Source organism: Citrobacter sp. CFNIH10, from assembly GCF_002934585.1.
GTDB classification, from domain to species: domain Bacteria; phylum Pseudomonadota; class Gammaproteobacteria; order Enterobacterales; family Enterobacteriaceae; genus Citrobacter_A; species Citrobacter_A amalonaticus.
Genome location: NZ_CP026216.1, coordinates 4,358,178 through 4,468,926, shown reverse-complemented (window position 1 = coordinate 4,468,926; position 110,749 = coordinate 4,358,178). Strand labels below are relative to the sequence as shown.

The window sequence follows — 110,749 nt, the reverse complement described above, 5'->3', positions numbered from 1 at the left end:
CTTTGAGGCAGCACAACAACAAGGGGTTCATCTTGTTCTTGCTGGTCCAGGAGCCGGTAAATCATGGTCTTTGACGCAGTTGTCAGAAGAACTGGTACAACAGGGTTTTATTGTAGCTCGCCATTATTGTTTTTTGGAACCAGGGGATGAACTAGTTGAACGAAGAATTACAACAAACGTTTTCTTCGCTAATTTGTTGGCTGAATTGCATGAATCCTGTCAAAAACATGCAATCCCTTTACAACAGACTTTTTCTTCAGGTATTCATGAGCTCGAACAGACCTTAGGTGAAATCTCTGCCTGTGAAAGACATACTGTGATCATTGTTGATGGGCTGGATCATATTGCGCGTGTTCGTGATGCATCATTAGGCCTCAGTGATAATGAAACAGATATTGTTGAACAATTGGCAACGCTTGAGCTACCAGAACGAGTAACGCTAATTATCGGCTCGCAACCAGGAAATCATCTTGAGCCATTACGGGAAGTATACAACTCTAATTTGAACGAATACGTTGTTGAACCTTGGTCGTTCGAAGAAGTGAGGGAACTAACTATAAAACTTGCGTTAGGTACTTCACTAGCAGAGATTAACCTACAAGAAAAAGAAAATGACGTTCTGCAAATACTGTTCCAGCGCTCGGAAGGTAATCCTCTATATACTCGCTACCTTTGTTTTGGTCTGACGGATGGTCTTTTATCTGGTGCAATTACTGAACCATTTGAATGGCTCATAGGGGTGCCCGACCTAAATGGCGATATTAAACATTACTACGGGCACCTATATTCGTCGGCAGGCAAACAAGCTCAGGCGATTGCTGATCTTATGGGGGTGATGGATTTCTCAGTAACTGAAAGTGAATTATGTGAAATTGTCGGCCCATTACTTAGAGGATATGTTTCCATTGCACTACAGATCCTACGTCCCGTCCTAACCCAGGCAACTACTCAGGGCGGCATGAGGATATTTCATGAAAGTTTTCGACGTTTCATGATTGATGAATTGATACGTCAGGGAAGACAAGTTGCTGATATTTTATATCCCGTAGCGGTATGGCTGGAAATGCGAGGATTTTTTGTTGATGCTAAAAGTTATCGCTTTTTGCTACCAATTATGAGGCGGGCTGGAAGAGATAACGAAATTCTGACATACGTTTCAGCATCATTTGTACGCGAAAGTGTCGCTCATGGTCATCCTTCCGAAGCTATTCAGAAAAATATCATGCTTGCGACGGATGTGGCTGCTCGTACTCTTAACTGGCCTGCATTGGTCCGCTATGCTGAATTATCCAGAGCACTTAATTCTTGCTTTGAGGAAGGGAACAATGATTGGCAAGAGTATTGGCGGACTTACTATTCTATTTATGGGGCTGATGCATTGGCCGAGAGGCTGTTGTTTGATGGTCGTCCAACACTAACTCAAAAAGAAGGTTTACTGGCCTGTCAGCTAGTTGATTCCAAAGGGGTTGCCGCACCTTGGCAAGAATACTTATCTATTACAACAGAAATAGAAGATAGACTCGATTATTCGGATACTAAGTCTCATGGTGACGTTCGTTGTGATAATGAAGAGGAAGCTCTCGCAACCATTTACGGTGCATTACGGTTAGGGCGGTATAGACAAGTTATTCGACATATTTATTGGAATCTCTGTCGTTCAGGATTGCTTTTTTCGCCTTGGTTCTTGCGTAATTTAGCTCAACAACTAGCTCAGTTTACGTCCCCAGCCTTAGTCGAAAGAATTTGCCATAGAGGGGATCCTACTTATACTGGACGCTACAGATTACCAGACAGAACTGTCTGTCTCTTATTTCTAGGTCTTTCAGATTTCTACCGGAATATAAAAGCAGTAGATGGCAGTCGGCATTATGCCGAAATGGCCTTATGCCAGGCTGTTACGCCAATAGAAGCTATGTGGTGTGTTGACGCTGGAGCTTCAGGTGAACGAGCGCTTGATATAGTACGTAACGAGCTTAAAGTTGAAACAACTCCAGCAAATGAGCGTTATTCACCAGAAGCCGAGTTTGTACACCAGTGGGTGGCATCAGTACGTCTGAAAGCTCGCGATGTGGACTGTGAGAGGTTTTTCCAGCTTCAACGACTTAGTCTGGAGGGAGACGGCTGGTATCGCTGCTGGCTGAGGTTTGTTCTTGCTGTTGCATTGGCTGAAGCGGCTGCGGTGAAAGATGAAGCATACGATATTCTAGCCGCTTTTGAAGAATTAACTAAGGACACAAGACCATTCGCTGGTAGCCCCAGAGCCTGCGATCTCTATTCGATACATCCTATTATCAAAGCGAGCCTCGTTCGTGCACTTAAGCTCCTCAAAACTCGTGAGGAGTGGGAAAAAGCTCTAAGTATTATTTCTATGGTTCGTAATGATACGACAACATATCTGGATCGAGATGAAAATAGTCCGCTTTCAGGAGATGTATTGTATTCATTTTTTCTCGCACACACAATAAAGCCCGAGATTGCAGATTTAATCATTAAAAGGCTAGAAGATGAGCTTGAATCTATGGAAGCAAATGGTACTTATTACAGTATACATGCGTTAGAACGAATGAAGTTGGCTCAACTTTATGCGAAAACGTCCCCCTCGGAGGCAATCCGGCACTGGCAACAGGCCATTGTATTTTTATTAGGCTATGGTTTTCGAAAAGATATTACATTGTTTGATATCATCGAATGCGTTCCTGCATTAAAACTTCATTCAAGAGAATCAGCGATATATGCATTGATTCGTCTCCGCCCACTACTAAGTGCAGTACTTTGTCATACCGACCATAGAACGACAAAACATGCCCCCAATGCATGGTTTAGTTCATTGTTACAAGTTGACGAAGTTCAGGCAATCGAATTACTTAATCGTACTCTAATGTATGAACGAGGTGTTTTTTCTTGGACAAGTATAGAGGCGCAGAAGGAGACATTACGTCAACTGGCTGACCGGGGGGATTCAATTTTATTGAATGCACTTTGGTCGACATTATTGGCTGATATTGACTATGAGAATGCCGGAGAAGCAGTAGTAAAAGAGAGGCTGTCCTCTATCCAACGCTTACTTACAGAATATCCGGCTTATGCTCAGGAACGATTCACGGTACTTTGTGCAGAAGTATTTAATGATTCTTCTAACTACCAATTAAGCGCGGTTGGGCCTTTGCGGAAATTTGCCGAAGAACATAGTCTGCATATGCCAGCTTACAAACTTCATGAAACGAATAAAAATAGAGAAACTCATCGAAGAGAATATATTGGAGATACATCCACGATTACCTCTATAGCTTTACACATTCCAGTATTTCCGCCAGCACCCAAATTTGTCGAACTGCTAACAATATTGCGAAAGCTTTCAAAATCAACTCTTTCTCGTGCTGAATATCAAGAGTCTGTTTCACTACCATTAAGTTATATAATGACGGAAATGGTACAAAGAGGAGAAGAAGAGCAGGCTCTGCGTCTACTCTATTTTTTTGTTCACGAACGTTCTTATTGGTCTCTGGAGAGTATTACGCCGGTATTATGTTTGGCGGAGTGTCTGGATAATTCTGGACATGAAAAATTGGCTGTTGTCGCCTATACGCTTGCTTTCACTTCTGCAAGAGGAGGACGGGGGTGGCTCAATTTTGGTGATGACACACAATCCGCACCTCTCCGTCGGGCTCTGGAGATGGATAAAAAGCTGGCACTGCAAACGCTGGCACAGGAGACGCTCCGACGGCTAAATATGGACGGCTATTATGGGTTATCCCGTCACCTGATTGAAAGGATAGCTGACTGGGGCGATCATGAACTGGCAGTGAATGCCTGGGAAGAGGCCTTCACCATTATTGAAAGCCGATTACCGCTCCCCGGTCATATTCATGTGTTTGAAAACCTTGAACTTCAGGCTACCCCTGAATGGTCTTTGGATGAATCACTTTGCGTGCTTTTACTCACGAATACAGGAAATGCGGTTATCTCCAGGCGAATAGCAGCTCTGTCAGGTGTTGCTCGACTGGTAAAAGAGAGAACGGAACTCTTTTATAACCCTCTAAAATATTATCTGATGCATACCAGTAGTGTTTCCTCACTACAATCCATACTACAGATTCTTAACGAAACTCTGGCAGATGTGACTGCTTTGGTTCAAAGGCTTAAAGAGCCATTAAGGGATTATGCTCAAAGTCCTTCATTAAGTTTGTCACTGTTGGCCAAGCTTCTTTTATCGCGTATCAAAGAAACAACATTTAACGCGAAATCAGCGATGTCATTGGCAATAAACACACCTTCAAATAAATCCATGGAAGTAGTTTCCTTTGCTGATGAAAGCTGTTTATTGAATATTTTCCAAGAAGTATGGCCTGAGTTACCTACGCTTGTGGCTACCAGAATGGAATCATATATTACTGGTGACGCTGAAAGCGTTTTCAAGCATTTTATGAAGGAACGATATGAACTCAAATATGACCGAGGAAATTACGTAAAACCTTCGGCGCGAACTTTACTATGGCATTCTGAATTATTTCTTGCCATTTTTGATAATGTTTTGACCGAATTTCCGGCACAACTCTGGCGTAAGGGATTGTGGGAAGCAGACATAGAACGTAGCATCCTGGGACAAATTCTGCCTTTTATGCCTCTTCATCTGGCTATGGACGCCAGTCGGATCCCCAGACCAGACTGGCCGTTATATGAAAGTAAACAATATAAACTGGCAGAATTTACGCGGGTCTCTAATGAAGACCCAACATGGGGGGGATGGATAAGATTAGGGCTGTTTGAACAATACTATTTTCGGGCAGATGGTAAAGATTATGGCCCCATGGACAGGAAAACGGTGCAATGTGCTGCGATTGTTAGGACAAATCCTGATGGGATGGTTCCTTCGAAAGTATCGCCTTTAGGCAGTGATGATGCCTTAGTTTGGTGGGAAGACATTGATTGGATGGAGGCAATGCAGGCTCGAGCAAAGCCACAATTAGTTAAGCTGGATAAAGTCAAAGACTGGTTGGATGATGTCTTTGTCCTGCTTCCTCCTGCGGCTCTGAAATATGATGCACAATTGAAATCATCTCATTACGCGGGGCCGCTTTGCTGGTACGATGAGAATGGCCGACCGGTCGTTGTATTACGAACATGGCGAGTTAAGGGAAAAGGTACTGGTGACATAGATGCCCACGTAATTATCGGCGCTGATTTAATTATGCATCCCAAACTGGAAAAGGTATTGCATACGGCATACGGCGGACCGCTTAAAGAGCTTAATTCTGTTCACTGCGAAACTATTTCGTAGAAGCGAGGAGAATACAACAATTAGGATGTTAATGGGCAGAGGAAGACATATATTTCAACTACCCAACAGCATTTTTTAATATAATTAATCGTGCTATTTGTTAGAGGGAATTCATAATTTTTTCTGACAGCGCCGCAAAAAACGCCCCTCCGACACCTTATCCACAAAGGGGCGCAATAATGTCGCAACTTTAATCGCTTCTACTTCGTTAATATGGCAGTCTCCGTCGCCAAATAGCGCCATCATGCCGCGAAACAGATAGTCATACAGTGACGAATTGCTTTCATAAACCGTACTTTCCCTCCGATACTTTTGCAATGATGTTACCACAGACTCTCTATCATCCTGCGAAGCACCGATGCTACTGCGGATATAGCCCCAGTAATTGACGGTAGTCTTGTTCAATAAAAAGAGAAAGGCATCGCAAAGTTGCTCAAATTCACTTGCCTTAAAGTACACCCGGCGAGTGTAGATATTAAAAAAATCCTGTAGTTCAGTCAGCAACGCCAGCAGACTCTGTTTGCTGTCTACCTGTTCAACCGAGATATTACTTTCCGGTTGGTAGTTGGAATAAATATCATCGGATGTACAGGAGATATGGCGGGGTGCGCGAAATGGCAGTCGTTGCCAGCCCCTGCGTTCTGGAAAGTAATTAGCACAGTACCAGCTATCTGCCGCAGGGATTAATTTCTCCATCAGCCATCGATATGTCGTCAACGCATCCCAGTAATTACGAGGCCCGATGGCGTCCTCTTCCATATTATCGATATCATAGCGACTGGGAGGTTGCCAGATTAGCGCCACGCGATGATTAGTAAGGCGATTAAAATTAGGGTCGCGGCTGGCTAATAGTGTGACGTGATGCCCTTCGTTCATTACTTCGTCTTTATGACGGGTAAAGACCATAATACGTTCACGGGCAGGATTAAATATCGACCACTCGCCTTCGGTATTCAGATAGTCATGATGTTGACAAAAGGTGCTAATGCGACCCCATAGCCAGTAAGGAATGGTAATGAGATGAATATTATCACCGAGTGGTGTACTGTTCGAGAAATCAACGGTGCGACAAATCCGGACAATTTCTTCCATGCGCTGTTTATAGCACCTCCAGAATTTATCAAAAGCATCACATAGGGAGCGGGTTTCATTTAGGGTTAGTACAAGGCGGCAGTTACCGATATCGCAATAATAATTTTCGCCATGATGTTCTTTTAAAACCCACGGTCTGACTCCCGCCTCCGGTGGACTACCGGCCCCTTCGAAGGCCGAATTTAGCAGGGCATTCTGACTCATCGTCAACAAAACATGGCTATAGCGGCCATTACGAAAATCAATGAAACAGGATAGTGGATTTCCTTTCAGATTAGGTTAAAACGCCTTAATCAGCACATGATCGTTCTGAAGTGTATAGGTATCACCAGTAATGTGTTCATATGGATGCGTGTAATTTCGCCAGGCAGAAGATTCGTTATAGTCCCACACGCCATAGTTTTTGATATTTAACAGTGCTCGCTCGCCATAAAAAAGAGACACCCAGTTCTCGTGACAAAAGCGATACAACAGATCTGGACAATACAGATTTTTCAGCCAGTCGTGGATTAATTCCGTATCAAGCACACGATGTACTATATTCAGTTCTTTAAATATAGACTCTTGTTTTTTATATTCCGCTATTAATTTTGCTGACGCTTTCTCACTGAGAAAAATGTAAAACTCATTGATATTTACCTGCCATTTTTCCCGATGTTCATTAAAGCGTCGAACAGTGGAAATATAGTGGCTGTTTGTGAATTTTTTACAACGTTTCACTTCGTATAACGAATAAACGTCCTGATTGCCGTGCTGGCGATGCGTAAAAATATCCGCCCCAAATTGTGATTGGCCGGAAATGCCAATCGTCATGGTATCAACTATCTCGCCGTCTTCGATTTTCAGCCGTTTCTTGATGAGCTCACAACAAAATAGCTCAAACGTTTTCTGTTCCATAAGCTCCAGTGGTAAATAAGCATCTGCTTTTCCTACTGGTGGCCCCAGCTTTACAATCTGTTGTTCTGTAGTATTCAACGGATCTTCTCCATTCCGTAAGTCAGAAATTATATAAATGACGAGTCAATGAGATTTCGATTGTATGAATAATGACCCATTTCCCATTAAACTCCCTTGCCGTTAGTCCCTAATCGTTGATATCCTAACAGACGAGGACTCAAAACCTCTTTCACGCGGCCAGAACCAACCCTGTCAGTGTTGGCTTTTTTATACCCTCCGTCCGAAAGGACGGAGGGAGTATGCTGCCCGATCATAGTCGGGAGGGCGACTAATACAACACCCTTCGGGGAAATAAGTCCGCGGTTTCGTGAAGCCGTTTTGAGCCTCCCGGCACCACTTTATGTGGTCATCTCAAAAAAATTTCACGGAGGCATTTATGCCAGATTTCACTCCATCTTTCATTAAGTCAACCGGAGAGTTACTTTCCGTTCCCTTCAGTGCCGCCACGGATTTCACCGTACTTGCCGATCACTGCGAAACCTTTGCCGAAACCCTTATTGAAAGCAACGATCCCACGCTAAAAATGGCGCTCTGCGGCAGACTCAACGCCTGTCTTACACTGTTGCAACCCACGTTGTTAGACCCCGTACCTCCTCATCTTATTGAAAGCCTGACCGTTGACACCCTCCCTGCAAATTCCCCCCGTTTCGAGCCTGAATGCACAGAGCTTTGTCGCTACTGTCTCTCCCTAACGCAGATGCTGGCAGGGCAAGGCTTTTACTCTGAAATAGAGAAACACCTTAGCTGCCTGCTGTATGAACTGATCAACTATTTCGCTGCGGAAATGAAAGCGCCGCGCTGGCTCCGTACATCTGAAGGCGTGAAATTTATTGACGAGGTGACGGCATGACGCAACAGGACTGGCATCCCGCCGACATTATTGCGGCGCTGAAAAAGCGGGGGACGTCGCTGGCGGCGGTTTCCCGTAACGCCGGGCTGGCGTCCTCCACGCTGACCAATGCCCTTAACCGCCGCTGGCCCAAAGGCGAAAAGTTGATAGCGGAAGCGTTAGGCATCGCGCCTGAGCAAATCTGGCCTTCACGCTATCGCTGATGTTCCTGCGGCGCAGTCCGGGTACGGAAGCTGCGCCGCATTTTGTTTATCCGATCCGTCATAATCCTTTGAACCGCGAAAACAGTTTTCTATTATCGACCTTCTTACCACGAATTAAGCTCCCGCCTGCACGAAATGCTTCATGACCTGAAAGAAGCGCCTGATATATCAGGATGGTCGCCGTTTTACCGGCAATGCCGCCTTTGAAAACTGCCGGATCTGTCCTTCGATGGATTAAGGCTTTCTTCACGCTTTATTATGCTAAGGAAATCACAATGAATCTGATGAATAATTGTGCATCGCCTGCCGTTGATGTTATATTAAAATATAATATTAGGAGGTGCTCTATGTATACCACTCGTCTGAAAAAGGTCGGCGGATCCATCATGCTGGCGGTTCCTCCCGCCGTGCTGAAAACGCTGGAGCTGTCGACGGACAGCGAAGTGGGTATGACCATTGATAATGGCTGCCTGATTATTGAACCCCAGAAACGGCCCCGCTATTCGCTTGAGGAGCTGCTGGCGCAGTGCGATCCGCACGCCGAAATGAGTGAAGAGGATCGGGAATGGATTGATGCGCCTGCGGTGGGCAAGGAGATCCTGTAAATGGACAGAGGGGAAATCTGGCTCGTTTCACTGGATCCGATTGCAGGTCACGAGCAAAGCGGAAAACGTCCGGTGCTTATCGTATCGAAGGCATCGTTTAACAAGCTGACCCGGCTACCCGTTGTTGTTCCCGTCACCAGCGGTGGAAACTTCGCCCGCGCAGCCGGTTTTACCGTCTCACTGGAGGGGGCGGGAACAAAAACAACGGGCGTGATCCGCTGCGACCAGCCCAGAACTATTGATATGGGCGCCCGAAACGGTAAGCGACTGGAGCGCATACCCGACGCTGTCGTGAATGAAGTGCTGGCCCGACTGGAAGCCATTCTGAGCTGATGCTTTTTATGTAACCTGAACGATGGCGCTGTCATATACAGCGCCATCGTTTTTTATATCGACAAATGATTGAAAAATCCTTTTACGGGTAAAAACAGTTTCTCCTTTCCGCACTGTAGCCCCTGCATTAATCTCTCTCCCGCACGAAATGCTTCACAACCTGAAAGAAGCGCCTGATTCGTCAGGAGATGGTTGATCCGTTTTACCGGCAGGGCCTCTGCAAAAATGCCGGGCCGCAGATACTGCGGCAGAGGTTAATATTGACGCACGATACCACCTTTCACTGCGCCAGTTCGCTGGCGGCTATTCTTCCCTGCCGGATATCTGCTGGCATAGTTGTACCTGCTGACACCCTCAGCACCTTTTACCTTTACGGGCTGCGGCCTGCATTGCCGTCAGGCTTTGCTGCCGCGTGACCGTAAAACTGCACCAGAAACGTAACGTTTAACCCCTGCACCAGACCCGTGCGTCACTTTTACCGCGAAATCGCGGGAAAGTGACGCACGCTGCACCACACCCTTTATGCACCAGAAATCAGTCTGTTACAGACGCCCCTCACATTCTGACGCGCCCTTTCAGGCCATTTATTCACCACAAGGAGAACATGAACCGATATCAGAGGGGGATCTGGACGATCCGGGGGATAACCCGCGAAAGCGGGCGGCTGCTCTGAGAGCACAACCGACGCTCCGCCACACCTCAACAGCCGTCGCCCCGGCGCTCAGATATCGTTCGCAGCCCCGACAAAAATCAGGGGCTATTGGCCTACGCGCCGGGGAACGCTGTATTTGTTTTTTGGGTGAATGAGTTGTAGCAATCATGAAAGGGGGAAAATGAGTATGCTGGAGCGGGAAATGCGGCACCTGGCGAAGCAGGCGGGCGGCGCACATAAAACGGTCAGCGATCGTATGGCGCAGGCGAAACGCTTTTGCGAACGTCTGGTAGGGGAACTGAACGTACAAATCCGTTACGTCAGGCACCTGAAAGCGCGGCATATTGAGGATTACATCCGCCACCGGCTGGCGCAGGGCATCGACAAACGCACCCTGCAAAATGAAATGTCAGCGATCCGGGTGATCCTGCGGCAGGCCGGACGCGAAAAACTGGCGGATGGCGACCGGATCAGCAACCGGGCGGTGGGGATCGGCGGCGCATCACGCAGCGGCGCACGTCGCGCTATCGCCGATGGTAAATACCAGACGGTGCAGGAAAATGCCCGGCTGAAAGATCCGGGGCTGGCGGCAGCGCTGGAGCTGGCGCGGCTGATGGGCCTGCGCTCGCAGGAGGCGGTGCGCTGCCCGCAGTCGTTTAAAACGTGGCGGCAGGCGCTGGCGCGTGGAGAAACCCGGCTGACGGTGGTATTTGGCACCAAAGGCGGGCGGCCCCGCGAAACCGTGATCCTGGATACTATAGCTGTCAAAAAAGCGCTGGAGAACGCTATTAATATTGCGGAACAGCGTAACGGCAGGCTGATCGATAAGGCCGATCTGAAAAGCGCGATGAACTACTGGCGCGGTCAGGCGGGGCAACTCGGTTTAACGGGCAAAAATACCCCGCACTCGCTGCGTTACGCCTGGGCGCAGGATGCGATCCGTCACTATCTGGCGCAGGGATTCTGCAAAAAAGAGGCGCTGGCCATGGTGGCGATGGATTTAGGACACGGCGACGGACGCGGGCGCTATGTGGCGCAGGTGTATGGGTTGCGTGGGGAGGACTGACGGCTGATAGTCTGTACCTTGTATATATTCGGTGATCAATCGGTTTTCGTACAAAAAATTTTGAGGGCAAAATTTTTTGTACGATCTTCTATCAATGAATGCAGTATCAGGAGATATAAACTATCACGATGTTAATATTTTGTAATTTTTCATTTACTTCCCTCACAGGCTGGCGCAGACAACAGCTTCATGGCGTACATCCTGACCATCGTTACTGCGTAACGGCTCCAGAGTCAGTTCCAGATAGCGGTCGCATTCCTTATCGCTCATGGACTGGCGCAGGATTTCATCTGCCTGCGTAATAATCTGCTCCAGTATGCTGCGTTGTGAAAGATCATGATGCAGCGACAGCCGTTTCAGGGCCAGCTTTGTCCCACACAGGATCTCCGTGTTCAGTCGTGACGTGTAGTTTTCCGGCGCTCCCGCGTGGTGCGGCGGTATCTTGCCTGACGTTCTGCATTGGTCGTTGCCATTTTATTTGCCTCCGGGCATTTGCGTTACGCAGTAACGATAATAAAACGACTGTGCCACGAAAGGGAAAAGGGCCGCAGGGCAAAAGATAATTAAGGGTAATTGCGCCAGCCCGGAAAGGGCCGAAAAGGCTTAAAGGGCTGAACGGGTGCAGTTCAGTGCTTCTTTGCTGGATACCTGGCGCAGTGCTGTTATATTATTTCCCGGTAATGGATATGGCCAGGTAACATATGTTCTGGTGCAGTTTACTGGCAGATAAATTTCTGGTGCAGACGAAAAGACTTCCGGTAATACCGAAGATAAAGTTTTCTCTTACAATCAGGCTCGATTAAAAGGTAAATGCCGAAAATTATTACAGCTGTAATAAAAACAGGTGGTTGCCTATTGATAGCGCCGGTATTGATAGGTTTTCATACAAAATTATTTGCCCTCAAATAATTTTGTACGCTTTTCGATTAATAGCAGAAAAAATGAAGATAAAACCTTTCAATACAAAAAAACAGATCCGAATCAATCAGGATCTGCTTTTTCATTACCAACAAATTATACTGTTGCTGGCTCAGGCCGTTTTATTTTGCCGCGCATAAATATAGGGCGGGATAAAACCCTCCCGGCACGTATCCAGATAATCCGACCACCACTGCATCATGGCTTTACGGGCGTCGAGGTGCTCGGCGCGGTGAATATACGCCGCCCGCACACTGTTGCGCTCCTGATGGCTCATTTGCCGCTCCACCGCATCCCGCGACCAGAGTTCAGACTCGACTAACGCGCTACAAGCCATTGCCCGAAAGCCGTGACCGCAAACATCCGCCTGCGTGTCGTATCCCATCAGACGTAGCGCTTTGTTGATGGTATTTTCACACATCGGCTTATACGGGTTGTGATCACCGGGGAATACCAGTTCCAGATGCCCGGAAATCTCCCTGATCCGTTTCAAGATGTCGATGGTCTGACGCGAAAGCGGCACAATATGCGGCGTGCGCATTTTTGCGCCACGCCCGGAATAGCGTACTTTGTCTATTTCCTCGCGGGTGGCGGGAAGCGTCCAGATTTTGTTTTTGAAATCAATCTCACCCCAGCGCGCAAAACGTAGTTCACTGGAGCGAATAAACAGGTGAAGGGTCAGTTCAACCGCCAGTCGCGTGATCTCCCGGCCTTTTGTGTAGCCGTCGATGCGCGCCAGCAGTTCCGGCAGACGTTCCGGCGGTAACGCGGGGTAGTGCTTCCTGACAGGTGCCGCAGTAACACCTTCCAGATATTGCGCCGGGTTACTTTCCGTCAGCCCCTGCTGCACGGCGTAGCGCATGATGTTGTTCAGGTGCTGCCGGGTACGGGACGCAACTTCCAGCAGCCCCTTTTCTTCAATCCCTTTCAGTAAAGCGGTGAAGTGCGGCGTTTTGAGGTCAGTGACCCGCATATTCCCAATCACCGGGAAGATGTGATTACTCATACTGGCAAGAATGCGACTGGCATGATGTTCAGACCATTTCTTATTGGCCTTATGCCAGCCGAGCGCCACGGCCTTAAAACATTTCTCCGGCGAACTGGCGGCTTTCTCTTCCATGCGCTGTTGCACCGGATTGATATTCTGCGCCAGTTGCTTACGAAATACGTCACGCTGCTGACGAGCATCGGCAAGAGAAACCAGCGGATAAGCGCCTAAACCGATGCGCGATTCTTTACCGTTGAAGCGATATTTGAGATACCAGATGCGTGAACCGCCAGGATTAACCAGCAGATAGAGACCATGCGAATCTGACACTTTGAAAGGTTTAGCCGAGGGTTTTAAGTTACGGATTCTAGAATCGTTTAAAGACATTTGGGGGTCACTCCACAATCGAACCAAACTGACCCCAGATCTGACCACCAAATTTCTCGGATGCGGAGAGAAAACCAGATACGCATCGGAAAGGTTTTTATGCTAACTTACTGAATCTAAAACGTATTTTGACGTATAAGGAAGCATAAAAACAAGAAATTGGCTCCTCTGACTGGACTCGAACCAGTGACATACGGATTAACAGTCCGCCGTTCTACCGACTGAACTACAGAGGAATCGTTGTGGAGGCTTATCTTAGCGGCGAAAAATCTTTTGTCAAACCCCATTTCAGACATGCACGGTTAATTGGCGCTTCTCTCAACAATTTGTTGCAATTGCGGAGATTTAATCGGCAAAAAACTTTGCAGCTTTTCCGTTTCTCCCTCATCATTTGAAATGAGGTTTCAACTTTCTTCTCTAAGGTCCATTTTGAACGTCTCCGCTGCCCTACGTCAGGCCGTCACCCGCACGCCCTGGTATGCCAAACGCAAGAGCTATAAGGTACTTTTCTGGCGCGAAATTACCCCACTTGCTGTCCCTATTTTTCTGGAGAATACCTGCGTTTTGCTGATGGGCGTACTCAGTACGTTTCTGGTCAGTTGGTTGGGTAAAGAAGCGATGGCGGGCGTCGGTCTCGCTGACAGCTTCAACATGGTAATTATGGCTTTTTTTGCCGCTATCGATCTGGGGACGACGGTGGTGGTGGCCTTTAGCCTCGGTAAACGTGACCGCCGACGCGCCCGTGCTGCGGCCCGGCAATCTCTGGTGATTATGACGCTGTTTGCCGTGATCCTGGCGGCGGTGATTCATTACTTTGGCGCGCAGATTATCAATGTAGTGGCAGGCGAAGCGACAGCGGAAGTGAAGGCGCTGGCGCTGACTTACCTGGAATTAACGGTTCTTAGTTATCCTGCCGCCGCGATTGCTCTGATTGGTAGCGGCGCGTTGCGCGGCGCGGGCAATACGAAAATTCCGCTGCTGATAAATGGTGGGATGAATATCCTTAATATCATTATCAGTAGCATCCTGATTTACGGAGTTTTTTCCTGGCAAGGGCTCGGCTTTGTCGGCGCAGGACTGGGCCTGACTATTTCGCGCTATATCGGCGCGGTTGCCATTATCTGGGTGCTGATGATTGGCTTTAACCCGGCGCTGCGCATTCCGCTGAAAAGTTATTTTAAACCGCTGAACTTCGCCATTATCTGGGAAGTGATGGGGATTGGTATCCCGGCCAGCATTGAATCGGTACTGTTCAACGGCGGCAAGTTATTAACGCAGATGTTTGTCGCCGGGATGGGCACCAGCGTCATTGCCGGTAATTTCATCGCATTCTCCATTGCCGCGCTAATTAACCTGCCAGGAAACGCGCTGGGGTCGGCATCCACCATTATTACCGGAAGACGTCTTGGAAACGGACAGATTGCCCAGGCAGAGATTCAATTACGCCACGTGTTCTGGCTTTCCACGATTGGCCTGACCGCCATCGCCTGGCTGAGCGCGCCGTTTGCCGGGCTGATGGCATCGTTTTACACCCGCGATCAGGAGGTAAAAGACGTGGTTGTCATCCTGATTTGGCTCAACGCGGCGTTTATGCCGATCTGGGCTGCATCCTGGGTTTTACCTTCAGGGTTTAAAGGCGCGCGCGATGCACGTTTTGCCATGTGGGTATCGATGCTGGGAATGTGGGGCTGTCGAGTGGTTGCTGGTTATACGCTGGGGATTGTACTTGGCTGGGGTGTTGTCGGGGTCTGGATGGGAATGTTCTTCGACTGGGCGGTACGTGCAGCGCTGTTTTACTGGCGTATGGTTAGCGGACGTTGGCTATGGAAATACCCGCGCCCGGTACATCAAAAGCTGACAAAATCACCCGTTGCGTCTGAATAAACAACGAAATGAGGAATATTTCGACAAACGATCGCGATGGTGCATTCAGGCTTTGACAACGGCAGTGGGCGTCGCTAATATGCGCCCCGTTCACACGATTCCTCTGTAGTTCAGTCGGTAGAACGGCGGACTGTTAATCCGTATGTCACTGGTTCGAGTCCAGTCAGAGGAGCCAAATTTAAAAAGCCCGCTTTTTAGCGGGCTTTTTGCTTTCTGCCTCTGGTTCTTCTTAACGGAATGGTGGCTCGTTGAAGGTGCGCAGTTTGCGGGAGTGCAGACGGTCGCCTTCAGCACGCAGCAGGTCAATGGCGCGAATACCAATCTGCAGGTGTTCGGAAATGGCCCCCTCGTAGAAACGGTTTGCCTGACCGGGCAGTTTGATCTCACCGTGCAGCGGTTTATCCGAAACGCACAACAAGGTGCCATAGGGCACTCGGAATCGGTAACCTTGTGCGGCGATGGTGGCGCTTTCCATATCAATTGCCACGGCGCGACTCAGGTTAAAACGTAGCGCTGAGGCGGAGTAGCGCAATTCCCAGTTGCGATCGGAAGTGGTCACCACCGTTCCGGTACGCAGACGCTGTTTGACTTCTTCACCGGGCATGCCGCTGACCATCTTCGTCGCGTCATACAGGGCGCGCTGTACCTCTGCAATGCTAGGAATCGGGATATCCGGCGGCAGTACCGCATCCAGCACCTGATCATCTCGCAGATAGGCATGAGCAAGTACATAATCGCCAATCGCCTGGCTTTCACGCAGGCCGCCGCAGTGACCAATCATCAACCAGACATCAGGGCGCAGAACCGCCAGATGGTCGCAAATTGTTTTGGCGTTAGACGGGCCTACGCCAATATTTACCAGCGTGATCCCCTGACCGTCGGCAGTGATCAGATGCCAGGCGGGCATCTGGTGTTTCTTCCAGGCCAGATCGGAAATGGCTTCTTCGGGCGCTTCCGTTTCAGCGGTGATCCAGATGCCTCCGGCGCAGGAAAGCGCAATATATGGGCTGTCCGGATCGAGAATTTGACTGCATCCCCAGCGCACAAACTCATCCACATAGCGGGTGTAGTTGGTGAACAACACGAACGGCTGAAAATGTTCCACCGGCGTGCCGGTATAGTGACGTAACCGGGCGAGTGAGAAATCGACCCGTCGTGCGTCAAAGTGCGACAGGGGAGAATACTCGACGGGATGATAGATGCCATCTGCGGTTTCATCACCAATTTGCGCCAGTTCGGTGGTTGGGAAATGGCGGGTTAGCCCAGCGCTCATTGAGCGGTCAAGTGTGAGCTCAGAACCGTCAATCACGTACGGATAGGGGATCTCATGCTGTGATGGCTCGACGGTGATCTGCGCGTCGTAGTCCTGATACAACAGCGTGAGCTGTTCTTCCAGATAGGGGCGGAACAGTCCCGGACGAGTGATGGTCGTGGTATAGCAACCTGCATGAGTAAAACGCCCATAAGCACGGGTTTTCGGGGGATTGGTGGCATTGCCATCCCAGGTAACAGAAAGCGATGGATAAACAAAAAGACCTTTACTCGGGGCGGTGAGATCGGGAAGTTCCCCCGTTTCAATGTACTTGCCAATGGCACTGCGTAGCGCCTGAACCGACTGCTCGTAGAGTGCATCAAGTTTTTCCAGCGCTTGTGCAGGCGTCAGGCTGGAGCCCTTACTCTTCATCTGTGTCTCCTTGTTCTACAGGTGTACTGCTCACCCGATAGTATGTCACCGGAATGTGAAACAAAAGTCAGAGTTTTAGAGAAGAGGCGAGAGCCGAATGGCCCTCGCAGAGAACTCAGGCGTGTTGCTTATCTTTCATCAGCAATGCGGTGGCGGCCGAAATCAGGCAGCCTGCCAGCAGGTAGATAGCCACGCTGTGCCAGTCGCCACCGGAGAAGGTAACCAGCGCCGCGGCGATGAAGGGGGTGAATCCGCCGCCCACCACGCTGGCAACCTGATAACCCACGCCAGCCCCACTGTAGCGATATCCTGCACCGAACATGCCGGTGAACATCGGTTGCTGCACACAGACCACCATGTCATGAGCAATGTTAGCAAGCATGATCGAGAAGAACACAATCCAGAAAATCGACTGTGATTCGAGAGCCATAAAGAACGGAAATGCGCTTAGCGTGCCAATCAACGCACCGGTAATATAGACGCGCCGACGGCCAAAGCGGTCTGCCAGCCAGGCAAAGCAGGGGATGGTCAGGCAGCTTAACCCACCGACCAACAGGCCGATATTCAGAAAGAGCTCACGCGGCAGGCCGAGGTTTTGCGTCGAGTAATTCAGGGCGAATGCGGTAACGATGTACATAGTCAGCAGTTCGCACAGACGGAGCGCAATAATCTTTAAAAAGGCACCCGGATGGCGTACGAGCGCTTCCATCACCGGCAGGCGCTTTTTCTCTTCAGGCGCCTGCTGTTTCTGCTGTTCAAATTCTGCTGACTCTTCCATCCCGTTTCGCACCCATAACGCACCAAGCACCAGGACGATGCTGAACAGGAACGGAATACGCCAGCCCCAGCTCAGGAACTGCTCGTCGTTCGTCAGATAACTGATCAATGACACAAGACCTGTGGAAAGCAGCAGACCGACGCCGTAGCCCACTTGTACACCACTGCTATAGAACGCTTTTTTGTTTTCTGGCGCGCTTTCTACGGAGAGTAATGCGGCACCGCCCCATTCACCGCCGACCGCAAATCCCTGAATCGCGCGCAGCAGTACTAACAGTACCGGCGCCCACCAACCAATAGCGGCGAATGAAGGAAGAATGCCAATCAATGCTGTGGCAATACCCATCATCCAGACGGTGAGCATCAGCATCCGCTTACGGCCTAAGCGATCGCCGAAGTGGCCGAAGATCACGCCGCCCAGCGGACGGAACAGGAAACCGACACCAAAGGTGGCAAATGCGGCAAGCGTACCCATTGCCGGGCTGACCTGCGGGAAAAACTCACGGTTAAAGACCAGTGCGGCGGTAATGCCATAAAGCAGAAAATCGTACCAGTCGACGACGGCACCGGCAAAGCTGCACAGCGCGGCACGTCTGGCGCGATTAAGCGATGGGGTTTCCTCTACGGAGGGGGTGGAGATGAGAGTGGAATCCATAGTAATCCTGTCTGTACTGATTTTATTATTAGTATGGGAATAAGAGTCACACACATTGCGGCCAACCTATAAGTGGTTGTTATGAGACTACCGCGACAGACAGGAAGAGAAAACGATTTTTAATCCACAAAGAGCAGAACAGGAAAATGAAGCGGATATGGCGTCCGAAAAAGCAAAAAGCCCGCTAAAAAGCGGGCTCTTCAAAATTTGGCTCCTCTGACTGGACTCGAACCAGTGACATACGGATTAACAGTCCGCCGTTCTACCGACTGAACTACAGAGGAATCGTGTGAACGAGGCGCATATTAGCGACGACGATTAGGGTTGTCAAAGGGGGAAATGCGATTGTGCGTCTGTTTGCTGACAAAACCAGCAAAGCGGTGAACTTTCGGTCTCCGGTGGGCTTTGCCCCATTCTGGTGCGTGTCTACCCCGGATGGGGCAGATCGGAAACCGCTGACGAGAATCGATATTACCGATAACAATCATAAATGCTTATTTTACGGCGATTTAACACCAATTCCTCCTCTTATCCGAAACTGGCAAGCATCTTGCAATTCTCTCCTGACAACACTGCCAGCATGGGTTCTGGCATTCCGGACAGGAGGCAAAATGAACTTCAGACGATTGAAATATTTCGTGAAAATTGTCGATATTGGTAGCCTGACACAGGCCGCTGAAGTATTGCATATCGCACAGCCCGCGCTGAGTCAGCAGGTTGCCACTCTGGAAGGCGAGCTCAATCAGCAATTGCTCATTCGCACTAAACGAGGGGTGACGCCGACTGAAGCGGGAAAAATCCTCTACACCCATGCGCGGACGATCCTTCGTCAGTGTGAACAGGCGCAGTTAGCTGTCTGTAATGTTGGGCAAACCTTAACGGGACAGGTGTCGATCGGTCTTGCACCGGGCACTGCTGCGTCGTCGGTCACCATGCCGCTGCTACAGGCGGTGCGCGCAGAACTGCCCGAGGTACTGGTGTATCTGCATGAAAACAGTGGGGCCGTACTGAACGATAAATTGTTGAGTGGTCACCTGGATATGGCGGTGCTCTACGAGCGTTCTCCGCAGGCAGGCATTACCAGCCAACCTCTGCTCAAAGAAGACCTCTTCCTTGTTGGTACCCGCGATTGCCCTGGGCAGAGCGTAGACCTTACCGCTGTTGCACAGATGAATCTTTTTCTCCCTCGTGACTACAGCGCAGTCCGGTTGCGGGTTGATGAAGCCTTCTCACTGCGTCGTTTAACGGCGAAAGTCATCGGCGAGATTGAGTCGATAGCCACGCTGACCGCCGCGATTGCCAGCGGCATGGGCGTGACGGTGCTACCGGAATCCGCCGCGCGTTCTCTGTGTGGTGCGGCAAATGGCTGGATGGCACGCATTACTTCGCCGTCGATGAATCTGTCGCTGTCGCTGAATATGTCAGCAAGAGGGAGTTTGTCACCGCAGGCACAGGCGGTGAAAGAGATCCTGATGTCGCTGGTGAGCAGTCCGGCACTGGATAACCGCGAGTTGCAGTTGGTCAGCTAAACGTTATTCCATGACGGAATAAGATGCAGGTTTTTATTATTTGTTATGCCGGACATCTGACTTTAACAATAGCGGCATGTCTGATGTATCCGGAGCAACAAGTGAATTTCCAGCAGCTAAAAATTATCCGTGAGGCAGCCCGTCAGGATTACAACCTGACGGAAGTCGCCAATATGCTCTTTACCTCACAGTCAGGGGTGAGTCGGCATATTCGCGAGTTAGAAGATGAGCTTGGGATCGAGATATTTATCCGTCGGGGCAAGCGTCTGCTTGGCATGACCGAGCCAGGTAAGGCGTTATTGGTTATCGCCGAGCGCATTTTAAATGAAGCCAGTAACGTACGCCGACTGGCGGATTTGTTCACTAATGACACCTCGGGCGTGTTAACTATCGCCACGACGCATACGCAAGCGCGATACAGTCTGCCGGGGGTGATCAAAGCCTTCCGCGAATTATTCCCGGAAGTTCGTCTGGAATTAATTCAGGGAACGCCGCAGGAAATAGAGACGTTATTACAAAATGGCGGGGCGGATATTGGTATTGCCAGTGAACGGCTGAGCAACGATCCTCTTTTGGTTGCTTTCCCCTGGTTTCGCTGGCATCACAGCCTGTTAGTGCCGAATAATCATCCGTTGACCCTGGTTTCGCCGCTCACGCTGGAGTCGATCGCCCACTGGCCGCTGATCACTTATCGGCAAGGGATCACCGGGCGTTCCCGCATTGATGAAGCTTTTGCCCGTAAAGGTCTGCTGCCGGATATAGTTCTCAGCGCGCAGGATTCCGATGTGATTAAAACCTATGTCGCGTTAGGACTGGGGATTGGTCTGGTGGCGGAACAGTCCAGCGGTGAACAGGAAGAGGGGGCGTTGACGCGTCTGGATACCCGGCATCTGTTTGACGCCAATACTGTCTGGCTAGGACTGAAGCGCGGGCAACTCCAGCGCAACTACGTCTGGCGATTTATCGAACTGTGTAATGCGGGATTGTCCGTGGAGGATATCAAGCGGCAGGTGATGGAGCCTGATGACGTGGCGATTGATTATCAGATATAAAGCAAAAAGCCCGCTAAAAAGCGGGCTTTTTAAATTTGGCTCCTCTGACTGGACTCGAACCAGTGACATACGGATTAACAGTCCGCCGTTCTACCGACTGAACTACAGAGGAATCGTGTGAACGAGGCGGATAATACTGACCTCGCTACGGCGTGTCAACAGTAAAATTAGCACGCTTTTTCAAGTGGTTAATTAATCCCCAAAATGGAGGATCAGTGAACCTGCGCAGGGTCAAATGGGTCATCGTCTTCGTTATCACGAAGGCGTTGCAGAGGGTCCTGCTGATAGAACTGGCAGAAACGTTGCCACAGCGCGGGGAACCGTGGCGCAAAGAGTTCCGGGGCGCTGAAGAAATATTCTGACAGGACCGCAAAACATTCCGCCGGATCGCTCGCCGCATAGGCATCAATGCTCGATGCCGTTTCACCCACCAGATCAATTTCATCCTGAATATTGTTCATTGCGGCGTGCAGGTCGTGCTCCCAACTGGCGACTTCCCGCAGAGGAATCAGCGGGATACCGCTGGCGCGATCGCCATTGCGCATGTCCAGCTTATGGGCAACTTCATGAATAATCAGGTTAAACCCGGAGGCGTCGAAGGAGTCCTGAATATCCAGCCAGTTCAGGATGATTGGTCCTTGCTGCCAGCTTTGTCCGGACTGAACAACGCGCTGGTTGTGGACCAGACCAATATCATCTTCCCATTCGTCATCGACGACAAAGGGCGCAGGGTAGATCAGCACTTCATGGAAGCCATCCAGCCATTCGATACCCAGTTCCAGAACCGGCAGACAGAAAAGCAGGGCGATGCGCGCGCTTTTCAGCGAGTCGAGTTCGAAACCCTGAAGGGCGACCAGCCTTTTTTGTTGCAGGAATCGCTCTGCCAGCGCAATGAGTCTGGCTTGTTCTTGCGCGGTCAGGGTCACAAGCAGGGGGATTGCAAGGGCTTCCTCCCACTGAGCAGACTCATTTTGTGCGGTGTCTTGTGCTTTCCAGGGCCACTTAATCATCGATTTGCTCGCAAACTCGTCACTTGAACAAAATTGAAGGGACAGGGTCTGTTAAAATGCCAAATTACCTGGCATGATGGCAACCATCAAAACGGAGAGATGCCGGAGCGGCTGAACGGACCGGTCTCGAAAACCGGAGTAGGGGCAACTCTACCGGGGGTTCAAATCCCCCTCTCTCCGCCACTATTCAAGCACTTACCCTTCCTGTTGTCAGTGACACACATCCCGTTGAGAAAAAATGAGAAAAACAGATGAGAAAACTCATGTCTGTTTTGATTGTGAATCATAAACATTTGCCGATCTCTATGAGAATCTTCTTTCTTTCACCGTCTCGTCTAAGACATGCTATCATCCCTCAAAATTAAGAAAATTTATAAGTAAGAGGGCTTATGTTAGAGGCTTTCCAGGAGGCTGCTTTTAATCAAGTAGCTGAAGAGATCAAACATAAATATCCTGATAACACCCTGGTACTTACGTATGCACATCCACCTGTTATTGAAGATTTCATGATTCTAAACAGGGCGGGAAAACTGAAATGGGATCCGTGGTTGAAAAATCAGCCTTTTTTTCAACCTGAACATACACATCCTATCAGGTTAGCTGTTTACTATCGCCGTACGCCTCTAGGGTATGCTTTTGGCAATTTCAGTGCAGAACGACAATCACTTGAAATTTGCTGGATAGAGAAACGTCTTGATGCACATGACGACATGGATCATCAGATGTTACCAATAGCGTTATCGTGCTTCTCTGCGTACGGCATGTTGCTCAGAAAGCAAGGACACGAGATTAACAAGATTGCGATGGTCAGTCCGACTGAAGACGTTAGAGCTTACTACTATAAGCATGCAAAGTTCAGATACATCCCAGATTATGACGGGGCTATTTGTGCTATGGTTCTTGATGAGTTAGTTGCGTAATCTGCTGTAAAGAACATTGTAAAATGCGCAAAAAAAGATTGATCCATGGTGGCAGGTGATGCAATGATGCGTTACCTTAAAGGTACACTTACAAAAACTATCTAGAAGCATTCCTTGATTACTACTTTCTTTTTTGATTTGCACTGAACTACAACGAGCGGGAAGGCATATGAAAAAAACCGAAATGACTGTAGCCGAAGCCAAAAGGCTTGTGGCTGAGATGTTTGCTAATGGCAAAAATCCTATGGAACAGTTCGGTATTACATGGGAAGAAGCCGAGACCATCGAGCGTAACAACCCAGGTCTAACCTTAAAATGCCCGGAAGAACCCTTAAAGCGTTACGCCTACTGATAATTTCATACTGATTTTAAAGCCCAGCAACGCTGGGCTTTTTGCTATTTATGTGTCTTAACATCCAGTGTTGGAGTTACTCTTATCTTCCTGTCGTAAACCAAAACTTGAGATTCAGTTTTATGCCCACTGAATTTCTGTTTATCTCGTCCCGTACCTTCGTAGTCAGAAATGCCTTTAGCCTTCAGATCATGAAATGTGCAATCCAGAGGCCTTCCGAGATAGTTCGCGGCCGCTGTTCTTGCTTTTCGCCATGCCTCGTTAAACCCTTTGTAAGAGTAACGCTCTCCATACATAGTTTTAATTACTGACCCCGTTTCCCCCCACGACCTGCAAATATCGACTGCCGCGCGCAGGCGATCAGTCCATGCTTTGATCTGCTTAACTCCCGTCTTGCCCTGCTGAATAAAAATTCCCTTATCCATTATCTGCGGCCAGTCCATTTTCAGTACATCGGATACCCTCGCTGCACACAAATAAGCTATTTCCATTGCGGCTTTAACCGGCTCACTGGCGTGTTTATAAATCGCCAGGTATTCTTCATCGGTGATGTAGCGATCACGCTGCGGTTTCGGGTACTTGTCTACACCTACACATGGATTACCAGGAACGAAGGTTGAATCGCCACGGGTTTAACAGACACCTCAGAGTCATTTAAGATGGCTTAAAGAGAGGTGCCCATGAGCGGTAAGCGTTATCCCGAAGAGTTTAAAATTGAAGCAGTCAAACAGGTTGTTGATCGCGGTTATTCTGTTGCCAGCGTTGCAACACGTCTCGATATCACCACCCACAGCCTTTACGCCTGGATAAAGAAGTACGGTCCAGATTCTTCCACTAATAAAGAAGAGTCAGATGCTCAGGCCGAGATCCGCCGTCTCCAGAAAGAGCTGAAGCGGGTTACCGACGAACGGGACATATTAAAAAAAGCCGCTGTAGATTCAATTGGTCAACGCAACAGTTATGTGAAAACATGGGGTTGCGGAGGTTTTTTGAATGAGACGAACATTTACAGCAGAGGAAAAAGCCTCTGTTTTTGAACTATGGAAGAACGGAACAGGCTTCAGTGAAATAGCGAATATCCTGGGTTCAAAACCCGGAACGATCTTCACTATGTTAAGGGATACTGGCGGCATAAAACCCCATGAGCGTAAGCGGGCTGTAGCTCACCTGACACTGTCTGAGCGCGAGGAGATACGAGCTGGTTTGTCAGCCAAAATGAGCATTCGTGCGATAGCTACTGCGCTGAATCGCAGTCCTTCGACGATCTCACGTGAAGTTCAGCGTAATCGGGGCAGACGCTATTACAAAGCTGTTGATGCTAATAACCGAGCCAACAGAATGGCGAAAAGGCCAAAACCGTGCTTACTGGATCAAAATTTACCATTGCGAAAGCTTGTTCTGGAAAAGCTGGAGATGAAATGGTCTCCAGAGCAAATATCAGGATGGTTAAGGCGAACAAAACCACGTCAAAAAACGCTGCGAATATCACCTGAGACAATTTATAAAACGCTGTACTTTCGTAGCCGTGAAGCGCTACACCACCTGAATATACAGCATCTGCGACGGTCGCATAGCCTTCGCCATGGCAGGCGTCATACCCGCAAAGGCGAAAGAGGTACGATTAACATAGTGAACGGAACACCAATTCACGAACGTTCCCGAAATATCGATAACAGACGCTCTCTGGGGCATTGGGAGGGCGATTTAGTCTCAGGTACAAAAAACTCTCATATAGCCACACTTGTAGACCGAAAATCACGTTATACGATCATCCTCAGACTCAGGGGCAAAGATTCTGTCTCAGTAAATCAGGCTCTTACCGACAAATTCCTGAGTTTACCGTCAGAACTCAGAAAATCACTGACATGGGACAGAGGAATGGAACTGGCCAGACATCTAGAATTTACTGTCAGCACCGGCGTTAAAGTTTACTTCTGCGATCCTCAGAGTCCTTGGCAGCGGGGAACAAATGAGAACACAAATGGGCTAATTCGGCAGTACTTTCCTAAAAAGACATGTCTTGCCCAATATACTCAACATGAACTAGATCTGGTTGCTGCTCAGCTAAACAACAGACCGAGAAAGACACTGAAGTTCAAAACACCGAAAGAGATAATTGAAAGGGGTGTTGCATTGACAGATTGAATCTACAGCGGCGTACTTCGCAAAGCTGTCCGACTGAGGTACGCCTTTATCCGTGACAACACCTGTTGCTGGCCTGTTCGCCTGCTCTGTCGGGTGCTGGATGTTCATCCCAGTGGTTTTTACGCCTGGCTTCAGCAGCCGCATTCACAACGCCATCAGGCAGACCTGAGGCTGACAGGGCAGATTAAACAGTTCTGGCTGGAATCGGGATGCGTCTATGGTTATCGCAAAATCCATTTGGATCTGCGGGACAGCGGGCAACAGTGCGGAGTGAACAGAGTCTGGCGACTGATGAAACGTGTCGGGATAAAGGCTCAGGTCGGATACCGGAGCCCGCGGGCACGTAAAGGCGAGGCCAGTATCGTGTCGCCCAACAGGCTCCAGCGACAGTTCAATCCGGATGCTCCGGATGAGAGTTGGGTAACGGACATAACCTACAGTGTGCCCGGAGTTCAGGGCGGGCATGGATGCTTAAATGAACCGCGAGTCTGTCTGGAATATTGAACCGGTAACTCACGATGAGAAACCCAACAATCCCACCGGGTGTGACGGTGGAGAACCTGAGCGGCAGTGACCTGCGGCATGCCCGCAGGGTGATGTAACCCGCTGACAACGGGGATTGAGGCGAGATCACTAAGCCGAGATGATCCTCAAGGTTAAGTACTGAAAGGCTGAAGAACATGAACCCGTTAATCCGCCTCTGTGGGTTGAAAACGTCACCACGGCCTACGTGATCTGACAGGCCGTGCAGGAGGAACTGGCAGTGATACGTAAGCACTGCCGGTCGAAGGTGTTTTGACATGTATGCGAAACACCGGGGCAGCAGCGTCTATCACGCTTGCGTTGCTGACTTCTGCCAACTTGCGGCAAGCAAGGATAAAGAGTGCGACGGGCAGCCTCCTCAGTATGCCTGAGTCCAGGCAGGTAAACCGGGGAAGGTCAGCGACGGATGTTAAGGGGGCATGGCTCCGATGACGCGCTGGCTGGCGGAGCTTCCGTAGTAGTCCGCGATGGGGAAAGCCCATTACATGGCGAAGGGAAGCAGTTTGAATGTGTTTGCGACGTGAATTAACTGACCTAACGAGGTGAAGACCTTTGATAATCAGCGAAATGCAACGCAAGCTTGCCACATGGGCAGCCACCGATCCGTCCCTACGGATTCAACGGCTGCTGCGTCTGATAACACAACCAGAATGGCTGGCTGAAGCGGCGCGGATCACGCTTTCATCAAAGGGGGCGCATACCCCCGGCGTTGATGGCGTGAACAAAACAATGCTACAGGCCAGACTGGCTGTTGAGCTGCAAATCCTCAGGGATGAATTACTCTCAGGCCACTACCAGCCCTTGCCCGCCAGACGGGTTTACATCCCTAAAAGCAACGGCAAACTGCGACCACTGGGTATCCCCGCGTTGCGGGATCGTATTGTTCAGCGGGCCATGCTGATGGCGATGGAGCCGATATGGGAGAGTGATTTTCATACGCTCTCATATGGCTTCCGGCCTGAGCGCAGTGTCCACCACGCGATCCGCACGGTGAAATTACAGCTCACAGACTGCGGTGAAACCCGGGGACGCTGGGTGATTGAAGGCGACCTGTCCAGTTACTTCGACACCGTACATCATCGACTGCTGATGAAGGCTGTACGCCGCAGGATCAGTGACGCACGTTTCATGACTCTGCTGTGGAAAACCATCAAGGCGGGACATATCGATGTCGGTCTCTTTCGGGCGGCCAGTGAAGGTGTGCCACAGGGCGGTGTTATATCGCCGCTATTATCGAACATCATGCTGAATGAGTTCGATCAATACCTGCATGAGCGCTACCTGAGCGGGAAAGCCAGAAAAGATCGGTGGTACTGGAATAACAGTATCCAACGGGGCCGAAGTACGGCGGTCAGAGAAAACTGGCAGTGGAAACCCGCGGTGGCGTACTGCCGCTATGCCGATGATTTTGTCCTCATCGTCAAAGGCACCAAAGCACAGGCGGAAGCCATCAGGGAGGAGTGTCGGGGTGTGCTCGAAGGCAGTCTGAAACTCAGGCTGAACATGGATAAGACTAAAATCACCCATGTTAATGACGGCTTTATCTTTCTGGGGCACAGGATCATTCGCAAACGCAGTCGTTATGGCGAGATGCGAGTGGTCTCAACGATCCCGCAGGAGAAAGCCAGAAACTTCGCCGCATCGCTGACAGCACTGTTATCAGGCAACTACAGTGAAAGCAAAGTCGATATGGCTGAACAACTCAACCGAAAACTGAAAGGCTGGGCCATGTTCTATCAGTTCGTTGATTTTAAGGCCAAAGTCTTCAGTTATATCGACCGTGTCGTGTTCTGGAAGCTGGCTCACTGGCTGGCCCGCAAATACCGTACAGGTATCGCTTCCCTGATGAGGTGGTGGTGTAAATCACCGAAACCGGGTCAGAGCAAAACGTGGGTTTTATTTGGTAAAACCAATCACGGCAAGCTCAGCGGCGAAATACTGTACCGGTTGGTGGGGCAAGGCAAGAAGCTGTTCCGCTGGCGGCTACCCGAAGGTAATCCCTATCTGAGGACGGAGACCAGAAACACGTATACATCGCGCTTTACAGAAGTGGCAATGGCGTTCGCCAGCATTTAAATGGAGAGCCGGATGCGCTGAAAGGTGCACGTCCGGTTCGGGGAGGAGAGGCAGGGAAATAGTCCGACTACGCCCTGCCTCTTACTCTACTCAGGACCCACGAAGGCTGGCTGTATCTTGCCGTGGTTGTTGATCTGTTCTCACGCAAAATTATCGGCTGGTCCATACAATCCCGGATGACAAAGGACATTGTCCTGAACGCACTGCTGATGGCTGTATGGCGGCGTAATCCCCAAAAACAGGTGCTGGTTCATTCGGATCAGGGCAGTCAGTACACAAGCCATGAGTGGCAGTCGTTCCTGAAATCACACGGCCTGGAGGGCAGCATGAGCCGTCGCGGTAACTGCCATGATAATGCGGTTGCAGAAAGCTTTTTCCAGTTGTTGAAACGTGAACGGATAAAGAAAAAAATCTACGGAACGCGGGAAGAAGCCCGCAGCGATATTTTTGATTACATCGAAATGTTTTATAACAGTAAGCGTCGGCATGGTTCTAGCGAACAGATGTCACCGACAGAATATGAAAACCAGTATTATCAACGGCTCGGAAGTGTCTAGATTATCCGTGGCGATTCAGTGATCGATGCCAAGTTGCGCTATCCGAACACCGCTTTGCTCTACATTGAATTTGACTCCAGTCAGTTTAATGGCTCTATTCCGCAGATTTCCTGCGAGCCGCGCGGGCGCATAATTCGTGTTCCGGATAATTACAACCCCGAAACCCGGACCTATGGTGGTACATGGACCGGCGCGTTTAAATGGGCGTGGACAGACAACCCGGCCTGGATTTTTTACGATCTGGTTGTAACGGATAGGTTTGGTCTTGGTAATCGCCTGACGGCGGCAAACATCGATAAATGGACGTTGTACCAGGTTGCGCAGTATTGCGATCAGCCGGTGCCGGACGGTAAGGGTGGCAGTGGTACCGAGCCCCGTTATATCTGCAACGTCTACGTGCAGAACCGGAATGAGGCATACACCGTGCTGCGGGATTTCGCGGCCATATTCCGTGGCATGACTTACTGGGGTGGCAATCAGATAGTGGCGCTGGCGGACATGCCCCGCGATATCGATTACACCTATACACGCGCCAACGTAATTGACGGGCAGTTTGTCTATTCAAGCAGCACAACCAAGACCCGCTATACAACGGCGCTGGTCTCCTGGTCCGATCCGGATAATGCTTATGCGGATGCGATGGAGCCGGTGTTTGAACAGTCGCTGGTTGCCCGGTACGGCTTCAATCAGCTCGAGCTCACTGCAATCGGCTGCACCCGGCAATCGGAGGCAAACCGTAAGGGGCGGTGGGGGATCCTGACCAACAACAAAGATCGGGTAGTTACTTTCTCTGTTGGTCTGGACGGTAACATCCCGCAGCCGGGTTATGTCATTGCGGTCGCCGACGAAATGCTGTCGGGGAAAGTCACCGGCGGTCGTATCAGTTCGGTGAACGGCAGGGTTCTCACCCTGGATCGTGTGGCTGATATAGCTCCCGGTAATCGTCTTATTGTGAACCTGCCGTCCGGCGTGTCGCAGGCCAGAACAGTCCAGGCGGTGAACGGCAGGACCATTACAGTCACGACAGCTTACGGAGAAACACCGCAGGCCGAATGTGTATGGGTTGCTGAATCAGATGAGCTCTATGCGCAGCAGTACCGCGTTGTGAGTGTGGCCGATAATAACGATGGCACATTCACGATTTCCGGGGCTTCTCATGATCCGGATAAATATGCCCGCATTGATACTGGCGCCATCATTGATCAGCGGCCTGTCAGTGTCGTTCCTCCGGGTAATCAGCATGCGCCGGAAAACATCATTATCAGTTCGTTTTCCGTTGTTCAGCAGGGTATCAGCGTCGAGACGATGCGTGCCAGCTGGGACCAGGCACCCAATGCCATCGCTTATGAGGCACAGTGGCGCCGCAATGATGGCAACTGGGTAAACGTACCGCGCAGTTCCACCACGTCTTTCGATGTTACGGGGATTTATGCCGGGCGCTACCTGGTGCGTGTGCGTGCCATTAACGCCGCGGAGATCTCCTCCGGATGGGGTTACTCGGAAGAGAAAACACTGACGGGTAAGGTCGGTAACCCGCCGAAGCCGGTTGGTTTTATGGCAACGGGCATCAACTGGGGTATTCGTCTGAACTGGGGGTTCCCGGCAAACACTGCTGATACGCTGAAAACGGAGATTCAGTACACCGCGAACAGTGATTTTTCAGATCCGTTGTTGCTTTCTGATGTGCCTTATCCTTCATCGGAATACACACAACTCGGCTTGAGAGCGGGGCAGGAGTTCTGGTACCGCGCGCAACTGGTGGATAAGACCGGAAACGAATCGGGATATACCGACTGGATCCGCGGCATGTCCAACGATAACGCCGATGACTATCTCGGCGATATTGCGGATGGCTTCCTGACTTCCGAAGATGGCGATCGCCTGACCGGAGACATTGACACCAGTCTGGAAGCTGCACTGCAAAATACTCTGGCGAATCATTCAACCGTTGAGCATCAGTGGGCACAGTTTGGAGAGGTCCGTGCAGATATCCTGATTGTTAAAAAACCATCGCTGATGTTGATAAAGCGATGGCTGAACTGTCCACACAGGTTCAGGCGCAGATCGAGGATGTGACCGCCACGCTGGAGGACAAGCTCACTGCGGTAGTTGATGCGGACGGGGCGACAGCAATTCACACGCTGAAGGCTGGTGTGCGAATCAACGGCGTGATGTACAACGCCGGGATGTCGATTGCAGTGCTGGCGCAGGATGGTCAGCCCGTGATTACCCGTGTCGGTTTTAACGCCAACCAGTTTGTGCTGATGAGCGGCAGTGGAACGACTCAGTATTCACCATTTGCCGTTGTAAACGGTCAGGTGTTTATCAGTTCAGCGTTTATCCAGGACGGAACGATCACCAATGCCAAAATTGCGAACTATATCCGCTCGAATAATTTCCTCGCCGGAACACGTGGCTGGAATATAGATAAGAGTGGCGACTGTGAATTCCATGGAAAACTGTATGCGACCAGTGGCCAGTTTGCATTTAACGGTGTGAATAATACGGTCGTTATTAACGGCAATGGAATTACTGTCAATCTGTCTGGCGGTGGACGAGTCGTTGTCGGTAAATGGTAGGTGAATTATGCCAGAAGGTATTCTGATTGATTATAACGATGGTCGCCCGGTGATGGCGATTACAGCGGGGCTTCGTGCCCCGTCGTTTTGTACGAATTTCTCGGGGCGCGGCACAGCCGGTAATCAAATGATAATAAGCACCCCACTAACACCAGGGTCACAGGTGATTGTCGTACCAACGAAGCCGGCAGAAGTCCAGGAAATCATCGATAACCAGGTATTTCTTCAGATCCCCGTATCGATGGCGTCAGTTGCACGAAATGGGAATAGCGGAGTAATCATTAGCGGCGGTCCCCAGTTCGGATACAACCTGACTCCGCGGGACTGGAGCGGTACGGTTCTTGAGATATTGCCGGCAGGAACTTACAACACCGGCCTGCTGGTGGCTGACTCTACCGATTTCACCGCTATATCAAACAACGCTAAATTAATGACATGTGCGTGGGTTGGGCAGTGGGTTGTGAACGGGTCCCGCGCCCTTCCTGTAAGCGGGATACCCTTCGCCCGCTGGGATAACGGAGGTGTATCAGTAGGATTCGACGGCACCAATATTATCGTGCGGGATACTAATTACACCGGGTCTGATGACGTAACGGGGAGCGTTACATTAGACCTGGTTATATTCAACAATACCGCTCCGGTTGGTGGGGACGGTATCACCATGACCAACTCAGCGGGGCAGGTGACATTTTCCACACTTAAGCGTCCGTTTATTTACGAACGCCTTCTTACCGTGTCCGACAGTAACCAGACAGTCGGAACCAGCTTTACGCAATTATGTTTTGTCGGGTCAAATAGCCGCAAGATTGGTGACTACGATAATGTGCGCTTTAAGGGAATGATTCGGTCCGGGAGTAATATCCGCGCCGGGCTTAGTCGGGTTGTTGGTAATTATTACAACCAGGGCTTTAACAATAATTTTAACCAAAACATCGCAATGCCAATCCTTGTCCTTCCCCCAATGTATTGAGGAAATAATATGTCAGCAGGAACATTAACCCTGACCAATAACTCAGATTTGGTCTCCGGGGCAGGCACCTCATTTTCCACGGAACTGACCGCCGGTGATTTCGTTGTCGCTACCGTTGGGGGTGTAACTTATACGCTGCCGGTTAAGTCCGTTGAAGGTGATACTGAAATCACCCTCATCAGCAAATATCCCGGCCCAACACAGCAAGGCTCCGCGTGGAATGCAGTACCACGTGCCACGCAGAACCAGATTACGGCGGCGTTGGTGGTGCAGAGCACCGAGGCATTGCGTGGGCTGAACTACGACAAACAAAACTGGCAGGCTGTATTCAGTGTGGACGGTCATATCACCGTCATGTTACCGGATGGCTCCTCCTTCACTGGCCCCTCGTGGTTAAGTATTGCAAACATTCTGAACACACTGGATGTTGAGTATCTCGATCAACTTGCTGCACAAATCAAACAGGATGCGCAGCAGGTTGAAGCCGATAAACACACGGTCGTTGACACTGCTCAGCAGGTATCAACTGATGCGCAGACTGCATCCACTGCTGCAACCGGCGCGCAAGGCTCAGCCACTGAGGCTGCCCAGAGCGAAACGAATGCTGAAGGCTATAAGGAGCTGGCTCGTAAATATGCGCTTAATCCGGAGGATGACCCGGTAACAGGTAACGAATATTCAGCGCTTCACTATTCGGAGAAAGCAAAGAAATCCGCAGCAGAAGCGGCATCTCACAATCCTGCTGAGGCACTCGTTAAATCGCTGAACCTGTCAGACCTGGCGGACCGTGCCGCCGCCTGGCTTAACGTTCGCCCGATCGGGTCAACCCCGTTAGCGGGAGACCCGGTAAACCCATATGACGCAACGACGCAACGTTGGGTGGAGAACTATGTATCTGGCGGAGGTGGAACCGGACCAACCATGAACGGGGTACAAAACTTCGGCGTGGGTATGCCGATTTTGTGGACCAGTCGCGCCTTTACTCCGGCGTGGGCGGTGGTGTCGGACGGGCAGATCCTTAACCGTGCCGACTGGCCTGAACTATGGGTGCACGCGCAAATGCACACGCCGATCGACGATGCCGATTGGTTGGCTAACCCAGGGAAGCGAGGCAACTACTCAAACGGCGATGGATCGACTACTTTCAGGGTGCCAGACTTTAACGGTGTTCAAAGCGGGTCAATTCCGGGGCTATTTGGTCGGGGCGATCAGGGTGGATTATTGCCAGCGGGCAATGTATACGAAAGCGCCGCACCTGACATTGCCGGTACATTAAACTTCCGGCAAGTTCGAGCGCCAGCGGGAGAATTAAATAATAACCTGGTTGGGAGTGGTGGCGCGTTCTCCACATCAACCGGAACAACAGGACAGTACGGACCTATTAGCCTCAACGGCACGCTAGCCACTGCGTTGCAGTTGCTATCATTTAAAGCTTCCGACAGTAACCCTGTATATGGGCGTAGCGCTAACCAGGTATGGCCTAACTCTTTTGTCGGTGTCTGGATCATCCGCGCATCCGGCGGGTTTACGGCGGCTAACACGTTGTGGAGCGTTATTAACGAGGACGCAGAAGCACCAGGCCCCGGAGTATTAACGCGCGGCGGTAATGTGATTAGCTCTTATAAAATCGCCGGTGTAGAAGTGGCGCGTGGGTCACTGAGTGTATCGCATAACACGTATTCTTCCGGTTTCAGAGATGTGAGTGCCGTAATAGAAGCATGGAGCACAGACGCTTCGGCTTCATGGTCATTTAACCACGCTGGATTTATAAAGCCTAATACCCCTAGCGGTCAATTCATCACGCAAGCCGAAATCGGCCTTTCTGGGGGGTTATTTTCCAACGGAGACCGATTTATTGCCGTAGGGCTTCGTGACCAGAATACGGCAAACGCCGATGCCGTTGGAAAAACGTGGATAATGTCGCTTAATGGTACATCAGGCTTGCAATTTATTGCCCGTAACCGCGCGCAGTCGAACGTGGGGCAATTGGTTATTAACATGCCGTACTCAAGCGGCACATTAGCGCTTCAGGGTACATCGGGTCTGGCATATAAGCGCGACATAAAAGATGCCGACCTTGCGGAAGCAGTAAACCGCATTGACGCGCTTCGCATGGTTAACTTCGTGTACAACGACGACGAGCAAGAACGCCTGCGATTCGGGATTATCGCGGAAGAGGCCGAGAAGGTGGCGCCGCAATACATCAAACACAACTCTGAAGAAATCGCCGATATCATGGATGACGACGGTAACAAGATTGGGGCGGAAACTCGCGATCGGCCATCTGTAGACAACAACCCGATCGTGATGGACTTGCTGGGGTATGTGAAACACCTGAAGGCAGAGATCGAAATGTTGAAAACTGCATTGAAGGGTTAATTAACTGAAGGGGCCAGTTGGCCCCTTTTTTGCGTTCAACATACAGCCCGTGAACTCTGAGTTTTAAAAATCAGCTAGATACTCAGTGTTAAATATTGATAGTTTCCGCCTGTATTAAACTGTGTCGAACCGGGCATGATAGTCCATTTCGGCATACTAAAACCTGTAATGTTTGCGTATCCGAAGGCTGGTAATCATTATAAAAATTTAGCTCAATTTAGGTAACTAGTGGATATCGTCTATCAGTCTGTAGTAAACAATATAGAAGGATTTTCTTGCGTAAAATGAGGGGAGAGGGATTTGCTTACGTTTTATGAGATTGCATCAATCAACCATAGATTACTGGATATCAGTGATACATGGGCCGATTTGTGGGTGTGCCTTCACTATTTACCAGTTGGTATCGGAAGGGTAAGAATGCTTCGCTATACTAACTTGGTTGGTAGTAATTTGACCTTTGAGCAAAGAGGAAGATTGAAGGAAATAAATATAATAGCTCCTTCGCCGGTTCGAAACATAATTTTACGCAGAAGGGAAATTTATCCTGATGATGTTTATGTTTTCCAGAGTCATTCTAATCGAGTTAAAGCAGAGGAAAAACCCGTGACAGTTGTTGCATTTAACCGGGCGCTTAAGCTCGCCTCTTCGGGGGTTACGACAAAGAATGTCACCAGTAAATGCGCCTGAAAAAAGTTGCCGTTGTTCGTCGTATGCAGGAACGGACGGCGGCTGGCGATCGTTCGATAGTGCGAGTATTGAATGATTGCCAGCCGGTGCGGATTCTACATATGCAATATGACAAAACAATGCTCTTATTCTGACACCAGCCACATATCAGATTCTTCAAACATTTCCTCAAGCATGCGGTTCAGCCGTTCTTTCTCAGTTTTGGTGCAGTCGCTGTTTAAGGCGTTAGCCTGCATTGGCTTTACCCTCACCTCAGCATCGGGAAAAATCCGGTGCACCCGCTTCGTCAATTCGGCCAGAATGATGTTACTTGCACCTGGAAACCCGGCAACGTTTCTCTTGTCATAAACCAGCTCAACAAACATTTTTACCTTCTCCCTTTACTGGTTGGATATACAGTATATATACTGTGTTTTTATCCAGTGTCAATAGTAGATAGAGGTAACTATGGGCTTCCCTTCTCCTGCAGCGGACTACGTTGAGCGCCACATATCGCTAGACGAGAAATTTATTGAGCATCCATCAGCTACATACTTCATGAGAGCAGGGCAGACATACTGGAGAGAAGGCATCATGAATGGTGCCTTGTTAGTGGTAGATAGCTCCCTGATACCTTGCGATGGCTCTCTGCTCATCTGTAGGTTAGATGGTGAGCTAAAGATAAAGCGCTTCCGCTTGCACCCAAGACCTCACCTGGTGAACCTGGAGAACGGTAAGCGCGAAGAGATACCAGACTCAACGGGTGACTACAATGTGACTTCGCCAGTATTTGGGGTGATCGCTTACATCATCAATGATGCACGATCGGGAGAGTTTGATAGCTGCCCTGTCATCTAATATGACGGTGGTTTCACCCCCATTTCACCCCAGTTTCACCCCGTACAAATTTCAGGCATAAAAAAACCAGCCGTAAGAGGCTGGTTCTTAAGGAGTATTTTGGTCGGCACGAGAGGATTTGAACCTCCGACCCCCGACACCCCATGTCGGAGTGCTACTGTCTTGAAGACTGCTATGTGCCAAAAACGGACGTTGCTAATATCGAACTATGATAACGTATTGGGATGACGCCAACGTAACTGGTCATAGTATGATAAGAAGCCCTCTCAAGGAGGGCTGTTATCTGATATAAGTTGCTTTGGTCTCACGCAGTGTGCTTTATCGCACGCGCAACATATTGAAGCGTCTCATCAGAATAGTTTTTGGTATTTACCTGTAAGAATGATGCACCTGCAACACTTCCTAGAAGGTTTGGTTCAAGGTAATACATGTGATTTTCAGGACTTATCACTCCGTCTTCAACAAGCTGAGACAAAAGCATTCGTCCGTCCTCGCCTCGTAACATACGAGCATGATTAATTTTATCTTGAAGCCTTGCCAGGCGACCTTTACTGTGAGATCTAAACGCCATAACGATTCTCCGAAACACTCTTAATGCATCAGCAACCCGATCGTCGGAATTAGAATTTACAAGCTTGTTTGAAAACGCAGACCATGGAAAACCCTCTGATGATGGCCAGTTCACATAAAGCTCAGCTCCAGGGCGAACCAAAGGGGGACTAATAGTTTGAGTACTTTCGAATCGATTGGCTTCAAGAATAACGCTTGTGTTTCCCTCATCTTTTTTGACTGACTTAACAATTAACTTTTCGCTGTTTATGCGAAGGCAGTCACAAGAGATACTAATAGGCGAGAAAAGTTCAAGCTGTTCGCTAGAAACGAACTCAACATCAGAAGATTCAGTATTGATGAAAACGTTGCCTACTTTAGTTCCGAGAACTATTGGGCTATATCCATCGGATGTAAACTCAATCTCTCTTGGGTCTTCATCATTAGAATTGGAGATGATAAATTCAACATGAAGCCTCATATCTTCATCATCATTAACTATCAAGGTAGCACTATCATTAATTTTAAGCTTAGATAGAGCAGAGTCGAAAAGAATCCCTATATAGGAACTATTAATTATTGAATTACCATGCCCCCCCCCAGACTCAACGAAAAAATCAAATAGGAATGGGTTAGGCGTTGAAACGCCTAATAGGCAATAGTTCTTTGCAGCATTAGAGATGATTTTATTATCACTCATCAATGCATAGGACAATATGCATGCTTCAAAAACAGAGCTAGCAACCTTTCTTCCCGTCCCGTCTAAGAATGGATGTTGAGGTAACATACTTTCAACAGCATCATTATACAAAGCAATTAAATCACCACTTAGCATACTCATGCTATCTATAGGTGGAAGGTTAAATAATCTACATGCAAGTCGATCAAGTTGCTCATCGATTGAATAAAGAGATTCTTTTGTTGAGTCAAACTTTTCAGGCAACTGTTGAGTCAGCTTGCCCTGCTCTCGCGACAAAACAGCTTTGCATATGCTCAACAACATTTCACCACTTAAAATATCTTTCATTTCCTCTAAAATTCTAGATGGATTTTTGATGGTGCCAATAACTTTTGATACTGCTTCCAAAACCGGTGCATACCCGAAGAATCTAGTGGATTCAGCGCCCGATATCTCCTTCAGTTCGTCAACTACACCACGGATTGAACTTTTATATACTTGTGAGTGTACGCTAAGAGAAGATGATAAGTGTTTGTATTCTTGCCTTTGACTTTCAGATAATCTCAGAAGGTTTTTTTCGATGAAATCAGTAGCTTCAGACTCATTAAAAAAATCAATATCGAAAACAGGACAATTTATATCGTGATTCTCACTTAAAATTAGCCAAGCTTCCTCAATAATACCTACTCGACCAAATATAATTATTGGGTTTTTATTTCTCTTGGATACATTACTGACGTCGAGCAAAAAGTCTTCAAATGAATCTTGAGTTACTCTTAGCCTAGCCTCATCTAAAGAGTCAATTATTAAACCAACCGTCCCGGAATTCCATGCGGATAAAATATCTTTGTTTGCCAATCCACCAATGACATAATTACCAGCAATACTTGAAGCCTTTGATAAATCCAGATATATACTACCAGTTTTATTGCTTAGCTCTCTCGCCAGCACTGATTTACCAACAGCCCCTGGGGCGCTTATAAGTATTATTCTCGCGCCATTAATATCCCCACTCAGGCTTTCATTCAGCGAAAGTCTCGCTGGAACGTAGTCCGTAGTTAAATCTTGAGAGAAAAACCAACCATCACCATCTTCATTATCACTTATTACATGAACGCCACTTAAAAGGGCCGATATGTCGTCGATTTTGTATTCCATATTATTTCTTACTCCTAAAATAAGTTGATCTGGATATGTTTAGTTCAATCTGAGGTCTACAGTGGCTGACCTGTACTCCAATGATCTATCATATGTTAGTCCTATAATCTAACGATAATGAAAAATGAGAGCGTCCGCTTTTCGCTCACAGCGGACATTTATCCCTCGACAAATTCAGAAGGTTCATTGATGATGATTGTCCGGTGATCTGACCCCATTCACATCGGGAGAGTTCTCTTGTCTTATCTCAATACTTTAAAAAAATGATGAGAAAATGACATAGATGATTAACGTAACACGCTGAAAAAACTGAGTACAAACAATAAACAATTTTCTCAATTTCGAAGATAAGTTTATGAGTTTTATATAGATAAGGACGGTCTCGAAAACCGGAGTAGGGGCAACTCTACCGGGGGTTCAAATCCCCCTCTCTCCGCCACTATTCAAGCACTTACCCTTCCTGTTGTCAGTGACGCACGTCCCGTTGAGTAAAACGAACAGAGATATAACGCCGAAGTTCCCTTCAGCGCCATTATGTTCGTCACATTTTCAATGACGATCACGAACAGCCAGGAAGCCTGGAATCACAGATTGCCGGTTCCACCATCTACCAGTAGTTCCGTACCTACGGTATAACCCGACTCATCAGATGCCAGATAGAGCGCGGCCTTCGCCAGTTCCGTTGGCGTACCCATGCGTCCCAGAGGCACCAGGCTGGCAATGTCACTTTGCAGCGTGCGCTGCGCTTCTTCACTAAGTCCCAGCTTATTGAGCGCGGGTGTGGAAACTGGGCCTGGGCTTAAGCCATTAACGCGTATTCCCCGGGGTAAGAGTTCTGCAGACAGTGTGCGTGCGAGCGATAATAATCCGGCCTTACTGGCGGCGTAAACGCTGCTGGTTGGCAGACCAATATGCGCGCTGACCGAGCCGCAAAGGATCACGGAAGAGGGATTACTCAGAAGTGGCAGCAGTGCCTGCAGCAAAAAGAAAGGCCCCTTTAGATTGATTTGCATCAGGCGGTCCCACTTTTCCTCATCCCACTCTTCGATCAGTCCGTGCGTGACGTCACCCGCATTGACGAAAACGGCATCCAACCCCGGCCAACGCGAAGCGAGGGTTTCTGCCAGCCCTTTTTGTGCCTGAATATCCCCGGCATCGGTGGCAATCACCCATGCGCTGTCACCCAGAATGCGTTGGGCTTGAGCGAGCGTGCCGGGATTGCGTCCTGTGACAGCGACATGCGCGCCTTCGGCAATAAACTCCTGCGCAGTTGCCAGACCAATACCACTGGTCCCGCCTGTAATGAGCGTATATTTACCTGTTAAGCGACCCATTTTACTTCTCCTGAATTGTCTCTGGAGAATGCACTATAGAAACGTTAGTATCTAAAGGAAACCAGGTACCAAATGGATACTAAAGAGGCAAGAGGTGTGCTATGGCGGAATCAGCCGACGGTGTAACGGAGAAAAATGTTCAGCATCAACCCTGTCCGATGACTCGCTTCGTCAGTCTGGTCTCCGGGAAGTGGGCAATACCGATTTTGTACCGTCTGATCGTACTGAATGCCCCGGTGCGTTTCGGCGAGTTATTGCGGGCTGCAGCCCCCATTACGCAAAAAGAACTGACAAAACAGCTGCGTTTATTTGAGTTACGCGGACTGGTGTCACGTACAGTTTATCCGGAAATTCCACCGCGCGTTGAGTATCAGATAACGCCATTGGGATTGACCATGCATGGTGCACTGGCGCCTCTGGCTGACTGGATGCGGGAAAATGGCGACAAGCTCAATACTGAGTGACATTTCAGGCACAAAAAAGCCCGCCGGAAGCGGGCCTGGAATTATTCTGGCGATTAGAACTGATACACTAAGCCCACAGCAACGATGTCATCGGTCGCGATGCCATTGTCTGCATAGAAGTGGTCATCGTTATCCAGCAGGTTGATTTTGTAATCAACGTAGGTGGACATGTTTTTGTTGAAGTAGTAAGTCATACCTACATCAACGTATTTCACCAGATCTTTGTCGGTGTAGCGTGGGTTACCATCACCATCATGATCCTGACCACCCAGTTCCTTCCCTTTAGATACCAGGTAGGCGATAGAAGGGCGCAGACCGAAATCGAACTGGTACTGTGCAACCGCTTCAAAGTTTTTGGTCTGGTTGGCAATACCGCCATTGGTTTCACCTTTACCGCCGCCGTAATAGGTCATGTTGCGAGTTTCGGCATACATCGTGGCCAGATAGATATTGTTCGCGTCATATTTCGCGCCAATGGTCCAGGCTTCAGCTGTTTCACCACCGGCGTAGTTGTTGGCACGAGAACGATCGCCATATCCGCGAGAAACCTGATCATCCGTGCGGTCAGATGAAGAATAGGCAGCACCCAGGCTTAAACCGAAGTCAAAGTCATAAGAGGTGGACATACCGAAACCGTCGCCGTTTTCCTGGGCCAGTTTACGATATGTGCTATTGCCCGAGCCTTCCTGGCCAAAACTTGCGCCTTCATTGTTGCCCTGATACTGCAGCGCGAAGTTCAGGCCATCAACCTGACCAAAAAAGCCTTTGTTACGGTAGGTGGCTACGCCGTTAGTACGACCCAGCATATAGACGTCGGTCTGGGTGTAGGAGTCACCACCAAATTCCGGCAGCATATCAGTCCACGCTTCGACGTCATAAACCACGCCGTAGTTACGACCATAGTCGAAGGTACCATTCTGACCGAAACCTAAACCCGCGAAGCCCAGACGCGTTGCGGAATCGCCTTTGTCACCTTCGGTACCGCTTGCGTTAATGTTATATTCCCACTGACCGTAACCAGTCAGTTGATCCATGATCTGGGTTTCACCCTTGAAGCCCAGACGCACATAGGACATGTCGCCATCACTGTCAGTGTTGTCTGAGAAGTAGTGCAGTCCATCCACTTTCCCATAGAGGTCCAGTTTATTGCCGTCTTTATTATAGACTTCAGCAGAATGGGCTGCGCCAGCAATCAATAATGCTGGAACGAGCATTGCCAATACTTTTCTTTTCATTATGTATTCCCTTATGATAATAATCTTCATGAATAAGTGCTGCTTTCCAGAAGAGCACGTCTGGATACTATTCCAGGAGTTCATTTTATTTTAAAAATAACATGTAACAATTGTATTTTAAATATTTCTAAATGTTTCAATGTGGGTATTTATAATTCATATTGTATGATAAATATAAAACAAATTCATTATCTTTATGGTTTAATATCAAGTATTTATGCTTTTTTGTTTTGATATTGATGACTTGGATGTTTTCCAGATGACAATCGTACCCATTTGCCGAATGTGATAATTAAAAAAAACCGGCATAAATGCCGGTTATAAAAAAATGATTAAATGATAAAAAGGCTAATAACACGTTTATAGTGCCATGATTAATATAAAACAAAAACCAGATTGATGGGTTGGCGTTTTATTTGTTTATGATATGAGTAAATAAACAGGAGTCTGGATATTTTTGAAAATAAACGGAAATAACAGAGTGTTTTGTGACATAACTAAAATTGCCCTGGATCAATACATCTGCAAAATCAATGATTCGTGGCTATATTGTGACGCACAGAACAGAAAAATGTGACTATAATCACAAAAAAGAGCAAAAAAAATCTTTCGAGTTACGTCACAAAAATGGAGTTTCCTTTGAGCAGTATGGAAGAAAAAGCAACGCGGAGTCTGGGCGGTAAACTGGCATTGTGGGTGTTTTACGCTTTCTGCGTCTATTTTGTCTGGGCCATGCTTCGTTATGCCTGGGTGATCAGCCACATCCAGTCAATTCCGGTTGCCGGATTTGAAAGTTCGCTTGGCTCAACCAGCGGAAAATGGATGGGGGCTTTGCTGGGGTTTCTGGTACTTGGGCTGGTGGGGCTGATTCTTGGCGGCATCGCCTGGTATACGCGCCCGCGTCGTCAGCCAACGTGAAGCTGCCGGAGAAACTTGCTACTGTAGCCTTTCTTAACGTACGGGAGGCACTGTGGATCTTCAGCACTGGCAATCACAATTTGAAGCATGGCTATGCCATCATCACACCCGGCAGGACGCCGCGCATGATATTTTTCACTTCCGCCGCGTCTGGGCGACATCCCGACAGTTGATGGAGGGACAGACGGTCGATGAGCTGGTCGTGCTGACCGCGTGTTATTTTCATGACATTGTCAGCCTTGCCAAAAATCATCCGGATCGTTATCGCTCGTCGGTCCTGGCGGCGGCAGAAACCTGCCGTATCCTCATCCGTGATTTTCCCGCTTTCCCCGAGTCGCAACTGGCCTCGGTTTGCCATGCGATTGAAGCCCACAGTTTTAGCGCAAATATTGCCCCCCTCACTCTGGAAGCGAAAATTGTTCAGGATGCCGACAGGCTTGAAGCGCTGGGCGCGATTGGGTTGGCGCGTGTTTTTGCCGTTTCCGGCGCGTTAGGCGTGGCGCTTTTTGATGGCGAAGACCCCTTCGCCGAGCGGCGAGCGCTCAACGATAAACAGTTTGCCCTTGATCACTTCCAGACCAAATTACTGGCGTTGCCCGACACCATGCAAACCGAGCGTGGCCGGGAACTGGCCCGGCATAATGCCGGCTTCCTGGTGAACTACATGGCAAAACTGAGCGCGGAGCTAAAAGGGGAGTACGAATCTGTCGATCCGGCGGTGATCCGCACGTTTAGTCCCAGCCACTCGTGAGGCCAATTTTATGTTAACCTGACGCCACTCTTTTTTGGTCGGTTAACGATATGCAGCAAAATCTTTCAGTAACAGGTTCGCTGGTTCCCGCAACAGACAGCAATGCAGACGTTGCGCAGGCGTTATTGGCGAAATTGTTGGAAATTTATGATGTTAAAACGCTGGTGGCTCATCTGAATGGAATCGGCGAGAACCACTGGAGTCCGGCCATTTTAAAGCGCGTGGTGGCGAATGCCTCCGCCTGGCACCGATTAAGCGAACGAGAGTCGGGGTTTTTGCGTACCCTGTTGCCCACGCCGCCAGCGCACCATCCGCACTATGCCTTCCGCTTTATCGATCTCTTTGCCGGTATTGGCGGTATTCGTCGCGGATTTGAGGCGATAGGCGGGCAGTGTGTGTTTACCAGCGAGTGGAACAAACATGCGGTGCGTACCTATAAAGCTAACTATTACTGCGACCCGGCCAGCCACCACTTTAATGAAGACATTCGCGACATCACGCTCAGCCATCGCGAAGGTGTCAGCGACAGTCAGGCGGCGGATCATATTCGTCAGCATGTGCCGCAACATGATGTCCTGCTGGCAGGCTTTCCGTGCCAGCCGTTTTCCCTTGCCGGGGTGTCGAAGAAAAATGCGCTGGGACGCGCCCACGGTTTTGCCTGCGATACTCAGGGAACACTGTTCTTTGACGTTGTGCGAATCATCGATGCCCGCCGTCCACCGATTTTTGTTCTGGAAAACGTGAAAAACCTGAAGAGCCACGATCAGGGCAAAACGTTCCGCATTATTATGCAGACGCTGGACGCTCTGGGTTACGACGTTGCCGATGCAGAGGATAATGGCCCGGACGATCCGAAAATCATCGACGGCAAACATTTTTTGCCGCAGCACCGGGAACGCATCGTGCTGGTCGGGTTTCGTCGCGATCTGAACCTGAAGCGCGATTTTACCCTGCGTAACATCAGCACGCGTTACCCGCCGCGGCGGACGACGCTGGCGGAATTACTGGAACCAGTGGTTGAAGCCAAATATGTGTTGACGCCTGTACTGTGGAAATATCTCTACCGCTACGCGAAAAAACATCAGGCGAAAGGTAACGGTTTTGGCTACGGCATGGTCGATCCCGCGAATCCGAATAGCGTGACGCGAACGCTTTCCGCGCGCTATTACAAAGATGGTGCTGAAATTCTGATCGACCGCGGTTGGGATTTCGCCACCGGGGAAGTGAATTTCGACGATCCGCAAAATCAACAGCATCGTCCACGTCGCTTGACGCCGAGAGAGTGCGCACGACTAATGGGCTTCGAGTCGCCGCAGGGATACCAGTTCCGTATCCCTGTTTCTGACACCCAGGCCTATCGCCAGTTTGGAAACTCGGTGGTCGTGCCCGCGTTCGCCGCCGTGGCGAAATTGCTGGAAGAGAACATTAATGCGGCGGTCGCGTTACGGCAGCAAGAGAGCGCTCATGGCGGACGTTCACGATAAGGCAACGCGCAGTAAAAACATGCGGGCCATTGCAACCCGCGATACGGCTATCGAAAAACGACTGGCGGGGCTGCTGACGGAGCAGGGGCTCGACTATCGCGTTCAGGATGCTTCACTACCCGGTCGTCCTGATTTTGTGGTGGATGAGTATCGCTGCGTCATTTTTACCCACGGCTGTTTCTGGCACCATCATCACTGTTATCTGTTCAAAGTGCCCGCGACGCGCACCGATTTCTGGCTGGATAAGATTGGTAAAAACGTGGCGCGCGATCGCCGCGATATCCAGAATTTACAGGAACTGGGCTGGCGGGTGCTGATCGTCTGGGAATGTGCGCTACGCGGACGGGAAAAGCTTAGCGACGCTGCGCTGTCAGAACGTCTTGAAGAGTGGATCTGCGGCGGCGGCGCGCCCGCGCAGATCGACACTCAGGGGATGCATTTACTGTAACGTTTTTTTGTTTTCCACCGCGTCAGGCATCGGTTTGGCCGGGAAAAGGTATTTCCCCAATGTGACCAGAACGACCGCAAAGACAATGACCCCCAGCGCCAGCCATTCAATCGGCGCCAGACGTTCACCTCCCAGTCCCGTCCCCAGTAACACCGCAACGACCGGATTCACATAGGCATAACTGGTTGCCAGCGCGGGGCTGACGTTACGGATCAAATACATATAGGCATTGATGGCAATGATGGAACCAAACAACGCCAGGTAGCCGACCGCCAGCAAGCCTGACAGCGACGGCAGCGCGGTCAGTTTTTCACCGCTGAGCAGTGAGGCACACATCAGTACGATCCCGGCGGCGAGCATCTCTATTGCGCCGGCCATCATCCCCACCGGTAGCGTAATACGCGAACCGTAGACGGAGCCAAACGCCCAACTGATCGAACCGATCAGAATTAATATCGCCCCCCACGGATTGCCGCTCAGATTACCACTGCTGTTGAGCATCACGATCCCCGCCAGCCCAATCGCAATCCCCAGCCATTCGAGCCTGCGGGTTTTAATGCCAAAGAAATGGCTAAAGCACAGAGTGAATAGCGGCACCGTCGCCACCACGACCGCCGCGATCCCGGAAGGGACGTTTTGATGCTCCGCCACGGTAACCAGACCGTTGCCGACGGCCAGCAGTAAAATACCAATCAGCGCCGCGTTAAGCAGAGGACGAAGCGGCGGCAGTTTATGGCCGCGCAGTAGTAAAAAGGCGGTTAACAGTCCTCCGGCGGCGAGAAAGCGCACGCCAGCCATCATCAGCGGCGGCCAACTTTCCACACCGATACGGATGACGAAATAGGTGGAACCCCAGATGATATACAGCGCGAACAGCGCGCTGAAAAGCGGTAACAACTGCCTGAAACGCATAATCCCTCACGTGAAAAACGCTAACAAGCGACATAGTAAACGCGAAAACTATCAGGCTGGCGAGCGATATAATTCATGCATCTTGTTAAAAAAATGTTGACGAATAACACCAGTTTCGGCCTCGCGTGTTTTACTCCATACTTAACGCTTCAAGAATAAAAAAATGAGGGAATAATTTTGGCAGGAAGTAGCTTACTGACCTTACTCGATGATATCGCCACGCTGTTGGATGACATCTCGATGATGGGCAAACTGGCCGCGAAGAAAACCGCTGGTGTACTGGGGGATGACCTGTCGCTTAACGCGCAGCAGGTGACGGGGGTAAGAGCAAACCGCGAGTTGCCGGTGGTCTGGAGCGTTGCGAAAGGCTCGCTGGTTAACAAAGTGATCCTGGTGCCGCTGGCGCTGCTCATCAGCGCCTTTATTCCCTGGGCGATTACGCCGTTGTTGATGATTGGCGGTGCCTTCCTCTGTTTTGAGGGCGTGGAGAAAGTCCTGCACACCTTCGAATCGCGAAAACACAAAGAAGATCCGGCTGAGCGACAGCGGCGGCTGGAAGCGCTGGCGGCGCAGGATCCGCTGGCGTTTGAGAAAGATAAAATCAAAGGCGCAGTGCGAACCGACTTTATTCTTTCAGCAGAGATCGTGGCGATTACGCTCGGGATTGTGGCCGAGGCGCCGTTGCTCAACCAGGTGCTGGTTTTGTCAGGCATCGCGCTGGTGGTGACCATTGGCGTTTATGGCCTGGTTGGTCTCATCGTTAAGCTGGATGATATGGGGTACTGGCTGGCAGAAAAAACCAGCGTGCTGGCGCAGACATTAGGGAAAGGGCTGCTGGTTGTCGCGCCGTGGTTGATGAAATCACTGTCGGTGGTGGGTACGCTGGCCATGTTCCTGGTGGGCGGGGGAATTGTGGTACACGGTATTGCGCCGTTGCATCATGCCATTGAACAGTTTGCCCAGCAGCAAAATGCTGTGGTGGCGTTGATTTTACCGACGCTGCTGAATCTGGTATTGGGGTTTATCATCGGTGCCATCGTTGTGCTGCTGGTGAAAGCCGTTGCCAGAATGCGCGGGGTTGCGCACTAAAAGTCTTCCTCAGAATGAGGCAAAACCGGACATCCTCGTCTAAGGTGAAAACGTTCACTGGATACAGGAGGTAACATGGTTTTTTTGGTCAGTGAGGAAGTGACTGTGAAAGAGGGCGGTCCGCGTATGATTGTCACCGGCTATTCCAGCGGTATGGTGGAGTGTCGGTGGTATGATGGGTTTGGCGTCAAGCGAGAGGCATTCCATGAGTATGAACTCGTCGCTGGCGCTACCTGTAGACGGTGTGATGAAGCCTGATGACAAAACGCCCGGCGGATGTCGGGCGTTTTCTTAAAAAATGCGTGACGGCAACAATACGTAACGTACTGCGTTATGCCAGGATTAGGAAAGCAACAGCGAGTAGGGAGTGGGCAGAGTGCCGCACGAAGCAACGATGGAAAACGGGGGCTGGCTGAAAACGTTGGCGCGGCGACTCGGCCCTGGCCACGTCGTGAATCTCTGCTTTCTGATTGTCATGTTTTTTTCGACTCTTCTGACCTGGCGGGAAGTGGTCGTCCTGGAAGACGCCTATATCTCCAGCCAGCGTAATCATCTGGAAAATGTCGCCAACTCGCTCGACAAGCAGTTGCAATTCAATGTGGATAAGCTGCTGTTTCTGCGTGACGGGATGCATGAGGCGCTGATCACCCCGCTGGGGTTTTCGGTCTTAAGAGATGCGGTTACCCATTTTGAGCAGTTGCGTCATTCACGCGTCTGGCAGCTTGAGCTGGATAAGCGACGGACGCTGCCGCTGAATGGCGTTTCTGATGCGTTTGTAAGTCAAACTCAGTTGCTCTCGCGTGACGATCAATCGCTGAATAACGAGCTGACCGCCGCGCTGGAAGTGGGCTATTTGTTGCGTTTAGCGATCATCCGTACATCGATGTCGCAACAGGCGATGTATGTTTCGCGCGCGGGCTTTTACGTCTCCACGTTACCGACATCGCTGTCCAGCGATATTACTACCCGATATTACGACTACGTGATCCAACCCTGGTTTACCGAGCAGTCGCAGCGAAAAAACCGCATGCGCGGCGTACGCTGGTTCACCACGCCGTCACCCGATCTCTCTTACGAGCAGCAGCGCGTGACCGTTAGCGTACCGCTGGATTATCACTTTTACTGGCTTGGCGTGCTGGCGATGACCATCCCCGTGTCGGCAGTTGAACGGTTTATGGATGAAGCCATCGATAAGGACGTGGAGGGGGTGTATCAACTCTATGACAGCAAACTGAAGCTGCTGGCCGGTTCCTCGGCGGAATTGAGAAATGCGAACACCTTTGATGAGCGCGAACTGGCGATGCTCGCGCACGATATCGAGCAGGATACCGTAGGCGGTTTGCGCATGGGGAGCCGCTACATCAGTTGGCAACGTCTGGATCATTTCGATGGCGTACTGGTGCGGGTACATACTTTAAGCGAAGGGGTACACGGCGATTTCGGCAGCATCAGTATTGCACTGGCGTTACTGTGGGCGCTGTTCACCGCGATGCTGATCATCTCCTGGGTGGTCATCCGTCAAATGGTCAGCAATATGTTTGTGCTGCAAAGTTCACTCCAGTGGCAGGCCTGGCACGATACGCTGACCCGCTTGTATAACCGCGGCGCGCTCTTTGAAAAAGCTAAGCACTTGACTCAGCGTTGCCGAACGCAAAAACAACCGCTGTCGGTTATTCAGATCGATCTGGACCACTTCAAAAGTATTAATGATCGCTTTGGTCATCAGGCCGGGGATCGGGTGTTAACGCATGCCGCAGGCTTAATCAGCGGGACGTTGCGTACTTATGATGTTGCAGGGCGAGTCGGCGGGGAGGAGTTCTGTGTGGTCCTGCCGGAAACGTCTCTGGCGCAGGCGGAGCAGATAGCTGAGCGCATCCGCCTGCGGCTGAATGAGAAAGAGATTCTGGTGGCGAAAAGTGCCACGTTGTGGATTAGCGCCTCACTCGGGGTGAGCAGTACCCAGGAGACCGGAGACTATGATTTTGAGCAGCTCCAGTCACTGGCGGACCGTAGACTCTACCTGGCAAAACAGGCAGGCCGTAACCGGGTCTGTGTCTCGGATAAAGGCTAAGGCGTGGCGAAAAAATGGGTCATGCCTTCGTCCCAGCCTTCCGGTCCCTCTCGCTGCGTGCGGTAAACCTGCACGGTGCTGTCGGGGCGTAAAATTACCCCTTCGCGACTTAAGCCTTTCACGATGACGGCGTAATCCATCGCCTCCAGCAGTGGCGCGTCATTCGGGCCATCACCCAGTCCGACGGTGACCGGACGTCGCTTCCACTGGCGCTGATAGAGATCAATCAGCCCGTTTGCAGCCTGATCTTTTCCAGCGCTGGCATCCAGGACATGCCAGAATCGCGCGCCCTGAACAAACTGTAATCCCAGGTCGTTTAGCTGTCGGGTGAAGTCGGCCATTCGATCATCGCTGTCGCGCCAGATCAGCGTGACTGAAGCTTCATGCAGGCGCGTTAAGCTGGCCTGGGCATGTGTCAGGCCAGTCCACTCGGCGATGGTGGATTCATCGACATCATCAAACGTCGTAAATTTAAACGAGGATCGGGTACGAAGTTTGTTAATCACGGCGCTAATTTCAGCATGTGAAGCACCGGCTATCTGTCGCGGGAAGTCAGGATGCGTCTGCCAACGGCTGTCCAGTTCAACCACGGCGCCATTCTCAGCAATCAGCGGCAATCCCTGTAAGCCGAGTAACTTCTGGATGTGCAGCATTTCCGCCGCCGTTTTGCTGCTGCACAGGATCAGCGGAATATTTTTCTCACTCAGTAGGGCGAGCCAGGCGGCGGCAGGCTGCCAGTCATAAGTGTGACTGTCCAGCAGCGTGCCATCCAGATCGGTAAAAATCAGCAATGGAGCGTCGAGTGAAAGCATTTTTATTCCTGTCACGTGGGTTGCCGTATTCTGGATAAATCCTAAAAACAGGGTGTTTGGCCTGAAGGGGAAATGGGATCGATCCCGTCATCAGGCGCGCTGGCAGCCGGTCCGTTCCAACCATTAGAAGGATTAATCATTTGTCTGAAAAATATTTGCTTGTCATACAAAAAAATTGCGGATAAGGTTTAGCGTACATCAGATTTCCTGGTGTAACGAATTTTCAAGTGCTTCTTGCATAAGCAAGTTTCATCCCGACCCGTCAGGGTCGGGATTTTTTTCGCTGCAGCTCATCGATTAATTTCCGTCACGCTAAAATCATGGATGTCGAGCTCAAATGCCTCGGCCAATTCATGCCATGTATGATACTCACGGCCATCCACACTGACTCTGTCCGGGTCGTTTCCGCTACGATGGATCTCACTCTCGCTGATTTCATTAATCGCCGCCAGCAACGCGTCAACATCGACGCTGACTTCACGTTTTGCGGTATCGCTGTACTCTTTCGCGGTCTTCATTTCAACCTCGTCATTCACCGTGCCACAGACTAAGTATAGACCGTTGAGAAAACCCGCAATCGAACCGCTCAGACGCTGTCAGTCAGCGGTTTTTGTTCTACACTGGCACAAAGCCACAGGAGGATAATGATGAAGGTGAATGATCGGGTCACAGTCAAAACGGACGGCGGTTCTCGTCGTCCTGGCGTGGTACTGGCAGTGGAAGAGTTTAGTGAAGGCACAATGTACCTGGTTTCGCTGGAAGACTACCCGCTCGGCATCTGGTTCTTTAATGAGTCAGGGCATCAGGATGGTATCTTTGTGGAGAAGGCAGAGTAGGATTGCGACAGCCGATGTAAACCCGGCTGGTGGGACATCCACCAGTCGGGACGTCTCATCGCATGTTAACAAAGATACCGTTGGTCACGTTATCGGTTAGTCTGACGACATGATAGATAACCTGTTTGTTATGCGTCTTTATCTTTCGTTTTATATTCCCCTTATGGGATGACACCGTTTTTGCCTTGATATTCATTTGATCCGAAATTTGAATTGTTCCCTGGCCTTCCATCCACATGCGCAGCATGCTGGACTCAGTACGACTTAATGATAACGTCGGTAAATTTATTACACTGGCGGAATCCGTCTCTTTTTTCAGAATATCGCCAAGGAGATCGTCCAGGGATTCTGGCTTTATTGACTTTGAACTGATCAATAAGTTTTTTCTGACTAACAGATATTCATCAAAATGAACATTGGCAATTGCCATAAAAACAATAAATAACGTATTGGGATGCTGATTAATGATTTGCTTTATATGCTGACTGTTGGCTGGGTCATGGATAAAACAGTCTTCATTAATAAACACCACAGAAGGTTGGTGTGTATCACAAGCGATGTCGAGTTCGTCAACGGTCTCGATGTCGTTGATTTCCCTTTTTTTCACCCCTCTGCTTACCAGATACCCGGTCAAACCTAGCCGGGTGTAACTGCATAGATCCATAATAATCGTTGACATGGCTTACCCTCACTCAATGCGTAACGATAATTCCCCTTACCCGAATATCTCACACAACTTAACGGAACCGAATGCTTCACCTAATGAGACGCGTTTGCGGTTTTCAGGCGGACTTACTATCCCGTAAAGTTACGTATAATTTGCCTGGAATTGTCTTAAAGTAAAGTAAATGTTGCGTTATGTGAGTGAGATAAAAACAAATAAAGCGCGTGAGAGTTATCCTGGTAGATGTTTTTACTGAATGAATTTAGGATAATCCTTAGAATAACAAGATAAACATTATGGACTATTATTAACGGGCAATTCACTAACAATATCAGCTAATAAATTGAAAATTTCGCTAAATAGGTGTTCACAAAACGGCGCAATCAACGGCATTAATGCCGCGATTAACGCGATGCCCACGGTCAGGGTAAGCGGAAAACCAATCACAAATACGGATAATTGCGGTGCCATACGATTTAGTAATCCCAGTGCCAGGTTCAGCGTTAGCAGCATGGTGATGACCGGCAGCGCCAGCATCAACCCGTTGAGGAAGATCAGGCTGCCCGCTCTGGCCAGCGCCAGAAACGCGTTGCTGTTCACCGGATTACCGCCAATGGGCAGGGTGTGGAACGTGTCGACCAACAGCGAAATCAGCCACAGATGACCGTCAAAGGTCAGGAACAGCAGCATCGCCAGCATATCGATGATTCTGGCAAGCACCGGCATATTCAGATGGCTTGCCGGATCGACAAAGGTGGCAAAGGAAAGCCCCATCTGCAGACCGATAATCTCACCCGCTGTACGCACCGCCGCAAAGGCAAACTGCATGGTAAAGCCGAGCGCGATGCCGATCAGAATTTGCTGCATCGCCAGCCATAACGCATTAAACGAAAAAATCGGCACGTCGTTAGGCGGCAACGAAGGGGCAATGACGAGGGTAATGATGATCCCCAGCCCCAGCTTTACCCGTTTGGGGACGGCACGTTCACTGAGGATCGGAGCGGTAGTAATCAGCGCCAGTACGCGCAGCAGCGGCCAGAAATAGAGGCTCAGCCACTGCAGCCATTGATCGCTGGTTACCTGCAACATCCGTCGTCTTACCCGATGATGTATGGCAGGTTGGTGAACAGCGTGCGCACGTAATCCAGCAGCAAATTCAGCATCCACGGACCGGCCACGATAATCGCCGTAAACACCGCCACGATTTTCGGGATAAACGACAGTGTCATTTCGTTAATCTGTGTGGCGGCCTGTAAAATACTGATGATAAGCCCCGTCACCAGCGCGACCAGCAGCAGGGGGGCGGCAAGCGCGAGGGCAACTTTCATGGCCTCGGTGCCAATCATCATGACCGATTCGGGTGTCATTTTTCGCCTCTAACTGTAGAAACTTTGTGCAAGCGAACCCACCAGCAGTTGCCAGCCATCAACCAGCACGAACAACATCAGTTTGAACGGGAGGGCAATGGTTGCCGGGGGAACCATCATCATCCCCAGCGCCATCAGCACGCTGGCGATCACCAGGTCGATAATCAGGAAAGGAATGAAAATCGTAAAGCCGATCTGGAACGCGGTTTTCAGCTCGCTGGTCACATAGGCGGGAAGCAAAATGCGCATCGGTACCGCTTCTGGCCCCTGAAGCGGACCGCTGTTTGCCAGACGGGCGAACAGGGCCAGATCGGCTTCGCGGGTCTGGCGCAGCATAAATTCACGTAGCGGCTGTGCGCCTTTGTCCAGCGCTTCCTGCATCGAGATTTTCTCTTCGCTGAACGGTTGATAGGCCTCAACATAAATCTTGTCGATGACCGGCGACATGATGAAAAAGGTCAGGAACAGCGCCAGTCCCAGCAGCACCTGGTTTGGCGGTGCGGACGGTGTACCGAGCGCATTACGCAACAGACCGAAGACGATGATGATGCGGGTGAAGCTGGTCATCATCAGCAAAATAGCCGGAATAAAGGTCAGCGAGGTGATGAAGACCAGCGTCTGTACGGGGAGCGACCAGCTTTGTCCGCCGCCGGGCAGCGGTTGGCTCACCAGTCCAGGAAGTTGCGCCAGCGCGGCGGGGCTGATTAGCCATAGACCGGTCAGCGTAAGGGATAACAAACGGCGCATCAGGATCTCCCGGAACGCTTAAGCAAACTCTTCATCATGGCCTGAAAATCGGCAGGAGCAGACGGCGTCTCTTCTGGCACGACAGAGGCTGGGGGGAGGGTATGCAGCACATTGATGGTTGACGCCGTGACGCCAAGCACCAGCCGTGCATCCTCAACATCCACAATCACCACCCGCTCGCGCGGACCCAATGAGGTACTGGCGGAGACTTTCAGGCCGCGCGTACTGCCGCCTTTCGGCGCAAAACCCAGGCGCTTGATTACCCAGGCGGCTACCAGGATCAACAGGATGATCCCCAACAGCGCGCCGCTTACCTGCATCAAAGGCGAGCCCGGTACGGCAGAAGGCTGTTGAACGGTGGCCTGGGTTTTCATGATTAACGACTCAGACGACGCATACGCTCGGACGGGGTGATGATGTCGGTAATGCGTACACCGTATTTATCGGCCACGACCACCACTTCACCCTGGGCGATCAGATAGCCGTTGATCAGGATATCCAGCGGTTCACCCGCCAGGCCGTCCAGCGCCACCACGGAACCCTGCGTCAGACGCAGCAGCTCCTTAATGGTCATCCGCGTGCGGCCCAATTCAACGGTCAGTTTGACCGGAATATCCATGATTAGATCGATATCCTGTAGCGTGCCGCTGACATCGCCACCGCCAAGCTGCTGGAAAACGGCGTCGGCCGCACTTTTGCTGGTCGTGGTTTTTTGCTCGTTTAACGCGTCAGCCCACAGATCGTCCAATGCGCCAGTGTTCTCATCAGACGGATTATTCATGTCACTCATTTGGGCTGTTCCTCATTCAGCGAATTCAAAATCGGGTTAATCAAATGTTCCACGCGTAACGCATACTGGCCGTTAACCGTGCCGTATTGGCTGGTCAGTACAGGTACACCGTCCACATGAGCAATAATGCGGTCTGGTTTTTCTATTGGCAGCACATCGCCGGGTTGCAGTTTTAATATCTGAGAAAGGCGCAGCGGAATATCGGCAAAGTTCGCCACCAGCTCCAGCTCGGAGTGTTGAACCTGACGCACCAGATTGTCGCGCCAGTTCTGATCTTCATTGCGGGAGTTTTCCAGCGGCGGGTTCACCAGCAGTTCGCGCAGCGGTTCAATCATGCTGAACGGCAAACAGATGTTGAACTCACCGGTCAGGTTGCCAATCTCGACATGGAAAGGGGTATTGACCACGATATCGTTCGGTGACGTGGTGATGTTGGTAAACTTCACCTGCATTTCAGAACGCACGTATTCCACTTCCAGCGGATTGATCGCCTTCCAGGCGTCGCTATAACCTTCCAGCGCCAGTTTCAGCATGCGGTTGATGACGCGCTGTTCGGTGTGGGTAAACTCGCGGCCTTCCACTTTCGTCGGGAAGCGGCCATCACCGCCAAACAGGTTGTCGACGGCGATAAACACCAGGCTCGGCGAGAACACTACCAGACCCGTACCGCGCAGCGGCTTCAGGTGGATCAGGTTCAGGTTGGTCGGTACCGGCAGGTTACGAGCAAACTCGTGATACGGCTGAATGCGGATCGCGCCGACGGTGATATCCGGACTACGACGCAACAGGTTAAACAACCCCATCCGGAACTGACGGGCAAAACGTTCGTTGATGATCTCCAGCGCCTGCAGACGCTCGCGCACTACGCGACGCTGGGTATTGGGATCGTACGGGCGAATTTCGCTGTCGCCCGCGATACCCGGAGTCGGCTCGTCTTTCGTGTCGCTGTCGCCATTCAACAGCGCATCGATTTCAGCCTGAGAAAGAATACTGTCGCCCATGTCTTTACCGCAGAATGAAAGCTGTATACAGCACGTCGGTGACGTCCTGTTTGGGTTGTCCGGCAACGAGCGGAGGGGAAAGCGTCTCTTTAATCGCCGCGATCAATTTTTGCTTACCTTCTTCGGTAGACAGTGCGTTGGCGTCCTGACGAGAGAACAGCAACAGCAGACGGCTACGGACTTCTGGCAAATATTCGTTCAGGCGCGTGCGCGTAGCTTCATCCTTCAGACGCAGCGTCACGCCGATATACAGAACGCGATCCGCATCGCCCAGATTGACGGTAAACGTATCCAGGGCGAAGAACACCGGCGCAGGCGGCGGCGGTGGCTCATTGGCCGCCGGAGTGGGATGCTGCTGCATACGCCAGTAGCTATAGCCTGCGGTGGCGCAGGCGGCAAGGGTAATGATTACCAGCAGCGGGATCCAAATTGAGCGTTTGCTCTTTTTGCTAATCGCGGAATCAGTCATCTGATACGGGCTTCCTGTTTCGGTACAGCTTATCGGCTGATTATCCCGTGTCCTGACCACGGCAAAGCGTGGAAAAGACGCGGATAATCATGCTACCTCTGGCGTTAGGCGAAGATATCGACGGCGCCATTACCGCGTGCGGCGGACTGGAGCGAAGCGGGAACCGCCAGCTCGCTCTCGTCATCAACCATGAGCCGATCCTGTCCCTGCGTGCGAGCCGTCTGCTGCTGTTGGGATGAGGCGTGCTGCTGGTCGGCGAAACTCTCGCTGCTAATGCTGCTTTGTCCCAGTTGAATGCCACTTTCCGCCAGTTGCGTGCGCAGCGTCGGCAGGGCGGCTTCCAGCGCCGCGCGAACGTGACTATGGGCTGAGACCATCTGCAATTGTGCCTGGTTATCATCAAGTTTAAGCGAGATATGTACCTGACCCAGATCTTCCGGATGCAGACGCAGTTCCGCGCTCTGCTGACCCTGACGGGTAAACAGCGTGATGTGTTGACTCAGGGATTGCTGCCACTCATGGCTACCCAACGGTGCGCTCAGAACCGGTGCGGCGCTGGTGGGCAGCGGTTGTGAGGCGGAATGCGGGGTTGTGGTCATCGCGATGCCTGGCGTCACGGGTGAAGGCGTACTGTCGATCTCCGCGTTGAAGGCAGCGGCAGCCACCACAGGCGTAGTGACCGGCTGACCTTTAGCGCTTTCCGCAGCGATCATCGGCGTGGCATTGTCCATTTTGCTTTTTTTCGCATCGTCATGGGTCAACGGACTGGTCGCGGCCTGCGCGAGCGAACGGGGATCGGTGCTCAACGTGGTGCTCAGCACACGCCCTTTTTCACCGGTAGTTACCGGCGGTGTCGTCATTCCCGGTTGACCCGGCAGCATGGCGAAAAGGGCGCTGAGGTTGGCGAGATCGTCATCGCTGAGAGCCGTGGCACCTTCATCTTTCTGCGCGGACTGGCGCAGGGCCGCGAGCGCACTGCTCTTTTGTGTGGGCGTCAGGGCGGACAGCAGGGCCTGCGCATCGCTCAGTCCTTTTTGCAACTCTTCAGACTGTCCTTCTTTGGCCGCTAACAGGTCGGCCAGTTTCACGGTCTGCGAAGCGTCACCGTCCTGTGCCAGCAGGCCTTTTTGCAGTTTGCCGCTGGCGGCCTGTATATCGGCTAACGTCAGCGGCGCGTCTTTACTCTGTGCGTCGCCTGCGCCTAATGCGCCTGCCAGCAGGGTCAGAAAATCCTGGGCGGAATCCGTCGCCTTACCGGACGACAAGCCGGTAATAAGGTCAGTGTCCGTGGTGACCCGTTGGGGTAAAGTGATCATTCTGGTTTCCTCATTGCTGCACGCTGCGCAAATTCATCCATTTTTTTCTGATCCAGGCGGTTTTCAGCCAGTAAGGCCGCCGCGTTCTGTCTGTCTTGTAAGGTTTGCCAGGCCTGAAGCCGTTGTTTTTTTTCACGCCAGCTGTTCAGCGCCATATCTACTTTTTGCGTCCACTGCGTTAACTGCTGGCGGTGTTGTTCCACCGCTTTTTCCAGGGTCTGAATAAATTGCTGGTAGTTAATCCAGCGATTACTGGCAATCCCCTGGCTCATATCGTTGTTGAGGTTGCTGCGATATTCATTCTGGTAGTCAAGCAGCATCGTGAGCTGTTCTTCCGCCTGCTGAAAACCGCGGCGCATTTCACCTAACAGCAGCGCCGCGTCATCCACCTCTTTTTCGGCGAGATCTTTGAGTGTTGCCAGTGCACCATGTTCAGCCATGACCATTACCCTCTTGCTTCATCACACCGTCGGGAAAATCAGATCGAGCGCCGACAGAGAATCCTCCCAGTCAGCGCGTTCGAAAATACCTTGCTGCAAAAACGCCTCCAGTTGTGGCCACAGCGCGATGGCTTTATCGAGCATCGGATCGCTGCCTTTGGCATAGGCGCCGACGCTGACGAGATCGCGGTTGCGCTGGAAGCTCGACAGCAACTGCTTGAAGTGACGCACTTTGGCGTAGTGTTGTTCCGTTATCAGCGCCGTCATCGCACGGCTGATCGACGCTTCAATGTCGATAGCGGGGTAGTGTCCGGCCTCCGCCAGACGTCGCGACAGCACAATGTGACCATCAAGGATGGCTCGCGCCGAGTCGGCAATCGGGTCCTGCTGATCGTCGCCTTCGGTCAGTACCGTATAAAAGGCGGTGATGGAACCGCCGCCGTGGATCCCGTTACCTGCGCGTTCAACCAGCGCCGGAAGTTTGGCGAAGACCGACGGCGGATAGCCTTTGGTGGCCGGTGGTTCACCGATCGCCAGCGCGATTTCACGCTGGGCCATGGCATAACGGGTCAGGGAATCCATGATCAGCAGCACGTGCTGACCGCGATCGCGGAAATCTTCGGCGATACGGGTGGCATAAGCGGCACCCTGCATGCGCAGTAAGGGCGACACGTCCGCCGGCGCGGCGATCACGACCGAACGCGCGCGTCCGTCGGCACCGAGAATGTTTTCGATGAAATCCTTCACTTCGCGGCCACGTTCGCCAATCAGTCCAACGACGATGACGTCGGCGCGGGTATAGCGCGCCATCATGCCAAGCAGCACGCTTTTCCCGACGCCGGAACCGGCGAACAGCCCCATACGCTGGCCGCGACCGACGGTTAACAGGGCGTTGATCGGGCGCACGCCGGTATCCAGCACATGCTCAATCGGCGTACGCTGCAACGGGTTAAACGGCTGGGTAATCAGCGCTCCGGTTTCCGTGGTGTCGGGGGAGGGAAGGCCGTCAAGCGGTTTGCCGCTGCCGTCGAGCACGCGACCTAACAGCGCCGGACCCAGCGGCAACTGTTTACCGCTTTGCAACCCTTCACCGGCGATGTTTTTGGCGTAGACACGCGCGCCGGGCAGAATGCCTTCGACCTCTTCGAGCGGCATCAGAAACAGGCGCTGACCGTTAAAGCCCACCACTTCACTTTCCACTTCGCGGGTTTCCGTTCCGTCCTGGCGTTCAATCACGCAGGTCGCGCCGAGCGGCAACTGCAACCCGGTGGCCTCCAGAACCAGGCCGGTGGCGCGGGTCAGTCGTCCGTAACGACGAACGGCCGGAAGCTGCGCCATTTTGGCTTCGAAATTATCCAGCGTCGTCAACCAGCGAGTCAGGCGTGAGGTCATCAGATCACTCCCGGCGCGGCCAGACGACACAGTTCTTGCCAGCGGGTCGCCACGCTGGCGTCGAGATCGCCTTCATCCGCAGAAACTTTGCAGCCGCCATGGTGCAGGGTCGGATCGCCACGCAAACGCCAGCCGTGCAGGCTGAGGGTGGCACCGAGCATCTCTTCAACGCGCTGTAAATCATCCGGATGGACGCGCAGCTGCGGTTTGCCGCTGAACAGGGGCTCCTGTTGTAAGAGCTGTTGGATCTGCTTGATTAAGGCGGAATTATCCACCGCGGGCGTCTGACCAATGACCTGACGCGCGGCTTCCAGCGCCATCTGCATCAGACGCGAAGCGATCACGCTGTCCAGCGCGTCCAGTGTGTGCTGGAATTCGCTGACCAGTTGTTGCATCCGCGCATGAAGCGGGGCCTGCTGGGTGCGCGCCTGCACCTGGCCCTGTTCAAGCCCTTGTGCCAACCCTTCCTGATAGCCTTGTTCATGACCGGACTTCCGTCCTTCCGCCAGTCCCGCGTTGTAACCTTGCTCGTGGGCCTGAATTTTCAGCTGGGCTAACTGTTGCTCAAGCTGTTGTTCCGCACTGATCTCGGGTTCGTCCTCTTCAGACGCGGGGTCATCGTCGTGCTCCATGGGCACAAATTCAGCCAGCGGCGACGCGAGATCGTCCGGGGTCCAGATTTTCCACGGCAGCTCGTTAGACATAAGTATCCTCGCCGCTGCCAATCATCATCTCGCCGGTCTCGGCCAGACGACGCACAATCAACAGAATGGCCTTCTGCTCGTTTTCCACTTGCGACAAACGCACCGGGCCACGGTTGGCGAGGTCGTCGCGCAGGATATCTGCCGCACGTTGCGACATATTGCGCAGGAACTTCTCGCGCAGCGGCTGTTCCGCGCCTTTCAGGGCGATCAGCAGCGACTCGGAATCCACTTCCTGCAGCAAACGCTGGATGCTGCGGTCGTCCACATCGACCAGGTTTTCGAACAGGAACATCTCGTCGATAATTTTTTGTGCCAGCTCGCCGTCGAATTCGCGCACAGCGGTAATAACCGCTTCTTCTTGCTGCGTTTTCATCAGGTTGATAATTTCTGCCGCCGTTCTCACGCCGCCCATTTTGCTGCGCTTGAGGTTCTGACCGTCGAGCAGGCCGTTGAGCACTTCGGTCAGTTCCGCCAGCGCGGCAGGCTGTACGCCGCCGAAGGTGGCGATACGCAGCATGACATCGTGACGCAGACGTTCGTCGAACAGCGCCAGGATATCCGCCGCCTGACCGCGTTTGAGGTGCACGAGGATGGTGGCGATAATCTGCGGGTGTTCGTCGCGGATAAGGTCGGCGGCGCTTTGCGGCTCCATAAAGTTGAGCGTTTCAATGCCGCTGGCGGTATCACGGGTTTCAAGAATATCTTCCAGCAGGCTGGAGGCTCGCTCTTCGCCCAGCGCCTTCACCAGTACCGAACGCAGATATTCGTTGGCATTGATGTTCAGGGCGGCGAACTGCTCGGCTTCCTGCTCAAACTCCGCCAGCACGTCGGTCAGCTGTTTGTTGGAGATCTGGCGGACGTTCGCCATGGCGGCGCTCAGGGTCTGCACTTCGCGCTGGGAGAGGTGTTTGAACACTTCCGCCGCGCGATCTTCGCCAATGGTCATCAACAGGATGACGCTTTTATCGGTACCGGAAAGAGCATTACTCATGATCGTTATTCATCCACTGGCGAATGACCAGCGCCACGACGCGCGGATCGTTATCTGACATTTCGCGAATGCGCTGGCTCATCACTTCGGCGCCCAGGCGCTGATTTGCCCGACGCTGCTGAGTCTGCTCATCTTTACTGAGGCGAACCTCAACGGCTTCTTCGGTCTCCTGACGGAGTTGCTCGCGTTCCTGCGCGGCTTTCGCCTCTTCAGCGCGACGGGTCAACTGCGGACGAATCGCTTTGCGCCACAGGATCCATGCCACCAACAGCACCAGCAACCAACGTCCGGCCGAGATCAACTGTTCGATAAACAACGGCTGTTTCCAGAACGGCAGTTCGCCAGCGTTGTCATCGGTAGCGCTGAACGGTGAGTTGACCACGTTCAGGGTATCGCCGCGCTTGTCCGAGAAGCCCATTGCTTCACGGGTCAAATCTTCAATCTGCTTCATTTGATCGGCAGTGAGCGGCAGCGGTTTGCCATCCGGCAACGTTTTGTAGTTCACGACCACGGCGACGGAGAGTCGCTGTATATCGCCGACGTTCATTTTTGTGTGGCGAATGGTGCGGTCAACTTCATAGTTGCTGGTTTCGTTGCGTTGGGTATTACGTGGACCAGCACTGGCGCTGGTGGCCGTCTGCTGCTGCGCGTTCTGTCCATTTTGTGCATTCTGCGCATTTTGCTGATTCGCTGGCGGCGTGGTGATCGGCGCCGTATTGGCTGGGGCAGGCTGGTTGGACAGCGCACCCGGTACGCCACCGGGCAGACCGGAGCCAATTTGCTCGCTTTCATTCAGTTGACGCGAACGCAGCACGGCCTGAGAGGCATCGCCGTTTGGCCGATACTGTTCTTCTGTCTGCTCTTTATTGGCGAAATCCAGCTGCGCGGTGACCTGCGCGTGGACATTCCCGTTACCGACAATCGGTGACAGGATCGATTCGATACGACGCTGGACACGGCCTTCCACGTCGCTGGCGTATTTCAGCTGTGCGTCGTTCAGATCGCGACTGCTGGTATTTGACTGCGTGAGCAGATGACCAGCCTGATCGACCAGCGTTACATTGCCCGGCGGCAGACCGGCTACCGCGCTGGAAACCAGATGGACGACCGCAGTGATTTGACCTTCATCCAGCGCACGCCCCGGTTCCAGATTGACGGTCACCGAGGCTGAAGGGGATTTCTGTTCACGCACGAACAGAGACGGCTTGGGCATTGCCAGATGTACGCGGGCGCGCTTAACCGGGCCAAGGGTTTCGATGGTGCGTGCCAGTTCGCCTTCCAGCGCACGCTGGTAGTTAACCTGCTCGCTAAACTGGCTGATGCCGAACTTTTCCTGATCCAACAGCTCAAAGCCCACCGCCCCCCCTTTCGGCAGTCCTTGTTGGGCAAGACGCAGGCGCAGTTCATGGACTTTGTCGGCTGGAACTTCAATCGCGCCACTGCCTTCCGAGAAGCGGTACGGGATGTTCATCTGGGTCAACTGGGTGACGATCGCGCCGCCATCCTGATCGGATAAATTGCTGAATAACGTACGATAATCAGGCGCTTTAGCCCACAACACCATCGCCACAATAATGGCGACGGCCGCAGAGCCTGCCACAATCAGAGGAATTTTGGGATTCGCACGCAGGCGATTAAGCCACTCGAGAGGTTTAGATTGGGTTGCAGCCGATGCAGTCGCGTTCATCTCGCACCTCGTGACTGCTCGTGGACGGCTTTATTTGCAAAGTGGAACAAGACTCACTCCCGGGTCAGCAAAATCGAAAAATTGACGGTCTCATTATTTGCGGTTTCGTTTTTTTCTATGCGGCAAAAACCGGGGTTTTTTATCGTTATTTAGCGCCTTTATCTTATTGACAAACTGGTAATCTCTGCTGCGTAGAAAACCATCCAGAGGATTATCATGTCAGCGATTCAGGGGATTGAAGGGGTTATCAGCCAGCTCCAGGCGACGGCGATGAGCGCCAGGGCGCAGGAGACACTGCCGCAACCGACCGTGAGTTTTGCCGGTCAATTACACGCGGCGCTGGACCGCATCAGCGATACGCAAACTGCTGCCCGCGTACAGGCGGAAAAATTCACGCTGGGTGAGCAGGGGATTGCGCTCAACGATGTGATGACCGATATGCAAAAAGCCTCAGTTTCCATGCAGATGGGAATTCAGGTGCGCAACAAACTGGTGTCGGCCTATCAGGAAGTGATGTCCATGCAGGTTTAGGTCATCTAACCTAATGATAATTATAATTAATAACCATTCGATCCAATCGCGTGTGGCATGGATGGGGCAAACTCACTCAATTTCTGGTTGAGGATGAGTACCTGGTCCTGGTTATTTTCAGCCATCCAGGATCCATACACCCGGTAAACCATTTGCGCATCGGTGTGGCCCATTTGCTTCGCGATGAAGTTTGGGTTGGCACCGGCAGCCAACGACCAGCATGCATACGTGTGTCTGGACTGGTATGCTCTGCGATAGCGAATCCCGGCGCGCCGCATTGCCGCCTCCCACGACTGGTTGATCGACCCCACTGCATAATGATGCCCGGCCCGGCCATTACGCGATACGATCTGCGGGTTGAACACGAAAGTGCATGGATGCACATCAGTACGACCATACTCGCGCAGTTTCACTTCAACCTGATATTGCTTGCCCAGCCTGGTCATTTCAGCTTGGTTTTTCAATACATTGATGGCTGGCTGAATTAGATTAATGATACGGTCCGTTCCGGCCTCTGTTTTGGGAAGGGTAAACTCCTTCGTCAAAGTATGGTTCCGGCGGATGATCATCGTTCCTGCTTTCAGGTCGATATCTTCCCATGCCAGCGACACAAGCTCACCATGTCGCACTCCGGTATAAACTGCCAGCGACCACATGTTTTTCAGCTGCTGGTGGGTGCATGCATTAATCATCCGGATGAACTCTTCTCGCGTTAACGGGTCAGGTTCAGTACGTGACCGTTTAAGCATGGAAATACCGTTAAACGGATTCGCCTTCACATAACCACTGTCCTCTGCGAAGTTAAACATGCCTGACATCGTTCTCATGTAATTGTTGACAGTTCTGACAGACCGGCCTTTTACTGGTGTCTTCTGTCCTGTCTTCAATACGTGATAACCGGTTAACAACTCCTTCCTGATAAACAGCAGGTCTTCCTGTGTCACCGCAGATACCAACTTATCACCGCCAATTCTCGGCACCATGTTGCGTGCTATCGATGAATAGCGCGACATCGCATTGGTGCTGATCTCCATGCGCTTCAATTCAAGCCATTTGTTCGCCAGTTCGAGTACTGTGATCTCCTTGCTCTCCACCCCAAACCTTTTCAGGTTCGGCGAGTCAGGGAACTGGGCGGCATAGTTGAAGTTTCCTGTCTTTATCGCGAAGCACACCGACGCTCGCAGCTCGCCAGCTACTTTTCTGTTTTTTGGTGTATCCGGCACGCCGAGGCTTTCACGCACCCGGCTGCCTTTATAGATGAACCATATGCGGAGCGTACCGCCATGATTCTCCACGCCTGTTGGGTATGCTGACTTAGCCATTATTCCCTCCTGACGTCCAAGAGCCCGCTAAGCATAAACGGATCTTCATTGGCGCGCACCCGGCTGTTTCTTTGACATGCTCTCAACCCACTGGTCGACAGCCTTACGGTTGTACATGCATTCGCTGTTTTTCTTCGGCACGCCGTCCGGTGAGACGTGAAGATATTCCCGTCCTACCATCCAGCATTTTTTTCGGGCCCGCTCGATAGTGCCCGGGCGAAGGCCGGTAATCTCGACGAGCTTTTCTTCGGTTACCCAGTCGTTGGGCACGATTAAGGTCATTTCGCTCATGGGTGTCTCCAGGCAAAAAGAATCCCGGCGCGGGGCCGGGCAAAATGGATCACGAGGTGGTGCTATCGCACCCAATAGCCAGCTCATAACTGGCTATCAGTTGCGTCATGGTTTGATGTGGAGGCGCGGCTCCCCGTCTTTCGGTTCCGGCCACTGGCGCGCCATATTCACCTTCAGCTTTTCTTCCAGCGCCGCGGTGATTTGCTCATCGGTGATACCGGCGCGCCGCTGTGCGTCCCATAGCAGGAACTGAATATCAGCCCATTCGCTGAGGTCGCCGGGATCGGCGGCAGCTTCCAGCGCTTCTTTCGAAAGGTGTTTCAGTGGTCCAATGGGGCCGACATTGCCGAAGGTCTTTTCTGACCATTCAGCGTGGCGCCGCCGGAGCAGATTTCTGGTGAACTGTGATTTCTTCGATTCGTAAGGTTTCACGCTCTCTCCTCATGCCGCGCGCTGGGCACGCAGCTTCTTCAGGTGTTCTGCTGTTTCGATTTCTTCGGCGATCTGCTCAGCCTGTGCTTTGGTCAGCGGTTCAAATTCGTGTTGAAAGCGGCCCATGCTGGCGATGCAGGTTCGGCCGTTGCGGATATAGTGGATGACCTCGTGCGTAGCGCGGAGGATTTTGCACGGCGCGCCGTGTGGATCGGCGTACCAGGTATTAGGCTGGATTATCCTGAACATTGGGCACCACCTTAAATTCGATTACCCAGACCCAGGGGTTGGAGTCGAAACTACCAGCGCCATTGGTCTTATCCCACCACGCTTTAAAGCCGTGCATTTCTGGACACAGACCCACCGGAACGCCAGCGATCGCATAATGCTCGGCATGGTTGAAGGCTCGTCCAGCTACGGTTTCGCAGTGTTCAAGCATGTCTCCAAGGTCATTCAGTAAGTCCGATTCATTGGCCGTCTGAAGTTTCTCGACCCGGATGCCGGTTATCTCCAGGGTAATTCGACTGGCGGCGCGAGGCATTACTGCGCCAGATTGTGGGCGCGTCCAGTCTCCCCACTCCGGATCACCATCGGCCCAATACCAGAAATCCGGTACTTCATGAGGCACTGCGGGATCGAAGAAGTTAAATGAGTCGAGCCGTGAAAATGACTCTCTGACGTAAATAACATCGCCAACTGCACCGAATGGACATGGATGCCAGTAATCGCACACGTGCTCCGCATCTTCGCTCCATGGCCACATGCTTCCGTCGTCGCGCTCTGCAATTTCAGTAGCCCGAGTCTGACGCCATTTGATAGGGCGCCGAACCTGCGTCATGCTGCCATCAAGCAAGGCGCGCACCTGATACTCATTAAAAATCATTCCGCGCTCTTTCACTGGATCCCCCTCTGCTTATTCCTCAATTCGATAACACTCTGGCACTCCGCGCACGTCTGGCAGCCGGGAACGGCAGCGCGCCGCGGCGCCGGGATGTCCTCTCCGCACTCCGCGCAATGCTCTGCTGATACGGCGTTGCGGTTTACTCGGTGAGCGGAAAGGGCAGCGTTACGCTGAAGCTCTTCAATCTCTGCTGCGGTATCGATGATGTCCATGGCTATTCCTCAGGAATATCTAAAGGTGAAAACTCAACAATTTCCCACTCCCATCCTGGCGCAAGCTCGCAGCGACCATATTCGCCGTACTGGCCTTTAAACAAGCTGGTTTCGATGGTGTAGGTTCCATCCTTTGGAAGACGTTCATCGCGGTTTTCAATAATTTCCTTTTCAATGGCTTGCAGGTCTTCAATGGTGCAGGACCCGCGGACTCCGCAAATAAATGGGTCGGTGAAATCATCCATTACTAATAAATCGATAATGACCTTGTTCATGGTCAATACTCCCGGAACTGTCGGTTAATTCGGTTGAAGGTAAACGCCAGCAATAAAAAAGGCCGCGATAGCGACCTGGTGATTAGTGCCCTCATGCTGCACCGCCTTCATTCTTCTCGGCTTCGACTGCCATCTGCTCAAGCCGTCGAGATAGCTCGGCGGCCAGCGCCTGGAATTCTTCTTCGGTCGCCACCGGGATCGGCACAAAGCGAATCCCGATGTGCGCCAGTTGGTTGGCAATTTCGAGGCTTTTCCTCAAATCAACGGGTGAGGCTCGGTTCATGCGGCGCGATCCTCTTCCTGGAAGATAATTTCAATTTCAAGCTTCTCGGCCAACGCATTCTCCGCTCTGGCACCAGCGGAGTGCTCCCAGCCTTCAAGCATGTAGATAGCATCAGCACAGCGAAGCATCGCCAGGCAGATGTCCATGTACTCGCCCTGGGTTAATCCATCTGGTAGACGGGCGGGATTCAGAACAATATGGCCTTTCGACCAGAGATGAAAATGCGCATGGTTAAAAGCGGCGCGGTTAAAATTAGGTAGGCCGCTCATGGGTCCGGCAATATAAACTTTCACGATTCCACTCCGAAGCGGCGATTAATCCTGCCTGTGTATACGACGAACTCCAGGAGGCTAACTCCCAGAGCTTCAATTTTCTTGTGATGCTTGTTGATGATGGGAGGCACCGTTTCGTTCCAGTTTGGCTTTGGCTTCTTGCGCATGGCCTGCTGGATTTCCTCGGTGCAGCGACGGCAGGCGGCGCGGATGGCGTTGTCTGTTTCAGATGTCATGACTTGCCCCCATGATTTGCAAATTCTCCATGGACTTGCTCGCGGAGTGCCCTGATTGCCACCTCGGCATCTGCAATTTCCTTGAAGTGTCCGGCAGTGAAATACTTGCCGTTAATAATCACCCTGGCGCGCCACCGCTTACGATGCTTATCCCAATTAACCCCTTTCACACCGCTCGTGTTATTACTGCGCAGTGGCATATTTAATTGATTAAGTTGGTGGGTGACTTCACGTAGGTTGCCGATGGAGTTGTTGAGCTTGTTATTGTCGATATGGTCAATCTCTTTGGGCCAAACCCCATAACAGAAGAACCAAGCCAGCCGATGGGCGAGATAGCACTTCTTGCCGCAAGCTATTCGCCAGTAACCCTTGTTGTGCATCCTGCCGATCGGGTTTCCACTTTTCCTTCCAAAGAACTGGCCGGTAAATTTGTTGTACGCAAGCCCGGGAAACTCGTCGTTATAAATAAGCTGATCAATACCTTCGGTCATGCAGCCTCCCGCCTAGCTAGTAGCTTTGTACCAAACTCCATCAACACATCTCGCTCAACCGTAGTGAACTCACAATGCGTGCGGGGGTATGGCCGCCAAATAATCAGGATGGATCCTTTGCTATTTCCCGATACTGGCTTACCGGTAACCGGGTTGATAAATGCCAGCCGCCCGGCGGTGATGAAGCGAACCTCGCTGGCGGTCTGGATAGCATCTTTGAACCAGCCAACCGATGTGTCTGCCGGTACCAGCATGACTGTCCCGATCTGATTGGCGCTCTCGGTGGCGGCCTTCTTTACGAACGGCATGATGTCGCTGTATGGAGGGTTCAGCCAGACGTATCCAGGAATGCTCAGGTAATCAGCCCATGGCGTTTCCAGCGTGTTCTGCTCGGCAGTGATGAACTTCCTGCATAGCGCGTTATGCGGCGCCGCGGCGGCATCCAACTGGAAGCAGAACTCAGCATCGAGGGAAGTGAATAGTGCTGGTGGAGTGCGCCATAGGTCACGCTGATCCGCTGGGGTGTTGCTGCCGGTGTAATCGGTCATACATCCTCCCGCTCCGGATCGTTAACATCCCAGCCATTGCGCTCAATATTGGTTTGCAGCCGCTTATCTCCGACCTCTTCGATACTCCGGCCGGTAATCTCTGCTACTTCTGCGTTGGTGTGGCGCCACAGGTATGAAATTTCTTCTGCTGTCCATTCAGGCATGACTTTTCCTCCTGACGTTCTGGTCAGAGATTGTAATTTGCTGCGTACGGAGTAGATGGAGCGCCCGGTTGCCGAGGCGACTTCTTCAGGAGTGAAACGGCTGAGAAGGAATAATTCGGCTTTGGTCCAGCGTCTGCCGGTCATCCTGCTGATAAGTGGTGCGCCGATACGTGATGCCTGGCGAGTTATTGCCGATTCGGAGCGCTCAAGCTTTTCTGCTATTTCTGAGAGGGGCATCTTTGTCCCAACCTCATGCAGGAAAAGATTTTCGAAGGGTTGCCAAAGTTCGCCCATCGCTACCTCCATTGCTCACCGAACGTGAATCCGATCTCCTCCAGCGCCTCATCCATCTTCTCGATGAACTCCGGAACCATTTCGTTGAAATCGGTCATGTACTGCGGATCCCGCTCAACGACGACATGGTGAATACCTTCTCGCTTCATGCGCGGGTCGTAGTTGGCAAAGAACCAGGCGTCTTTCCCGGTTACCCACATGCTGTATTGCACTTGGGCCATGTACTCTGACTTAATGGCTTCGAAGCCACCGAGACGGAATTTCATGAAGTCGCGGGAGGTGAACGGACATTTCAGCTCGAGGCCGAAATTGTTACTGCAAAGTCCGTCAGGGGAACACGCGGTGCGCATGCTCTCGTCACGGAACAGGATCGGAGACTCCGTAACTTTCACGTCAGTGGTGAACTCGAATAGGGTACGAGCATCTTCTTCGTACTGCTTTCCCCAGGCCAGTGCCTTTGCGTTAACCTCTGGCGCGACACCGGTGCATACCTCGGCGAGCAGGGTGTGGAAATAGGACATCTTCATGCCCGTCCATTTAGTGCCGGATCGCGGCTTGGAAATGACGTTATGAACTTCGGAGGCGGTGATGACCCCGAGGCGCAGCCGGTGCCATGCCTCGTCGCCTTGCTGGATAGTGGTTACGTCAATACCGGTCCGGGCCAGGATAATTTCTGGTGTCATGCTGCCGCCTTAGCCCTTTTCTGAAGGAAGCCAAACCCTTTCTGCGCCTCTTCCTCAGTGAGGTCTGAAGCCACAAGAATTGGTCGCTTGAAGATGTCGCTGCAGAGTGGGAGGAAGTCTTGCTCCCAATCTTTATCCAGGGTCGTTAAGAGATCGGTGATCGCCTGAAGCGTTTCTTCGCTTGCTGCTGGTGGAAGTGCTTCCGTTGTGCTGCGCGGCGTGACGTCACGGATATCAACGTCCAGTGATTTGCCTTCCATTTCTTCGGCGGTAGGCTGCTGTCCAATCTCAGGCCATGCCTTACGCAAAGCCTGGGCTTCCGCGCATTTCGCCAGCTGTCCGTATGGGCGCTTTTTCCACATCGCGTTCGGCGCCGTGGTGTCGCGTCCGCCGGTGGCGTAGTTCTCAATCCAGTATTCTTTGGCGCTGAACTCGACGATCTCTCCACTGGGCATGCGCTTGTAGACGGTGTATTTGCACCACTGAGGGAAGGTCACCTCGACACCAGTAAGCGTTTGAGTTACGTCGGGCCCGAACTCTGGTTCGCGGGCACCGGCATAATCGCCAGAACGGTCTGCCTGAATGCGGTAAAGCCCGATGCCAGGCATGACGACGTCTCGCCAGTCGCCTTTACCTGTTTTCGAGTCTTTGACGTACATCGGAACGAGGTGGACAGGTTTGAGCAACGGATCCAGCTGGCGGGCTCTGCAGTAGTCAAGCGCCATCATTACCGATTCGTCTTTGGCGCCAGGGTAGATGCTGTTCTTCAGCGCGCTCCAGGTGGAGACGTCGACGCCTATCTCCTGAAGCGACGTCGCTGTGATTGTTAATTCGTTTGCCATCGTTAATCCCCTCAAAAATTAAAACGGGCAGCCGGTACGGTGTTCCCAGTCGTATTCCGCCTGGGCGTAAGCAACTGCCGAAATGAAATCGTTGTAGGCCTCGCCAGCTTTATCGCTGCGAAGTCCTTCGTACGGGCTGGAGTCAATCGGGACCGTGAAGTGGAAGATGCCGGACGGCTCTTTTGGCATCATGTCGATAATTTGCTGCGCCCGGTCGTCGATCCACTTCTCTTTCTCGTCGTCGAGTTGCTGCTCGACCCAGCGCCGGTCTTCGATGCGGTCGTAAGTGAGGTATGCGTTCATGGTTTCCTCAGTAATGAATTTTCGCGCAGGGGATCAGGTCATCTTTCAGAGCGGTAAGCACTTCGATAGCCTGTTCGCGGGTTAAACTGGTATTACTGGTGAGCGCGTTAACGATGTTGGTTCCGACCGTCTTACGGTGCTTCACATCAGCTTCACGCTTTGCCTGTTCGTCTGCGATGCGCTTCTGCTCAGCCAGGCGAGCTTCTTCTGCCTGTTTTGCCTTCAGCCGCTCAGCTTCAACTGCTGCAGCTTTTTCACGCTCTGCCCGCGCTTCAGCTTCCTGCTTCTCACGTGCCGCACGCTGTTCAGCTTCGATGCGCTGACGTTCAGCCAGCTCTGCACGTGCTTTCTCTTCAGCTTCACGTCGTGCTGCGGCTTCAATCTCTGCTTTGTGCTTCGCTTCGGCATCGCGGATGGCCTGTTCTGCCGCTTCCTGCTTCAGTCGCTCTTCGTGTTCACGCTGAGCCTGTTCCGCCTGGCGGCGCTGCTCTTCGCGGTCACGGTCAAACTTTTCATTCATCAGCAGAGCCATTTCGTGGTCTGCTTCGATCTGCGCGGTACGCTGGCGGTCGAAATCTTCGTTCATCTCCAGCGCTTCAGCGTGCAGCGCGTTCATGGCTTCTTCAGCCTTAATGCGTTCCTGCTCGGCTTCCCATTCGGTTAGAGGGCGGCGGGTGGCATCACGTAGCTCGTCGCAAGCATCAACGAATCGCTTAATTTCTGCCTCTGCCGGACGCACAGCCTCTTTCAGGCGCTTAAGGTACTCACGGCCCGGCTTTTCGATTGCCGTCTTGCTGCGAGACACCTGCGCCGCCAGAGAGGCGACACGGTCGCGGCCTTTCTTCGTGGACAGGTCCGGCACTTCATTTACTGCCTGGCGGATTTGCTCGAGATAAGCATCAAGGCCGCCAGCTACGTACAGCACCGGAGCCTGATCCGTCTTGATTTCGATGACAGTTAAGTCCGTTACTTCGCTCATGGTTTCTCCTGAAATTTGGATGTGCAGATCCCGCCCGCAGAAAGCCAGGCCGATCGGTTGAATAGGGTGGTTAGTGACTAAGTCCGTGACCGCGACCGTCGAGATAAACCTCAACAAGCAGCTCTTTGGTGTAGGTGCGCTCACAACCGCGGTGAAGGTAGAGTTTGCCGCGGGCATTTGCTGACGCGGTCCACATTCCGTCTTTGTGTTTTACCAGCATTCCTGGCTGAACGGCGCCGCGGTTAACTTCAAACACTCCGTAATGGTGCATCATGTTTCACCTCAACCTGTTCCAGGAGACCAGCGATATGCATCTGCCAGCGGTTAAGCGTCAGCTTTTCTCGCGGCGCCGATACCGACGTCAGCTGCCACTCGTTATCGTTGAGCTTTTTGGCGGTGTACTGCTTTCCGTTGTGGGTGACTGTCTGGTTATTCATCTTCAGCCTCGATAAATTCACCATCTTCATCCAGTTGATACCAGGTATCAGGCTTAATTCCATTCTCACCAACCTTGCTGGATCGGATATGAATTAACACGCCATCTTCATTGCGATAGCAGAGCACAATTGCACCGTTTTCAGATGCTCGCGCTTTACCTTCAATGCCTAATGATGCAGCTACGGATTGTGATCCTGACACCTCTGCCGCCGACCGGTAGCCAGTGTTGGTTGCCGCTGACTGGTAGCCAGTGTTGGTTGCCGCCGACCAGTCGCCAGTGTTGGTTGCCGCTGACTGGTAGCCAGTGTTGGTTGCCGCTGACCGGTTGCCAGTGTTGGTTGCCGCTGACTGGTAGCCAGTGTTGGTTGCCGCTGACCGGTTGCCAGTGTTGGTTGCCGCTGACTGGTAGCCAGTGTTGGTTGCCGCTGACTGGTAGCCAGTGTTGGTTGCCGCCGACCAGTCGCCAGTGTTGGTTGCCGCCGACCGGTAGCCAGTGTTGGTTGCCGCTGACTGGTAGCCAGTGTTGGTTGCCGCCGACCAGTCGCCAGTGTTGGTTGCCGCCGACCGGTAGCCAGTGTTGGTTGCCGCCGACCGGTCGCCAGTCATGATCTGTTGCTCAAGAGACTTATCAATCTTGCTCCAAATCCAGTCGATGCCGCGCTGAATGAACTGAGGGAGAGTTAGTTCTGCTTTAATGGTGATGCTGGCGCTGGCGATTTTGGTATCACCATCTTCTTCACGGTCAGTTACACCAAAAGAGATTGTTTCGGCGTAGCGGCTGTCTGCTGGCGGATAATAACCGAAAACATCGAAAGGGCATTCACAGGCATGAAAACCAGAACCGCAAGCCTCAACCTTTCCTTCGTGGTGGTAAGTTTTGCCGATCGCAAACTGGTAATCCCGGCACTGCAAATCTTTGTTAAAACCTTTGTAGGTAACGATAGTTTTCTGCGTCATGTGATTTCCTTTGTGATGCGCCTAAGGCCGCGCCGCCGAACGTTAATAATGGGGTTGCGCAATATCTGGCGGTGGATGGCCGCCGTCTCATAACTGAGTCGCCTACTTGAAGCGACTGAGGTATGAGCAATAAAAAACCCGCCGGAGCGGGTTATTCGCCTTCTTCACCGAGTAGCTGGCTTAGCTGCTCTGGCGTTGGCTTTTTCCAGTTAAGGATTTGCCCGGTCTCGATATCGATATCAAGCTCCAGATAATCACCGTAATGCGTGCCAGGGAAGCAGTCAGGAACATATTCATCCTCGATGCTTCGCACCGTGTTGCCATCCGAATCAATAACTTCGGCGGTGAATCTGTCGCACACCTTGATGCAGGTCTTAATGCGCTTTACATCGACATCAACCTTCACGCCCATCTCTGTTTTCATACCCTTACCCTCTGTCGTTACCCGCTGATGCGGGAGAAATGCTTTGGTGGTGAGCACAGCCGGGCGACTAACTCCGGTCGCGTACTCATTGCCAAGCGCCTTCGCCGAGAAGGTTTGCTTCTGCACTCACCCCAAAACATTCCAGTTACGCACCATTGCCGCTCTCCCTGAGCCCGCCGGGCGTCCGACGCATGGTTTACTGTCGCGCCGTTCGACTTACCGAATCTCCACTCCGCCGCTGGCTAACTTCGCTCAGCTGTCGATGTTTCGTTTTGATGGGGTAAATTTAGCGTGATGCTAAATTATGCGCAATAGCAAAATGCTAAATTATTGGCGGGTTTTATTTAGCGTATTGATTAATAAGCGATTAAATTTTACAGCGTAGGAATTCGGGACGTAAAAAAGCCCGCGCGATGGCGGGCTTGAGGGGTTTTGCGTGTGGTTATGGGATGTTTAGTATTTTGGCATCAACCACAACGCCAATAATTTTGCAGTTTCCATTAACTTCTAGCATTGGATATGCGGGGTTAAGTGGCTTAAGGAAGCGTCTGCCGGCATCGATTACAAGCTTCTTAAAGGTCGCTTCGTTATCGCCTTCTAGCTTCGCGACAACCAGCTTTCCGTTGCGCGGCTCGACTTCAGGATCAACAAGTATCGCTGCTCCCTCTGGTATGCTCAGTCCGGCCGGGGAGGTCATAGAATCCCCTTTAACGTCCAGCCAGAATGAATCTTCTGAACAGTCAACGGTCGTGTCATACCAGCGATCTATCGCTCTTCGGTGATAAGGTTCTACAGCTTCCATCCATTGCCCCGCGCTTACCCAGCTGATTACAGGATAACTTCCTTTTATCTCGTTAAGTCCTCGAAATGCAACGTTCGAAGGTTCTTCACTGGCGTGTAAAACATCCATCCAGCCAAAAGGCAGATCAAGCGCAGTTTCAATTTTGCGAGCCATCTTATCGCCGATATTGCGATGAGGGTTTGGTCCCAGTAGCTGGCTAAGCGCAGCCGGACTTGTCTCGATGAGCTCGGCGAACTGCGCCTTAGTCATTCCAGACTCATGCTGGCGCTTCTCATATAGCGCTTCCAGGTTGGCTTTTCTGATTTCTTTATTTTCCATCCCTGCATTGTTACTGCTTTTAGCAAAATGATAAATGTGCAAATTGCTAAATGATGCTTGCGTAGTATTTAGCATAACGCTAAACTCCAAATCAAACGACTCACCCGGAGACACCAATGAGCACAGAACTACACCGCTGGCGCAAGGCCGCCACTACCGACGAATGGGCGCAGCTCGCAAAGTTGGCTAACACGACGCCTGGTTACCTGGACCAGATCGCTTACGGAAATCGTCGGGCATCTCCAGAAATGGCATCTGCTATCGAGAAAGGCACGAAGAATTTTCACCGCCAGGCCCCGGTCCTCAAAGAAAGCCTGGTATTCGCATCGCCGCGTGATACTGCGGCCTAACCACGAAAGGGAAAGCAATGCATTCACTTGCGTATCAACACAATACCGGAATACACCCGGGAGCGATGATAAACCGCGCTCAAGCAAAAGCGGCGCCAGACCACGAAAAGATCCGCGATGCGGTCCGGGCGTGGTCGTCGGCGCTGGACAATCAGGACGTCGTTTCGGCTCTGATCATCAGCGAATACCGGGAGCAGGGCGGGACCGCAATCAGCTTCCCGGAGGACATCAGCCGGGCGCGGCAGAAGCTGTTTCGCTTCCTGGATAACCGGTTTGATTCGGAGCAGTACCGCGAGAACGTTCGCCAACTGACACCGGCAATCCTGGCCGTGCTGCCGCTGGAATTTCGCAACCGTCTGGCACCACAGAACGACACGATGTCGCTGATCGCATCCGCGATGAAAGAGTGTGCTGAAGCTAAACAGGCCGTGCTGCTGGACGCTCCAGAGCATCAGAAGCTGAAAGAGGTAAGCGAGGGTATAGCGTCGCTGTTCCGCCTCATGCCGGAGCAGGTAGGCCCGCTGATGACGATGGTGACGTCGATGATGGGGGTTATGTGAGAACTACAGAAATGGCGAAAGCCGCGGTGCTCGAACACCAACGGCTTTCAGGTGCAATTACGGCAGTAATTACGAGGTCATTATGACAAAGAGTAATCCAAAACACCAGGCACGGGAGTCATAGCTATGTCGAACGTCGCCTATGCAAACTTTGCGGCGCATTCTGCCGTCAGGAGCAACCGGATGGAGAACCAGAAAACCGGATTCATCCCGTTGTACCGGAGTGTTCTGAAGCAAACCTGGTCGAAGGACGTCTTCCTGCGCACGCTGTGGGAAAACCTGCTGCTGTCTGCCGCCCGCCAGCCTTACACAGCAAACTTCAAGGGGCGCCAATGGCCGCTGCAAACCGGACAACTGGTCACCACCTCAGCCGATCTCGGGCTGAATTTATGCGACAGGGAAGGGAAGCCATGCAGTCGCCACGCAGTCGACAGAATGCTCGATGTTTTCGAGCGTGAAGGGATGATTTCTCGCTCCGGAGAGAAGCGCAAGGGCTCTGTGATAACCATCACAAATTACGCTGAGTATGCTCAAAAAATGGACAATTTACCCGAGCGTTTCACCGCGCATATCTCCGCGCTTAATGCCGAGCATGGCGAAGCCAGTAATTGCGCGGATTCGGAAGGTGATGCCGCGCATAACGGCGAGCATTTATCCGAGCGTTTCACCGAGAATCATGAACAACAATGTAATAACAACAATAAAAACATTAAAAGATCTTCGTCCGAGAATTCTGGCGAATCCTCTGACGCACGTCTGAGGAAATTTTTATCAGCTCATCCTGACGCTGAGGTCTACACGCCATCCGGTGCGAAGTGGGGATCGGCTGAAGACCTAAAAACCGCCCAGTGGATTTCCACCAGGGTGAAGCTGATTAACCCAACCTGCAAAGCCCCGGACATGACCTCCTGGTCTAACACCGTTCGCCTGATGCGCCAGATAGACAACCGGTCGCACCAGGACATCTGCGCGCTGTACGACTGGGCCAGCAAGCACCACTTCTGGCAGACCAACATCCTGAGCCCGGAAAGCCTGCGTAAGCAGTGGGACAAGCTGACGATGCAGCGCAGCGCTGGTGGTGAGCAGCGAGGCGGAAAGCCGGATCTGGACTTCAACAACACTGACTGGGCCTATGGGGTGATGCGATGAAATCTCTTGCAGAGCAGATGCACGATTTCGACCGCGAGCAGATGAGCCGCGTCGCCAACAACCTGCCTGAGCAGTACCAGGAGCGCGCACCGGTCGAGCAGGTGGCCCAGGTATTCAATGGCCTGTTCAACCAACTTCGCGCCGCGTTCCCGGCCAGCATGGCGAACTTCCGCACTCAGGATGACCTGAATGAATTCCGCCGTCAGTGGCTTCTGGCGTTTCAGGAGAACGGGATCCACTCAATGGCTCAGGTCGATGCCGGTATGCGCGTCGCCCGTCGTCAGGAGCGGCCATTCTTGCCGTCGCCGGGACAGTTCGTCGCCTGGTGTAAACAGAGCGGTGGGGTGCTAGGAATCAACGTTGACCAGGTGATTGCCGAATACTGGGACTGGCGAAACCGTTCTTTCGAGTTCACCTCCAGCGAGCAATTCCCCTGGTCTCAGCCGGTCATGTATCACATCTGCGTCGAACTGCGCCACCGCAGCACAGAGCGCCAGTTGACGCATGGTGAGCTGGCGCGCGAGGCTGGCGATCTGCTGGACATGTGGGAGAAGCGTGTCACTGAGGGTAAGCCGGTTCCGCCGGTACGCCGGGCAATCGCCGCGCCGGCAGCAGACCGAGGGCCGACTCCAGCAGAACTGTTGATGGCTAAGTACAAACGCAACAAAGCGAACGGGATGGTGTGAGATGGACAGCATAAAACAACGCATCGTCAGCTACGTGAAAGCCAATCAGCCTGTCAGCGTAGCAGACATGATCCGCGATTTGAGTATCGGTCGTTCCCGTTACTACGAGGAAGCCAAAGCTCTGAGAAGACTTGGCATGTTGCGGAGCGTATCCGGCATCGGTGTATTCGCCAGTGAAGAAGACCATCAGACCTGGCTAGAACACGGTGGCAGGGAAGCGATTTCCCGTCGCGCAGTCGAGGCTAATGCAGTTGGTCAGCAGGTCAAAGGTATCGCGAAAGCACCGGCTGACAAAGACGATCCGAAGATGTTCATGCCCTACAACCCGGATAAAAACGGAGTAGTGGCTGAGTTCATGAAAAGCGAAGCGCATCAGCGCCTGATGATGGTTTACGGGAGGGTAGGGGTATGAGCGTGACACGTTATGATGTAAATGGGCCATCATCGGTATTTGAAGATGTAAACGGTAGCCTTGTTGATTTCAAAGACTACGCCGCACTTGAAGCCAAACGCGCAGCGCTGGCTGCGGAATTGAAGCAAAGCAAGATTGACGCCGACTGCTACAAGAAGGGCATGGAAGCGTCAAATGCGCGATTGGTGCAACTGGCTGCGGAGAATGCGCATATGCAGCAGGTAATCGGCGATGTGCAAACGCTCTACTACGAATCAGACGGTATTGTTGGCTATCACCTGAACGGTGACATTGCTAAGTGGGATGACGTGATGCCTGATTTATGGGCAGAAACCCCGGCGACCGACGCTTTCCTGGCTGAATTGCGGGCCGCCGCAGTAGATGAAGTTTGCCTGAAAATTAGCAATGCAATTGTTAATTGCTATCAGGACGAACAGGTCGACCTTGATGCAGCGGCAACTATTTGCGGTGACTTCGCCGCCCAGATTCGCAAAGGAGTGCAGTCATGAGCGAAATATCAAGCTACCCGGCAGTGCAGCAGATTAACTTCTACATCAACGATGCGTCTCCTGAATTGTTATTTGAGCGCAGGGTTTATTTAGAAAATTACCTACTCCCATGCTGGAAAGGAAGGCTGGCAGAAATGCAGTCATGGAGCGAATGCACAGACGCTGATTTAAAACTTCTCGCTGCATACCAAAGAGGCGTTGATTATCTGACGGATGCGTTAAAACAGGAGTCCGCCCAATGAGCAACATCGACAAGCAGGCGCTGCGTGAAGCGGCAGATGCAGCAAACGAAACCTCATGGGGCCGTTGGGAATCATATCACCCACACAAAGGCGCGCGCGGCTACGAGGTCAAGGTCGGGGTAAAAGCAATCGCCCAGCACTGCCTCAAGGTTGATTCAGTATTCATCGCCCTGGCCAATCCCGCCACCGTGCTGGCGCTACTGGATGAGCTGGAAGCCGCAGAGAAGCGCATAGCAGAACTGGAGGGTCGTGAAATCAATTTGCCGCCGTACACGTATTTCGATTTTAAACAGGGTTCACCGTTCAGTCCTGGTGTGTATTGTCGTCTGGACGCGGTTAACGCGGAATTATCAAAACTCGGAATCAAATTCCGCGCCGCTGGCATCGGTAAGGGGGAGTGATGGGAAAGGTAACAACAAAACGTGTCGTTTCCGAATTAAATCCAAACGACGTTATTTGCGTCTTTGGAGACTGGTTCAGGGTTCGCTATTTGAATTACCTGGGTGGGAATACAACAGTCCAGCTTCAGCGCGAAACTGACAAATTATCCCCATTTCATGACTCTACGTGCATGAGCTTTACTGTGAATTCAGACCTTACTGTATGGATAGAAGTTGAGGTGAAACCATGACCACTATTACCAAAGAAAGAGTTGCAGAAATCATTCACGCCGCTGGGCTTGAGCCATGCGATTACGAAGAAGTATTTGGCTCGATTAAAACCGGTGAAATTGTTGCTATGGCGCGTATCGCGCTGGCATCGCTCGAAGCGGAGCCTGCTCTTTACGCAGCAGAGGAAACGCTTGCTTACGCTAATATGGGTGAGCTTCACCTTACCTGCTTATCAGAGCCAATGGGTGATGCGGTTATTCCGCTCTACACCGCCCCGCCAGCGCCGGTAGTGCCGCCTGATGAGGCAACCCCTGAGAAAATTGAAATCCTTGCCAGCACTTATGCGCCACGTGGCGTTACCTACCAGTGGGATGATGATGAGTGCAATGCAGCGGCTGACTCATGGAACGCCTGCCGCGCCGCCATGATTAAGGGGAGCCAACTTGTAAGTAAGCGCGAAAAGGTTCGCCGTGATCACGCTGAATGGTCTGATGCCACATTCGGTAATGTCGGTCCTGTGGGGCCACTAAAACACCTCAGCAAAGAAGCGCTGGAAGCCGCTGCTGACCCATCCGATCCGCTTGAGTGGGCTGATATGCAGTTTCTGCTATGGGATGCGCAGAGGCGCATGGGGCTCTCTGACGAGTTCATCACCAGAGCGATGATTGAAAAACTGGAGATAAACAAGGCGCGCCAGTGGCCCGAACCGAAAGACGGAGAACCGAGACTGCACATCAAAGAACAGTCAGAATCGGTGCTTCCGGAAATTGAATGCGATATCTGTGGACATGTATCTACTGACCCAGAGGGGCGGCACCACTGCTGCGAGGATAACAGCAATGATTGATAAATATCGTTTAGATGATTTACGGCTTGAATCCGGCGAAAAAGGTGAGCTCGCCCGCTGGGTAATCCAGTTACAAAAAGACCTAGATAACGAGCGTAGAAAGATCGTCACCACTCCATCGCAGATGCCGATGAAAGACCATCAAATCCGCGAGTTGGTTACCGAGTTGCGCGATATTGCCATCGATTATCATGGCACGCAGCAGCTACGCGATCGCATAGCCAGGACCGTTCGCGCCTTCATGCTCGCAGCAGCACCGCAGCAGGGGGTGAAGTGATGTCAAAAAGCAACGCTCTGATGTATTCGATGATAGCCGGCTTTGGCCTTGCTGCTGGTGTGCGAGTTTATATTGCATGGGAGTCGCTCATTAAGATGGCATGGGGGATTATCAATGGCTAAATGTCGCGGTGTTTTAGGCTTTCTTTTCGGTCATTCATATCGTCCTGCAATCACCAGAGGTGCCCCTGCCGCAAATCTTGGAGCAATGGAAGGTAGCGGTACGGTAATCATCAGGTTGATAGATAAAACAAGGCCAGAGACATTTCATGGCATCTACTGCAAGCGCTGCGGGAAGGTGATCAATGGCTAAATCCCCAGCAGATCGCAAAGCCGCGCATATAAGTGATGTTATACAAAGATAAACGTATAAGGCCATGCTACTGTATGGCCTTCGCTTTTTTGTGTGGAGGTTTTTATGACATGTAAGGTATGTGAAAAACAGCCCAGAGGGCGCCGTCAACCCCCTCTAGAATGCATGGAGTATATCCCTGAAGAGCAAGGCGAGTACATGAGTCTGAATGGCCGTGCAACCCAGGAAAGCTACTATGTTTGTAGAGAGTGCGGACATAAATGGATGCACGAAACTGGAAATTGCGGCATGGGATGGCAACCTTAAGGTTAATTTATGTCAAGGTTCAACATAGCAGCAAAGAGCCAGGAAGATCGTGACAAGGTTAATGTTGACCTTGCCGCTTCTGGTGTCGCGTACAAAGAACGCCTGAATATGCCCGTAATCGCTGAGCAGGTGGCTCGTGAGCAGCCTGAACACCTGAGAGAGTATTTCATGGAGCGTGTCCGGTACTACCGGGAGCAAAGCTTACAACTTCCTAAATCAAATGATCCGAGATACGTTGAGATGGCAGACCAAAACGCCAAAAAATAGGAGGCGATATGGGAAGAGGAATTTGCCCAAACTGTGGTTCTGGCAAAGTAAGCAGAGAAACAGGACCTAACGGAAGCACAGGCGACTGGCAGTGTGACGATTGCGGCTATACAAACATGCCTGAAGCATTTAAACAGCCTGAGAAAGAAGGCGAGTTTTCCGACAAGAGTAGCTAAGTTCCCACCTTTGATTTTCCATAATCAATAAGCCATAATCTAACCATCGTCGGCCTGAACACCCGGCGATGGGGTTGCGCTAAACGGGGACGTTTATGCGCACACAAAATCTGAAGTCACTTCTCCAGTCACAGATGCAGAAATGCACCTGCGATTTTCTGCATTCAGCGTTACCTCCCGGAGGTGGCGTATGAAACAGCAATTCCACCTCATCAATGACGCCATCAAGCAAAACGCTATCAACTTCATCCGAGAGCTGCCGGTGGACGCCAAGCGCCCGTTAGTTCTCGACATCAAGGAGATGACGCGCACTCTGGATCAGAACCGCAAGATGTGGCCGTTACTAAAAGACCTCTCTGACCAGGTAACCTGGTTCGGCAATAAGTACGACTCTGACGACTGGAAAGACCTGATCACCGCGATGGTCGCCAAGGCCAAAAAACAAGAACAGAGAATGGCGCCTGGTCTTGACGGCGGCGTTGTGATGTTCGGTCAGCGTACAAGTAAGATGACCGTTCGGCAGATGGTTGAAGTCATCGAGGCTATCTACTGGTTCGGTACGCAGCAGGGCGTTAAGTTCAGCGAGAAATCCCGCCTCGAAATCGAATGGGCGAAACAGTGGGGTGAGCAGCATGGCTAACCTCATCAACCGCGTTATGAATGGCGGCATCTACAAAGTACCGACGCACAGCAAGTGTAAGCCGGAACCGAGCCCGTCAGAAATACCCACTCTCAAAGATTACACATCCCACCTGGTGGATCAGAAATGGCTGCGTCTCGCGGCACGGAGAAAACACGCATGAGCATCTATCAACGCATTAACGGCGCTGACTGGCGCAATATCTTTGTCGTCGGTGATCTGCATGGGTGCTACACGCTGCTGATGAACGAGCTCGACAAGATTTCGTTCGACCCTGCGCGTGATTTACTGATCTCGGTGGGTGACCTTGTTGACCGCGGCGCGGAAAACGTAGAGTGCCTGGAGTTGATTACTATGTCGTGGTTCCGGGCTGTACGCGGAAACCATGAGCAGATGATGATTGATGGCCTTTCAGAGTACGGAAACGTCAATCACTGGCTGGTAAATGGTGGCGGTTGGTTCTTCAATCTCGACTATGACAAAGAGGTGCTGGCTAAGGCTCTGGTTCACAAAGCGGCTGATCTGCCACTCGTCATCGAGTTGGTTACCGCTGAACGTAAAATCGTTATCTGCCACGCTGACTACCCGCATAACGAATATGCGTTCGACAAGCCAGTCTCGAAAGAAATGGTCATCTGGAATCGTGAGAGGGTTAGCGATGCTCAGGACGGCATTGTCTCAGCGATAGCAGGTGCTGATCTGTTTATCTTCGGACACACCCCAGCGCGCCAGCCCCTGAAGTATGCAAATCAGATGTACATCGATACAGGAGCCGTGTTCTGCGGAAACCTCACGCTGGTACAGGTGCAAGGTGGTGACCATGCGTAAACCATCCCGCCGAACCTGCAAGGTATGCAAAGAAAAGTTCACTACCACCTTCTCCAACGTCTGGTGGTGTTGCCCTGAGCATGGCTACGAATATAGCCAGTTGCTTCTTGCCAAAAAGAAACTGGATGCGGAGCGCAAGCGTAAGCAGGAGGCTCAACAGGAACGCCGAGAGCTGAAGATCCGCAAGAAGGCGCTGCAACCACTCAGTAAATTCCACGAACGCGCCCAGAAGGCGTTTAACGCGTTTATACGCCATCGTGACGCAGGACAACCTTGCATCAGTTGCGGTCGCAATACCGGAGCAAAGATGAACGCCGGGCACTTCCGTACAGTCGGCGCATCGCCAGAAACCAGATACGACGAGTCAAATTGCCACCTCCAGTGTGAGGCGTGTAACTCATACCTGTCAGGAAATATCGGTGAATACCGTCCTCGGCTGATCGCCAAGATTGGGCAGGCAGCCTATGACCGACTGATGGGTCCGCACGAAGCAAAGAAATGGACACGTGAAGAACTCGATGCACTGGCAGCGCATTACCGCGCAAAGCTCAAAACACTGAAACAGCAGGAGGCAGCATGACCCGCACCGATATCGAAAATTACCAGAAAGCATCGGTACTACGTGCCGATCCTGAATGCTCATGGATGAAGTTGGCTTCTGTACCGCGGCGCTCATATCTTGGGAAATATCGCCGCCTCACTCCTGCTCAAAGTCGGTGGGTTCGTTCGTTATTAGGACTTTGGGGAAGAGAGTTTGGTGGTAGTGACACCTCATATCTGTCTGGAGGTGGCGGCATGTGGTCGATGATACTCACTGGATGGACAGGTGAGCAGCAGGAGAGGATTACTACCGTACTCGCCGGTCTTCGCAAGATGGGGTATTCAGGAGATCAGCTTATCATGCAGGCAAAAGCTATCATCTGGCCTAAAAAGTCTCTATCCGATCTGATGGGAAATGCTGCTGATGAAGAAGAGGCTGAATTTATGGAGAGAGTGATTCTCAAATCATTCCCAAAAAATAGCATCGTCTACGAGATAGGGAAGGACTATTACACATGGCGCAAGACCATTAACGATATGGCCCGTTGGATGCAGTATCACCACGCGCCTTTCTTGACTGAAAAGCAGTGCATCGATCGCGTTCGGTGGTGTATCGATCTGTTCAATTCTGCTGTCTTCTTCACGTTAATTGCAGAACTTGGCATCGAAAATAAAGAAACTTGCAAAAAAGACTTGAAAACAAGTTTTGAAGATGCATAATTACTGTATGCTCGGACGTCAAAGGCGAAAGAGCGAGGTGGTGAGGAAATAAGTAAACATCGCACACCGGGTCGATAGACGCCTTGAGATGAAACCACCAAAAATTAATAGCCTCGCAGAAGTGCGGGGCTTTTTGCATTCAGGGTCAGAAGCACAGCGGTTGTGCGTTCGGCTGTTAACCGAATGGTCGAAGGTTCGAATCCTTCCTGTCCCGCCAATTCTGCATCTGTCGTAGTTTGGGAATTACGTCTGGCTTCCAACCAGAAGATGCGGGTTCGATCCCCGCCAGATGCTCCAAATAAGGGCCGGAAGCTCATTTGGTATGAGCGGTCCCCTCATAAGGGAAGGGTAGACAGGTTCGAATCCTTCACGGCCCACCAAAAACCCAGCCAGGGTATCTTCAGCCGCAGAGCTGACATTGCCACACACTCACATTCCCGCCTTGAGCGGGTTTTTTATTTCAGGCTCACGGGAATCAATCACTACGTGCTTTGTTGAAAATCCAGCCCGTGAAGCCTGACCCCTTTCAAACACACACAGCACCCGCTAACAACGCGAGGTGAGAGCATGCAACGCATGGATAAAATCAGAGAATGGCTCAGTTATTGGGTTGGAGGCTTAACAACCATGGGTGGCGTTCTTTCCCTGAACGACTGGGCAATCATCATCGGTATCGCCTGCACTATCGGAACCTTTGTCGTGAACTGGTACTACAAGCGCAAAGAGCGCGAGGATAGATTAAATGGCAATGTCTCCAGCGCTCAGAAATAGCATTATCGCAGCACTAGGAACCGGGGCTGTTAGTATTGCCACGGTAATGGTATCTGGCAAGACTGGGCTGGAAGGCCGAGAACATTACCCTTACAAAGATGTAGTGGGAATTGTCACCGTATGCGATGGTCACACCGGAAGCGATATCATCTGGGGTAAATATTACTCAGACAAAGAATGTGATGCGTTGACACGAAAAGATTTAACACGCATCGCCGCTCAGGTTGATCCGCATATCAAAGTGCAGACCACTGAAACGCAGCGAGCAGCAATCTACAGCTTCGCTTACAACGTAGGCGCTACCGCAACCATCAACTCCACTCTGCTGAAGAGAATCAACGCTAAAGATTATGCAGGAGCATGCTCTGAGCTTAAGCGCTGGGTATATGCTGGTGGCAAGAAGTGGAAAGGCCTGATGAATCGGCGAGATGTTGAATATGAGGTCTGTACCTGGAGTCAAAAATGAGCAGGGTAACTGCAATCATTATCGCTGTGGTTGTCTGCATCATCGTGTCGCTGGTCTGGGCGGTGAATCACTACCGCGGCAATTCCATCACCTACAAAGACCAGCGCGATAAGGCCACTGAACTGCTCAGCCTGGCTAACGCCACCATCAAAGATATGCAGACCCGGCAGCGGGATGTCGCTGCGCTGGATGCCAAATACACGAAGGAATTGTCCGATGCGAAAAAAACCATTAACGATTTGCGTCGGGATGTTGATTCTGGCGCTAAACGGCTGCGCATCGCCGCAACCTGCCCTGGAGTGTCAAAAGCCACCTCCGCCCCCGGCGTGGATGATGCAGGAGCCCCCGAACTTACTCCAGACGCTCGACGGAATTATTTCGATCACCGGGACAGAATCGCAACCGCTGACAAGATGATTCGCGGCATGCAGGACTACATCAAAGAACAGTGCCTGAAATGATTTGTGTAACCCCGCAAGGATGGTGATCACATCTTGCTGACGGGTAAGCCGTAAGTGGCTAAGCACTTCTGAGAAGCAGGGCAACAGCTGCGAAACGTGGAGAACGAAATGGCTACCGTTTACAGAATCACAATCACCAAAAAATCCAAAGAGTCCTTCACCGGGCTCATGACCAGAAGCCAGCCAGAAATCGTCAATGGTTTTGTCGCGCTGGCAATGGATGACGGCAAATGGCGCTACTTCAGCCAGGACAGCATTGAGGACTTCCTGTTTGAGCCAGTAGAGCAGCCAGAAGAACAAACAACGGAGTAACGAATGAGCAAACCGGACTGGGAGGCCATCGAGACGGCGTACCGGGCCGGAGTGATGTCCCTCCGAGAAATAGCGTCACAGCATGGTATCAGCGAAGGCGCTATCCGTAAGCGTGCCAAGCGTGACGACTGGTCGCGTGACCTCAATGCGAAGATTCAGCAAAAGGCTGACGATCTGGTACGCAAACAGGAGGTACGCAAACAGGTACGCAACGAAAGCACTTTGACCGAACGCGTACTGATAGAGGCGACTGCCGAGGTGATTGCCACGGTACGCATGGAGCACAGGGGGGACATCCGACGGGCTCGCGAACTGACAAACATGCTATTCGATGAGTTGGCCGGGGAGTGTGGCGATGTGGCCGCGCTTGAGATGCTCGGCGATCTGATGCGCCGTGAGGATGACAAAGGGCAGGATAAACTCAACGATCTGTACCACAAAATAATCAGCCTGCCTTCCCGTGTTAAATCCATGAAAGACCTGAGCGACAGCCTGAAGACACTGATCGGCCTCGAACGTGAGGCGTACAGCATCGAGAACAAGGCTGAAACAAAAGAGGTCACTCACAACGTCATGCTGGTGCCAACCAGTGACAGCGTGGATGACTGGGAATCGGCAGCGCAAAAACAACAGGGCGGGGTTCTCGGTGGATGAATTACAAAGCTGTATGGAAGCCACTGCCTGGATCTCAGTCCCTGGCGCTGAGCTGCCCGTGTAACGAAATCCTGTTCGAGGGTACTCGCGGACCAGGCAAGACCGCTGCGCAGTTAGCCAGGTTCAGGCGTAATGTCGGAGTGGGCTATGGCTCGTTCTGGCGCGGCGTCATCTTCGACACCGAATATAAGAACCTTGCCGACATCATTACTCAGTCGAAGCGTATGTTTCGCCTGTTCAACGACGGTGCACGCTATCTGTCATCTGCGAGCGAATTGCGATGGGTATGGCCTACTGGCGAGGAGCTGCTCTTCCGCTTCGGCAAAGAGGCGGACGACTACTGGGATTTCCACGGGCAAGAATTCCCGTTCATTGGCTTTAACGAGCTGACGAAACAGCAGTCTCCAGAGTTCTACGAAATGATGTTCTCCTGCCGCCGCTCGTCGTTCAGGCCGGAAAACTACCCGCTGGAGAATGGCAAGTTACTAAGGCCAATCCCGCTGGAGACGTTCAGCACGACCAACCCATTCGGCATCGGTCACACCTGGGTAAAAAAACGATTTATCGAACCGGCACCGCGCGGAACTGTACAACGTCACAAACAATTAGTGTTCAACCCTCAAACTGAGCGGGAAGAAGAGATCACGTTAACCCGCGTCGCGATACATGGTTCTTTCAAAGAGAACCCGTACCTCGACCCGCAGTACATCGCGACGCTGATGGCTATCAAAGACCCGAACCGGCGCAAAGCGTGGGTAGAAGGTTCCTGGGACGTTACAAGTGGAGGGCGCTTTGACCACCTGTGGAATGAGGCGCTGCACGTCATTAAACCGTTCCGCATACCGGATAGCTGGACCGTTGACCGCTCTCATGACTGGGGGGAGTCGAAACCGTTCTCTAATCTCTGGTGGGCTCGCACGGATGGTACTGTCGCGACGCTGCCGGATGGGCGTCAATTCTGCCCGCCCGCCGGGTCTCTGATTTTGATTGGCGAGTGGTACGGTTGCCCGCCTGACGAACTGAATAAAGGGCTGAACATGTCATCTACCAACGTCGCAAAAGGCGTTGCGTGGATTGATAAGAGGCTAACAGGCCAGGAAGTTGACGAACCTGACGAGATAAAACTCAATGGCGTCACTCAGGGGCAACTCAACATTATGCCGGGTCTCTGCAAAAAGGTTGTTCCCGGCCCGGCCGACAGCGCGATCTACAACACTGGCGATGATGAACTTTCAATCGCTCAGAAAATGGAAGTGCAGGGCGTTAAATGGGTTGAGGCCAACAAAAAGCCCGGCTCTCGCGTTAATGGCGCCGCATTGTTTGCCGACATGCTGGAGGCGGTTGTCGAAGGTAAAAAACTGGAATCCGGGATACCAGAAAAACCCGCGTTTTATGTTTTTGATTACTGCCGTGGCTGGATAAGCCGTATTCCTGTACTCGTCCGCGACAGCAAAAATCCTGATGACGTTGACACGCAGCAGGAAGATCACGACTGGGACGGAACTCGTTATGAAGTTCTGCATTCACCGCCGAAGAAAGTCGGCAAAGTCACCAAACTTCGGATGTAAACCATGCCAGATATTTCGACACCTAACCTCGACTATAACGACATGGTTGAGGCGTGGGATATTAACGATGCACTGATGGGCGGCACGCTGGAAATGCGCCGGCAGGGCGAAGCCTACCTACCTCGCTGGCCGCGCGAGGATAAAGAAGACTATAAGAAACGCCTGTCTGTTGCGACGCTGCTCCCGGCCTATGAAGAAAGCATTAAGCAAAATACCGGGCGTGTATTTGCTGAGCCAACAGTGTTAAGCGAAAAAACGCCGGAAAAAATCAAAGATTATGCCGAAAACATCGATATGGAAGGCAGCCGCCTTGATGTCTGGGCGCAGCAATTCTTCAGCCTGGCGTTTCAGTATGGTCTCGCACATGCACTGGTGGATTACCCGCGCACCAACGCCGAAGAAATCCGCACAAAAGCTGACGAGCAGGCTGCTGGTGGTCGACCGTATGTAACGATGCTTAATCCTCGGCAGGTGATCGGCTGGAAATCAAAGGTTGTCAGCGGAAAAGTTGTGCTCACAGAGTTGCGCGTAAAAGAAGTCATTGTCGTGGATGGTGACGACTTCGGGCAAACCAAAGTTGAGCAGATCCGCCACATCATGCCGCGTAAAGTGGAAATCTGGCGCCGTAACAAAGGTGATGGTGGTGAATCCACCTGGACTATTTATGAAGAGTGGGTAACCAGTCGCGACGATATTACCCTTGTAACGCTCTACACCAAGAAAACTGGGTTTATGCGAGGTTCTCCGCCACTGCTGAATCTGGCATTGCTGAATATCAAGCACTGGCAAAGCCAGAGTGAGCAGGACAACATTCTTCATGTTGTGCGTGTGCCGCTTCTGTCTGTTTTTGGCCTGGAAGACGATCAGGAACTGGTCATTGGCTCATCCAGCGCTACTAAATTCAGCGACCGCGCTAAGCAGGGTATGGAATACACCGAGCACACCGGCGCCGCCATTGAATCCGGCAAAACATCGCTGGATGATCTGGAAAACCAGATGCGCCAGGCGGGAGCGAAACTGCTGCGCGCAGAAAATACATCAACAAAATCTGACGATCAGACGCATGAAGAGCATATGCAGGAAAACTCGCCGCTGTACACCATGGCGAGTTCGCTGGAGGATGCACTTGATAACATTCTGCAAATCATGGCTGAGTGGATTGGTGAAAGTGATGGCGGCAATGTTGATGTGCGCACAGAGCTGGATGTTACGGCTCAGACGTTCGATTCATCTGCTGCTATGGCCGTTCAGTCTCTGCGACAGGGGGGCGACATTCGCCAGGTTGATGCCGTGCGCGTGCTCCAGGCGCTTAAATTCATCGACCCTGACGCGAAGCCCGATGATGTGATCGACGAGCTGAAAAACCAGCAGGTAACGCTGATGGGCGGCAACAATGGCGACGGTTAACGAGCAACTGCGTGACGAATCTATAGCGCACGCCATCTGGATTAGCCGTTACAGTACCGGCGTTGCCAACAGGATGGTGAAACTACTCAACGAAAGTGATGCTGAACTGACGGTGCGCCTGCTGGTGGCGATGGATGGCATAGATCCGAATAGCTTTACGGTCACGCGTCTTGAAGCGCTACTGGCGAGCGTGCGGGAGATTAACCGCACGGCGATAAACGGCATGTTTTCCAGCCTGTCGACCGAACTGAATGACCTGGCGCAACATGAGGCGGGGTATCAGTTGAGTCTCTTTGACGCGTTGTTGCCGGAGTTCGTGACAGACGTTCATCCGCTGGTGGGTATCTCTCCTGATGTGGTTTACGCTGCAGCAATGGCGCGGCCATTTCAGGGGCGATTGCTCAGTGAGTGGGCGTCAAACCTCGAAGCGGATCGCCTCAACCGCATCAGTAACGCGGTACGACAGGGCTTTTTGCTGGGAGATACAAACGAGCAGATAGCGCGCAAGGTTCGCGGTCACGCTAATCGCGGCTATCAGGATGGCGCGTTACAGATGAGCCGCGCCAATGCCGCCAGTATTGCGAAAACAGCAGTTGGGCATCTTGCGGCGACGGCGCGTAACAGTTTCGCTGACGCCAATAACGACCTGATGAAGGGTAAGCAGTGGCTTTCCACCCTGGACAACCGAACGACGCAGATGTGCAGGATTCGCGACCGCCTTAAGTATGCGCTGGATAACAAGCCGATTGGTCACAAAATCCCGTATTTGCAGGGGCCTGGAAAAATTCATTTCTGCTGCCGTTCCACTGAAACATTCATCCTCAAATCGGCGAAAGAGTTGGGTATCAATGTTCGCGATATCCCGCCAGCGGAACGCGCCAGCATGGATGGAGTTGTGCCGGGCGATACCAACTATCAGGAATGGTTCTCGCGTCAGTCGTTCGATCGCCAGAAGCAAATCGTTGGCGAGAAGCGCGCCCGGTTGATTCGTGATGGTGGCATGTCTCCTGATGAGTTCTACACCGATAAAGGCGAATGGCTGACGCTGGCGCAGTTGCGTGAACGCGATGCGCAGGCGTTCAGGGATGCAGGGCTTTAATCTTCAATAAATCACAACAGGCTGCCTCCGGGCGGCCTTTTTTATGGCCGCAATCCGGATGGTGAGCGGTGCAACGGTCGGATGACCAAATCAAAGGTAACAACATGAAACTGAAGACAGTAGAAGTAAACGGTAAGCACTACGCAGAAGTCGATGCTAATGGCCTGCCGGTTTACGTGCATGACGACGGGAAAGAAATTGGCTTCGATGCCGCTCAGGCTGTCAGCAAAATCTCGGCACTGAATGGCGAGGCTAAATCCCATCGCGAAGCCAAAGAAGCCGTTGAAACGAAACTTGCGGCTTTTTCCGGTATTGAAGACCCCAAAAAGGCGCTTGAAGCAATCGAGATGATGACCAAAATCGACCAGAAAAAACTGATCGATGCTGGCGCTGTTGACCAGGTGAAAGCCGAAATCACCAAATCATTCCAGGTGCAACTGGATGAGGCCAACAATAAAAATAAAACGCTGGAAGGCCAACTGTACGACTCGATGATCGGTGGTAGTTTTACTGGCTCCAAATTTATCACCGATAAAATCGCCATCCCTGCCGATCTGCTTCAGGCCCGCTTCGGGCAGTCGTTTAAAGTCGAAGAGGGTAAAGTTGTCGCCTATGACGGCACCGGCAACAAAATTTATTCCCGCTCTAAACCGGGCGAACTGGCCTCATTCGATGAAGCGCTGGAGTTCCTGGTAGAACAGTACCCGCAAAAAGACCACATTCTTAAGGCCAGTGGCAATAACGGCGGTGGTTCACGACCGACTCAACACGATGCCGGGCAGAAAACAATGAAACGCTCAGCATTCGATTCTCTGGATCAGACCGGGAAACAGACAGCCCTCAAAGACGGTATCACCATCGTCGACTAACCGCATTTGCCTGCTTCCGGATGGTGGCGGGCGCCAGAGCTGGATAGCTCAACCAACCCAAATCTATCTCTAAGGAAAAATGAATCATGTCGAATACACTGACCGGGTTGATCCCGACTATCTATACCGCTCTGGATATCGTTTCTCGTGAGCAGGTGGGGTTTATTCCTGCCGTCGCGCGTAACACCAAAGCAGACGCAGCAGCGAAAGACCAGACCGTTACTGCGCCGGTTGCTCCGGTCGCGGTCACCGAGGACATCGTGCCGGGTCCGTCTGCGCCGAATACCGGCGATCAGAATATCGGCACCGTCGATGTCAAAATCACCAAATCCAAAATGGCTCCGGTCAAATGGAACGGTGAAGAGCAACTGGCTCTCGGTCCCGCTGGTACTTACAACACCATTCTTGCTGACCAGTTCACCCAGGCATTCCGCGCACTGTCAAATGAGGTCGATGCTGATCTCGGCGCACTTTACTACGGCACTTCTCGCGCCGTTGGTACTGCTGGCACAACGCCGTTTGGCGTGAAGGAAGATCTGACCGACGCAGCTAATGCACGCAAGGTTCTGGAGGACAATGGTTCGCCAACCACCAGCCTGCAAATGGTTCTCGGTTCTTCTGCAATCGCGAATCTTCGCGGGAAGCAGACGGTACTGTTCAAAGTGAATGAATCCGGCACTGAGCAACTGCTTCGCGAAGGTACGCTGGGCCGACTGGAAGGCTTCAACATTCACAACTCTGCGGGCGTTAAGCGTGCGCCAGCTGCTACCGCGACAGGATATCTGGTCAATGGCGCGAAACAGGAAGGCGATATCATCATTGCCATTGATACCGGTACGGGTTCTATCGTAGCTGGTCAGGTCGTTACTTTCGACGGCGACGATAACCAGTACGTTGTTGCGGCAGCTACTTCCACCACCATCACTCTGGCTGCGCCGGGCCTGCGTCAGGATCTGGCGGACAACACCGAAATCACGGTTGTTGGTAGCTTCACTGCAAATATGGCGTTTGACCGTAACGCATTTCTGCTGGCTTCTCGTACCCCGGCGATGCCGGAAGGTGGTGACACCGCTGATGACGTGATGAATGTCACCGACCCAGTTTCCGGTATCACCTTCCAGATCGCGCTGTATCGTCAGTACCGTCAGGTGCGTTATGAAGTTGGCTTGGCGTGGGGCGTGGCTTCCATCAAACCAGCCCACGCAGTAATGCTTCTGGGCTAACACCATCACACACAAGGGGCTTCGGCCCCTTTTTCTTTGGAGGGATTATGGCTGGATTGACGAAAGAACAGCGCGCTCAGCGAGCAGCGGAAAAACTTGCTGCTGAACTGGCGGCGAAAAACAATTCTGAGCAGCAGGAGCAGCAGGAGCAGCAGGAGCAGCAGGAGCAGCAGGAGCAGCAGGAGCAGCAGGAGCAGCAGGAGCAGCAGGAGCAGCAGGAGCAGCAGGAGCAGCAGGGCATTCTGGTTGCTATGTTCACTGACTTCCCGGCATTCCCCGGCGCGCCCACCACTGCAGACGTGCATCCTGACGAAGTGGAAAACTGGAAGGCGGCAAGCTGGCGCATAGAGGAGTGATTCATGATCACCTACATCACGGTAGCGGACGTTGATCAAATCCTCGGGGCCGACTGGACCGATGCCAGTAAAAAAGAGAAGTCTGTGAAAATGGCGAATGCCTGGCTGAACGGATTGAATCTTCGAGTTTGCCCGGATGACATTCCCGATGATGTCAAAGAGGCTGGCGCGTATGTTTCGTCGGTTGCGGCAGCCGGAAAACTTTACCAGCAAAAAACTGATTCAGGCGTAGTGACCAGCAAATCGGTTGAGGCTAAAGGCGTCAGTGTGTCGAAATCATTCGCAGAATTATCCACCAACAGCACTGCATTGCTCGATCCTGATTTGCAGTTCGCTCTGGCGTTGCTAAAGCCATATGGCGTCAATCAGTCACAAATCAGGCTGGTGAGGGGGTGATGTGGGACTTCGTGACGAACTTCAGGCAGAAATCGCCGCTGCGTTCGACGATGACCTTGCCGACGCTGTTAATGCGTTCACCGGTTCCTATGTGATTCAAACAGGATGGGATCCCGTTACGGAAACCGGAGGGAAAACCACTGTTACGTATACCGGACGTGGCGTGCTGGCTGATTACAGTGTTGAGCGCATCGATGGCTTGAACATCCTCAAAGGTGATATTGAGCTGGTGGCGCTGGTGAACGAGGTGACTGATAAGCCGAAAGTTGACCATATCATCGAAGCGCCTGACCTGGTTACTGGTGAGCAACAGCGATACAAGGCGATCTCTGTGGAAACAGATCCTGCTGGCGCAGCTTATTCCATTCAGTTGCGGAGGGTGTGATGCAATATTTTTTGCTTTACCTGTGCTTTGGCGTTCTTTTTGGCCTTATTGAGTTCATTTCCGTATTGTTTATCAGGGATGGCAGATCTGTCTTGCTAAAGGCGCTTTATGGCTTATTTACGGTGATTTTCTGGCCGCTAATCATCTTTGTACTGTTCGTGCCTGAGCGGGTTCTTTGCAAATGGCGGAGGGTTCTCGATGGCTAAGGCCTGGAGTCTTGACCCTGCATTATTCGCTGACAAGGTGGAAGAGGATGTCGGAAAACTGCAACGCGTTATAGCCATTCAGTTGCTAAATGAGATCGTTATTCGGTCACCGGTTGGTAACCCTGAAATATGGGCTATCAATAGTATGCAGGTTCAGCAGCGCGACCGGGTTAATGATATCAATGAAGCCCTTCGGAGCAGTGACCGGTTCGGGACCACTGACAAAAACGGTAACCGTCGGATTAAACGAGGCAATAAAGTCAGTCTCGCCGGTGCTGAGTATAGCAGTAATGCTGGTAAATTTGGCCCCCAGCGCGTACGCAAGCTAAGGCGCGGACAGGGGGAGATTTATCAACCACCAGGCTATCGCGCAGGGACTTTCCGTGCATCTCACTTCGTGAGTGTTGGTTCGCCAAGTGATTACGTTCCACGTGAGCCAGATCCGAATGGTGCAAACACTATCAATAACGGGACGTCGACAATTCTTGCGGCGCCAAGTTATTCGGTCATCTACATCCAGTCAAACCTCCCTTATTCCGTACCGCTTGAAAACGGGCACTCAAAGCAGGCACCGACAGGCGTTTATGCGGTTTCATTTAATGGTGTAACACAGGCCTACAAATGACACTCACAGAAATTCGTAACGCTGTCATCGCTCGTATGACGGCACAGACGGCTATTGCCTCTGATGCTGTGGATTATCCCAACGGCCCCGTATTTGACCCAAGCGGTCGTGATATCTGGGCTCGCTTTACCAATATTTCCGGACTGGCCGGCGCGAATGAAATCGGTGCAGGACCCGTCGTTCAACGCACCGGGGTATTGATTATTCAGATCTTCGTCCCTGTTGGTTCTGGCTCTCTGCTTATCACTCAAACAGCAGACAAACTCCGTGAACTTTTTGAATTTCAGGATGATGGAAAACTCAGTTATTTCGCCGTATCCGCTGTTCCCGCTGGCGAAACGGATGGCTGGTCTCAGTTCAATCTACAAATCCCTTACCGCGCTCTGTAGCGCTTAACTTCGATGGAGGTGACCGCATGTCGAGCGGCGCTAAGGTACTCTCGGCCTTTATCCGGGAGACGACTCCAGGAATTACGCCTGCGGGCGTCTGGAATCTTTTCAAGCGTACAAGCTGGGGCGTTGGTCCATCCCAGAATACCAATGACAACGACGAAATCGGCGGCACCCGAATGGCGCAGGGCGCTACGCTGGGAACGGTCGATGTTGGCGGCGATGTCGGGGCAAAATTCCGCTATGGCCAGCATGATGACTTCCTGGCTTCGTGTTTTGGCGCGGAGTGGGCGGGTAATGTGCTGACGATGGGGAATGACCGTATCTCTTTCTCACTCGCAACATACGCGTCGGACGTTGGTATTGCCTCCATTGTTCGAGGCGCCCAGGTAAGCGTGTTCCAGTTGGAAGTTCCTAACGACGGTGACGTTACCGCGACAGTCACATTCGCCGGGCTGGGGTGGGACTCAAAAGCAGATGATACGAGTTACATCACCGGTACTCCTGCCGATAATGCTGGCGAACTGCGTTACTCGTTCAAAGAGGTCACTGCGATAAACCTGAACGGCGTCGATGGTGGTGATGGTTTCTGTATCGATACCTTCAACATCCAGTTCGACAATAACGTCCAGACGCAGCGCTGTATTGGCACCGGTTCACCGTTTGCCGGGGCGAACATCCCTACCACCTTTACGCCGTCAGGTTCGATCACACTCTCCTGGTCTAAAGCTGCGTGGGAGGTCTGGAGTAAAACACTTACCGGCGCAACCGTGCCATTCAGTTTCACGCTGGCGAACGACGAAGGTCAGTACACTTTCACTTTCCCGAAAGTGCAAGTAGCCGGTGACTGGCCGGATGGCGGCAACACCGACATTATCCAGGTTCAACTGGATATCACTGCGGCAGACGAGTCGCCGACGATTACCCGCGCTGTTACCATTCCGGCAACAGGCATCACGGTAACCCCGGAAACAGCTTCTGTTAATGTGGGAGATACAACCAGCCTCACTGCAACGCTGGCCCCTGTGGGTGCCACGGATACTGTTACGTGGGAGTCATCCGACCCTGAAGTGGCAACAGTTAGTGCGTCAGGCGTCGTTACTGGTGTGGCGGCAGGGACGGCAACTATTACCGCTAAGGCGCGCACCTTTGCCGATACGGCAACCATTACCGTAACTGAACCATAAAATTACCCTTGCCCGTTCCGCTCTGTATGGCGGCGCGGGCATTTTTAATGCAGGAGCTTTTAATGATCATCTTGACTCCACGAATTGATGTTGGCGGCGATCGCTGGTTTACGCCGCTGAAAGATCTCAAACCCATTGAAGGCCTGAAGTTGCTCGTCAGCAGCATTGATAACGACCAGTATCGCTCGCGTAATGCACTTATACGCCGCCACATTGAAAAAATGGATGCCAGTTACCAGGTGGGAACCAGCGAATTTAGCCTGTCAGCGGTCGGGGAAATTGACTCTGCCGATGACCTCCTGATCGACAACTGCGCGCGTTACCTGCTGAAAGACTGGAAGGGCGTCGGTGAGCTTGTTGAAGGCGAAGAGGTTCCGATTGAGTACACACCTGAACGCGGCGCTGCACTTCTTAAACAGGAACCAGAGATGTACTGGCAAATTCTGGCGGAGGCAGCCAGCATCGCCCAGGGCAAAGAGCAGCAAAAGCAGGAAACCGTAAAAAAGCCATCGAAGCGCAAAAGTGGCTGAGTGAGTTCGGCGGGGAGCACGGTGAAAAGGCAAGGTGGCGAAGGGAGAAATTAAAACTCCCGCCAATTCCAGAGCCTGAAATTGACGGAGTAACGGTGGAAATCCTCAACGCTTACTCCGTTATTTCCCGCTCACGGCTGTATGCTGGAATGGCTGGTGTCCCGCTGCCTATCTCACTTCACGACATCGAATGTTATCTTTCTTCACGCAAGATCTCCCTTGAACGTGATGAATTCGATACTGCGATTTTTGCGCTGGATGATTTGTGGTTAGATACATGGACAAAGAGGCAGGAGATGTTGACTAAAAATAAATAGCCCATGGCCTCGCTCTATCCCTGTGCTAGTCTGTGTGCAAATGTTAATGATGGGGGTAGGGATGTGAAGACTTTAGGGTATTTGATAGTCGCTTTTTTTGTCATTGTTGTATTGGTGGTCGTTGTGACAAATGTGTCAAATCCGTCATCTGGTGATGCTATATCTTTTGTAGAAAAAGGAGTGCGCAACACGATGAAAGACCCTGATTCAGCAACCTTTGATAGTGTGAGGTTTTATCCAGATTCAAGCCTGCAAGGGGAAGAGATTAGCGGCGCGGTATGTGGATATGTAAATGGGAAAAACAGTTTTAACGCATACACTGGAAGGGTACGATTCTTTTCAAGAATAACAGTATCGAATAATGGAAGAACTGCCGACTACTCACGCCCAACGATTGAAGATCCGAGTAATCCTATCTCTGTTGGAGGAATGGATAATGCTTGGAGCGAATCTTGCAAGTAGCAAATTAGCCCACTCCGGTGGGCTTTTTATTACCTGATGCCGCAAGGCAGGAGATAGTTATGACTTTAGAGAAACGTGTTGAAGAACTGGAAATGTCGCTTTTGCATACGCGGCAGGCAATCAATGAGATTAACTGCGCGATTGATGAACTCAGTCTTTCTGTTCGTCAGCAGTTGGTTGTCGATGATATGGCGGCCCAGAAACAGACCGCAGTTCAATTAGAAGACAGCGGGTGCAAGGTCCATCTTCCAGCCGGAGGAGTTATTGTTATAAACCGCTTTTGAGCATTGTTCCAAGTAATGCAAGCGCTTCAACAGGTGAATATTCTTCACCAACATTTTTGTTAGCTTCCCTGTTTTGCTTAAAGCCATTGTCGAATGTTTGGAGAAATACCTCTCCAAAGCCAGGGGTTGATTTCTCAATTGCCTGGACCAGGCTAGCCAACCCAACCTGTAATGCGTGTACCTGAAGCTCAATAGATGGCAAGGATGTCGTATTAAGATGCTTTTCAAATTCGTATTTCATTTATTTCTTTTCCTTATCAAGAGGTAATCAGCCATCCCTCTTTTCCTGAGTGCGCCAGTGTCCCACCACTGACGGGCTGAGCATCAACCATAGCCAGGTATTTAAATAAGTAACACCCTGATATTCAGACAGTAGCCGCCACAGTGCGGCTTTTTTATGCCCGGAGATCTCAATGTCAGAACAGACATCCCGCCTTGCCATCATTATCGATAGCACCGGCGCAGAAAAAAATGCTGAAAGCCTGACCAGCGCCCTACATGGATTGACTGAATGGGGGCAGAAAGCAGCGGCTAGCGCCGGGAAGGTAACAAAAGCCACCGAGGAAGAATCGGCAGCATTATCGGAACTGCTTGACCGCATTGACCCGGTTAACGCTGCGCTGAATAAGCTGGATAAACAACAGCAGCAACTCGTGAAATTCAAGTCGAAAGGCATGCTGGACGATGAAACCTTTGATGTCTATTCGAAAAAAATCGAAGAGGCCCGCAATCGTCTCACCGGGTTTTCAGAGCAACTGAAAAATACTGGCATGTCGGCAAAGCAAACCGCTTTTGCTATGCGAATGATCCCTGCTCAGATGACCGATATCGTCGTGGGCCTGTCTACCGGGCAAAGTCCGTTCATGGTGCTGATGCAGCAGGGCGGGCAGTTAAAAGATATGTTCGGCGGCATCGGTCCGGCGATTAAAGGCGTTGGCTCTTATGTGATGGGCCTGATCAATCCTTTTACGCTGGCTGCTGCCGCGGTCGGCGTGCTGGGCGTGGCGTACTACAAAGGCACGCAGGAACAGGATGCTTTTAATAAATCACTTATCCTGACGGGTAATCAGGTAAGAAAAACATCTGGTCAACTGGCAGACATAGCTGCGCGCGCTGGTGTGGCGGCAAATTCAACCACGGGAGCCGCAGCGTCGGTACTGAATCAACTGGTAGAGTCAGGAAAGGTTGCCGGTGATTCGCTGGAGCGGGTGACTACTGCCGTTGTTAAAACAAGCGAAGCCACTGGTATCGCGACCGATCAGTTAGTTGGCGATTTCAACAAAATTGCAGCTGACCCGCTGGATGCAATCACCAAACTTAATGACCAGTATCACTTCCTGACGCTGTCAACTTACAACCAGATTAAAGCCCTTCAGGATGAAGGGAATCAGCAGGAAGCGGCGCGCGTCGCTACAGACGCATATGCGAACACAATGCAGCAGCGATCAGCAGATATTCAGCAGAATCTTGGTCTGCTGGAAAAAGCATGGAATGGTTTGGCTGGAGCAGCAAAAAGCGCCTGGGATGCCATGCTTGATGTTGGGCGAGAATCTGGCGGTAATGAACGCATTGCACAAATTCGTAAGGAACTTGACTGGATCGATAATGCAGTTGGTGGGAAAACCGTCTTTGGTGCTCGCCGCAAGGAGCTTGAGCAGGAGTTAAACATTCTGCAACTCACGATAACAGCGCAAGCTGATGTCAATGGTGCTGTGTCGGAAGCAAATAAGGCAGAGCAGCAACGCATTAAAACTCAGCAAGATGCGGATCGCGTCAACCAGCAGTTCCTGTCAAATGCCGACAAACGCAATAAGGCTTTAGAGCAGCAGAAAAAGTTCCTGGACGCCGGGGCTATCAGCGCGGATCAGTACGCGAAAAATATCTCGCGCATCAATGAAATGTATAAAGACCCAAAAACGGCAGGAGCGCCAAAAGGTAAAGCCGTTACTGAAGATGCAGGGCAACGTATGATTGATCAGCTCAACCAGCAAAACGCCCTGCTGGTTACTCAGGCTGAAGCAACAAACAAACTGTCTTCCTCTGAACAGGAACTCATCAAATGGCGTCAACAGCTTTCCACTCTGGAAACACGATCACCATCCCAATTAACTACCGCACAAAAATCGCTACTGCTTCGTAAAGACGAAATTACTTCATTGATGGAGCGCAATGCCCAACAGGAGAAAAATAACCGCCTGATGAAGGAGGCGACGGAACTTGCATCGTATCGCAGTACGCTTGAGATGGGGCTGGATAATTTGCGAGCCAGCTATGCTGTTCAGGATTCTGGTTTCGGTCTGGGTGAGAAGCAGCAGAAACAGATGCAGGAACTGCTTCAACTGGAACAAAAATATAATGCTCAGCGACAGCAACTTGATCGTGATTATGCAGATAAATCGAAAGGTATGAGCGAGGAAACGTATAACGCTAAATCACAAATGCTGACTGATGCGTTAGGCCGTGAGAGGGCAATAATGCAGCAACACTATGAAAACCTCGACGCGATGAACAATGACTGGCTGGGCGGCGTTGAGCAGGGGTTTAGAAACTGGATGGATACAGCATCGACGTATTCTACCCAGATGTCTGGCGTTGTTCAGGGAGCGATGAGTGGCCTTGTCGATACGATGGCCGACGGGTTGAGCGGTAGTAAAGCGGACTGGAACGAGTGGTCTATGAGCGTTCTGAAGTCCCTTCAAAAAGTGTTACTGAACGCGATGATCGTAAACGGCATCAAATCAATGCAAGGCGCAGGTATTTGGGGCTCGTTATTTGGTTCAGCAAACAGCGGTGGCTCGACTCCTTCCGGAGCCTATGGCAGTGCATCAAGTGGGCTGGATTTCTTCAAACAAAATGCTAAAGGTGGGGTTTATGACTCTCCATCACTTAGCGCATATTCTGGCGGTGTATTTGATTCACCGAAACTTTTTGCCTTCGCAAAAGGCGCTGGTGTATTTGGTGAAGCAGGGCCGGAAGCAATTATGCCACTTGCCCGAACGCCTGACGGGAATCTGGGGGTCAGGATGATGGGAGCGCAGGGAGGGGGCTTCTCTGGCGACATAATCGTCCAGCAAACGATTCATGTTTCAGGAAATGGCGACGCTGCATTGAATCGCGCAATGGAAGATGCTGCCAGAAAAGGGGCTGACGACGGTGCCAGACGGGCCAGACAGGAAATGCTTCAGGATTTTCAGAGCCGTGGGCAGGGGCGGAGATTACTAGGAGTTTAACAGATGGCTGATGTATTAGAGTGGCCAGGGCCTCGCCCTTCATCCCTCAACTGGTATCTCGAGTCGAATACCAAAACATTCAGATCTCCATTCAATGGCTCATCCCAGGTAGCGCGCTTTCCGGGAGCCCGGTGGAAATGTACTGTCGGATATGACGTTCTGGATGACGCTCAGGCCAGAAAAATTGAGGCAGTACTGGCGTCACTGGACGGTGAATATGGACGTGTGAAAATTCGCGACTGGGGGCGTGATGGTGGCTCGACTGCCGCCGCAGTGTTAGTGACGGATGCGAATCAAACAGGAAGTAACCTTTCAACTAAAGGCTGGCCGGCTAATACAATGGTGATGCAAGCCGGTTACTACCTGACTGTAAATTCGGAACTGAAAAAAGTGACTGAGGATGTATTCAGCAATTCCAGCGGTGTTGCTGTGATCCCTATATCCCCAATGCTGCGGTCATCTCCAGCGGCAAATAGTACGGTAGAGGTGCGAGAACCATGGGGGATATTCAAGCTTTCAGATAACTTGCAGGGCGCATTTGACCGTAAACCGGGTGGGATAACGTCAATGACCATTGAATTTGAGGAGGCGTTTTAATGTTGTATTCCCCATTTTCTGACGCAATGGTTGACTGGCTTTCCCGCGACCGGGTGACAGTGGTGATCGCTGCCAGTATTCAGTTTGAATCCGGCACTGTGTATGTGCATTCCGGTACCGGGACGATCGTACTGGGTGGCTACGTCTATTACGGCATGGGACGTATGGGCTCGATTGATGATGCTACTGAGACGAACACGACCAGCCCGACGCAGGTGAAGATGACGCTTTCCGGGCTTGACCTGTCACTGTTCGCCAAAACACTGAATGAACGTTGTGTTGGTCGCAATGCTGAAATCTACCTGGTTGCGATGAACGATAACGGCGTGGTGCAGGTTGCCGATCTTCTGTTTAAAGGGAAAGTATCGGGTACCGGGGCCACAGCCGGGGAAACCAACGCCCTGCAATACACTATCAGTAATATTTTTGAAGACTGGCAACGACCTTTCCCGGATCGCTATACCGACGAATCACAGCAAGCCTCTTATTCTGGCGACCGCATATTCCGCTATGTGGCGCAGATGGCTGAACGTTCCATTTTCTGGGGCAACAAAAAGGATGCGCCTGGGTTTACTTATAAGTGAGGAAGCATGAAGCACCATGACTGGCAAAACAGATTAAATGCAGTGATGAAGGCCGCCATTGAGCGGCCTTTTTCATGGGGCAAACATGACTGTTGCCTGTTTGCGGCTGACTGCGCACAGGCCATGTGTGGCGCTGATTATGCGGCAGACTGGCGTGGAACTTATGACAGTGAAACCGGCGCAAAGAAAGCGATTCTTACAGGTGGCGGGACGCTGGAAAAAGTGATCGGCAAATACCTTGACGAGATTCCGGTGAAACTGGCGCAGCGTGGTGACATCGCCATCGTCGAGAACGGCGGGGCGAAGTGCGCTGGCGTGGTGTATTCCGGTTCGGTCTGGGTGCCTGGTGAAAATGGTCTGGTGAGTTTACGGGTAAAACCGCTGAGCGTCTGGAGGGTTCGTTAATGCCTGCTGCTATTCCTATCATTGCGACCGTTGCAGCAGGTGCTGCTGCTTCATATCAGTATTACGGGATCGCAATGGCTATCACTGTTGCCGCCCAGGTTGCAACTCAGGCACTCACCAAAAAACCATCAATCGATTCATACCGTGACACATCAGAACGTAAACAGGTTCTTCGTGCAGCGGCCAGCGCCAAAACGGTTGTGTATGGACGTACCACTGCCGCCGGTACGTTGTTCTTTTCAGAAGAACAGCCAGGCCAGCAGGATGATGGTGAAATGTTGCACCTGGCCGTTGCTCTCGCAGGGCATTCATTATCCAGCATCGGAACGGTATGGCTCGGCGACGAACCCATCAGCAGTTATCCCGAGCATGCCTCATTCCAGTTGCATACGAACCGGCAGACCGCTGATCCGTTCATGCTGTCGAACTGCCCGTCATGGAAAAATGACATGATCGGCAAGGGGATCACATGGCTTCGTGTCTCCCTGAAATTCAGCGCAGAGAAATTCCCGTCCGGTATTCCCAATATCAAGGTAGAGAAGTTTGGGCGCGTCGTATACGACCCGAGAACAGGCCTGACCGGATACAGTAACAATGCTGCGCTGGTCATCCTGGACTATTACCGCAACTACCTGAAGGTTCCTGATTCAGACATCAACTGGGATCAGTTTCAGGAAGCCGCCAACATCTGCGATGAGGATGTGATCACCGGCGGCAATACCGTCGAAAGACGCTACACGATCAACGGTGAGTTTGACCTCAGCGAAAACAAGGTGAGCATTCTGGAGGGGATGCTTGCGGCCTGTGCAGGAGACGTGACCTATATTGCCGGTAAGCATGGTTTGCTGGTTGGTGCGTACTATGGCCCGGCAACGGAAGTGATCACTGAAAGCCAGCTGGCCGGTGATATCGAAATCATGCCGGAAGTTTCCCAGTCTGAGCGTGTAAACACTATCAAAGGAACATTCGTCGATCCACAACAGGGATTTACTGAAGCTGATTTCCCATCCGTATCGGTAAGCGAGTGGGTGGCGGAGGACGGCGTCGAAATCTCGCAGGATATGAAACTGCGATTTGTGACGAGTGAGTTTCAGGCCCAGCGCCTGGCTGATGTGAAGTTAAAGCGTACCCGTATTGCCAGAACGATGAACGTTACGCTGAATCTCAGCGGCTACCGATATCGCCCCGGAATGTATGTGAAAGTCAATTTCCCGTCTATCGGTATCGTGAACGTTGAGATGCGGGTGACGGACTGGAAATTTGGTGTGCAGAACGGCGTGCAACTGACACTGAAACAGGAAACGGCTGATGTATGGGGTGATGCTGTTGGCAAGCCTATAGAGCGCCCTCCATTCACTCAGTTACCGTCCGGTGGTGTTGCCCAGCCGCAGAACATGAAGTACACCGTAGAAGAAATCGGCCAGGTGGTCCAGGGGATACTGTCCTGGGAAAATATCGGGCAGGTTGTCTATAACAAAGTCGTTATTCGTCGTAATGGCCAGATGGTGCTTTCTGCTCAGGTGCCGGGGGCTTTCACTCGTCTGACTGGGTTGCCAAGGAATACTTACACTGCGCATGTTTCAGCGGTGAATCAGATGGGGGCTGAATCGCCGGAAGCTTATCTTGAGTTCAGTGTTGAAGCGCCGCCGCCGCCCTCGCATGTTGATATTGAGCAGGGTTTCTTTGCGGTGACGATGATCCCCCGTCTTGCCGCTATCACCAACGTTTCCACCCAGTTCGACTTCTGGACATCAGGTGAGACGCAACTGTCGGGCACCTCAACTGAAATCGTTGAGGGCAACGCCAGCAGAGAGGGGATGGGCACCACGTGGACCAGCAATCAGTTGCAGGTCGGGCATACCTATTACTGGTATATCAGGACCATTAACGCATTCGGTGCTTCTGCATTTATCGAAGTCCCTGCTCTGTGCTCAATGGATACAGGAAGCCTGATCGACCTCATTGATGATTCTGTTCAGAATTCCGAAGCGTTCCAGAACGTTAAAGGCGGGGTTGATACAAACCTTGAAGGCATAATGGAAAATGCCCTCGCCAATCACGGCACGGTCCAGCGTCAGTTTGAGCAGTATGGTGAAGTGAAAGCCGAAGTCATGACGGTGACCACCACGGTTGCAAATCTTGATGGCGCATTCGCTGAACTCGCTGATTATGTTCAGGCGCAGATCGGGCCTGATGGTGAACTGATGGCGGCTGTAAATCAGAAATTAACAGCTGAAGTGAAAAGCGATGGCACTGCGAAAGCATCGTACACACTGGACCTTGGGATTGTCAGAAACGGTGTGAAATATAACACCGGGTTTGGCATGTCCATTGAGCCATCGGGCAGCACCTATAAATCCACCGTGGTTTTTGCTGCTGATCAGTTCGGCATTTATTCTGGTAGCGATCCGGGAAATTATACCGCCGCTTTCTTTGTCTATAACGGACAGGTATTTATCCGCGATGCGCTTATTCAGGATGCCAGTATCACCAATGCCAAAATTGCGAACTATATCCGCTCGAATAATTTCCTCGCCGGAACACGTGGCTGGAATATAGATAAGAGTGGCGACTGTGAATTCCATGGAAAACTGTATGCGACCAGTGGCCAGTTTGCATTTAACGGTGTGAATAATACGGTCGTTATTAACGGCAATGGAATTACTGTCAATCTGTCTGGCGGTGGACGAGTCGTTGTCGGTAAATGGTAGGTGAATTATGCCAGAAGGTATTCTGATTGATTATAACGATGGTCGCCCGGTGATGGCGATTACTGCGGGGCTTCGTGCCCCGTCATATTGTGGCGCAACATCCGGGCAATATGGAGATGGGGGAGGTTCCAGTTACAGTGTCCCTGTTACCATGACTGCTGGTTCAGAGCTTGTCACCATTGCACGAAGGCCAGTTGTAATTCAGGATTTTACAAATCCTCCAAATATTTATTTTATGTCTTCCGTAACAAGGAATGGAAATTCATCGGTAAATATTAACTTTGGTAAAAAAGGGTTCAGGAATGGCGAGAAGGTCGATTTTGACGCAACATTTCTCGAAATACTCCCTGCCGCTACATATAACGAAGGGATTCTGGTCGCCAGTTCAACGGATTTTACCGCTATTTCGAATCGCTCACTATTGATGACCTGTGCTTATACAGGCCGAATTACTGTAAACGGGAGTACGGTGCTACCCGTCTCAGGTATTCCATTTGGCAAATGGGATAATCCAAATGTTTCTGTTGCATTTGACGGGACCAATATCATTGTACGGAGTATCTCTTATAGCGGAACGGATGATGTCACCGCATCCGTCACAATTGACCTTGCAATATTTAATCAGACTGCGCCGGTCGGTGGTGATGGCATCACTATGACAAATCCAGCAGGTCAGGTGACGTTTTCAACACAAAAGCGACCAATGGTCTATGACCGGACCATTCAGATAACTGACTCCTTCCAGAGTATTGGTGGTGGGTACTGCCATCTTACCAATACCGGGACACAAACCAGAATGGTTAACGGGGTCGCCAATGTGCGTACTAAAGGGATCGTCATGTCTGGTGGAAGCATACGTTCAGCATATAACCGTGTTTTCGGTAACTACAACGTTAGCGGCTGGGATGCCACATTTAACCAGAATATCAGCATGCCGCTTCTTATCATTCCTAACATGTATTGAGGAAACCCCATGTCCGCAGGAACGTTAACCCTGACCAATAAATCAGAGACTGTAACGGGTAATGGAACAGCATTTATCACCGAACTGGCTTCAGGCGCTTTTATAGTCGCGACGGTCGGCGGGATTTCTTACACGCTACCTGTGAAAAGTGTCAACAATTCAACATCAGTTACGCTTGTCAACAAATACACTGGCCCGACACAGTCCGGGGTGGCATGGAATGCAGTATCACGTGACACGCAGAACCAGGTTACAGCGGCGCTGGTGGTACAAAGCACCGAGGCGTTGCGTGGACTGAACTACGACAAGCAAAACTGGCAGCAGTTTTTTACGGCAGAAGGTGATGTAACCATTACTCTTCCGGATAATAGCCAGATAACCGGACCCTCTGCAAAAAAATTGATCAGCAGTGTTATCACGATTGATGAAGTGCGATCTTTAATTGATGCTATATGTCCGGTGGGTATGATGATTAACTGGCCTTCTGTAGTTCTACCTGATAACACATCTCTTGGCGTTAAATACCTGCGTCTTAATGGGGCATCATTCAGTAAAACGCTTTATCCGAAGCTCGGGGCGATTTACACCTCCGGTGTTTTACCCGATGTGCGGGGCGATGTAGTACGTGGGTATGATGATGGCAGGGGTATTGATCAGGGACGAGCGATCCTTTCAGAGCAGGCTGATGCAATCCAGAATATAACAGCAACGCTGAATGTACGCGGAATGCCTGGACTGTCAACCGGCTTACTTTTTTCAGCATCCGGAGCTTTCAGTTTGTCATCGGGTACAGGGGCTTCGGTTCTTGGTGCGACGGGAGCCACATCATCAACAGCAATGGATGTGCTTTCATTCTCCGCAGAAAACGTTGCGAGAACAGCGACAGAAACCCGCATGCGTAACATGGCATGGAATATGATTGTGAGGGCAACGTAATGATTCAGTTCGATAATGCAGGGCTGGCTACAGCAGATGGACAACTAAAAGTATATGTCACCGACGATCGCGGCTTTCTGGTTGGTGAGGCGGTGGCGCAGATCAGCGAGGGAACGTCACTACCTGCGCACTCATATACAGATTTGCCGCCAACGGCCGGTGACAATGAAGTGGTTATGCGCAGTTCTGACGGTCACCATTGGCTTGTTCTGCCAGACTACCGGGGACAAACTGCGTATGCGAAAGACGGCAGCGGAACAATGGAAATCAAAGAAGCAGGTGAAGTTCCGGATGCATATACCCTGGTAAAACCGCAAACAGAATTTGATTTATGGGATGGGGTTATGTGGGTAACTGATGAAGTGGCAGCACATACAGCCGCTGTAGCGAAAGCTGAAGCCTGCCGTCAGCAGCTGATAGACAACGCCATGCAATCTATTGGCACTATTCAGTTGAAGATACAGATGGGAAGAGCGTTAAGCGATAAGGAAAAATGGAAGTTGAATGCGGTTCTGGACTACACAGACGAGGTATTAGCTATTGAAACAGACTCGCCTGACAACATCCAATGGCCAGAACTTCATTTATGATGAAATAGCCGCAACCACACCGTATGCAAGAGTGGGTTGCGGCTGACTGACGAACGTCCGATAGTGCGAGTATTGAATGATTGTCAGTCGCCGCGGATTCTACATATGCAATATGACAAATCAATGCGTTTAGTCTGAAACAAGCCACATATCGGATTCTTCAAACATTTCCTCCAGCATGCGGTTCAGCTTCTCCCGATCGCTTTTGCTGGCATCGCTGTTTAAGCCGTTCGCCTGCATCGGCTTAACCTTCACTTCTGCATCGGGAAAGATTCGGTGTACACGTTTTGTTAGCTCATTAAGAATTATGGTTTTTGCACCGGGTAAACCTGCAACGTTTCTCTTGTCATAAACCAGCTCAACAAACATTTTTATCTTCTCCCTTTACTGGTTGGATATACAGTATTTATACTGTGTTTTTATCCGGTATTCAAGAGAGGTTAATTGATGCCACGACGCAGCGATATTGAAATGGTCTGGCATGTTTCGATACAGCAAGAACCTAATGGCCGGAAGACCGTCACCACACAGCGGTTTGTCCAGGAACTGAGCAAGGTTAACTGGAACTGGACGATGAAGCAGGCTAACGAATGGATTGAGTGGTATGTGACAACATTCCGCGATGTATCAACGCAGGAAGGGGAGAACCGTACCTTTCAGCTGTTCAATCCGAAGGGAGGGCTATGACATGGGATTTCCATCACCGGCAGCTGATTATCTTTCAAGGCGCTTAACAGTCGACATGTTTTGCGGGATATCGATGAACAGTCGAGTTCTGGAAACGTCAGAGGGATACGCGGTTATCGACGTGTCGCTGAATGCGCGACAGGGAGATACACTCGCCGTTCTTGCAGATGGTGAAATGCAGTTTGTAAAACTGGCTGGCAAGGCACTGATATCTGAAGATGGTGAGGCGATAGAAGGGAACGCGCTGGAAGAGGTGGTAGTGATTGGTCGAGTAACGTACTTCATCAACCGGGCGCTGGGTGATGATAGATGCCCGGTGATCTAACTTTTAAAACTCGCTCAGGTAGGCTCAGTGTCAAGCATTAGGGAGGGTGGGCCACCTTTTGAAAGCGAAGAAGTAAAGCGTGATGTAGTGGATAACAGGAATCGAAAGGAAGATCGCCATTGGCCAACCAAACCCGGCTTTCCTTGCCATCCGGTAGCACGGGAAGAATGTTACTACCCACATGATGATGAAAATTGATTTTGACTCGTTCATGCCTGCTCCTTGATGACCCTCTCGGGTGGATTTGCATTTTGTGCTATCTCAGATGTTCATATCTATTCAAATTACCTGAGGGGTAATTTCTGCATAATCAACCCTATCTTTCAGCACCTGCAGGCGTTTTAATCACGCCAGTAGGTGCTCTTTAACATCTCAATAGTTGCGTCACACTCAGGTGGGCTTTTTGTTCTCATTAAGAGGGCTATCTTTTGAAGCCAAGTACAAGAGCACTCTCAAATCTTTGCTTTCTGATTCCAGTCGTTGCGCCATAATGGCCGCTGCATCTACAAGAAGATTCTTGGCCCGCTTTCTTTCATTCGCTGACAGCTTTTCAACCTCGTTAGGATCTACCAGACTAAGCAAAAACTCAATTCCTTCCTGCGCTAATGCTGGCTGAGATACTGCATTGGAGATGATGTCGATTATTTCTGAGTTCATCGACCTGCCATTACGCTTTGCTCTTTCCGCCACAACATCGCGCATGCCATCAGGGAAGCGCACAACAAATTTTTCGTAATCTTTAACCTGTTTTTCAGCCATAACATCACCTCAAAAAAAGAGATGATGGCATATTGCTATTTATATTCAATGATGGCATTCTGCTTTCAAGGCATAATGCCATCATAAAGAAAGGAGTGAGAAGTGGAAAAAAATGAAGCAAAAACGACCCTGCGTTACCCGCAGAAATTGAAGGAAGAATTTAAGCGTATTGCTGAAGAGGAAGGGTTATCTGAGAACGCAGCTTTGGTGCAGGCTTTGGTGTGGGCTTTGAAGTTCAGAGGGAAGATGCATGTCCAGTAAAAACAGCGAAGCCCAGAAGTGCGCTAACACTAACCGGGCCTCTATCGAAAATAACCGCGTAGGAAATATCGACATGAACAGTGTACAGAATTACGAGTTAACTTTCCAGCAGACATCTTTCCACCCAGTTAAACATGCGGGTGAAACATGGCTCACTTCATCTGAGTTAGCAGCGGCTCTCGGTTACAAGAAGTCAGATGCAGTTACGCAAATATTCAGTCGTTATCACGATGAATTTACAGAACATATGTCAACGACCCTCAAAATGAGTGTCGTTAGAAAGACTGGCGTGGTCGATATCCCTGTCCGTGTTTTCTCACTTCGCGGCGCTCACTTAATTGCGATGTTTTCAACCACGAATAAGGCCAAAGAATTCCGCCGTTGGGTGCTTGATGTATTGGACCGCGAAATTCAGCACTCACCGATCGCCAAGCAGTTTACCGACGATGAATTATGCACCCTGGCATATCTATGGCGTTCTGCTGCAGTGATGTATGAGGCATGCCGTGAAGTACATCCGTTACTGGTAGTCGCAGATCATCGTTTGTCTCCGCGCTTCTGCTCAATTGGCACTAATTACAGTCGTGGGATAAATAAATCTCGCGAAATTCTCAAGCGGGAAACTAATCACATCAAGGAACAACCATGGGGGGACAGTAACTGGAAAAACGTTTTCTCATACGGGAAAGGAATTTTGCAGTGATGCAAATAGAAAAGCCGATAGTTACGAGCTACCGGCTTCCATTGAAACTTGTCAGAAGGATCCAACTAATGACGTCATTAAATTTAGCAGTTCAAGAGCGAAATGTCGATCCCCAACCGTTGCCGGTGATTGAATGGAAGAGACTGCGAGTTGTTACAACAGAAACACTGGCCGCAGGTTATGGCTCTGACGAGGCTAACATTCGGAAAAACCTGTCACGCAACGCTAGTCGCTTCATTGAAGGCATTCACATCTTCACCATTAAAGGCCAGGAGTTGAAGGATTTGCGAGTGACTAACAGTCACGCACAAATTTCGAGCAAAGCCC

General features: G+C 51.4%; 126 protein-coding genes, 9 tRNA genes and 10 pseudogenes (2 of these 145 only partly in view). 86 read left to right on the top strand and 59 right to left on the bottom strand.

What is annotated here, in order from left to right; all coding sequences use genetic code 11:
- A protein-coding gene (locus C2U53_RS25860) for an ATP-binding protein (RefSeq protein ID WP_104446679.1) crosses the window boundary here: on the top strand, positions 1–5,278 show its 3' portion. It extends 887 nt beyond the left edge of the window; 5,278 of the gene's 6,165 nt are visible here — the last part of the coding sequence; its start codon lies beyond the left edge, outside the window; the stop codon is at positions 5,276–5,278.
- A gap of 111 nt (positions 5,279–5,389) precedes the next feature.
- Here the strand turns inward: C2U53_RS25860 and C2U53_RS30535 are convergent, their stop codons facing one another.
- On the bottom strand, positions 5,390–6,574 hold the full coding sequence (locus tag C2U53_RS30535) for a hypothetical protein (protein ID WP_246876142.1): 1,185 nt from the start codon (positions 6,572–6,574) through the stop codon (positions 5,390–5,392).
- A 75-nt stretch (positions 6,575–6,649) separates the two neighbouring features.
- Positions 6,650–7,345, bottom strand: a complete 696-nt coding sequence (locus C2U53_RS30530; RefSeq protein WP_229233661.1) for a hypothetical protein — start codon at positions 7,343–7,345, stop codon at positions 6,650–6,652.
- Positions 7,346–7,703: 358 nt separating this feature from the next.
- Here C2U53_RS30530 and C2U53_RS25850 point away from each other — a divergent pair, with 358 nt between their 5' ends.
- The 5 genes from C2U53_RS25850 to C2U53_RS25820 all read left to right on the top strand — a co-directional run bounded on the left by C2U53_RS25850 (position 7,704) and on the right by C2U53_RS25820 (position 11,036).
- A complete protein-coding gene (locus C2U53_RS25850) occupies positions 7,704–8,177 on the top strand; it encodes a hypothetical protein (RefSeq protein ID WP_104446678.1) in 474 nt (157 codons plus the stop codon).
- Positions 8,174–8,380 (top strand): helix-turn-helix transcriptional regulator, encoded by a 207-nt coding sequence (locus C2U53_RS25845; protein WP_023243732.1) that lies wholly within the window; start codon positions 8,174–8,176, stop codon positions 8,378–8,380. Before C2U53_RS25850 ends, C2U53_RS25845 begins: the two co-directional genes overlap by 4 nt.
- Positions 8,381–8,727: 347 nt before the next feature.
- Positions 8,728–8,985, top strand: a complete 258-nt coding sequence (locus C2U53_RS25835) for an AbrB/MazE/SpoVT family DNA-binding domain-containing protein (RefSeq protein WP_000288812.1) — start codon at positions 8,728–8,730, stop codon at positions 8,983–8,985.
- A complete protein-coding gene (locus tag C2U53_RS25830) occupies positions 8,986–9,318 on the top strand; it encodes a type II toxin-antitoxin system PemK/MazF family toxin (RefSeq protein ID WP_039591092.1) in 333 nt (110 codons plus the stop codon).
- Positions 9,319–10,151: 833 nt separating this feature from the next.
- Positions 10,152–11,036 (top strand): integrase domain-containing protein, encoded by an 885-nt coding sequence (locus tag C2U53_RS25820; RefSeq protein ID WP_104446677.1) that lies wholly within the window; start codon positions 10,152–10,154, stop codon positions 11,034–11,036.
- Between the two features lie 1,030 nt (positions 11,037–12,066).
- Here C2U53_RS25820 and C2U53_RS25815 read toward each other — a convergent pair.
- Positions 12,067–13,329, bottom strand: coding sequence for an integrase arm-type DNA-binding domain-containing protein (locus C2U53_RS25815; RefSeq protein WP_043000263.1), 1,263 nt, complete (start codon positions 13,327–13,329; stop codon positions 12,067–12,069).
- Positions 13,330–13,489: 160 nt separating this feature from the next.
- Positions 13,490–13,565, bottom strand: a tRNA-Asn gene (locus C2U53_RS25810).
- Between the two features lie 6 nt (positions 13,566–13,571).
- On the opposite strand from C2U53_RS25810, the gene C2U53_RS30810 reads away from it, so the two are divergent.
- From C2U53_RS30810 to C2U53_RS25800, 3 genes are all read left to right on the top strand, one after another.
- Positions 13,572–13,724, top strand: a complete 153-nt coding sequence (locus tag C2U53_RS30810) for a DUF5951 family protein (RefSeq protein WP_220132970.1) — start codon at positions 13,572–13,574, stop codon at positions 13,722–13,724.
- 1 nt (position 13,725) lies between these two features.
- Positions 13,726–15,213 carry an EmmdR/YeeO family multidrug/toxin efflux MATE transporter gene (locus C2U53_RS25805; protein ID WP_043000264.1) on the top strand — a complete coding sequence of 496 codons (1,488 nt, stop codon included), beginning with the start codon at positions 13,726–13,728 and terminating at the stop codon, positions 15,211–15,213.
- A 99-nt stretch (positions 15,214–15,312) separates the two neighbouring features.
- A tRNA-Asn gene (locus C2U53_RS25800) sits at positions 15,313–15,388 on the top strand.
- 54 nt (positions 15,389–15,442) lie between these two features.
- Here the strand turns inward: C2U53_RS25800 and C2U53_RS25795 are convergent.
- The 3 genes from C2U53_RS25795 to C2U53_RS25785 form a co-directional block, all read right to left on the bottom strand.
- Positions 15,443–16,897 (bottom strand): AMP nucleosidase, encoded by a 1,455-nt coding sequence (locus C2U53_RS25795; protein WP_104446676.1) that lies wholly within the window; start codon positions 16,895–16,897, stop codon positions 15,443–15,445.
- A 115-nt stretch (positions 16,898–17,012) separates the two neighbouring features.
- A complete protein-coding gene (gene shiA, locus C2U53_RS25790; protein WP_104446675.1) occupies positions 17,013–18,329 on the bottom strand; it encodes a shikimate transporter in 1,317 nt (438 codons plus the stop codon).
- Positions 18,330–18,537: 208 nt separating this feature from the next.
- Positions 18,538–18,613, bottom strand: a tRNA-Asn gene (locus C2U53_RS25785).
- A 327-nt stretch (positions 18,614–18,940) separates the two neighbouring features.
- Here C2U53_RS25785 and nac point away from each other — a divergent pair.
- Positions 18,941–19,858 carry a nitrogen assimilation transcriptional regulator NAC gene (gene nac, locus C2U53_RS25780; protein WP_044266804.1) on the top strand — a complete coding sequence of 306 codons (918 nt, stop codon included), beginning with the start codon at positions 18,941–18,943 and terminating at the stop codon, positions 19,856–19,858.
- Positions 19,859–19,959: 101 nt separating this feature from the next.
- Positions 19,960–20,910 (top strand): HTH-type transcriptional regulator Cbl, encoded by a 951-nt coding sequence (gene cbl / locus C2U53_RS25775; RefSeq protein ID WP_043001894.1) that lies wholly within the window; start codon positions 19,960–19,962, stop codon positions 20,908–20,910.
- 36 nt (positions 20,911–20,946) lie between these two features.
- Here the strand turns inward: cbl and C2U53_RS25770 are convergent.
- Positions 20,947–21,022 (bottom strand) — tRNA-Asn (locus C2U53_RS25770).
- A gap of 100 nt (positions 21,023–21,122) precedes the next feature.
- On the bottom strand, positions 21,123–21,920 hold the full coding sequence (gene mtfA, locus C2U53_RS25765) for a DgsA anti-repressor MtfA (protein ID WP_043000268.1): 798 nt from the start codon (positions 21,918–21,920) through the stop codon (positions 21,123–21,125).
- Between the two features lie 93 nt (positions 21,921–22,013).
- Here mtfA and C2U53_RS25760 point away from each other — a divergent pair.
- The 3 genes from C2U53_RS25760 (at position 22,014) to C2U53_RS25750 (ending at position 23,192) form a co-directional block, all read left to right on the top strand.
- Positions 22,014–22,103 (top strand) — tRNA-Ser (locus C2U53_RS25760).
- Positions 22,104–22,309: 206 nt separating this feature from the next.
- On the top strand, positions 22,310–22,840 hold the full coding sequence (locus tag C2U53_RS25755) for a hypothetical protein (RefSeq protein ID WP_104446674.1): 531 nt from the start codon (positions 22,310–22,312) through the stop codon (positions 22,838–22,840).
- A 169-nt stretch (positions 22,841–23,009) separates the two neighbouring features.
- A complete protein-coding gene (locus tag C2U53_RS25750; protein WP_104446673.1) occupies positions 23,010–23,192 on the top strand; it encodes a hypothetical protein in 183 nt (60 codons plus the stop codon).
- A 44-nt stretch (positions 23,193–23,236) separates the two neighbouring features.
- Here the strand turns inward: C2U53_RS25750 and C2U53_RS25745 are convergent.
- A pseudogene (locus C2U53_RS25745) lies at positions 23,237–23,806 on the bottom strand (tyrosine-type recombinase/integrase); the annotation flags it as partial.
- A 66-nt stretch (positions 23,807–23,872) separates the two neighbouring features.
- On the opposite strand from C2U53_RS25745, the pseudogene C2U53_RS25740 reads away from it, so the two are divergent.
- The 9 genes and pseudogenes from C2U53_RS25740 to C2U53_RS30805 all read left to right on the top strand — a co-directional run.
- A pseudogene (locus C2U53_RS25740) lies at positions 23,873–24,121 on the top strand (transposase); the annotation flags it as partial.
- 64 nt (positions 24,122–24,185) lie between these two features.
- Positions 24,186–25,337 carry an IS30-like element IS30 family transposase gene (locus C2U53_RS25735; protein ID WP_001254932.1) on the top strand — a complete coding sequence of 384 codons (1,152 nt, stop codon included), beginning with the start codon at positions 24,186–24,188 and terminating at the stop codon, positions 25,335–25,337.
- 9 nt (positions 25,338–25,346) lie between these two features.
- A pseudogene (locus C2U53_RS25730) lies at positions 25,347–25,775 on the top strand (IS3 family transposase); the annotation flags it as partial.
- Positions 25,776–26,447: 672 nt separating this feature from the next.
- Positions 26,448–27,956: a group II intron reverse transcriptase/maturase gene (ltrA, locus tag C2U53_RS25720; RefSeq protein WP_001189111.1), complete on the top strand. Its 1,509-nt coding sequence runs from the start codon at positions 26,448–26,450 to the stop codon at positions 27,954–27,956.
- Positions 27,957–28,036: 80 nt separating this feature from the next.
- A pseudogene (locus C2U53_RS25715) lies at positions 28,037–28,513 on the top strand (IS3 family transposase); the annotation flags it as partial.
- An 18-nt stretch (positions 28,514–28,531) separates the two neighbouring features.
- Positions 28,532–31,092, top strand: a pseudogene (locus C2U53_RS25710) (host specificity protein J); the annotation flags it as partial.
- 7 nt (positions 31,093–31,099) lie between these two features.
- Entirely contained in the window at positions 31,100–32,062 is a 963-nt protein-coding gene (locus tag C2U53_RS25705; protein ID WP_104446671.1) for a DUF6453 family protein, read from the top strand.
- Between the two features lie 9 nt (positions 32,063–32,071).
- A pseudogene (locus C2U53_RS30525) lies at positions 32,072–32,479 on the top strand (hypothetical protein); the annotation flags it as partial.
- A gap of 504 nt (positions 32,480–32,983) precedes the next feature.
- Entirely contained in the window at positions 32,984–34,441 is a 1,458-nt protein-coding gene (locus C2U53_RS30805; protein WP_104446923.1) for a tail fiber domain-containing protein, read from the top strand.
- Positions 34,442–35,253: 812 nt separating this feature from the next.
- Here the strand turns inward: C2U53_RS30805 and C2U53_RS25685 are convergent.
- A complete protein-coding gene (locus C2U53_RS25685; protein ID WP_044258164.1) occupies positions 35,254–35,493 on the bottom strand; it encodes a DinI family protein in 240 nt (79 codons plus the stop codon).
- An 82-nt stretch (positions 35,494–35,575) separates the two neighbouring features.
- Here C2U53_RS25685 and C2U53_RS30515 point away from each other — a divergent pair, with 82 nt between their 5' ends.
- Complete coding sequence (locus C2U53_RS30515; RefSeq protein ID WP_044258165.1) at positions 35,576–35,965, top strand: S24 family peptidase; 390 nt, start codon at positions 35,576–35,578, stop codon at positions 35,963–35,965.
- Between the two features lie 100 nt (positions 35,966–36,065).
- Here C2U53_RS30515 and C2U53_RS25675 read toward each other — a convergent pair.
- The 3 genes from C2U53_RS25675 to C2U53_RS25665 all read right to left on the bottom strand — a co-directional run bounded on the left by C2U53_RS25675 (position 36,066) and on the right by C2U53_RS25665 (position 39,685).
- A tRNA-Pro gene (locus C2U53_RS25675) sits at positions 36,066–36,147 on the bottom strand.
- Between the two features lie 122 nt (positions 36,148–36,269).
- Entirely contained in the window at positions 36,270–38,351 is a 2,082-nt protein-coding gene (locus C2U53_RS25670) for a hypothetical protein (protein WP_104446670.1), read from the bottom strand.
- Between the two features lie 584 nt (positions 38,352–38,935).
- Complete coding sequence (locus C2U53_RS25665) at positions 38,936–39,685, bottom strand: SDR family oxidoreductase (protein WP_104446669.1); 750 nt, start codon at positions 39,683–39,685, stop codon at positions 38,936–38,938.
- A gap of 101 nt (positions 39,686–39,786) precedes the next feature.
- On the opposite strand from C2U53_RS25665, the gene C2U53_RS25660 reads away from it, so the two are divergent.
- On the top strand, positions 39,787–40,149 hold the full coding sequence (locus C2U53_RS25660) for a helix-turn-helix domain-containing protein (RefSeq protein ID WP_043000270.1): 363 nt from the start codon (positions 39,787–39,789) through the stop codon (positions 40,147–40,149).
- Positions 40,150–40,202: 53 nt separating this feature from the next.
- Here the strand turns inward: C2U53_RS25660 and ompC are convergent, their stop codons facing one another.
- Positions 40,203–41,384 (bottom strand): porin OmpC, encoded by a 1,182-nt coding sequence (gene ompC, locus C2U53_RS25655; protein WP_043000271.1) that lies wholly within the window; start codon positions 41,382–41,384, stop codon positions 40,203–40,205.
- Between the two features lie 648 nt (positions 41,385–42,032).
- Between ompC and drpB the strand changes: the two genes are divergently transcribed.
- The 4 genes from drpB to C2U53_RS25635 are packed head-to-tail and all read left to right on the top strand — an operon-like array spanning position 42,033 to position 44,985.
- Positions 42,033–42,302: a cell division protein DrpB gene (drpB, locus tag C2U53_RS25650; protein WP_043000272.1), complete on the top strand. Its 270-nt coding sequence runs from the start codon at positions 42,033–42,035 to the stop codon at positions 42,300–42,302.
- 52 nt (positions 42,303–42,354) lie between these two features.
- Entirely contained in the window at positions 42,355–43,053 is a 699-nt protein-coding gene (locus C2U53_RS25645) for a phosphohydrolase (protein ID WP_104446668.1), read from the top strand.
- A gap of 50 nt (positions 43,054–43,103) precedes the next feature.
- Positions 43,104–44,537 carry a DNA cytosine methyltransferase gene (locus C2U53_RS25640; RefSeq protein WP_044266920.1) on the top strand — a complete coding sequence of 478 codons (1,434 nt, stop codon included), beginning with the start codon at positions 43,104–43,106 and terminating at the stop codon, positions 44,535–44,537.
- Positions 44,518–44,985 carry a very short patch repair endonuclease gene (locus C2U53_RS25635; RefSeq protein WP_043000275.1) on the top strand — a complete coding sequence of 156 codons (468 nt, stop codon included), beginning with the start codon at positions 44,518–44,520 and terminating at the stop codon, positions 44,983–44,985. The genes C2U53_RS25640 and C2U53_RS25635 overlap by 20 nt, the downstream gene beginning before the upstream one ends.
- Here C2U53_RS25635 and yedA read toward each other — a convergent pair.
- On the bottom strand, positions 44,977–45,897 hold the full coding sequence (gene yedA, locus C2U53_RS25630; protein ID WP_043000276.1) for a drug/metabolite exporter YedA: 921 nt from the start codon (positions 45,895–45,897) through the stop codon (positions 44,977–44,979). The genes C2U53_RS25635 and yedA overlap by 9 nt on opposite strands.
- Before the next feature lie 171 nt (positions 45,898–46,068).
- Here yedA and C2U53_RS25625 point away from each other — a divergent pair, with 171 nt between their 5' ends.
- The 3 genes from C2U53_RS25625 to dgcQ all read left to right on the top strand — a co-directional run bounded on the left by C2U53_RS25625 (position 46,069) and on the right by dgcQ (position 49,057).
- Positions 46,069–46,986: a DUF808 domain-containing protein gene (locus tag C2U53_RS25625; protein WP_090049404.1), complete on the top strand. Its 918-nt coding sequence runs from the start codon at positions 46,069–46,071 to the stop codon at positions 46,984–46,986.
- Positions 46,987–47,061: 75 nt separating this feature from the next.
- Positions 47,062–47,244 (top strand): YodC family protein, encoded by a 183-nt coding sequence (locus C2U53_RS25620; protein ID WP_043000278.1) that lies wholly within the window; start codon positions 47,062–47,064, stop codon positions 47,242–47,244.
- A 118-nt stretch (positions 47,245–47,362) separates the two neighbouring features.
- Complete coding sequence (gene dgcQ / locus C2U53_RS25615; protein ID WP_043000279.1) at positions 47,363–49,057, top strand: cellulose biosynthesis regulator diguanylate cyclase DgcQ; 1,695 nt, start codon at positions 47,363–47,365, stop codon at positions 49,055–49,057.
- Here dgcQ and C2U53_RS25610 read toward each other — a convergent pair.
- Positions 49,054–49,869: a mannosyl-3-phosphoglycerate phosphatase-related protein gene (locus C2U53_RS25610; protein WP_104446667.1), complete on the bottom strand. Its 816-nt coding sequence runs from the start codon at positions 49,867–49,869 to the stop codon at positions 49,054–49,056. The genes dgcQ and C2U53_RS25610 overlap by 4 nt on opposite strands.
- Before the next feature lie 290 nt (positions 49,870–50,159).
- Positions 50,160–50,387: a YodD family peroxide/acid resistance protein gene (yodD, locus tag C2U53_RS25605; protein ID WP_042318260.1), complete on the bottom strand. Its 228-nt coding sequence runs from the start codon at positions 50,385–50,387 to the stop codon at positions 50,160–50,162.
- Positions 50,388–50,516: 129 nt separating this feature from the next.
- On the opposite strand from yodD, the gene dsrB reads away from it, so the two are divergent.
- Entirely contained in the window at positions 50,517–50,705 is a 189-nt protein-coding gene (gene dsrB, locus C2U53_RS25600; RefSeq protein WP_042318262.1) for a protein DsrB, read from the top strand.
- A gap of 55 nt (positions 50,706–50,760) precedes the next feature.
- Here the strand turns inward: dsrB and rcsA are convergent, their stop codons facing one another.
- The 14 genes from rcsA to fliF all read right to left on the bottom strand — a co-directional run bounded on the left by rcsA (position 50,761) and on the right by fliF (position 62,273).
- On the bottom strand, positions 50,761–51,384 hold the full coding sequence (gene rcsA, locus C2U53_RS25595) for a transcriptional regulator RcsA (RefSeq protein WP_043000281.1): 624 nt from the start codon (positions 51,382–51,384) through the stop codon (positions 50,761–50,763).
- A 279-nt stretch (positions 51,385–51,663) separates the two neighbouring features.
- Positions 51,664–52,458 carry a flagellar biosynthetic protein FliR gene (gene fliR, locus C2U53_RS25590; protein WP_043000282.1) on the bottom strand — a complete coding sequence of 265 codons (795 nt, stop codon included), beginning with the start codon at positions 52,456–52,458 and terminating at the stop codon, positions 51,664–51,666.
- Between the two features lie 8 nt (positions 52,459–52,466).
- The gene (gene fliQ / locus C2U53_RS25585) at positions 52,467–52,736 is read right to left on the bottom strand and encodes a flagellar biosynthesis protein FliQ (protein ID WP_044257593.1); all 270 of its coding nucleotides are present in this window, start codon (positions 52,734–52,736) and stop codon (positions 52,467–52,469) included.
- Positions 52,737–52,745: 9 nt separating this feature from the next.
- Positions 52,746–53,483 (bottom strand): flagellar type III secretion system pore protein FliP, encoded by a 738-nt coding sequence (gene fliP / locus C2U53_RS25580; protein ID WP_043000284.1) that lies wholly within the window; start codon positions 53,481–53,483, stop codon positions 52,746–52,748.
- The gene (gene fliO, locus C2U53_RS25575; protein WP_082195325.1) at positions 53,483–53,860 is read right to left on the bottom strand and encodes a flagellar biosynthetic protein FliO; all 378 of its coding nucleotides are present in this window, start codon (positions 53,858–53,860) and stop codon (positions 53,483–53,485) included. Before fliO ends, fliP begins: the two co-directional genes overlap by 1 nt.
- Positions 53,860–54,273: a flagellar motor switch protein FliN gene (gene fliN, locus C2U53_RS25570; protein WP_042318274.1), complete on the bottom strand. Its 414-nt coding sequence runs from the start codon at positions 54,271–54,273 to the stop codon at positions 53,860–53,862. Before fliN ends, fliO begins: the two co-directional genes overlap by 1 nt.
- Positions 54,270–55,274 carry a flagellar motor switch protein FliM gene (gene fliM / locus C2U53_RS25565; protein ID WP_104446666.1) on the bottom strand — a complete coding sequence of 335 codons (1,005 nt, stop codon included), beginning with the start codon at positions 55,272–55,274 and terminating at the stop codon, positions 54,270–54,272. Before fliM ends, fliN begins: the two co-directional genes overlap by 4 nt.
- A gap of 4 nt (positions 55,275–55,278) precedes the next feature.
- Positions 55,279–55,743 carry a flagellar basal body-associated protein FliL gene (gene fliL, locus C2U53_RS25560; RefSeq protein WP_043000286.1) on the bottom strand — a complete coding sequence of 155 codons (465 nt, stop codon included), beginning with the start codon at positions 55,741–55,743 and terminating at the stop codon, positions 55,279–55,281.
- Positions 55,744–55,847: 104 nt separating this feature from the next.
- Complete coding sequence (fliK, locus tag C2U53_RS25555) at positions 55,848–57,059, bottom strand: flagellar hook length control protein FliK (RefSeq protein WP_104446665.1); 1,212 nt, start codon at positions 57,057–57,059, stop codon at positions 55,848–55,850.
- Entirely contained in the window at positions 57,056–57,499 is a 444-nt protein-coding gene (fliJ, locus tag C2U53_RS25550) for a flagellar export protein FliJ (RefSeq protein ID WP_043001895.1), read from the bottom strand. The genes fliK and fliJ overlap by 4 nt, the downstream gene beginning before the upstream one ends.
- A 21-nt stretch (positions 57,500–57,520) precedes the next feature.
- Positions 57,521–58,891: a flagellar protein export ATPase FliI gene (fliI, locus tag C2U53_RS25545; protein ID WP_043000288.1), complete on the bottom strand. Its 1,371-nt coding sequence runs from the start codon at positions 58,889–58,891 to the stop codon at positions 57,521–57,523.
- Positions 58,891–59,595: a flagellar assembly protein FliH gene (fliH, locus tag C2U53_RS25540; protein ID WP_104446664.1), complete on the bottom strand. Its 705-nt coding sequence runs from the start codon at positions 59,593–59,595 to the stop codon at positions 58,891–58,893. The genes fliI and fliH overlap by 1 nt, the downstream gene beginning before the upstream one ends.
- Entirely contained in the window at positions 59,588–60,586 is a 999-nt protein-coding gene (fliG, locus tag C2U53_RS25535) for a flagellar motor switch protein FliG (RefSeq protein WP_042318283.1), read from the bottom strand. The genes fliH and fliG overlap by 8 nt, the downstream gene beginning before the upstream one ends.
- Positions 60,579–62,273 (bottom strand): flagellar basal-body MS-ring/collar protein FliF, encoded by a 1,695-nt coding sequence (gene fliF, locus C2U53_RS25530; protein ID WP_043000290.1) that lies wholly within the window; start codon positions 62,271–62,273, stop codon positions 60,579–60,581. Before fliF ends, fliG begins: the two co-directional genes overlap by 8 nt.
- 216 nt (positions 62,274–62,489) lie before the next feature.
- On the opposite strand from fliF, the gene fliE reads away from it, so the two are divergent.
- Positions 62,490–62,804: a flagellar hook-basal body complex protein FliE gene (fliE, locus tag C2U53_RS25525; RefSeq protein WP_104446663.1), complete on the top strand. Its 315-nt coding sequence runs from the start codon at positions 62,490–62,492 to the stop codon at positions 62,802–62,804.
- A gap of 26 nt (positions 62,805–62,830) precedes the next feature.
- Here the strand turns inward: fliE and C2U53_RS25520 are convergent, their stop codons facing one another.
- The 22 genes and pseudogenes from C2U53_RS25520 to C2U53_RS25415 form a co-directional block, all read right to left on the bottom strand.
- Positions 62,831–64,126, bottom strand: coding sequence for a site-specific integrase (locus C2U53_RS25520; protein WP_104446662.1), 1,296 nt, complete (start codon positions 64,124–64,126; stop codon positions 62,831–62,833).
- A gap of 45 nt (positions 64,127–64,171) precedes the next feature.
- Complete coding sequence (locus C2U53_RS25515; RefSeq protein WP_014070846.1) at positions 64,172–64,417, bottom strand: excisionase family protein; 246 nt, start codon at positions 64,415–64,417, stop codon at positions 64,172–64,174.
- A 111-nt stretch (positions 64,418–64,528) separates the two neighbouring features.
- A pseudogene (locus tag C2U53_RS25510) lies at positions 64,529–64,801 on the bottom strand (DUF550 domain-containing protein); the annotation flags it as partial.
- 57 nt (positions 64,802–64,858) lie between these two features.
- Positions 64,859–65,098 carry a DUF4222 domain-containing protein gene (locus C2U53_RS25505; protein ID WP_046401526.1) on the bottom strand — a complete coding sequence of 80 codons (240 nt, stop codon included), beginning with the start codon at positions 65,096–65,098 and terminating at the stop codon, positions 64,859–64,861.
- Positions 65,076–65,747, bottom strand: coding sequence for a hypothetical protein (locus tag C2U53_RS25500; protein WP_046401527.1), 672 nt, complete (start codon positions 65,745–65,747; stop codon positions 65,076–65,078). The genes C2U53_RS25505 and C2U53_RS25500 overlap by 23 nt, the downstream gene beginning before the upstream one ends.
- Positions 65,744–65,962 carry a TraR/DksA family transcriptional regulator gene (locus tag C2U53_RS25495; RefSeq protein ID WP_046401528.1) on the bottom strand — a complete coding sequence of 73 codons (219 nt, stop codon included), beginning with the start codon at positions 65,960–65,962 and terminating at the stop codon, positions 65,744–65,746. Before C2U53_RS25495 ends, C2U53_RS25500 begins: the two co-directional genes overlap by 4 nt.
- Positions 65,963–65,964: 2 nt before the next feature.
- Positions 65,965–66,237 carry a hypothetical protein gene (locus tag C2U53_RS25490; protein ID WP_046401529.1) on the bottom strand — a complete coding sequence of 91 codons (273 nt, stop codon included), beginning with the start codon at positions 66,235–66,237 and terminating at the stop codon, positions 65,965–65,967.
- Between the two features lie 91 nt (positions 66,238–66,328).
- Positions 66,329–66,520 carry a DUF1382 family protein gene (locus C2U53_RS25485; protein ID WP_048248459.1) on the bottom strand — a complete coding sequence of 64 codons (192 nt, stop codon included), beginning with the start codon at positions 66,518–66,520 and terminating at the stop codon, positions 66,329–66,331.
- Complete coding sequence (locus tag C2U53_RS25480; protein ID WP_104446661.1) at positions 66,517–66,813, bottom strand: DUF4406 domain-containing protein; 297 nt, start codon at positions 66,811–66,813, stop codon at positions 66,517–66,519. The genes C2U53_RS25485 and C2U53_RS25480 overlap by 4 nt, the downstream gene beginning before the upstream one ends.
- Positions 66,810–67,028 carry a hypothetical protein gene (locus C2U53_RS25475; protein ID WP_104446660.1) on the bottom strand — a complete coding sequence of 73 codons (219 nt, stop codon included), beginning with the start codon at positions 67,026–67,028 and terminating at the stop codon, positions 66,810–66,812. Before C2U53_RS25475 ends, C2U53_RS25480 begins: the two co-directional genes overlap by 4 nt.
- On the bottom strand, positions 67,025–67,519 hold the full coding sequence (locus C2U53_RS25470; RefSeq protein ID WP_049108575.1) for an HNH endonuclease: 495 nt from the start codon (positions 67,517–67,519) through the stop codon (positions 67,025–67,027). Before C2U53_RS25470 ends, C2U53_RS25475 begins: the two co-directional genes overlap by 4 nt.
- Positions 67,516–68,067 carry a phage N-6-adenine-methyltransferase gene (locus tag C2U53_RS25465; RefSeq protein WP_104446659.1) on the bottom strand — a complete coding sequence of 184 codons (552 nt, stop codon included), beginning with the start codon at positions 68,065–68,067 and terminating at the stop codon, positions 67,516–67,518. The genes C2U53_RS25470 and C2U53_RS25465 overlap by 4 nt, the downstream gene beginning before the upstream one ends.
- Complete coding sequence (locus tag C2U53_RS30510; protein ID WP_246876171.1) at positions 68,064–68,525, bottom strand: hypothetical protein; 462 nt, start codon at positions 68,523–68,525, stop codon at positions 68,064–68,066. Before C2U53_RS30510 ends, C2U53_RS25465 begins: the two co-directional genes overlap by 4 nt.
- A gap of 2 nt (positions 68,526–68,527) precedes the next feature.
- Positions 68,528–69,208, bottom strand: a complete 681-nt coding sequence (locus C2U53_RS25455; RefSeq protein WP_104446658.1) for a lambda exonuclease family protein — start codon at positions 69,206–69,208, stop codon at positions 68,528–68,530.
- Positions 69,205–70,050 carry a phage recombination protein Bet gene (bet, locus tag C2U53_RS25450; RefSeq protein WP_104446657.1) on the bottom strand — a complete coding sequence of 282 codons (846 nt, stop codon included), beginning with the start codon at positions 70,048–70,050 and terminating at the stop codon, positions 69,205–69,207. Before bet ends, C2U53_RS25455 begins: the two co-directional genes overlap by 4 nt.
- Before the next feature lie 18 nt (positions 70,051–70,068).
- Complete coding sequence (gene gamL / locus C2U53_RS25445) at positions 70,069–70,353, bottom strand: host nuclease inhibitor GamL (protein ID WP_104446656.1); 285 nt, start codon at positions 70,351–70,353, stop codon at positions 70,069–70,071.
- Between the two features lie 7 nt (positions 70,354–70,360).
- Positions 70,361–71,332, bottom strand: coding sequence for a hypothetical protein (locus C2U53_RS25440; RefSeq protein WP_104446655.1), 972 nt, complete (start codon positions 71,330–71,332; stop codon positions 70,361–70,363).
- 70 nt (positions 71,333–71,402) lie between these two features.
- On the bottom strand, positions 71,403–71,606 hold the full coding sequence (locus tag C2U53_RS25435; protein ID WP_064441788.1) for a hypothetical protein: 204 nt from the start codon (positions 71,604–71,606) through the stop codon (positions 71,403–71,405).
- The gene (locus tag C2U53_RS25430) at positions 71,581–71,769 is read right to left on the bottom strand and encodes a hypothetical protein (protein WP_104446654.1); all 189 of its coding nucleotides are present in this window, start codon (positions 71,767–71,769) and stop codon (positions 71,581–71,583) included. The genes C2U53_RS25435 and C2U53_RS25430 overlap by 26 nt, the downstream gene beginning before the upstream one ends.
- The gene (locus C2U53_RS25425; RefSeq protein ID WP_104446653.1) at positions 71,762–72,727 is read right to left on the bottom strand and encodes a hypothetical protein; all 966 of its coding nucleotides are present in this window, start codon (positions 72,725–72,727) and stop codon (positions 71,762–71,764) included. Before C2U53_RS25425 ends, C2U53_RS25430 begins: the two co-directional genes overlap by 8 nt.
- A 151-nt stretch (positions 72,728–72,878) precedes the next feature.
- A complete protein-coding gene (locus C2U53_RS25420) occupies positions 72,879–73,277 on the bottom strand; it encodes a hypothetical protein (protein WP_210437017.1) in 399 nt (132 codons plus the stop codon).
- 316 nt (positions 73,278–73,593) lie between these two features.
- The gene (locus C2U53_RS25415; protein WP_104446921.1) at positions 73,594–74,346 is read right to left on the bottom strand and encodes a LexA family transcriptional regulator; all 753 of its coding nucleotides are present in this window, start codon (positions 74,344–74,346) and stop codon (positions 73,594–73,596) included.
- Between the two features lie 41 nt (positions 74,347–74,387).
- Between C2U53_RS25415 and C2U53_RS25410 the strand changes: the two genes are divergently transcribed.
- From C2U53_RS25410 to C2U53_RS25210, 40 genes and pseudogenes are all read left to right on the top strand, one after another.
- Positions 74,388–74,621: a hypothetical protein gene (locus C2U53_RS25410; protein ID WP_000102594.1), complete on the top strand. Its 234-nt coding sequence runs from the start codon at positions 74,388–74,390 to the stop codon at positions 74,619–74,621.
- A 17-nt stretch (positions 74,622–74,638) separates the two neighbouring features.
- Positions 74,639–75,181 carry a toxin YdaT domain-containing protein gene (locus C2U53_RS25405; protein WP_104446652.1) on the top strand — a complete coding sequence of 181 codons (543 nt, stop codon included), beginning with the start codon at positions 74,639–74,641 and terminating at the stop codon, positions 75,179–75,181.
- A 183-nt stretch (positions 75,182–75,364) separates the two neighbouring features.
- Positions 75,365–76,330, top strand: a complete 966-nt coding sequence (locus tag C2U53_RS25400) for a replication protein (RefSeq protein ID WP_104446651.1) — start codon at positions 75,365–75,367, stop codon at positions 76,328–76,330.
- Positions 76,327–77,016 carry a replication protein P gene (locus tag C2U53_RS25395; protein WP_104446650.1) on the top strand — a complete coding sequence of 230 codons (690 nt, stop codon included), beginning with the start codon at positions 76,327–76,329 and terminating at the stop codon, positions 77,014–77,016. Before C2U53_RS25400 ends, C2U53_RS25395 begins: the two co-directional genes overlap by 4 nt.
- A gap of 1 nt (position 77,017) precedes the next feature.
- Positions 77,018–77,428 (top strand): hypothetical protein, encoded by a 411-nt coding sequence (locus C2U53_RS25390; protein ID WP_104446649.1) that lies wholly within the window; start codon positions 77,018–77,020, stop codon positions 77,426–77,428.
- A complete protein-coding gene (locus tag C2U53_RS30135) occupies positions 77,425–77,937 on the top strand; it encodes a hypothetical protein (protein ID WP_210437016.1) in 513 nt (170 codons plus the stop codon). The genes C2U53_RS25390 and C2U53_RS30135 overlap by 4 nt, the downstream gene beginning before the upstream one ends.
- Positions 77,934–78,179 (top strand): hypothetical protein, encoded by a 246-nt coding sequence (locus tag C2U53_RS25380; protein WP_044253013.1) that lies wholly within the window; start codon positions 77,934–77,936, stop codon positions 78,177–78,179. The genes C2U53_RS30135 and C2U53_RS25380 overlap by 4 nt, the downstream gene beginning before the upstream one ends.
- Positions 78,176–78,580, top strand: a complete 405-nt coding sequence (locus C2U53_RS25375; protein WP_104446648.1) for an ead/Ea22-like family protein — start codon at positions 78,176–78,178, stop codon at positions 78,578–78,580. The genes C2U53_RS25380 and C2U53_RS25375 overlap by 4 nt, the downstream gene beginning before the upstream one ends.
- Positions 78,581–79,109: 529 nt before the next feature.
- Positions 79,110–79,637, top strand: coding sequence for a DUF550 domain-containing protein (locus C2U53_RS30800; RefSeq protein ID WP_371320514.1), 528 nt, complete (start codon positions 79,110–79,112; stop codon positions 79,635–79,637).
- Entirely contained in the window at positions 79,630–79,914 is a 285-nt protein-coding gene (locus C2U53_RS25360; protein ID WP_061070428.1) for a hypothetical protein, read from the top strand. Before C2U53_RS30800 ends, C2U53_RS25360 begins: the two co-directional genes overlap by 8 nt.
- A 627-nt stretch (positions 79,915–80,541) precedes the next feature.
- On the top strand, positions 80,542–80,799 hold the full coding sequence (locus tag C2U53_RS25350) for a DNA polymerase III subunit theta (RefSeq protein ID WP_104446646.1): 258 nt from the start codon (positions 80,542–80,544) through the stop codon (positions 80,797–80,799).
- A 366-nt stretch (positions 80,800–81,165) separates the two neighbouring features.
- Complete coding sequence (locus tag C2U53_RS25345) at positions 81,166–81,615, top strand: recombination protein NinB (RefSeq protein ID WP_104446645.1); 450 nt, start codon at positions 81,166–81,168, stop codon at positions 81,613–81,615.
- Complete coding sequence (locus tag C2U53_RS25340) at positions 81,608–81,778, top strand: NinE family protein (RefSeq protein ID WP_104446644.1); 171 nt, start codon at positions 81,608–81,610, stop codon at positions 81,776–81,778. The genes C2U53_RS25345 and C2U53_RS25340 overlap by 8 nt, the downstream gene beginning before the upstream one ends.
- A complete protein-coding gene (locus tag C2U53_RS25335) occupies positions 81,775–82,443 on the top strand; it encodes a metallophosphoesterase (RefSeq protein WP_104446643.1) in 669 nt (222 codons plus the stop codon). The genes C2U53_RS25340 and C2U53_RS25335 overlap by 4 nt, the downstream gene beginning before the upstream one ends.
- Positions 82,436–83,023, top strand: a complete 588-nt coding sequence (locus C2U53_RS25330) for a recombination protein NinG (RefSeq protein WP_061070425.1) — start codon at positions 82,436–82,438, stop codon at positions 83,021–83,023. The genes C2U53_RS25335 and C2U53_RS25330 overlap by 8 nt, the downstream gene beginning before the upstream one ends.
- Positions 83,020–83,703: a DUF1133 family protein gene (locus C2U53_RS25325; RefSeq protein WP_061070424.1), complete on the top strand. Its 684-nt coding sequence runs from the start codon at positions 83,020–83,022 to the stop codon at positions 83,701–83,703. Before C2U53_RS25330 ends, C2U53_RS25325 begins: the two co-directional genes overlap by 4 nt.
- A gap of 142 nt (positions 83,704–83,845) precedes the next feature.
- Positions 83,846–83,920 (top strand) — tRNA-Asn (locus C2U53_RS25320).
- 5 nt (positions 83,921–83,925) lie between these two features.
- Positions 83,926–84,000, top strand: a tRNA-Gly gene (locus C2U53_RS25315).
- A gap of 5 nt (positions 84,001–84,005) precedes the next feature.
- A tRNA-Met gene (locus C2U53_RS25310) sits at positions 84,006–84,083 on the top strand.
- Positions 84,084–84,270: 187 nt separating this feature from the next.
- Positions 84,271–84,474 (top strand): phage holin family protein, encoded by a 204-nt coding sequence (locus C2U53_RS25305; RefSeq protein ID WP_061070423.1) that lies wholly within the window; start codon positions 84,271–84,273, stop codon positions 84,472–84,474.
- Positions 84,446–84,940, top strand: a complete 495-nt coding sequence (locus tag C2U53_RS25300) for a lysozyme (RefSeq protein WP_081097249.1) — start codon at positions 84,446–84,448, stop codon at positions 84,938–84,940. The genes C2U53_RS25305 and C2U53_RS25300 overlap by 29 nt, the downstream gene beginning before the upstream one ends.
- Entirely contained in the window at positions 84,937–85,401 is a 465-nt protein-coding gene (locus C2U53_RS25295; protein ID WP_104446642.1) for a lysis protein, read from the top strand. Before C2U53_RS25300 ends, C2U53_RS25295 begins: the two co-directional genes overlap by 4 nt.
- A gap of 108 nt (positions 85,402–85,509) precedes the next feature.
- Positions 85,510–85,713, top strand: coding sequence for a hypothetical protein (locus C2U53_RS25290; protein ID WP_062728766.1), 204 nt, complete (start codon positions 85,510–85,512; stop codon positions 85,711–85,713).
- Positions 85,714–85,716: 3 nt separating this feature from the next.
- Positions 85,717–86,367, top strand: a complete 651-nt coding sequence (locus tag C2U53_RS25285) for a hypothetical protein (protein WP_104446641.1) — start codon at positions 85,717–85,719, stop codon at positions 86,365–86,367.
- The gene (locus C2U53_RS25280) at positions 86,364–87,935 is read left to right on the top strand and encodes a terminase (RefSeq protein WP_104446640.1); all 1,572 of its coding nucleotides are present in this window, start codon (positions 86,364–86,366) and stop codon (positions 87,933–87,935) included. Before C2U53_RS25285 ends, C2U53_RS25280 begins: the two co-directional genes overlap by 4 nt.
- Positions 87,936–87,938: 3 nt before the next feature.
- Positions 87,939–89,342: a DUF4055 domain-containing protein gene (locus tag C2U53_RS25275; RefSeq protein WP_042999759.1), complete on the top strand. Its 1,404-nt coding sequence runs from the start codon at positions 87,939–87,941 to the stop codon at positions 89,340–89,342.
- A complete protein-coding gene (locus tag C2U53_RS25270; protein WP_104446639.1) occupies positions 89,329–90,441 on the top strand; it encodes a phage minor head protein in 1,113 nt (370 codons plus the stop codon). Before C2U53_RS25275 ends, C2U53_RS25270 begins: the two co-directional genes overlap by 14 nt.
- A gap of 104 nt (positions 90,442–90,545) precedes the next feature.
- Positions 90,546–91,310 carry a DUF6651 domain-containing protein gene (locus C2U53_RS25265; RefSeq protein ID WP_104446638.1) on the top strand — a complete coding sequence of 255 codons (765 nt, stop codon included), beginning with the start codon at positions 90,546–90,548 and terminating at the stop codon, positions 91,308–91,310.
- A gap of 83 nt (positions 91,311–91,393) precedes the next feature.
- Positions 91,394–92,533 carry a P22 phage major capsid protein family protein gene (locus tag C2U53_RS25260; protein ID WP_197028125.1) on the top strand — a complete coding sequence of 380 codons (1,140 nt, stop codon included), beginning with the start codon at positions 91,394–91,396 and terminating at the stop codon, positions 92,531–92,533.
- Between the two features lie 47 nt (positions 92,534–92,580).
- Positions 92,581–92,889: a hypothetical protein gene (locus tag C2U53_RS30500; RefSeq protein ID WP_104446637.1), complete on the top strand. Its 309-nt coding sequence runs from the start codon at positions 92,581–92,583 to the stop codon at positions 92,887–92,889.
- Positions 92,890–92,892: 3 nt separating this feature from the next.
- Positions 92,893–93,285, top strand: a complete 393-nt coding sequence (locus C2U53_RS25250) for a hypothetical protein (protein WP_042999764.1) — start codon at positions 92,893–92,895, stop codon at positions 93,283–93,285.
- 1 nt (position 93,286) lies between these two features.
- Positions 93,287–93,670, top strand: coding sequence for a hypothetical protein (locus C2U53_RS25245; protein WP_061077244.1), 384 nt, complete (start codon positions 93,287–93,289; stop codon positions 93,668–93,670).
- 198 nt (positions 93,671–93,868) lie between these two features.
- Positions 93,869–94,501, top strand: coding sequence for a hypothetical protein (locus C2U53_RS25235; protein ID WP_104446635.1), 633 nt, complete (start codon positions 93,869–93,871; stop codon positions 94,499–94,501).
- Positions 94,498–94,890, top strand: coding sequence for a phage tail terminator-like protein (locus C2U53_RS25230; RefSeq protein ID WP_104446634.1), 393 nt, complete (start codon positions 94,498–94,500; stop codon positions 94,888–94,890). The genes C2U53_RS25235 and C2U53_RS25230 overlap by 4 nt, the downstream gene beginning before the upstream one ends.
- Positions 94,891–94,916: 26 nt before the next feature.
- Positions 94,917–95,846 (top strand): annotated as a pseudogene (locus C2U53_RS25225) (phage tail tube protein); the annotation flags it as partial.
- Positions 95,829–96,077: an Ig domain-containing protein gene (locus C2U53_RS30795; protein WP_371415069.1), complete on the top strand. Its 249-nt coding sequence runs from the start codon at positions 95,829–95,831 to the stop codon at positions 96,075–96,077. The pseudogene C2U53_RS25225 and the gene C2U53_RS30795, both read left to right, overlap by 18 nt.
- Before the next feature lie 62 nt (positions 96,078–96,139).
- Positions 96,140–96,607 carry a hypothetical protein gene (locus C2U53_RS25220; RefSeq protein WP_104446632.1) on the top strand — a complete coding sequence of 156 codons (468 nt, stop codon included), beginning with the start codon at positions 96,140–96,142 and terminating at the stop codon, positions 96,605–96,607.
- Positions 96,608–96,702: 95 nt separating this feature from the next.
- Positions 96,703–96,924 (top strand): hypothetical protein, encoded by a 222-nt coding sequence (locus tag C2U53_RS25215; protein WP_104446631.1) that lies wholly within the window; start codon positions 96,703–96,705, stop codon positions 96,922–96,924.
- Between the two features lie 63 nt (positions 96,925–96,987).
- The gene (locus C2U53_RS30045) at positions 96,988–97,386 is read left to right on the top strand and encodes a hypothetical protein (protein WP_172740600.1); all 399 of its coding nucleotides are present in this window, start codon (positions 96,988–96,990) and stop codon (positions 97,384–97,386) included.
- A 59-nt stretch (positions 97,387–97,445) separates the two neighbouring features.
- Positions 97,446–97,670: a hypothetical protein gene (locus tag C2U53_RS25210; protein ID WP_104446630.1), complete on the top strand. Its 225-nt coding sequence runs from the start codon at positions 97,446–97,448 to the stop codon at positions 97,668–97,670.
- On the opposite strand, the gene C2U53_RS25205 is transcribed toward C2U53_RS25210, so the two are convergent.
- Complete coding sequence (locus C2U53_RS25205) at positions 97,654–97,911, bottom strand: hypothetical protein (protein WP_104446629.1); 258 nt, start codon at positions 97,909–97,911, stop codon at positions 97,654–97,656. The genes C2U53_RS25210 and C2U53_RS25205 overlap by 17 nt on opposite strands.
- A gap of 172 nt (positions 97,912–98,083) precedes the next feature.
- Between C2U53_RS25205 and C2U53_RS25200 the strand changes: the two genes are divergently transcribed.
- The 8 genes and pseudogenes from C2U53_RS25200 to C2U53_RS25165 all read left to right on the top strand — a co-directional run bounded on the left by C2U53_RS25200 (position 98,084) and on the right by C2U53_RS25165 (position 107,687).
- Entirely contained in the window at positions 98,084–100,900 is a 2,817-nt protein-coding gene (locus C2U53_RS25200; protein WP_104446628.1) for a phage tail tape measure protein, read from the top strand.
- A gap of 3 nt (positions 100,901–100,903) precedes the next feature.
- The gene (locus C2U53_RS25195) at positions 100,904–101,497 is read left to right on the top strand and encodes a hypothetical protein (protein ID WP_044268228.1); all 594 of its coding nucleotides are present in this window, start codon (positions 100,904–100,906) and stop codon (positions 101,495–101,497) included.
- The gene (locus C2U53_RS25190; protein ID WP_104446314.1) at positions 101,497–102,081 is read left to right on the top strand and encodes a hypothetical protein; all 585 of its coding nucleotides are present in this window, start codon (positions 101,497–101,499) and stop codon (positions 102,079–102,081) included. The genes C2U53_RS25195 and C2U53_RS25190 overlap by 1 nt, the downstream gene beginning before the upstream one ends.
- A 6-nt stretch (positions 102,082–102,087) precedes the next feature.
- Positions 102,088–102,486, top strand: a complete 399-nt coding sequence (locus C2U53_RS25185) for a hypothetical protein (protein ID WP_104446588.1) — start codon at positions 102,088–102,090, stop codon at positions 102,484–102,486.
- On the top strand, positions 102,486–105,197 hold the full coding sequence (locus C2U53_RS25180) for a DUF1983 domain-containing protein (RefSeq protein WP_104446587.1): 2,712 nt from the start codon (positions 102,486–102,488) through the stop codon (positions 105,195–105,197). Before C2U53_RS25185 ends, C2U53_RS25180 begins: the two co-directional genes overlap by 1 nt.
- Before the next feature lie 7 nt (positions 105,198–105,204).
- The gene (locus C2U53_RS25175) at positions 105,205–106,161 is read left to right on the top strand and encodes a DUF6453 family protein (protein WP_104446586.1); all 957 of its coding nucleotides are present in this window, start codon (positions 105,205–105,207) and stop codon (positions 106,159–106,161) included.
- A 9-nt stretch (positions 106,162–106,170) separates the two neighbouring features.
- Positions 106,171–106,551 (top strand): annotated as a pseudogene (locus C2U53_RS30495) (hypothetical protein); the annotation flags it as partial.
- A gap of 545 nt (positions 106,552–107,096) precedes the next feature.
- Positions 107,097–107,687, top strand: coding sequence for a tail fiber assembly protein (locus tag C2U53_RS25165; protein ID WP_172740598.1), 591 nt, complete (start codon positions 107,097–107,099; stop codon positions 107,685–107,687).
- Positions 107,688–107,816: 129 nt separating this feature from the next.
- On the opposite strand, the gene C2U53_RS25160 is transcribed toward C2U53_RS25165, so the two are convergent.
- Positions 107,817–108,056 (bottom strand): DinI family protein, encoded by a 240-nt coding sequence (locus C2U53_RS25160; protein ID WP_104446626.1) that lies wholly within the window; start codon positions 108,054–108,056, stop codon positions 107,817–107,819.
- A gap of 93 nt (positions 108,057–108,149) precedes the next feature.
- Positions 108,150–108,230: pseudogene (locus tag C2U53_RS25155) on the bottom strand (DinI family protein); the annotation flags it as partial.
- Between the two features lie 145 nt (positions 108,231–108,375).
- Here C2U53_RS25155 and C2U53_RS25150 point away from each other — a divergent pair.
- Positions 108,376–108,699: a hypothetical protein gene (locus tag C2U53_RS25150; protein WP_104446920.1), complete on the top strand. Its 324-nt coding sequence runs from the start codon at positions 108,376–108,378 to the stop codon at positions 108,697–108,699.
- Between the two features lie 30 nt (positions 108,700–108,729).
- Here the strand turns inward: C2U53_RS25150 and C2U53_RS25145 are convergent, their stop codons facing one another.
- A complete protein-coding gene (locus tag C2U53_RS25145) occupies positions 108,730–108,912 on the bottom strand; it encodes a hypothetical protein (RefSeq protein ID WP_044326823.1) in 183 nt (60 codons plus the stop codon).
- A 177-nt stretch (positions 108,913–109,089) separates the two neighbouring features.
- The gene (locus tag C2U53_RS30625) at positions 109,090–109,458 is read right to left on the bottom strand and encodes an Arc family DNA-binding protein (protein WP_305764047.1); all 369 of its coding nucleotides are present in this window, start codon (positions 109,456–109,458) and stop codon (positions 109,090–109,092) included.
- A 102-nt stretch (positions 109,459–109,560) separates the two neighbouring features.
- On the opposite strand from C2U53_RS30625, the gene C2U53_RS30035 reads away from it, so the two are divergent.
- The 3 genes from C2U53_RS30035 to C2U53_RS25130 all read left to right on the top strand — a co-directional run.
- Complete coding sequence (locus C2U53_RS30035) at positions 109,561–109,719, top strand: hypothetical protein (protein WP_172740597.1); 159 nt, start codon at positions 109,561–109,563, stop codon at positions 109,717–109,719.
- A complete protein-coding gene (locus tag C2U53_RS25135) occupies positions 109,709–110,422 on the top strand; it encodes a P22AR C-terminal domain-containing protein (RefSeq protein WP_090049276.1) in 714 nt (237 codons plus the stop codon). The genes C2U53_RS30035 and C2U53_RS25135 overlap by 11 nt, the downstream gene beginning before the upstream one ends.
- A gap of 68 nt (positions 110,423–110,490) precedes the next feature.
- A protein-coding gene (locus C2U53_RS25130) for an ORF6N domain-containing protein (RefSeq protein ID WP_044326827.1) crosses the window boundary here: on the top strand, positions 110,491–110,749 show its 5' end (the start). Its footprint extends 515 nt past the window's final position; only the first 259 of its 774 coding nucleotides appear in the window; the start codon lies at positions 110,491–110,493; its stop codon lies off the right edge, out of view.

What these genes read in the sequence shown, in the direction of transcription:
- C2U53_RS30535 (WP_246876142.1), bottom strand. Translation starts at nt 6,574, where the DNA reads ATGAGTCAGAATGCCCTGCTAAATTCGGCCTTCGAAGGGGCCGGTAGT.
- C2U53_RS25850 (WP_104446678.1), top strand. Translation starts at nt 7,704, where the DNA reads ATGCCAGATTTCACTCCATCTTTCATTAAGTCAACCGGAGAGTTACTT.
- C2U53_RS25845 (WP_023243732.1), top strand. Translation starts at nt 8,174, where the DNA reads ATGACGCAACAGGACTGGCATCCCGCCGACATTATTGCGGCGCTGAAA.
- C2U53_RS25835 (WP_000288812.1), top strand. Translation starts at nt 8,728, where the DNA reads ATGTATACCACTCGTCTGAAAAAGGTCGGCGGATCCATCATGCTGGCG.
- C2U53_RS25830 (WP_039591092.1), top strand. Translation starts at nt 8,986, where the DNA reads ATGGACAGAGGGGAAATCTGGCTCGTTTCACTGGATCCGATTGCAGGT.
- C2U53_RS25820 (WP_104446677.1), top strand. Translation starts at nt 10,152, where the DNA reads ATGAGTATGCTGGAGCGGGAAATGCGGCACCTGGCGAAGCAGGCGGGC.
- C2U53_RS25815 (WP_043000263.1), bottom strand. Translation starts at nt 13,329, where the DNA reads ATGTCTTTAAACGATTCTAGAATCCGTAACTTAAAACCCTCGGCTAAA.
- C2U53_RS25805 (WP_043000264.1), top strand. Translation starts at nt 13,726, where the DNA reads ATGAGGTTTCAACTTTCTTCTCTAAGGTCCATTTTGAACGTCTCCGCT.
- C2U53_RS25795 (WP_104446676.1), bottom strand. Translation starts at nt 16,897, where the DNA reads ATGAAGAGTAAGGGCTCCAGCCTGACGCCTGCACAAGCGCTGGAAAAA.
- shiA (WP_104446675.1), bottom strand. Translation starts at nt 18,329, where the DNA reads ATGGATTCCACTCTCATCTCCACCCCCTCCGTAGAGGAAACCCCATCG.
- nac (WP_044266804.1), top strand. Translation starts at nt 18,941, where the DNA reads ATGAACTTCAGACGATTGAAATATTTCGTGAAAATTGTCGATATTGGT.
- mtfA (WP_043000268.1), bottom strand. Translation starts at nt 21,920, where the DNA reads ATGATTAAGTGGCCCTGGAAAGCACAAGACACCGCACAAAATGAGTCT.
- C2U53_RS25755 (WP_104446674.1), top strand. Translation starts at nt 22,310, where the DNA reads ATGTTAGAGGCTTTCCAGGAGGCTGCTTTTAATCAAGTAGCTGAAGAG.
- C2U53_RS25750 (WP_104446673.1), top strand. Translation starts at nt 23,010, where the DNA reads ATGAAAAAAACCGAAATGACTGTAGCCGAAGCCAAAAGGCTTGTGGCT.
- C2U53_RS25735 (WP_001254932.1), top strand. Translation starts at nt 24,186, where the DNA reads ATGAGACGAACATTTACAGCAGAGGAAAAAGCCTCTGTTTTTGAACTA.
- ltrA (WP_001189111.1), top strand. Translation starts at nt 26,448, where the DNA reads ATGCAACGCAAGCTTGCCACATGGGCAGCCACCGATCCGTCCCTACGG.
- C2U53_RS25705 (WP_104446671.1), top strand. Translation starts at nt 31,100, where the DNA reads ATGCCAGAAGGTATTCTGATTGATTATAACGATGGTCGCCCGGTGATG.
- C2U53_RS30805 (WP_104446923.1), top strand. Translation starts at nt 32,984, where the DNA reads ATGAACGGGGTACAAAACTTCGGCGTGGGTATGCCGATTTTGTGGACC.
- C2U53_RS25685 (WP_044258164.1), bottom strand. Translation starts at nt 35,493, where the DNA reads ATGTTTGTTGAGCTGGTTTATGACAAGAGAAACGTTGCCGGGTTTCCA.
- C2U53_RS30515 (WP_044258165.1), top strand. Translation starts at nt 35,576, where the DNA reads ATGGGCTTCCCTTCTCCTGCAGCGGACTACGTTGAGCGCCACATATCG.
- C2U53_RS25670 (WP_104446670.1), bottom strand. Translation starts at nt 38,351, where the DNA reads ATGGAATACAAAATCGACGACATATCGGCCCTTTTAAGTGGCGTTCAT.
- C2U53_RS25665 (WP_104446669.1), bottom strand. Translation starts at nt 39,685, where the DNA reads ATGGGTCGCTTAACAGGTAAATATACGCTCATTACAGGCGGGACCAGT.
- C2U53_RS25660 (WP_043000270.1), top strand. Translation starts at nt 39,787, where the DNA reads ATGGCGGAATCAGCCGACGGTGTAACGGAGAAAAATGTTCAGCATCAA.
- ompC (WP_043000271.1), bottom strand. Translation starts at nt 41,384, where the DNA reads ATGAAAAGAAAAGTATTGGCAATGCTCGTTCCAGCATTATTGATTGCT.
- drpB (WP_043000272.1), top strand. Translation starts at nt 42,033, where the DNA reads ATGGAAGAAAAAGCAACGCGGAGTCTGGGCGGTAAACTGGCATTGTGG.
- C2U53_RS25640 (WP_044266920.1), top strand. Translation starts at nt 43,104, where the DNA reads ATGCAGCAAAATCTTTCAGTAACAGGTTCGCTGGTTCCCGCAACAGAC.
- C2U53_RS25635 (WP_043000275.1), top strand. Translation starts at nt 44,518, where the DNA reads ATGGCGGACGTTCACGATAAGGCAACGCGCAGTAAAAACATGCGGGCC.
- yedA (WP_043000276.1), bottom strand. Translation starts at nt 45,897, where the DNA reads ATGCGTTTCAGGCAGTTGTTACCGCTTTTCAGCGCGCTGTTCGCGCTG.
- C2U53_RS25620 (WP_043000278.1), top strand. Translation starts at nt 47,062, where the DNA reads ATGGTTTTTTTGGTCAGTGAGGAAGTGACTGTGAAAGAGGGCGGTCCG.
- C2U53_RS25610 (WP_104446667.1), bottom strand. Translation starts at nt 49,869, where the DNA reads ATGCTTTCACTCGACGCTCCATTGCTGATTTTTACCGATCTGGATGGC.
- yodD (WP_042318260.1), bottom strand. Translation starts at nt 50,387, where the DNA reads ATGAAGACCGCGAAAGAGTACAGCGATACCGCAAAACGTGAAGTCAGC.
- dsrB (WP_042318262.1), top strand. Translation starts at nt 50,517, where the DNA reads ATGAAGGTGAATGATCGGGTCACAGTCAAAACGGACGGCGGTTCTCGT.
- rcsA (WP_043000281.1), bottom strand. Translation starts at nt 51,384, where the DNA reads ATGTCAACGATTATTATGGATCTATGCAGTTACACCCGGCTAGGTTTG.
- fliR (WP_043000282.1), bottom strand. Translation starts at nt 52,458, where the DNA reads ATGTTGCAGGTAACCAGCGATCAATGGCTGCAGTGGCTGAGCCTCTAT.
- fliQ (WP_044257593.1), bottom strand. Translation starts at nt 52,736, where the DNA reads ATGACACCCGAATCGGTCATGATGATTGGCACCGAGGCCATGAAAGTT.
- fliP (WP_043000284.1), bottom strand. Translation starts at nt 53,483, where the DNA reads ATGCGCCGTTTGTTATCCCTTACGCTGACCGGTCTATGGCTAATCAGC.
- fliN (WP_042318274.1), bottom strand. Translation starts at nt 54,273, where the DNA reads ATGAGTGACATGAATAATCCGTCTGATGAGAACACTGGCGCATTGGAC.
- fliM (WP_104446666.1), bottom strand. Translation starts at nt 55,274, where the DNA reads ATGGGCGACAGTATTCTTTCTCAGGCTGAAATCGATGCGCTGTTGAAT.
- fliL (WP_043000286.1), bottom strand. Translation starts at nt 55,743, where the DNA reads ATGACTGATTCCGCGATTAGCAAAAAGAGCAAACGCTCAATTTGGATC.
- fliK (WP_104446665.1), bottom strand. Translation starts at nt 57,059, where the DNA reads ATGATCACTTTACCCCAACGGGTCACCACGGACACTGACCTTATTACC.
- fliJ (WP_043001895.1), bottom strand. Translation starts at nt 57,499, where the DNA reads ATGGCTGAACATGGTGCACTGGCAACACTCAAAGATCTCGCCGAAAAA.
- fliI (WP_043000288.1), bottom strand. Translation starts at nt 58,891, where the DNA reads ATGACCTCACGCCTGACTCGCTGGTTGACGACGCTGGATAATTTCGAA.
- fliH (WP_104446664.1), bottom strand. Translation starts at nt 59,595, where the DNA reads ATGTCTAACGAGCTGCCGTGGAAAATCTGGACCCCGGACGATCTCGCG.
- fliG (WP_042318283.1), bottom strand. Translation starts at nt 60,586, where the DNA reads ATGAGTAATGCTCTTTCCGGTACCGATAAAAGCGTCATCCTGTTGATG.
- fliF (WP_043000290.1), bottom strand. Translation starts at nt 62,273, where the DNA reads ATGAACGCGACTGCATCGGCTGCAACCCAATCTAAACCTCTCGAGTGG.
- fliE (WP_104446663.1), top strand. Translation starts at nt 62,490, where the DNA reads ATGTCAGCGATTCAGGGGATTGAAGGGGTTATCAGCCAGCTCCAGGCG.
- C2U53_RS25520 (WP_104446662.1), bottom strand. Translation starts at nt 64,126, where the DNA reads ATGGCTAAGTCAGCATACCCAACAGGCGTGGAGAATCATGGCGGTACG.
- C2U53_RS25515 (WP_014070846.1), bottom strand. Translation starts at nt 64,417, where the DNA reads ATGAGCGAAATGACCTTAATCGTGCCCAACGACTGGGTAACCGAAGAA.
- C2U53_RS25505 (WP_046401526.1), bottom strand. Translation starts at nt 65,098, where the DNA reads ATGTTCAGGATAATCCAGCCTAATACCTGGTACGCCGATCCACACGGC.
- C2U53_RS25495 (WP_046401528.1), bottom strand. Translation starts at nt 65,962, where the DNA reads ATGGACATCATCGATACCGCAGCAGAGATTGAAGAGCTTCAGCGTAAC.
- C2U53_RS25490 (WP_046401529.1), bottom strand. Translation starts at nt 66,237, where the DNA reads ATGAACAAGGTCATTATCGATTTATTAGTAATGGATGATTTCACCGAC.
- C2U53_RS25485 (WP_048248459.1), bottom strand. Translation starts at nt 66,520, where the DNA reads ATGAACCGAGCCTCACCCGTTGATTTGAGGAAAAGCCTCGAAATTGCC.
- C2U53_RS25475 (WP_104446660.1), bottom strand. Translation starts at nt 67,028, where the DNA reads ATGACATCTGAAACAGACAACGCCATCCGCGCCGCCTGCCGTCGCTGC.
- C2U53_RS25470 (WP_049108575.1), bottom strand. Translation starts at nt 67,519, where the DNA reads ATGACCGAAGGTATTGATCAGCTTATTTATAACGACGAGTTTCCCGGG.
- C2U53_RS25465 (WP_104446659.1), bottom strand. Translation starts at nt 68,067, where the DNA reads ATGACCGATTACACCGGCAGCAACACCCCAGCGGATCAGCGTGACCTA.
- C2U53_RS30510 (WP_246876171.1), bottom strand. Translation starts at nt 68,525, where the DNA reads ATGGGCGAACTTTGGCAACCCTTCGAAAATCTTTTCCTGCATGAGGTT.
- C2U53_RS25455 (WP_104446658.1), bottom strand. Translation starts at nt 69,208, where the DNA reads ATGACACCAGAAATTATCCTGGCCCGGACCGGTATTGACGTAACCACT.
- bet (WP_104446657.1), bottom strand. Translation starts at nt 70,050, where the DNA reads ATGGCAAACGAATTAACAATCACAGCGACGTCGCTTCAGGAGATAGGC.
- gamL (WP_104446656.1), bottom strand. Translation starts at nt 70,353, where the DNA reads ATGAACGCATACCTCACTTACGACCGCATCGAAGACCGGCGCTGGGTC.
- C2U53_RS25440 (WP_104446655.1), bottom strand. Translation starts at nt 71,332, where the DNA reads ATGAGCGAAGTAACGGACTTAACTGTCATCGAAATCAAGACGGATCAG.
- C2U53_RS25435 (WP_064441788.1), bottom strand. Translation starts at nt 71,606, where the DNA reads ATGATGCACCATTACGGAGTGTTTGAAGTTAACCGCGGCGCCGTTCAG.
- C2U53_RS25430 (WP_104446654.1), bottom strand. Translation starts at nt 71,769, where the DNA reads ATGAATAACCAGACAGTCACCCACAACGGAAAGCAGTACACCGCCAAA.
- C2U53_RS25425 (WP_104446653.1), bottom strand. Translation starts at nt 72,727, where the DNA reads ATGACGCAGAAAACTATCGTTACCTACAAAGGTTTTAACAAAGATTTG.
- C2U53_RS25415 (WP_104446921.1), bottom strand. Translation starts at nt 74,346, where the DNA reads ATGCTAAATACTACGCAAGCATCATTTAGCAATTTGCACATTTATCAT.
- C2U53_RS25410 (WP_000102594.1), top strand. Translation starts at nt 74,388, where the DNA reads ATGAGCACAGAACTACACCGCTGGCGCAAGGCCGCCACTACCGACGAA.
- C2U53_RS25405 (WP_104446652.1), top strand. Translation starts at nt 74,639, where the DNA reads ATGCATTCACTTGCGTATCAACACAATACCGGAATACACCCGGGAGCG.
- C2U53_RS25400 (WP_104446651.1), top strand. Translation starts at nt 75,365, where the DNA reads ATGGAGAACCAGAAAACCGGATTCATCCCGTTGTACCGGAGTGTTCTG.
- C2U53_RS25395 (WP_104446650.1), top strand. Translation starts at nt 76,327, where the DNA reads ATGAAATCTCTTGCAGAGCAGATGCACGATTTCGACCGCGAGCAGATG.
- C2U53_RS25390 (WP_104446649.1), top strand. Translation starts at nt 77,018, where the DNA reads ATGGACAGCATAAAACAACGCATCGTCAGCTACGTGAAAGCCAATCAG.
- C2U53_RS30135 (WP_210437016.1), top strand. Translation starts at nt 77,425, where the DNA reads ATGAGCGTGACACGTTATGATGTAAATGGGCCATCATCGGTATTTGAA.
- C2U53_RS25380 (WP_044253013.1), top strand. Translation starts at nt 77,934, where the DNA reads ATGAGCGAAATATCAAGCTACCCGGCAGTGCAGCAGATTAACTTCTAC.
- C2U53_RS25375 (WP_104446648.1), top strand. Translation starts at nt 78,176, where the DNA reads ATGAGCAACATCGACAAGCAGGCGCTGCGTGAAGCGGCAGATGCAGCA.
- C2U53_RS25360 (WP_061070428.1), top strand. Translation starts at nt 79,630, where the DNA reads ATGATTGATAAATATCGTTTAGATGATTTACGGCTTGAATCCGGCGAA.
- C2U53_RS25350 (WP_104446646.1), top strand. Translation starts at nt 80,542, where the DNA reads ATGTCAAGGTTCAACATAGCAGCAAAGAGCCAGGAAGATCGTGACAAG.
- C2U53_RS25345 (WP_104446645.1), top strand. Translation starts at nt 81,166, where the DNA reads ATGAAACAGCAATTCCACCTCATCAATGACGCCATCAAGCAAAACGCT.
- C2U53_RS25340 (WP_104446644.1), top strand. Translation starts at nt 81,608, where the DNA reads ATGGCTAACCTCATCAACCGCGTTATGAATGGCGGCATCTACAAAGTA.
- C2U53_RS25335 (WP_104446643.1), top strand. Translation starts at nt 81,775, where the DNA reads ATGAGCATCTATCAACGCATTAACGGCGCTGACTGGCGCAATATCTTT.
- C2U53_RS25330 (WP_061070425.1), top strand. Translation starts at nt 82,436, where the DNA reads ATGCGTAAACCATCCCGCCGAACCTGCAAGGTATGCAAAGAAAAGTTC.
- C2U53_RS25325 (WP_061070424.1), top strand. Translation starts at nt 83,020, where the DNA reads ATGACCCGCACCGATATCGAAAATTACCAGAAAGCATCGGTACTACGT.
- C2U53_RS25305 (WP_061070423.1), top strand. Translation starts at nt 84,271, where the DNA reads ATGCAACGCATGGATAAAATCAGAGAATGGCTCAGTTATTGGGTTGGA.
- C2U53_RS25300 (WP_081097249.1), top strand. Translation starts at nt 84,446, where the DNA reads ATGGCAATGTCTCCAGCGCTCAGAAATAGCATTATCGCAGCACTAGGA.
- C2U53_RS25295 (WP_104446642.1), top strand. Translation starts at nt 84,937, where the DNA reads ATGAGCAGGGTAACTGCAATCATTATCGCTGTGGTTGTCTGCATCATC.
- C2U53_RS25290 (WP_062728766.1), top strand. Translation starts at nt 85,510, where the DNA reads ATGGCTACCGTTTACAGAATCACAATCACCAAAAAATCCAAAGAGTCC.
- C2U53_RS25285 (WP_104446641.1), top strand. Translation starts at nt 85,717, where the DNA reads ATGAGCAAACCGGACTGGGAGGCCATCGAGACGGCGTACCGGGCCGGA.
- C2U53_RS25280 (WP_104446640.1), top strand. Translation starts at nt 86,364, where the DNA reads ATGAATTACAAAGCTGTATGGAAGCCACTGCCTGGATCTCAGTCCCTG.
- C2U53_RS25275 (WP_042999759.1), top strand. Translation starts at nt 87,939, where the DNA reads ATGCCAGATATTTCGACACCTAACCTCGACTATAACGACATGGTTGAG.
- C2U53_RS25270 (WP_104446639.1), top strand. Translation starts at nt 89,329, where the DNA reads ATGGCGACGGTTAACGAGCAACTGCGTGACGAATCTATAGCGCACGCC.
- C2U53_RS25265 (WP_104446638.1), top strand. Translation starts at nt 90,546, where the DNA reads ATGAAACTGAAGACAGTAGAAGTAAACGGTAAGCACTACGCAGAAGTC.
- C2U53_RS30500 (WP_104446637.1), top strand. Translation starts at nt 92,581, where the DNA reads ATGGCTGGATTGACGAAAGAACAGCGCGCTCAGCGAGCAGCGGAAAAA.
- C2U53_RS25250 (WP_042999764.1), top strand. Translation starts at nt 92,893, where the DNA reads ATGATCACCTACATCACGGTAGCGGACGTTGATCAAATCCTCGGGGCC.
- C2U53_RS25235 (WP_104446635.1), top strand. Translation starts at nt 93,869, where the DNA reads ATGGCTAAGGCCTGGAGTCTTGACCCTGCATTATTCGCTGACAAGGTG.
- C2U53_RS25230 (WP_104446634.1), top strand. Translation starts at nt 94,498, where the DNA reads ATGACACTCACAGAAATTCGTAACGCTGTCATCGCTCGTATGACGGCA.
- C2U53_RS25220 (WP_104446632.1), top strand. Translation starts at nt 96,140, where the DNA reads ATGATCATCTTGACTCCACGAATTGATGTTGGCGGCGATCGCTGGTTT.
- C2U53_RS25210 (WP_104446630.1), top strand. Translation starts at nt 97,446, where the DNA reads ATGACTTTAGAGAAACGTGTTGAAGAACTGGAAATGTCGCTTTTGCAT.
- C2U53_RS25205 (WP_104446629.1), bottom strand. Translation starts at nt 97,911, where the DNA reads ATGAAATACGAATTTGAAAAGCATCTTAATACGACATCCTTGCCATCT.
- C2U53_RS25200 (WP_104446628.1), top strand. Translation starts at nt 98,084, where the DNA reads ATGTCAGAACAGACATCCCGCCTTGCCATCATTATCGATAGCACCGGC.
- C2U53_RS25195 (WP_044268228.1), top strand. Translation starts at nt 100,904, where the DNA reads ATGGCTGATGTATTAGAGTGGCCAGGGCCTCGCCCTTCATCCCTCAAC.
- C2U53_RS25190 (WP_104446314.1), top strand. Translation starts at nt 101,497, where the DNA reads ATGTTGTATTCCCCATTTTCTGACGCAATGGTTGACTGGCTTTCCCGC.
- C2U53_RS25185 (WP_104446588.1), top strand. Translation starts at nt 102,088, where the DNA reads ATGAAGCACCATGACTGGCAAAACAGATTAAATGCAGTGATGAAGGCC.
- C2U53_RS25180 (WP_104446587.1), top strand. Translation starts at nt 102,486, where the DNA reads ATGCCTGCTGCTATTCCTATCATTGCGACCGTTGCAGCAGGTGCTGCT.
- C2U53_RS25175 (WP_104446586.1), top strand. Translation starts at nt 105,205, where the DNA reads ATGCCAGAAGGTATTCTGATTGATTATAACGATGGTCGCCCGGTGATG.
- C2U53_RS25165 (WP_172740598.1), top strand. Translation starts at nt 107,097, where the DNA reads ATGATTCAGTTCGATAATGCAGGGCTGGCTACAGCAGATGGACAACTA.
- C2U53_RS25160 (WP_104446626.1), bottom strand. Translation starts at nt 108,056, where the DNA reads ATGTTTGTTGAGCTGGTTTATGACAAGAGAAACGTTGCAGGTTTACCC.
- C2U53_RS25150 (WP_104446920.1), top strand. Translation starts at nt 108,376, where the DNA reads ATGGGATTTCCATCACCGGCAGCTGATTATCTTTCAAGGCGCTTAACA.
- C2U53_RS25145 (WP_044326823.1), bottom strand. Translation starts at nt 108,912, where the DNA reads ATGAACGAGTCAAAATCAATTTTCATCATCATGTGGGTAGTAACATTC.
- C2U53_RS30625 (WP_305764047.1), bottom strand. Translation starts at nt 109,458, where the DNA reads ATGGCTGAAAAACAGGTTAAAGATTACGAAAAATTTGTTGTGCGCTTC.
- C2U53_RS25135 (WP_090049276.1), top strand. Translation starts at nt 109,709, where the DNA reads ATGTCCAGTAAAAACAGCGAAGCCCAGAAGTGCGCTAACACTAACCGG.